Below are 111895 nucleotides of genomic sequence, written 5' to 3' on the forward strand. Positions count from 1 at the left end.
CCACCACCCATGCGGGAAGCGGTGAACATCCGGTATTAGCCCCAATTTCTTGGAGTTATCCCAGAGCCGGGGGCAGGTTGCCCACGTGTTACTCACCCGTTCGCCACTGATCCCCTCCGAAGAGGTTCACCGTTCGACTTGCATGTGTTAAGCACGCCGCCAGCGTTCGTCCTGAGCCAGGATCAAACTCTCCGTAGATGATCTGATACCGGCTGAGAACCGCGACCTGACAGATCGCGATATCAATCAACCAAAGGAATCCCAAGACCCGACCGGTGACACCGACCAGGCCACGGGGTTATTACTTGGCACTGACTTTCGGCACGCTGTTGAGTTCTCAAGGAGCGGACGCACACCAACTCGACCCTTCCGGGCTCCGTCAGCAGCGGCTTGTCCTACCGTACGCCGTGTCCAGAGGCTGTGCACCCTCGGGTGCTCCTCCGTGGCCCTCGCGGGCTCCGTCCGGCGCGAAGAGAACAGTACACCAACTCCGAGGGGGTCTGCACGGGGGGTCCGGTGGGACGCCGGACACACTCCGGACACCTCCCCTGGACGGGCCCTCAGAGCCCCAGGAAGGACTCCAGGCCCACGGTCAGACCCGGGCGCCGGCCGATCTCGCGGACGGCCAGGAGCACGCCGGGCATGAACGAGGCCCGGTCGTACGAGTCGTGCCGCAGGGTCAGCGTCTCCCCCGCCGCACCCATGAGCACCTCCTGATGCGCCACCAGACCGGTGAGCCGCACGGCGTGCACGGCCACCCCCTCGACGTCGGCCCCGCGGGCACCGGGCAGCGAGTCGGTGGTGGCGTCCGGGGACGCGGGCAGGCCGGCCGCACGGCGCGCGGCGGCCACGAGGCGCGCGGTGCGCACCGCCGTCCCCGAGGGGGCGTCGACCTTGTTCGGGTGGTGCAGCTCGACGATCTCGGTGGAGGGGAAGAAGCGCGCGGCCTCCTGGGCGAAGCGCATCAGCAGGATGGCGCCGATCCCGAAGTTGGGCGCGATCACGACGCCGACGTCGGGCTTGGGCTCGAGCCACTCGGCGACGGTCGCGAGCTTCTGCTCGTCGAAGCCGGTGGTGCCGACCACGCAGGAGATGTTCTGGTCGATGCAGAAGCGGATGTTGTCCATGACGACGTCCGGGCGGGTGAAGTCGACGACCACCTGCGCGCCGGCGTCGGCGACGTTGAACAGCCAGTCGCCCTCGTCCACCATCGCCACGAGCTCGAGGTCGTCGGCGGCGTTGACCGCCTTGACCACCTCGGTGCCCATCCGCCCCCGGGCGCCGAGGACGCCGACCGAGATCCGTGGCGGCTCTCCCACCACGGTGCCGGGAGCCTGCTGGTCGGGGGTCGGGGTGCTCGTGGTCACCCGGTCAGTCTCCCGGGGTCCCCGGACGGCGCAAGTGTCGGGCCGTCCTCAGACGGCGGGGACCCGCCGCTCCCCCACCGCCCAGGCGGCCAGGCCGAGGGCGATACCGACGGCGTCGGCCAGCCAGTCGGTCACCGTGCCCGAGCGCCCGAGCAGCGGCAGGGCCTGGACCACCTCGCTGACGGCGCCGTACCCGAGCAGCAGCACCCCGAGGGGCACCGGCCGGATCCCCGCCCAGCGGCCGGCGAGGGTCAGCGCCAGGAACAGGCCGAGGTGCACGACCTTGTCCACCCCCGGCGGCGACGACGGCACGTCCGCCGCCGGCGCGAAGAGGACGGCGAGCGAGACGAGCACCGTGACGGCGAGGACGCCGCGGGACAGGGCGCCGTGCACGCGCAGGGCGGGATGGGGTCGGGCCATGGTGCGGGCGGCCTCTCAGAGCCGGTCGAGGTCGGACTCGCGGTACGGGCCGACGACGGCCAGGCAGGTGTCGCGGCCGAACAGGTCCGCGGCGGCGGCACGCACCTGCTCCTCGTCGACGGCGGCGATCCGCTCGAGCACCTCGCGCACCGGCACGTACTCCCCGTGCGAGAGCTCGCTCTTGCCCAGCCGGCTCATCCGCGACCCGGTGTCCTCCAGGCCGAGGACCGTGCCGCCGCGCAGCTGGCCGCGGCCGCGGGCGACCTCCTCGGCGGTGATCCCCTCGGCGGCCACGCGCGCCAGTTCCTCGCGGACCAGCCGGAGCACCTCGGGCACCCGCTTCTTGGCGCACCCGGCGTAGACGGAGAACGACCCGGTGCCGGCGTAGGAGGTCAGCGCCGAGCCGACGCTGTAGACCAGCCCGCGCTTCTCGCGGATCTCCTGGAACAGGCGCGAGCTCATCCCGCCGCCGACCGCCGTCTCCAGGACCGCGGCCGCGTAGCGGCGCTCGTCGAACCGGCTCAACCCCACGCTGCCCAGCAGCAGGTGCGTCTGCTCGGTCTTCCTGCTCACCAGGCCGGCGGGCCGGGCGGGGCGGCCGAGCACCAGCTCGTCGCCGCGGCGCAGCGGCGCCGGCGGCACGGAGCCCGACAGGCGGTCGCCGAAGACCGCCGTCACCAGGTCCACCACCTGCTGGTGGTCGACCCGGCCGGCCGCGGTGACGACCATCGACGGGAGCGCGTACCGGGACCGGTACCAGCCGTCGACGTCGTCGCGGGTCAGGCCCTCGATCGACTCGACGGTGCCGAGCACCGAGCGGCCGAGCGCGGTGTCGCCGAAGAGCGTCTCGGCGAACAGGTCGTGCACGAGGTCGGAGGGCTCGTCGTCGCGCATGGCGATCTCCTCGAGCACCACCGTCCGCTCGGACTTGAGGTCCTCGGCGGTGTTGAGCGCCTCGGTGACCAGGTCGCCGAGCAGCGTGACCGCGAGCGGGAGGTCGCTGGCGAGCACGTTCGCGTAGTAGCAGGTGTGCTCCTTGGCGGTGAAGGCGTTCATCTCACCGCCGACGGCGTCCATCGCCGTCGCGATCTCCAGGGCGCTGCGGCTGCGCGTGCCCTTGAACAGCAGGTGCTCGAGGAAGTGCGAGGCGCCGGCGACCCGGTCGCTCTCGTCCCGGGAGCCCACGCCCACCCAGATGCCGAGGGTGGCCGAGAGGACGCCGGGCATCGTCTCGGTGAGCACCCGCAGCCCGCCGGGCAGCACGGTGCGCTCGACGCGGCCGCCGACCTCGTCGACGTCGAGGACACGGGTGACACCGACCGGGGCCGGGACGGACGCGAGGTCGGCAGACCCCGCGCCCGTCCCGGCCCCGGCAGGAGTCGGGTCGGCGACCGTGTCAGGCCTCCGCGGACGCGTCGGCCGGAGCCGCGGTGTCGGCGGGGGCGGCACCGTCAGCGGCGCCCTCGGCGGCGACCGGCACGAGGCTGATCTTGCCGCGGGCGTCGATGTCGGTGATCTCCACCTGGAGCTTGTCGCCGACGTTGACGACGTCCTCGACCTTGCCGATGCGCTTGCCGCCGCCGAGCTTGCTGATGTGGACGAGGCCGTCCTTGCCGGGCAGCAGCGAGACGAAGGCGCCGAACGGCGTCGTCTTGACGACGGTGCCGAGGAAGCGCTCCCCGACCTTCGGCATCTGCGGGTTGGCGATCGCGTTGATGCGGTCGACCGCCGCCTGCGCCGAGGGGCCGTCGGAGGCGCCGACGTAGATCGTGCCGTCGTCCTCGATGGTGATGTCGGCGCCGGTCTCGTCCTGGATCGAGTTGATCATCTGACCCTTGGGGCCGATGACCGCGCCGATCTTGTCGACGGGGATGCGCACCGTGGTCACGCGCGGGGCGTACGGGCTCATCTCGTCGGGGGCGTCGATGGCCTCGTTCATCACGTCGAGGATGTGCAGCCGGGCGGCGCGGGCCTGGGTCAGCGCCTGGGCGAGCACGTCGGACGGGATGCCGTCGAGCTTGGTGTCGAGCTGCAGGGCCGTGACGAAGTCCTTGGTGCCGGCGACCTTGAAGTCCATGTCACCGAAGGCGTCCTCGGCGCCGAGGATGTCGGTCAGCGCGACGTACTGGGTCTTGCCGTCGACCTCGTCGGACACCAGGCCCATGGCGATGCCGGCGACGGGGGCCTTCAGCGGGACACCGGCGTTGAGCAGCGCGAGGGTCGAGGCGCAGACCGAGCCCATCGACGTCGAGCCGTTGGAGCCCAGCGCCTCCGACACCTGCCGGATCGCGTAGGGGAACTCCTCGCGGTCGGGCAGCACCGGCACGAGCGCCCGCTCGGCGAGCGCGCCGTGGCCGATCTCGCGGCGCTTGGGCGAGCCCACGCGGCCGGTCTCCCCGGTGGAGTACGGCGGGAAGTTGTAGTTGTGCATGTACCGCTTGCGGTTCACCGGCGACAGCGTGTCCAGCTGCTGCTCCATGCGCAGCATGTTCAGCGTGGTGACGCCCAGGATCTGGGTCTCGCCGCGCTCGAACAGCGCCGAGCCGTGCACGCGGGGCAGCACCTCGACCTCGGCCGACAGCGGCCGGATGTCGGTCAGGCCGCGGCCGTCGATGCGGACCTTGTCGCGCAGGATGCGCTGCCGCACGACCTTCTTGGTGACGGCGCGGAATGCGGCCGACACCTCCTTGTCGCGGCCGGCGAACTGCTCGGCCAGCGAGGCGGTGACCTCGTCCTTGAGCGCGTCGGTGGCGTCGTTGCGCTCGGTCTTGCCGGCGATGGCCTGCGCCTCGGTCAGCCGCTCGAGGGCGGCGGACTCGACGGCGGCGTAGACGTCGTCCTGGTAGTCGAGGAAGCGCGGGAACTCCGCGACCGGCTTGGCGGCCTTCTCGGCGAGTGCGGCCTGGGCCTCGCACAGCGCCTTGATGAAGGGCTTGGCGGCCTCGAGGCCCTGGGCCACGACCTCCTCCGTGGGCGCGGTGGCGCCGCCGGAGACCAGCTGGATCGTCTTCTCGGTGGCCTCGGCCTCGACCATCATGATCGCGACGTCGCCGTCGGGGAGCAGGCGGCCGGCCACGACCATGTCGAAGACGGCGTCCTCGAGCTCCTCGTGGGTGGGGAAGCCGACCCACTGGCCGTCGACCAGCGCGACGCGGGTGCCGCCGACCGGGCCGGAGAACGGCAGGCCCGAGAGCTGGGTCGACGCGGAGGCGCCGTTGATGGCCAGCACGTCGTAGAGGTGCGCCGGGTCCAGCGACAGGACGGTGATGACGACCTGGACCTCGTTGCGCAGGCCCTTGGCGAAGGTCGGGCGCAGCGGGCGGTCGATGAGCCGGCAGGTGAGGATCGCGTCCTCGCTGGGGCGGCCCTCGCGGCGGAAGAACGAGCCGGGGATGCGCCCGGCGGCGTACATCCGCTCCTCGACGTCGACCGTCAGCGGGAAGAAGTCGAAGTGCTCCTTGGGGTGCTTGCCGGCCGTGGTGGCCGACAGCAGCATGGTGTCGCCCATGCTGACGACGACCGAGCCGGCGGCCTGCTTGGCCAGCCGCCCGGTCTCGAAGGTGATCGTGCGGCTGCCGTGGCTGCCGTTGTCGATGACCGCGGTGGCGGTGGTGACCCCGTCCTCGGGGTCGTACTCGGCAGCGGTGCTGCTGGCGGTGGTGGGTGCGGACACGTCGTCCTCTTCCTACGTCGCATGCGGCGACGTCCTCTTCGTGGCGCCCGGCGTCGGACTGCTCCCGGGTGACCGGTCTTCGATCGAAGCCCCCGGGGACGTTCCCCCCGCGACGGGAGGGCATGCCCGGAGGCCACCACCGAGGACCGGCCGGCGTCGGAGCGCGCGGCGGGTGCCGTGGTCCCGTGGGGCGGACGCCCCACGAGAGAGGGGACCGTCCCGGTGGGACGGTCCCCTCTGGGGTCAGCGGCGCAGACCGAGCCGCTCGATGAGCGAGCGGTAGCGGTTGATGTCGGTCTTCGCCAGGTAGTTCAGCAGCCGCCGGCGGCGGCCGACCAGCAGGAGCAGGCCCCGCCGGCTGTGGTGGTCGTGCTTGTGCTGCTTGAGGTGCTCGGTCAGGTCACTGATCCGGCGGGTGAGCATCGCGACCTGGACCTCGGGCGAGCCCGTGTCCTTCTCGACCGTCGCGTACTCGGTCATGATCTGCTGCTTCGTCGCGCTGTCGAGCGCCATGGGCGGGCCTCCGGGCCTGGTCAGGTGTGGCCCCCGGTCTGGTTCACGGGGGCAGCTCGCACACACGTCGGGCGGTGCCCGACGGCTCCGAGGCTACCAGCGTGCCCGCGGCCGCCCGTGCCGGTGATCACCCGGCGGGGGGCAGCCCCAGGACGGCGCGGGTGCGGGCGACGTCGCCGGCCATGGCCTCGACGAGGGCGTCCACCCCGGCGAAGGAGGTCATCGGCCGCAGCCGGGAGACGAACTCGACGCCGACGTGCTCGCCGTAGAGGTCCCCGGTGAAGTCGAGGACGTACGCCTCGACGGTGCGCCGCGACCCCTGGAACGTCGGGTTGGTGCCCACGGAGATCGCCGCCGGGGCGCTGCGGAGCGTCGCGCCGGAGGGGTCGAGGGTGACCAGGTGCCCGGCGTAGACGCCGTCGGCGGGGATCGCCGTCCACGGCGGGCTCTCGACGTTGGCCGTGGGGTAGCCGAGCTCCCGGCCCCGCCGGTCGCCCCGGACGACGACGCCGTCGACGCGGTGCGGGCGGCCCAGCGCCCGCGCCGCGCTCTCCATGTCCCCGGCCGCGACGCAGGCGCGGATGTAGGTGGAGGAGATGGTGACCTCGCCGTCGGCGGAGTCGTCGCCGGCCAGCGGGATGCCCTCGACGGCGAACCCGAACCGGCGGCCCTCCTGGGCGAGGGTGGTGACGGTGCCCGCGGCCCGGTGCCCGTAGGTGAAGTTCTCGCCGACGACGACCGCCGAGGCGTGCAGCTGCTCGACGAGCACGCCGTGCGCGAACTCCTCGGGGGTGTGCCGGCTGAACTCCAGGGTGAACGGGATGACGCACATGCCGTCGACGCCGAGCCCGGCCACCAGCTCGGCCTTGCGGTCCAGCGACGTGAGGATCGCCGGGTGCGAGCCGGGCCGCACGACCTCGCTCGGGTGCGGGTCGAAGGTGACCAGCACGCAGGGCCGGCCCAGCGACCGGGCCCGCTCGACGGCGGTGCCGATCAGCTGCTGGTGGCCGCGGTGGACGCCGTCGTACTGGCCCACCGTGACCACCGTCCGCCCGAGGTCGGCCGGGGTGGCTGCCAGCCCGCGCCAGCGCCGCACGCGCCGTCCTCCTGGGGGTCCGCCGGGGTCGCTCAGGCGACCCGGTGCAGCCAGCCGTGGGTGTCGGGCACCCGGCCGTGCTGGATGTCGAGCAGGTGCTCCCGCAGGCCCATGGTCACCGGGCCGGGGGTGCCGTCGCCGACGGTGAAGTCGCCGGTGCGCGCCTTGACCTCGCCGACGGGGGTGATGACGGCGGCCGTGCCGCAGGCGAAGGTCTCGGTGACCGTGCCGTCGGCGACGCCGGCGCGCCACTCGTCGACGCTGAACTTCCGCTCCGTGACCCGCATGCCGCGGTCGCGGGCCACGGTGACCAGCGAGTCGCGGGTGATGCCGGGCAGCAGGGTGCCGGTGAGCTCGGGGGTGACCAGCTCCGCGTCGTCGCCGGAGCCGAGGACGAAGAACAGGTTCATCCCGCCCATCTCCTCGACGTACCGCTTCTCGACGGCGTCGAGCCACACGACCTGGTCGCAGCCGGCGGCGATCGCCTGCTCCTGCGCCAGCAGGCTCGCGGCGTAGTTGCCGGCGCACTTGACGTCGCCGGTGCCGCCGGGCGCGGCGCGGATGTAGTCCTCGGAGAGGTAGACGCTCACCGGGTGCACGCCGCGCGGGAAGTAGGCGCCGGCGGGGCTGGCGATGACGAGGAACAGGTACTCGGTGGCCGGGCGCACGCCGAGGAACGGCTCGCTGGCCAGCTGGTACGGCCGCAGGTACAGCGTCTGGTCGGGGCCGGTGGGGACCCAGTCGCGGTCGGCGTCGACGAGCGCGTCGACGGCGGCGAGGAAGGCCTCCTCGGGCACCGGCGGCATGGCCAGCCGGCGGGCGCTGCGGGCGAAGCGGGCGGCGTTGGCCTCGGGCCGGAAGGTGGCGACGCTGCCGTCGGGCTGGGCGTAGGCCTTGAGCCCCTCGAAGATCGACTGCGCGTAGTGCAGCGCGGCGGTGGCCGGGTCGACCTGCAGCGGCCCGTAGGGCGTCAGCCGGGCGTCGTGCCAGCCGCGGCCGGCCTCGTAGCGGGCCACGAACATCGAGTCGGTGAAGGAGCGGCCGAAGCCCGGGTCGGCCAGCACGGCCTCCCGGTCGGCGGCGGGACGGCGGGTCACCGGCTCCACGGTCACCGGCACGCCCTCGGTGAAGATCCGGGAGGAGGTGCGGCTGTCGGCGAGCGTGTCGGTCATGTCTCCCACCTGGGTGAGCTCGTGCGGGCGCCGGGCCGGCGGAGGGCCGGCCCCGGGCTCACAGTAGCCCCGGGTCCGGCGGCGGCCGGGAGCCGACCGCCGCCGTACCCACCCGGCCGGCTCAGGGCCGGTCGGGCGCCGAGCTCTCGATCACCTGGTAGGACCACAGGTGGTGCGAGTCGCTGGCGGCCGGGGCGAGCTCGTCGCCGCCGCCGGAGTGCGCCCGGGCGAAGTCCTGCCCGCCCTCCCAGGCCTGGTAGGCCTCCTCGCTCTCCCACCGGGTGTAGACGAGGTACTGGTCGGTGCCCTCGAGGGGGCGCAGCAGCTCGAACCACTCGAAGCCGGGGGTCTTCTCGACCAGGCCGCCCCGACCGCGGAAGCGCTCCTCGAAGCGCTCCTGCGCGTGCGGCGGGACCACGATCGCGTTGATCTTGACGACGCTCATGCGCGGCTCCTTCCCGGCGTGGCGGCCGGTCACACGCACGCCCCTGCGGCGCCGCCGGTCCCGGGCGAGGATGGCCCGGTGACCCAGGACCCGCGGCCCGGCGTGCTGTTCGACGTCGACGGCACCCTGCTCGACACCAACTACCTGCAGGTCCTCGCGTGGTGGCAGGCCTTCCGCGACACCGGGCACGACGACGTGTCCATGGCCGACTGCCACCGCGCCATCGGCATCGCCAGCGAGCAGCTGGTCACCCACCTGCTCGGCGAGGACGCCGAGGACGCCGAGGAGATCTCGGAGACCAAGACCCGGCGCTACGAGCCGCTGCGCGAGCTGGTCTCCGCCTTTCCCCGCGTCGACGAGCTGCTCGCCGCCTGCCGCGAGCGGGACCTCGCCGTCGTGCTGGCCACCAGCGGCAAGGAGTCCGACCTGGAGTGGATGGTCCCGGCGATCGGCGGCGAGGACGTCGTCGACGGCTCGACCACCTCGGCCGACGTCGAGTCGGCCAAGCCCGCGCCGGACCTGCTGCGGACGGCGGCCGAGCGCAACGGCCTGGACCCGCGCCGGACGGTGGCCGTGGGCGACACGATCTGGGACGTGCGGGCGGCCCGCGACGCCGGCTTCCCGTGCATCGCGCTCACCTGCGGCGGGATCTCGCGGCAGGAGCTGCTCGAGGAGGGCGCCGACGAGGTGTACGCCACCCCGGCCGACCTGCTCGAGCACCTCGACGACTCGCTCATCGGCAAGGCCGCCCGCGGCTGACGCGCCGGGCGCCGAGGCGCCGGTCAGGAGGGCGGGAAGCCCACGGCCACTCTGGCCGTGGCCCCGGCGTCCTCGACCAGCGCGGCGAGCCGCCCGGCGGGGTCGAGCGCGGCCACCAGGCCGGGGCGGCCGGTGGCGGGGATGCGCTGCCCGTAGCCGAGGGCCCGCGCCTCGTCGTCGGTGAGCCGCCGCTCCGGGTAGATCGCCGTCGCGGCGTCGGGCAGGGACAGCACGCCCGGCCCCCCGCCGGCGGCGAGCGCGGCCGCGGCCTCCTCCACCGGCGCGGCCTGCGCGGTGGTGAACGGCCCGGAGGCGGTGCGTCGCAGCGCGGTCAGGTGGCCGCCCACGCCGAGAGCGGCGCCGGCGTCGCGGGCGATCGCGCGCACGTAGGTGCCCGCGGTGCAGGCGACGGTGATCTCGACGTCGACCAGCCCGGGCGCGGGGCGGGTGACCGCGTGCACGTCGATGCGGTGCACGGTGACCGCCCGCGGCTCGAGGACCACCTCCTCGCCGGCGCGCACCCGGTCGTAGGACCGCCGCCCGCCGACCTTGACCGCGCTCACCGAGGAGGGCACCTGCAGCAGCGGGCCGGTCTGGGCGGCGAGCGCGGCGCGGACGGCCTCGTCGTCGACCCCGTCGGCGGGGGTGGTGGTGAGCACCTCGCCCTCGCGGTCGTCGGTGACGGTGGTCTGCCCGAGCCGGACGGTGGCCTCGTAGACCTTGTCCGAGCCGCCGAGGTGGCCGAGCAGCCGGGTGGCGGCGCCGACGCCGAGGACGAGCAGGCCGGTGGCCATCGGGTCGAGGGTGCCGGCGTGCCCGACGCGGCGGACCGACAGCACGCGGCGGGCGCGGGCGACGACGTCGTGGGAGGTCATGCCGCCGGGCTTGTCGACCAGCAGGATCCCGGGGGTCACGTCGGCGTCGGCGGCGCGGCGGCGGCTCATCTCGGGGTCCCCGCGAAGACGTGGAGCGCCGGCGGAGCGTCTTCGTGGGGTGAGCTCATGTCCCCACCGTCGCAGGTGCGGTGAGCCACCTGTCCCCCGCCACCCGGGCGAGGACGGCGACCAGCCGCAGCACGACGAAGAGGGTCAGGCCGGTCCAGACGCCGGTGAGCCCCCAGCCGAGCGGGCCGGACAGCAGCGACAGCGGCAGGAACCCGAGCAGCGCCGCCCCGACCGTGACGGTGCGCAGGTAGGCCACGTCGCCGGCGCCCATGAGCACGCCGTCGAGGGCGAACACCACCCCGGCCAGCGGCTGGAAGCCGGCGAGGAACCACCAGACGAGCTCCGCCTGCTCCCGGACGGCGGGGTCGCCGGTGAACAGCGGCACGACCAGGTCGCGGCCGGCGAGCAGGAGCACGGCGACCAGCGCGCCGGTGCCCAGGCCCCACAGCGTCACCCGCCGGGCGGTGGCCCGGGCCTCCTCCGGCCGCCCGGCACCGAGGGCGTGGCCGACCAGCGTCTGCGCGGCGATGGCGTAGGCGTCGAGCACGAGGGCGAGGAAGAGGAACAGCTGCAGCGCGATCTGGTGGGCGCCGAGCTGCGCCTGCCCGGCGCGGGCGGCCACCCCGGCGGCGGTGAGGAAGGCCACCTGGAGGACGGTGGCGCGCAGCAGCAGGTCGCGGCCGAGGACCAGCTGCGCGCGGACGGCCGCGGGGCGGAAGCGCCAGTCGGCGCCCTCGCGGAGCAGCGCCCGCACGAACAGCGCCGCCGTCAGCGACTGGCCGGCCAGGTTGGCCACCGCGGAGCCGTTCAGCCCGAGACCCGCGGTGTGCACCAGCAGCGGGCACAGCACCAGGCTGAGCAGGCTCCCGGCGACGACGAAGCGCACGGGCCGGCGCAGCTCCTGCACCCCGCGCAGCCAGCCGTTGCCCGCGAGGGACACCAGCAGCAGCGGCGCGCCGCACCCGGCGATCCGCAGCCACCCCTCCCCCGCCGCGGCCACCTCGCCCGGGCCGCCGGCGAGCGCGCGGGTCAGCGGGCCGGCCAGCACCTGGAACAGGACCACGACGGCGGCGCCGAGCAGCAGCGCCAGCCAGGTGGCCTGCACGCCCTCGGCGACCGCGCCCGCCCGGTCGCCGGCCCCGGCGCGGCGGGCGGCGCGGGCGGTGGTGCCGTACGCGAGGAAGTTGAGCAGCGCGGCGGCCCAGGCCAGCAGCCCGCCGCCGACGGCGAGCCCGCCCAGCGGGACGGTGCCCAGGTTGCCGACGACGGCGGTGTCGACCAGCAGGTACAGCGGCTCGGCGGCCAGCACGACCAGCGCCGGGACGGCCAGCCCGAGGACCGACGGCGCCCGCGCCGTCACCGGGCGAGCGTCGCGGGTGTCCCCTCGGCCCCGACCGTGCCCCGGGTCGTGGCCCCGACCGTGGCGCGGAGCGTGGCGCGGATCGCCGCGACCGTCGCCTCCCGGTCGAGGTGCGAGGTGAAGCCCGCGGCGGCGCGGTGCCCGCCGCCGCCGAGCGCCGTGGCGACGCGGGCGACGTCGGTGGCCCCGCGCGACCGCAGCGACACCGACCACGAGCCGTCGTCCTGGCCCTTGAGCACGCAGGCGACGTCGGCCTCGGCGGTCGCGCGGACGACGTCGACCAGCGCCTCGAGCTGCTCGCCGGGCAGGCCGTGCTCCGCGGCCTCGGCGGTGCTCGACCAGGTCCACACCAGCCCCTGGCCGACCTCCGGCTCCAGGACGGCGCGGCCGGCGACCGCCGACAGCAGCCGCAGCCAGCCGAAGGGCGCGGTGTCGAACAGGCGCCGGCTGATCGCGGCGTGGTCGATGCCGGTGCCGAGCAGCCGGGCGGCGAGCAGGTGCGTGTCGGGCCGGGTGCTGCCGAAGCGGAAGGAGCCGGTGTCGGCGGCGAGGCCCGCGTACAGCAGCGTGGCCAGCGGCGCGTCGAGGGGGACGCCCAGCTCGTCGAGCAGCCCGGCCACCAGGACGACGGTGGCGGGCGCCGCGCCGTCGATCAGCCGCACGTCGCCGAAGCCCGGGTTGCTGGCGTGGTGGTCGACGACGACGGAGGTGCCGGCCCGCTCGAGCAGCACCGCCAGCTCGCCGAGGCGGGCCGGGGAGGCGACGTCGAGGCTGACGAAGACGTCCGGCGCCGGGTCGACGGCGGCGGCCGGGGTGAGCCCTTGGGCACCCGGCAGCCAGCCCAGGGACGCCGGGAGCTCCGGCCGGCCCGGGAAGGTGGCGGTGACGCGGGCGCCGCGCCGGCGCAGGCCCTCGGCGAGCGCGAGCGTGCTGCCGAGCGCGTCGGCGTCGGGCTGCACGTGGCCGGAGAGCACGACGGTCGCGCCGGCGTCGGCGGCCGCGGCCAGCACGGCGGCCGGGGTGCGCGGCGGCACCCCGGCGGACGGGAGGGTCACCGGCGTCAGGCGTCGGGGCCGGGGTCGGACACCGGGGCGGCGTCCTCGTCCTCGGACACGGTGCCCCCGCCGGGCGCCAGCGCGGGGCCGCCGTCGTCGGGCAGGTCGGAGGCGATGCTCGGCGCCGTGCCGATCTGGCCCTCGCGGCCGCCGTCGGTGGGGTCGCCGGCGTTCGGCTCCTGCCGGCCGCCGAGCTCGGAGAGCCCCTGGCCCTCGCCGGGCAGGTAGGGGTCGGGGTCGTTCTCGCTCATGAGGCGCTCCTGTGCTCGGGAGAGGTGTCGGCGTCCTCGTCGTCGTCCTCGTCCGGGTGCCGGTAGGGGTCGGCCTCGCCGGCGTAGCTCGCGTTCTCGCGCAGGCGGGCGAGCTCGGCGTCGGCGTGCCGGACCCGCTCCAGCGCCTCGTCGAGCTCGCGGGCGGTGTCGGGGACCATGTCGGCGACGAAGGTCAGCGTCGGCACGAACTTGATGCCGGTCTGGCGGCCGACCGTGGAGCGCAGCACGCCGGTGGCGCTGGCCAGGGCGCGGGCGGAGTCGGCCACGACGGTCTCGTCGCCGTAGACGGTGTAGTAGACCGTGGCCTCGCGCAGGTCACTGGTCACCCGGGCGTCGGTCACGGTGACCATGCCGAGGCGCGGGTCCTTGATCTGCGACTCGATCGCCGCGGAGACGATCTGGCGGATGCGCACCGCGAGCTTGCGGGCGCGGGCGGGGTCGGCCACGGCGGACCTCCGGGGGTCGGGGGCGCGCCGGGGTGGCGCGCCCGGACGGGCGTGGGACTGCGGCCGGCCGGTGTGGCTAGTCGGTGTCGGAGAACAGCTGCCGGTGCGTCGACAGCAGCGTCACCTCCGGCCGCTCGGCCAGCAACCGCTCGCAGGCGTCGAGGACGTCGGTCACCTGGCCGGCGTCGCCCGCGACGGTGGCGACCCCGACCTGCACGCGGCGGTGCAGGTCGAGGTCGCCCACCTCGGCCGCGGCGACGGCGAAGCGGCGCCGCAGCTCGGCCACGATCGGCCGGACGACGGCGCGCTTGCCCTTGAGCGAGTGGACATCGCCCAGCAGCAGGTCGGCGGTCAGCGACCCGGTGAACACCCGGTCTCCTCCCTGGGACCTGCCGTGGGCGACGTCCGGCGCGTTCTTACGCGCGCGGCTTCTCGCGCATCTCGAACGTCTCGATGACGTCCTCGATCTTGATGTCGTTGAACGACCCGAGCCCGATACCGCACTCGTAGCCGTCGCGGACCTCGGTCACGTCGTCCTTGAAGCGGCGCAGCGACTCGACGGTGAGGTTGTCGGCGACGACCACCCCGTCGCGCACCAGCCGGGCCTTCGAGTTCCGGGTGATGACGCCGCTGCGGACGATGGAGCCCGCCACGTTGCCGATGCGCGGCACGCGGAAGACCTCGCGGACCTCGGCGGTGCCGAGCGCGACCTCCTCGTACTCCGGCTTGAGCATGCCCTTGAGGGCCGCCTCGATCTCCTCGATCGCCTGGTAGATGACCGAGTAGTACCGGACGTCGACGCCCTCGCGGTTGGCGAGCTCGGTGGCCTGGCCCTCGGCCCGGACGTTGAAGCCCAGGACGATGACGTCGTCGGCCAGCGCCAGGTCGATGTCGCTCTTGGTGATGCCGCCGACGCCGCGGTGGATGACCCGCAGCGAGATGTCGTCGCTCACCTCGATCTTCATCAGGGCCTCCTCGAGCGCCTCCACAGTGCCCGAGTTGTCGCCCTTGATGATCAGGTTGAGCTGGCGGTTCTCCTTGAGCGCCGCGTCGAGGTCCTCGAGGCTGATCCGCTTGCGCATGGAGGCGTTCTGCGCGTTGCGGATGCGGGCCTGACGACGGTCGGCGATCTGCCGGGCGACGCGGTCCTCCTCGACGACGAGGAACGTGTCACCGGCACGCGGCACCGAGGTGAGACCCACGACCTGCACGGGGCGGGCCGGCAGGGCCTCCTTCAGCTTGTTGCCGTGCTCGTCGAGCAGCGACCGGACACGGCCGTACGCGTCGCCGGCGACGATCGAGTCGCCCTGGCGCAGCGTGCCGCGCTGGACGAGGACGGTCGCGACGGGGCCGCGGCCCTTGTCCAGCTTGCCCTCGATGACGACACCCTGCGGGTCCTGCTCGGTGTTCGCGCGCAGGTCCAGGGAGGCGTCGGCGGTCAGCAGGATCGCCGTGAGCAGCTCGTCGATGCCCTGGCGGGTGGTCGCGGAGACGTCGACGAACATCGTGTCGCCGCCGTACTCCTCGGCCACCAGCCCGTACTCGGTGAGCTGCTGACGGATCTTGGCGGGGTTGGCCCCCTCCTTGTCGATCTTGTTGACCGCGACCACGATCGGCACCTCGGCGGCCTGGGCGTGGTTGAGCGCCTCGACCGTCTGCGGCATGACGCCGTCGTCGGCGGCCACGACCAGCACGACGATGTCGGTCACCTTCGCGCCGCGGGCACGCATCGCGGTGAACGACTCGTGACCCGGGGTGTCGATGAAGGTGATCGGACGCTCGTTGTCCTCCAGCTCGGTGACGATCTGGTAGGCGCCGATGTGCTGCGTGATGCCGCCGGCCTCGCGCGCCACCACGTTGGTGTTGCGGATGGCGTCCAGCAGCTTCGTCTTGCCGTGGTCGACGTGACCCATGACGGTGACGACCGGCGGGCGGGCCTCCCAGTCCTCCTCGTCCCCCTCGTCGCCGAAGGTGAGGTCGAAGGTCTCGAGGAGCTCGCGGTCCTCGTCCTCCGGGCTGACGACCTGGATGTCCCACTCGATCTCGGCGCCGAGCAGCTGGAGCGTCTCGTCGTTGACCGACTGGGTCGCGGTGACCATCTCGCCCAGGTGGAACAGGGCGGTGACCAGCGCGGCCGGCTGGGCGCCGATCTTCTCGGCGAGGTCGGTCAGCGAGGCGCCGCGGGGCAGCCGGACGACCTGCCCGTGGCCACGCGGCAGGCTGACGCCGCCCATGCTGGGCGCCGCCATGGAGTCGAACTCCTGACGCCGCTGCTTCTTGCTCTTGCGCCCGCGGACCGGACCGCGGCCACCGGGACGCCCGAAGGCACCCGCGGTGCCCGCACCCGAGCCACCGCGGCCACGGCCACGGCCACCGCCGCCACCGCGGAAGCCACCGCCGGCCGGCGCGCCGCCGCCACCGGGGGCGCCACCGCCACCGGGACGGAAGCCACCGCCGCCGCCGGGACCACCCGGACGGCCACGGCCGCCGGGACCACCCGGACCGCCGCCGGGACGCCCGGCACCGGCCGGACGCGGCGGCATCATGCCGGGGTTGGGCCGGGGCGGCATCATGCCCGGGTTCGGCCGGGGACCACCCGGGCCGGCCGCGGGACGCGGGCCACCCGGACGGGGACCACCGGCACCGGGCGCGGGACGCGGACCGCCGGCACCGGGCGCCGGGCGGGGACCGCCGGCACCGGGGCCCGGACGGGGACCGCCGGCCGCGGGACCCGGACGCGGGCCACCGGCAGCCGGACCCGGACGCGGGGCGCTGCTGAAGGGGTTGTTGCCCGGCCGCGGGGCCGGACGGGGACCCGGGCGCGGACCGGCACCCGGGGCACCGGGCGCGGCACCGCCGGGACGCGGGGCGCCGGGAGCGGCCGGACGGGGGGCACCCGGACGGGCGCCACCGGGCACGGGACCACCGGCCGGACGCGACACGGGGCCGCCCGGACGGGGGGCACCCGGCGCAGCCGGACGCGGGCCCTGCGGGGCGGCCGGCTGCTGCGTCGGCGCGCTCGCGGCCGGCGCCTGCGGGGCGGCCGGCTGCTGCACCGGCTGCTGGGTCGGGCGCGGGCCGGGCACGGGGGCACCCGGGCGCGGGGCGCCCGGACGCGGGCCCGGCGCCGGGCCGGCCGACGGGGCGGGCACGGACGGCGCGGCCGGCGCCTGGGGGGCGCGTGCGGCCGGCGCGGGCGCCGACGGGCGCGGCGCGGCCGGGGGCGTGGGACGGGGCGCGGGAGCGCTCCCGCCGTTGCCGCCACCGTTGCCGCCGCCGGTGGCGGCGCCGAGGGCCTCCCGCAGCCGCCGGGCCACGGGGGCCTCGACGGTGGAGGAGGCGGACTTCACGAACTCGCCCTGTTCCTTGAGCTTGGCGAGGACGGTCTTGCTGTCGACCCCGAACTCCTTGGCGAGTTCGTGGACGCGGGCTTTGCCTGGCACGGATCTCCTCTGGTGAGGCCGGCGGCTCGCCCGCGCGACCTCGTCGTCAGTGGTGCATGGTCTGGCTTGTCATCGTGGGGACTTCACGGCGTGCTCATCCGACGACGTCCTGCTCTCGACGTGCGGACCGGCCGGGTGCCGGTCCGTCTGGGGAAGTGCGGTCTGTCGTTCGTCCGGTGTCGCCCGCCCCGGGTCGCGGTCGCCCGGCGCGGAGGCGCCGAGGACGTGCTCCCGGAGCGGACCGGCCTCCACCGCGGCGCCGCCTCCGGGGAGGCGCAGCGCCCGGGGGAAGGCCCGGCGTCGCTCCGCTGCGTGCAGGCACTCCGGCGTGGGGTGCAGGGACGCACCCCTACCGGGGAGCCTCCTCCGCGGATCGGGCACCAGGGCGCCGGAGCGGAGGACGACACGCAGCAGGTCGGTGACCGGAGCGCGCTTCCGGCAGCCCACACAGGTGCGCACCGGGATCGACGTTTCGGCCACCCGTCATGTTAGCGCGCGGCGGGGCCCCGGTGTTCCGGGCGTCGCTGACCGGTCCGGGGCGCCCCTCCACCGGGGTACGGGCGGCCGCCGGGGGCCCCGGCGCGCACCGGCGGCGGACCCGACCGCAGCGGCGGCCGGCCCACGCCCGGCGACGGCGCGGCGTCGTCGGCCTGGGCGTCGCTGCGGATGTCGATCCGGCAGCCGGTGAGGCGGGCGGCCAGGCGGGCGTTCTGGCCCTCCTTGCCGATCGCCAGCGACAGCTGGTAGTCGGGCACGACCACCCGCACGGCCTTCGCCTTGGGGTCGACCAGCGTCGCCGAGGCCACGCGGGCCGGGCTCAACGCCGAGGCCACGAAGGTGGCGGGGTCGTCGGACCAGTCGACGATGTCGATCTTCTCGCCGTGCAGCTCGCTCATGACGTTGCGCACGCGCTGGCCCATGGGGCCGATGCAGGCGCCCTTGGCGTTGAGCCCCGGCACGGAGGTGCGGACGGCGATCTTCGACCGGTGCCCCGCCTCGCGGGCGACGGCGACGATCTCGACGCTGCCGTCGGCGATCTCGGGGACCTCGAGGGCGAACAGCTTGCGCACCAGGTTCGGGTGGGTGCGCGAGATGGTCACCTGCGGGCCGCGGTGGGTGCGGGCCACGGAGACGACGTAGGCGCGGAGCCGGCTGCCGTGCGGGTAGCGCTCCCCCGGCACCTGCTCGGCCGACGGCATGACCGCCTCGACCTTGCCGATGTCGAGCAGCACGGCGCCCTGCGCGTTGCGGCGCGCGTCGGCCTGGACGACCCCGCTGACGATGTCGCCCTCGCGGCCGGCGTACTCGCCGAAGGTCTGCTCGTGCTCGGCGTCGCGCAGCCGCTGCACGATGACCTGCTTGGCGGTGCTGGCCGCGATCCGGCCGAAGTCGGAGGGGGTGTCGTCCCACTCGCGCACGACCTGGCCGTCGTCGCCGAGCTCCTGGGCGAGCACCGCCACCTCGCCGCTCTTGCGGTCGACGTGCACCCGCACGTGCCGAGCCGCGCCGTCGGCGTGCCGGTAGGCGGTCACCAGCGCCGTCTCGATGGCCTCGATCACCGTGTCGGCGGGGATGTCCTTCTCCCGCTCGATCGCCCTGAGGGCGGTCAGGTCGATGTTCACTGTCGTCCTCCGTCGTCGCCCTCGTCGTCGTCCAGCAGGTCCTCGTCGAGGTCGTCGTCGTCCGTGTCGCCGTCGAGGTCGTCCCCGAGGTCGTCCAGGACGTCGTCGACGTCGCCGTGGCCCGGGTCGCCGTCCGCGGGTCCGTTCTCGTCCCTGCCGGGCCGGCCGAACTCGACCTGCACCCGGCCGGCGCCCAGCTGCGCCCACGGCACGTGCCGCGGGGTGGGCGCCTTCTTCTTCGCGCCGGGCTTGCCCGGCTTCTCGACCGCCAGGGTCACACCCGAGTCGTCGACGGCGGTGACGCGGCCGGTCAGCTGCTCGCCGCCGACCGCGACCGCCACCAGCCGCCCGGTGTTGCGCCGCCAGTGCCGCGGCTCGGTCAGCGGCCGGTCGACGCCGGGGCTGGTCACCTCGAGCACGTAGGGCGCGCGGCCGAGCTCGCCGTCGTTGCGGTCGAGCACGGCCGAGACGGCCCGGCTGACCTCGGCGACGTCGTCGAGGGAGACGCCCTGGTCCCGGTCGACGACGACGCGCACGACGCTGCGGCGGCCGGCGGGGGTGACCACCAGCTCCTCCAGGTCGTACCCGGCGTCGGCGACGACCGGCGTGATCCAGCCGGCCAGCCGCGTCGCGGCCGGGTCCCCACCCCTCGCTGCCGGGTCCTGGCCCTTCGCTGCGGACACGGGCTCCCTCCCTCCTGACCGGTCGGAGCTCGTGCTCGGCGGACCGCACCCGGGCCGGCCGGCGGCGCGCACGGCACCGCCCGGCGGCGTACCCGGGAAGTGGTCAGGCTACCGCTCCGCCGCGGGCCCGGCCCCGGCCGCTCGGCGGGGACGGACCGACCGGGCCGACCCGCCCGTCGCTGCCGCGGCGCGCGGGGGCGCCTGGGAGGATGGCGGTGATGTCCACCTCCCTCCCCGACGGCTCCCCCGCCGGCTTCTCGCGGCGCCGGCTGCTCGCCGGCGCGGCCGGGCTGGCCCTGCTGGCGGCTGGGTGCACCGCGGGCGACGGCGGCGGGGCGGCCGCGCAGACGTCGGCGCAGGACGACCGGCTGGCCGCGCAGCTGCCGGTGCAGGAGGCGGTCGTGGCCGCCTACGACGCCGCGGTGGCCGCCGACCCGGCGCTCGGCGGTGAGGTGGCCCCGCTGGCCGAGCAGGCGCGCACCCAGCTCGAGCGGCTGCGTGCCGCCGCGCCCGGGGCCTCCGCGTCGTCGTCCGCGTCGTCGTCCGGGTCGTCGTCGTCCGGGGCGTCGTCGTCCGGGGCGTCGGCCCCCGCCCCGCCGGCGGGCGGGGACGTGCGCGGCTGGCTGCGCGAACAGGTGGCCGCCGCCGCGGCGGGGCACACCGCCGCGTGCGTGGAGGCCACCGGCGCCCGGGCGGCGCTGCTCGGCGCGGTGGCGGCCGGGCTGCGCGGCCACGAGGCGGCACTCGCATGAGGGCCCGCACGAGGGCTCGCACGGGGACTCGCGGGAGGAGGGGCCGACGTGGCCGATGACGGGACCGCCGCCGGCGGCGAGGACGCCGCGCTGCGCGAGGCGCTGGCCGCCGAGCACGCGGCGGTGTGGGGGTACGGCGTCGTCGGGGCGGCGCTGCCGCCGGACGCGCGCGGGCCGGCCGTCGACGGCGAGCTCGCCCACCGCGACCTCCGCGACGGCCTGGCGGCGCTCCTCGAGGAGCGCGACGCCGACCCGGTGCCCGCGGAGGCCGGCTACGAGCTGCCCTTCCCCGTGCTGTCCGACGTCGACGCCGCGGCGCTCGGCGCCGCGCTCGAGGAGGGCGTGAGCGCCTCCTGGGTGGCGCTGCTGGGCGCCGCGGAGCAGCCGGCGGTCCGCCAGCTGGCCGTGGACGCGCTCGGCGCCGCGGAGGCGCGCGCCGTGGGCTGGCGCCGGGCGGCCGGGCGCACGCCGGTCACCGCGGCGCTGCCCGGCCTGCCCGACTCCTGACGGGCCCCGCCCCGGCGGGGCGTCAGCCGACGGCGCCCAGGAAGGCGTCGGTGACCGCGACGGCGGCGCTGCTGGACTGCCCGCCCTCGACGAGCACCGCGAAGGCGATGTCGCCCTGCGCCCCGCCGAGCCGGTAGCCGACGAACCAGCCGTGCGAATCCGGCGGGGTGTTGGTGCCGTACTCGGCGGTGCCGGTCTTGCCGTACACCTCGCCGCGGTCGGCCAGGGCGGTCGCGGTCCCGCTCAGCACCACCTGGCGCATCATCGGCCGCAGCTGGTCGAGCACGGCCTGCCCCGGTCCCGCGGGCGCGGGTCCGGCGGGCTCGCCGCCCACCACCTCGACCGGCGCCGCCGGGGTACCGCCGGCGATGCCCGCGGCGACGAGCGCCATCTGCGCGGGGCTCATCAGCACCTGGCCCTGGCCGATCGCGTTGGCCGCCTTGGTGGTGCCGGTGGAGTCCGACGGCACGCTGCCGGAGAAGAGCCCGACCGGCAGCTGCCACTCGGTGCCCACGCCGTAGGAGGCGGCCGCGGCGGCCAGGGCGTCGTCGGGCAGCTCCAGGCCCTCCTGGATGAACGTGGTGTTGCAGGACTGCGCGAACGCCTCGGTGAAGGGCACGGTGCCCAGGTCGAACTGGTCCTGGTTCTCGAACTCGCGGCCCTCGACGACCGTCGTCCCCGGGCAGGCGACCGGGGCGTCGGGGGCCACCGCGCCGGTGGAGAGCAACGCGGTGGCCGAGATCGTCTTCATGCTCGAGCCGGGCGGGTACTGGCCGGACAGCGCGTTGGCCGGCACGGCCGCCTCGTTCGACGCGACGGCCAGGACCTCCCCGGTGCCGGGCCGGACGACGACGAGGTGGGTGGCCCGCGCCTCGGTGGCGACGGCGGCGTCGGCGGCCTCCTGCAGGGGGCGGACCAGCGGCGTCTGCAGCGGCTGCCCGGCGACCGGCGCGACGGCGGCCACCTCGCGGCCGGGATCGCCGGTGGCCTCGTCGGTGCTGACGACGGAGACGGTGAACCCGGGTGTGCCGGTGAGCTGCTCCTGGAACGCCCGCTGCAGGCCGGACAGGCCCACCTGGTCGCCGGCGGCGTAGGCGGGGCCGGCCTCCTCGGTGGTGGTCTCCTCGATCACCTCGGCGGTGGCCGCGCCGACCCGGCCGAGCAGCGCGGAGGCGAACCGCGGCGAGGGGGCGAGCAGCCGGGTGTCGGTCGGGAACACCGCGCCGGGCAGGTCGAACACCTGGGCGCGGATGGCCTCGAAGTCGGGGCGCCGCAGGGTGATGACCGGCACGAACTGCCCGGGCGGCGCGGCCTGGACGTCGGCGGTGATGTCCTCCGCCGGGATGCCGGTGGCCGCCGAGAGGCCCGCGGCCAGCGCCGGCAGGTCGGTCACCTGGCCGGTGTCGACGCCGACGTTCACGACCTCGGTGGGGGCGAACAGGGGCTGCCCCGCGGCGTCGGTGACCGCGGCGCGCTCGGGCAGCGCGCGGGTGAGCTGCAGGCGCTGGCCCTCCCCAAGCTCGGGGTGCACGAGCGCCGGCTCCGCGACGACCTGCCAGGCCTCCGCGCCGTCGCCCTCGCCCTCCCGCAGCTCGAGGGTCGCGTCGTAGGTCCAGTCGGGAGCGGCCTGCAGGTCCCAGGTGGCGCTCCACGCGGCGGTGGCGGTGCCGTCCTCGACGGTGACCGCGCCGAGCTCGGCGGACAGCGCCGCGCCGGGCAGGTCGGCGGCGGTCTGCTCGAGCAGCGCGGTGGCGGCCGCGGGGTCGGTGGTGGCGCCTGCGGCGGCCGCGGCGTCGCCGCCGGCCCAGTCGTCGAGGAAGGCCTGCGCGGCGGCGCGGACGTCGTCCTCGGAGCTGCCGGAGCAGGCCGCGAGGACCGGTGCGGACAGGAGGGTGAGGACCGAGCCGAGGACCGCCGTGCGTCGTGCTGCCACGTCCGGAGAGCCTGTCAGACGGCGGCGGCGTTCCCCGGGAGGCGCCTCAGAACAGGACGCTGGCGTAGCGGCCGACCTCGCGGAACCCGACCCGGCGGTACACGGCGCGGGCGGGGGCGTTGAAGTCGTTGACGTAGAGGCTGACCACCGGCGCGATGACCGTGCGGGCGTAGTCGACGACGGCGGCCATCCCGGCGGCGCCGATCCCGCGGCCGCGGGCCTCCGGGGCGGTCCACACGCCCTGCACCTGGCAGGCCGCGCGCGACACCGCGCCGATCTCGGCCTTGAACAGCACCCGCCCGTCCTCGATCCACGCCAGCGACTGACCGGCGCGGACCAGGTCCTCGACGCGCATGCGGTAGCCGATCCCGCCGTCGGCGCGCAGCGGGCTGACGCCGACCTCCTCGGTGAACATGGCCACCGCGGCCGGGAGCAGGACGTCGATCTCGGCCGGCCGCACCGGGCGCACCCGCGGCTCCGGCGCCACCGCGGGCGGGCCCTCGATCGCCAGCAGGGGCTGCCGCGGCCGGTGGTCGCGCGCCGGACCCCAGGAGGGCTCGAGCAGCTCCCACAGCGGGTCGACGGCGGCGGCCGGGCCGACGATCGTCGAGCAGCGGCGCCCGGCCCGGCGGGCGCGCTCGGCGAACGCGGCCGCGGCCGCCCGCTCGGCGCCCGGGACGCTGAACGGGATCAGGTTCGCGCCGGCCAGGCAGACGGCGTCGAGGCTGCGGCCGCTGCCGATGCCCCACAGCGGCGCCCCGAGCGAGGCGGGGGCGGTGCCGGCCGCCTCCACCCGCCCGGCGAGCACGCACGCGGCGACCGGGTCGGCGGACAGCAGGCGGCGGACGGCCGGTTCGTCGCTCTCGTCGAGGACGCGGGCGGCCGGCGAGCGCAGCACGGAGGGGACCGGGGAGGGCGGACGGGGCGGCGCGTCAGCCGACGGTGACGACGGGCGGGCCGGAGGGGACGCCGTCGTCGTCGAGCTGCTCCCCGGCCAGGCGCATGGCCTCCTCGATGAGGGTCTCGACGATCTGCGACTCCGGCACGGTCTTGATGACCTCGCCCTTGACGAAGATCTGGCCCTTGCCGTTGCCGGAGGCGACGCCGAGGTCGGCCTCGCGGGCCTCGCCCGGGCCGTTGACGACGCAGCCCATGACGGCGACCCGCAGCGGGACCTCCATGCCCTCGAGCCCGGCGGTGACCTCGTTGGCCAGCTTGTAGACGTCGACCTGCGCGCGGCCGCACGACGGGCAGCTGACGATCTCCAGGCCGCGCTGGCGCAGGTTCAGCGACTCGAGGATCTGGGTGCCGACCTTGACCTCCTCCGCGGGCGGCGCGGAGAGGGAGACGCGGATGGTGTCGCCGATGCCCTGGGACAGCAGCGCGCCGAAGGCGACGGCGGACTTGATCGTGCCCTGGAAGGCGGGGCCGGCCTCGGTGACGCCGAGGTGCAGCGGGTAGTCGCACTGGGCGGCCAGCAGCTCGTAGGCGCGGACCATGACCACCGGGTCGTTGTGCTTGACCGAGATCTTGATGTCGCGGAAGTCGTGCTCCTCGAACAGCGAGCACTCCCACAGCGCCGACTCGACCAGCGCCTCGGGCGTCGCCTTGCCGTACTTGGCGAGCAGCCGCTTGTCCAGCGACCCGGCGTTGACGCCGATGCGGATCGGGATGCCGGCGCCCTTGGCGGCGCGGGCGATCTCGCCGACCTTGTCGTCGAACTTCTTGATGTTGCCGGGGTTCACGCGCACCGCGGCGCAGCCGGCGTCGATCGCGGCGAAGACGTAGCGCGGCTGGAAGTGGATGTCGGCGATGACCGGGATCTGCGACTTCCGGGCGATGATCGGCAGCGCCTCGGCGTCGTCGGTGTCCGGGACGGCCACGCGCACGATCTGGCAGCCCGAGGCGGTCAGCTCGGCGATCTGCTGCAGCGTCGCGTTGACGTCGGCGGTCTTGGTCGTGGTCATCGACTGGACGCTGACCGGGTGGTCGCTGCCGACCCCGACGTTCCCGACCATCAGCTGACGGGTCGTGCGACGGGGCGCGAGGACGGGCGGGGGTGCGGCGGGCATGCCGAGACCGACGACGGTGGACATGCCCCCGAGTATCCCCGTTCTCCGCAGGTCGGCGCCGCGCGCTACTGCAGTGTGATCGGGTTGACGACGTCGGCGATGAGCAGCAGGCCCGACAGCGCGATGAACAACCCGGCGACGACGTAGGCCACGGGCATCAGCCGGGCGATGTCGAAGGGCCCGGGGTCCGGCCGGCCGCGCCACCGGGCGACCACCGAGCGCGCCTTCTCGTACAGCGCGCCGGCGACGTGCCCGCCGTCGAGCGGGTAGATCGGCAGCAGGTTGAACAGGAACAGCACGAGATTCACGCTGGCCAGCAGGCCGAGGAAGAAGCTCAGCTTCTGCGCGCCGCTGAACTCCTCGATGGCGAACACCTCGCCGGAGATCCGCCCGACGCCGACGACGCCGATCGGGCCGTCGACGTCGCGCTCCTCGCCGAGGAAGGCGGCGCGGAACAGCTGCGGCACGCGCTCGGGGATCTCGACGAGCCGCTGCACCGACTGCGACACGACCATGCCGAAGTAGCCGGGCAGGTCGGAGAAGGACTGGCGGGCGAAGCCGAACACCGGGCTGACGCCGAGGTAGCCGGCCGTCATGGTGCCCTCGCCGTCGTCGGTGGCGACGACGTTCTCGATCGGGGTGACGGTGAGCTCGCGGGTCTCGCCGTCGCGCTCCACGGTGAGCGCCAGCGGCTCGTCCGCCGAGCCGCGGATCGCCTGCTGCACCGCCGTCCAGCTGTCGTAGGCGGTGGGGTCGAGCGTCCGCCCGTCGATGGCGACGATCGTGTCGCCGGGCTGCAGGCCCGCCTCGGCGGCGGGGCTGGCGACCGGCTCCGCGCAGCCGGGGGTGCCCTCCTCGCACAGCTGCCCGGCGTCGGCGCCGCTGGTCACGATAGGGATGCCGCAGACGTCGGTGTCCTGCTCGGCGGCGACGTCGATGCTCTCCGCCCCGGCCGGCACCACGCACGCGGGCACGCTGGCCAGCTGGGTGGTGATGACGTTGGTGCCGATGGCGGTGAGCAGCACCGCGAAGAACACGGCGGCCAGCACCAGGTTGTGGAACGGCCCGGCGAACATCACGATGACGCGCTGCCACCAGGGCTTGGCGTAGAAGACCCGGCCGGCGTCGCTGGGCAGGACGTCGTCGAGGGCCTGGCCGCGGACCTCGGCGATGAAGGTCCGCATGCGGGTGGCCCGCGTGCTCTCGTTCTCCTCGGCGGGCGGGATCATGCCGACGATGCGGATGTAGCCGCCGAGCGGGATGGCCTTGACGCCGTACTCGGTCTCGCCGCGGCGGCGGGAGAACACGGTCGGGCCGAAGCCGACCATGAACTGCGGCACGCGCATGCCGAACTTCCGCGCCCAGTAGAAGTGGCCGTACTCGTGGAAGGCGATCGAGGCGAGCAGGCCGACGAAGAACGCGACGATCCCGAGGACCGTCAGGACGATGCTCAGCTCGGGCCTCCGGCGAGAGCGGCGCGGGCGTGCTGCCGGGCCCAGCGCTCAGCGGCCAGCACGTCGTCCACGCAGGTGGGGGCGCCGAGGTCCGGCGCGTCGTCGAGGGTACGCGCGACGAGGCCCACGACGTCCGGGAAACGCAGCCGTCCCCCCAGGAAGGCGGAGACCGCCTCCTCGTTGGCCGCGTTGTAGAGCGCGGGGACGACGCCGCCGGCCTCCCCCGCGGCCCGCGCCAGGCGCACCGCCGGGAACGCGTCGTCGTCCAGCGGCGCGAACTCCCAGGTGCTCGCGGCCGACCAGTCCAGCGCCGGCTGCACGTGCGGCAGCCGGTCGGGCCAGGCCAGCGCGAGCGCGATGGGCAGCCGCATGTCCGGCGGGCTGGCCTGCGCGATGGTCGCGCCGTCGGCGAAGGTCACCATCGAGTGCACGATCGACTGCGGGTGCACGACGACGTCGATGTCGGCGTAGGGGACGCCGAAGAGCAGGTGCGCCTCGATGAGCTCCAGGCCCTTGTTGACCAGGGTCGCGGAGTTGATCGTCACCACCGGGCCCATGTCCCAGGTGGGGTGCGCCAGCGCCTGCTCGGGCGTGACGTCGGCGAGGTCGGCGGCCCGGCGCCCGCGGAAGGGGCCCCCGCTGGCGGTGAGCACCAGCCGGGCGACCTCTCCCCGGTCCCCGCCGCGCAGGCACTGCGCCAGGGCCGAGTGCTCGGAGTCGACCGGCACGAGCTGGCCGGGCGCGGCAGCCGCGGTGACCAGCTCGCCGCCGGCGACCAGCGACTCCTTGTTGGCCAGGGCGACGGTGTTGCCGGACCGGAGCGCGGAGAGCGTGGGCCCCAGGCCGATCGAGCCGGTGATGCCGTTGAGGACGACGTCGGCCGGGCGGGCGGCCAGCTCCTCGGCGGCGCGCGGCCCGGCGAGGATCTCCGGCAGCGCGTACTCCCCGCGCGCCCAGCCCCGCTGCGACGCCGCCGCGTAGAAGGCCAGCTGCAGGTCCTGGGCCGCCGTCGCCCGGGCCACCGCCACCGTGCGCACGCCGAGTGCGAGGGCCTGCTCGGCCAGCCGGGCGACGTCGCCCCCGCCGGCCGCCAGCGCGGTGATCCGCAGCCGGTCGGGGTTCTGCTCGGCGACCGCGATCGCCTGCCGGCCGATCGACCCGGTCGAGCCCAGCACGGTCACCTCGCGCGGCTCGCTCATGCGGCGCATCCTCCCCGACGCGCCGCACCACCTCGAACGGTGGCCTCCGGGCGGGGCTGGCAGGATGGGGCCCGTGAGCGAGCACCACGGCCCGGGGGTCCGTCAGGACAACGCGCTGACCACGCGCGTCAACCAGCCCAACCGCGAGGAGGGCGTCGTCCGCGCCGGGGAGCACCCGGTCGAGGAGGAGCGCCCTGAGGACTGGGGCTGGCACGGCCGCTCCGGCAAGTGGGCGCAGATCGCCGGCTGGCTCACCGTGCTCTCGATGCTCGCCTACACGTGGGGCAACCACGAGGGCCGCATGGAGGACCTGTGGCTGTTCGGCATCGCCGCGGGCCTCGTCGTGATGCTGGTGTGGGACCTCCGCCGCAAGCGCACCGCCTGGCGCCCGTAGCGCCAGCAGTCCCCGGGACGTCCCGCGACGACCCGGTCCGGCACCCGCCGGGCCGGGTCGTCGCGTGTCGGGGCCGCCTCAGGCGGCGGTGACCCCGATCGCGGCGCCGATCAGGTAGGTGGCCCCGGCGGCCAGCGCGCCGAACAGCAGCTGGCGCAGCCCGGCGTACCACCACGGCCGCGGGGTGAAGCGGGACGACAGCGCACCGGCGGCCACCAGGCCGACCGCGCCGCACAGCAGCGCCACCCACAGCAGCGAGAGCCCGAAGAGGTAGGGCAGCAGCGGCAGCACCGCGCCCAGGGAGAACGTCAGGAACGACGAGACGGCCGCCGTCCGGGGTGAGGGGCGGTCCTCGGGGCTGACGCCGAGCTCGGCGACGACGTGCAGCCGCAGCGCCACCTCGGGGTCCCGGGACAGCTGGACGGCGACCTCGTGGGCGAGGTCCGCGTCGACGCCACGGTCGCGCAGCATCCCGACCAGCTCGCGCAGCTCCTCCTGCGGGTGCCGCTCGAGCTCGCGCCGCTCCTTGGCCACCTCGAGGTCGAGCTGCTCGTTCTGCGTCTTCACCGACGTGTACTCGCCGAGCGCCATGGAGATCGCGCCGGCGACCAGCCCGGCGACGCCGGTGAGCACGATCGTGCGCGGCGCCGCTCCCCCGCCGCCGACGCCGGCGACCAGCGCGGTGTTGGTGACCAGGCCGTCCATGGCGCCGAAGACGGCGGCGCGCAGCCAGCCGCCGGAGACGTCGCCGTGGTGGTGCTCGTGCAGCGCGGCGGGCTCCCCGGCCGCGGACTCCTCGGCGGTCCCGGCGCTCACGCGGGGGCTCTCACGCGTCGGCCTCGGCGCCCAGCGGCACCGGTGCCTCCAGCATGGGCGCGGGGGTGGCGACCGTCGGCACGCCGGCGTCGTCGCCGAGGTCGGCGGCGGCGAGCTGGCCGCAGGCACCGTCGATGTCCTGGCCGCGGGTGTCGCGGACCGTCGTCGGCACGCCCGCCGCCCGCAGGCGCGCGACGAACTCCCGCTGCGCCGGCAGCGGGCTCGCGTCCCACGGGCTGCCCGGCGTCGGGTTGAGCGGGATGAGGTTGACGTGCGCCAGCTTCCCGGCGAGCAGCCGGCCGAGCAGGTCGGCCCGCTCGGGCTGGTCGTTGACGTCGCGGATGAGCGCGTACTCCACCGAGTAGCGGCGGCCGGTGCGCGCGGCGTAGTCGTCGGCGGCCTCGACCACCTCGGCGACCTTCCACCGGGTGTTGATCGGCACGAGGGTGTCGCGCAGCTCGTCGTCGGGGGCGTGCAGGCTGACCGCGAGGGTCACCGCCATGCCCTCCTCGGTGAGCTTCCGGATGCCGGGCACCAGGCCGACCGTGGAGACGGTGACCGACCGCTGCGACAGGCCGAGGCCGTAGGGCGCCTGGCCGAGCAGCGCGCGCAGCGTGGCGCGCACCCGCGGGTAGTTGGCCAGCGGCTCGCCCATGCCCATGAAGACGACGTTGGACAGCCGGCCCGGCCCGCCGGGGACCTCGCCGTTCGCCATCGCCGCCGAGGCCGCCACCGCCTGGCCGATGATCTCGGCGGCCGACAGGTTGCGGGTCAGGCCGCTCTGGCCGGTGGCGCAGAAGGGGCAGGCCATGCCGCAGCCGGCCTGGCTGGAGATGCAGACGGTGGCGCGGTCGGGGTAGCGCATGAGCACGCTCTCGACCAGGGCGCCGTCGTGCAGCCGCCACAGCGTCTTGCGCGTGCGGCCGCCGTCGGCGCTGAGCGTGCGCACCGGGGTCAGCAGGCCGGGCAGCAGCGCCTCGCTGAGCGTCTCGCGGACCGCCGCGGGGACGTCGGTCATCTGCGCGGGGTCGGTGACGCCGCGGAAGAAGTGCCGGGCCAGCTGGTCGGCGCGGAACGCCGGCTGCCCGAGGTCGGCGACGACGGCGCGCGCCTCCTCCCGGGTCAGGTCGGCGAGGTGGCGCGGCGGCTTGCCCCGGCGCGGGGCGTCGAAGACGAGGGGCAGGGCAGTCATGGCGCCCTCCATCGTCCCACCCCGCCCGGCGCCGTGGGACGCGCCGCGGGTGAGGTCGCTCGCTCAGGAGGGCGGTGCGGCCGGGTCCCCGCTCGGCTCCGGGGTCGCCGACGGCTCCGGCGTCCCCGTCGGGGTCGGCTCGGGCGTCTCCGGAGGGGTCGGCTCGGGCGTCTCCGGAGGGGTCGGCTCGGGCGTCTCCGTCGGCGTCGGCTCCGGCGTCGCGGTGGGGGTCGGCGTCGCCGTCGGCGTCGGCTCCGGGGTCGCCGTCGGCGTGGGCGTGGGCGTGGGGACCGGGGCCGACGTCGGGAGGGCCACCGGGACCGGCGCCGGCTCCGGCGCGGGCGCCGGGACCACCACCGGCGGCGGGACGGGCACCACCTGCGGGACGACGGCCGCCGGGGCGGCGGGCGGCGCCACCGCGGCCGGGGCCCTCGTCGCCGCGGCGGCGAGCACGGGCGCCGGCGCGGGGACGGCCTCCGGCTGCGGCGCCGCGGTCTCGACGGCAGTCGTCGGGGCGGCGGGGACCGGCGGCGGGAGGACGGGGCGCACGGGCCGCGGCGCGCGCGTCGCCGTGGCGGTGGCGGTCGCGGTGGCCGTCGGCGAGGCCTGGACGGCGGAGGTCGGCGCCGGGCCGGACGCCGAGCCCGCCAGCAGCACCGCGCCGGTGATCCCGCCGGCGGCGAGCAGGCCCAGGGCCACCGCCGTGCCGGTGCGGCGGCGCGGCCGCACCCGCGGGGCGACGACGACCCGGGGCGCCACCACCGGCACCGCGGCCGTCCAGGCGGGGTCGTCGGGCTCGTCCACGTCGGCGTCGAGGTCGGCGTCGAGGTCGGCGGCGTACGCGCAGCCGTCGGCGGCGTCGAGGACCACGGTCTCCTCGGCCACCGCCTCCCCGGCCGCCGGCTCCTCGTCGGCGGGCTCGTCGGCGGCAGGCGCCTCGGCGGCGGCCGCCGCGACGGCAGCCTCCTCGACGACGGGCTCCTCGACGACGGCCACCGTGGCCTCGTCCGGCATGGCCTCGACCGGCACCACCTCGACCGGGACCACGTCGTCCGCCGGCCCCTCCGCCGCGGCCGGCTCGACCGTGGCCGGGTCGGCGGTGGCCTGCTCCGCGACGGGATCCCCGACCGCGGCCTCCTCGAGCGGCGTCTCAGCACCGACCTCGTCCTCAGCGGCGCCATCCCCCACAGGGGCGTCGTCCTCCGCGTCGTCCTCCGCGGCCAGCCAGGGGGGCAGCAGGTCCCGCAGGTCCTGCGTGGGCATCAGGCCGTCGTCGTCCACGAACGGGGTCGCGGCCGCGTCGGCGGCGCCCGGCACCTCGTCGTCCTGCTGTGCCGTCATCCCACCTCGCAGTCACTCATGGTCATCCCCCGCTCACAGGTCGGAGTGATGGTGCCGGACGAGGGCATGTACGAGGTGGAGGCGCGGCCGAGCAGTTCAGTCGGCGCGTTCGGCCTTCCGGGCACGGACCGCGACCACGAGCGGATGCAGAGGATCCGGCTCGTCGAGCGCCGCCGTGGGGACCTCTTGCCAACTCAGACCGCGGAGGAACGCGATGCTGGCGCGCAGGTTTCCCAGCGAGGTGACCTCCACGTTCGCCTCACCGAAGACGTCGCCGAACAGTCGACGGCAGGACGCGGCCGTGAAGCGCCAGTGATCGACTTCCGTTCCCTCGATCATGGACATGCGGCTGACCACCGGAACAGTGGCGAGCACGACCCCACCTGAGCTGAGTAGCCGGTGTGCGTTGCGGAGGGCGCTCGGGACGTCATGGACGAACTGGAGTGTCTGACAGAGCAGGTAACAGTCGTAGCTGTCCGCGGGGACCAACGTGGAGTCGGTCATGTCGCCGCACCAGGTCACATCCGGCAGCGAAGGGTCGATGTCCAGGACGTGCGAACTGGTGACGCTCACTCCCCAGCGACCGGTGTACCGCCGATCACGGACCTCGAGCACCGCGCCAGTGATGTCGGACCGATGCTCGCCGAGCCATCGATCGACGTAATAGCGATCGACGGGATCACCGCGGTCCCATCCCCAACAGTCGCTCACCTGACGGCCGCGCACAGCCCCTCTCCATGCGGGCTTACGCAGACGACGTATACGGCGTAGCGCGTCAGCACGAAGGTCGTCTGGCAGGACATTCGAGGCACCCCGAGTCCAGGCACGCAGGGCGCTGCGGGTCGTCACGAGTCACGACCGTAGGGTCCTGGTACGGCTCGCGGGAAGCTCCCTCGGGACCGCCGCCATCACGAAGTACGTTCCCTTGGTGACCGACGCGGCGCCGGGGCCGCTCGACGCCGTCGGCGTCGGGCCGTGGGAGGGCCCGTGGCCCGAGGACCCGCGCTACGACCCCGAGCTGCTCGCGCACGGCGACCGGCGCAACGTCGTCGACCGGTACCGCTACTGGACGGTCGAGGCGATCGTCGCCGACCTCGACCCGCGCCGGCACGCCTTCCACGTCGCCATCGAGAACTGGCGGCACGACCTGAACATCGGCACGGTCGTGCGCACGGCGAACGCCTTCCTCGCCGCCGAGGTGCACGTGGTCGGCCGCAAGCGCTGGAACCGCCGCGGGGCGATGGTCACCGACCGCTACCTGCACGTGCGCCACCACCCCGACGCCGCCGCCCTCGGCGCGTGGGCGCGCGAGGCCGGCCTGCCGGTGCTCGCCGTCGACAACCTGCCCGGCGCCGTGCCGCTGGAGACCGCCGAGCTGCCGCGCGCGTGCGTGCTGCTGTTCGGCCAGGAGGGCACCGGGCTCTCGCCGGAGGCGCGCGGGCTGGCCGACGCCGTCCTGTCCATCGCGCAGTTCGGCTCGACCCGCTCGATCAACGCCGGCGTGGCCGCCGGGATCGCCATGCACGCATGGGTCCGCCGGCACGCGCGGCTGCCCTGACGCGCGCGTCCGGGCCGGGTGCGCCACCCTCGGCGGGGTGGGCCGACTCGACGACGTGGACCTGACCCTGGAGCTGTCGAAGAAGGACGGCAACAAGCAGCTGGCCGAGGCGCAGCGACGGCTGGTGCACCTGCGGCTGTTCCTCGGCGGGCAGCTCGGCGGGCCGATCGGGCCGCCGGTGTGCGTGCTCTTCGAGGGCTGGGACGCCTCGGGCAAGGGCGGGGCGATCAAGCGGCTGGTCGACGAGCTCGACCCCCGGCACGTGCGGGTCGCCCAGTTCGCCGCCCCCACGCCCACGGAGAAGCGGCACCACTTCCTGTGGCGCTTCTGGCCGGTGCTGCCCGGCTGGGGCGGCATGGCCGTGCTCGACCGCACCTGGTACGGCCGGGTGCTGGTCGAGCGGGTGGAGGGCTTCGCCTCCGACGAGGCGTGGCAGCGGGCCTACGGCGAGATCGTCGACCTGGAGACCACGCTGGCCGCCGAGGGCACGATCCTGGTGAAGTTCTGGCTGCACGTCTCCCCCGAGGAGCAGCTGCGCCGCTTCGAGTCCCGCGCCGCCGACCCGTACCGCGCCTGGAAGCTCACCGACGAGGACTGGCGCAACCGGGAGAAGCGGGCGGCGTACGAGGCCGCCGTCGAGGAGATGCTCGAGCGCACCGACCACCCCGGCGGGCGCTGGACCGTGGTGCCGGCCGACGACAAGCGGCACGCCCGCGTCGCCGTCGTCCGGGCGGTGTGCGAGGCGATCGAGGCCGGGCTCGCAGCCCGCGGCATCGACCCGGACGCGCCCGCCCCGTGAGCGTCCTGCTCCACCTGTGCACCAGCGGCGAGTGGCGGGCCGCCCTCGACGCCGGTGCGCTGCGGCCGCCCGGGCCGTTCGTGCACCTGTCGCGGCCGGAGCAGGTGCACCTGCCGGCGCAGCGGCTCTTCCCGGGGCGCCGCGACCTCGTGCTGCTCGTCGTCGACCCCGCCCGCCTGACCGACCCCGTCGTGGACGAGCCCGGCGTCGCGGGCGACCCCGGCGGCATGCGCTTCCCGCACCTGTACGGGCCGCTGCCGACGTCGGCCGTGGTCGCCGTCGTGCCCCATCGGCCGCCGGTCCCGCCGGTGCTGCCCGAGCCCGGCGACGCGCTCGGCCGGGCGCTCGCCCTGTCGCTGTCCCTGCCGGTGCGCCGGGCCCCCGACGTGCGCGACGTCCCCGGCGGCGTGGCGGTCCGCGACCCGCGCTTCCCGCACTCGTACGACAACAACAGGCTGCTGCTCGGCTCCCCCGTCGACGCGGGCACCGTCGCCGCGGCCGCGGCGGACCTGTCCGTGCCCGCCGCGCTGCTGTCCTGGCCCGGCGCCGCGGCGGTCGCCGCGGAGCTGGCCACCTCCGGCTGGGAGGCCACGGAGCTGCTGGTCATGACCCGCCCGGCCCACCCGCCGCTGCCGGGCGGCGAGCGGGCGGAGGTGCTGGCCGAGCCGCAGGTGCGTGCCTTCCGCACCGAGGCCTGGCGGCGCGACCTGCCCGCCGGCCTGCCCGACCGGGACGAGGTGGTCGCCCAGCTCGTCGGCCGGGAGCCGCTCACCGGCACCGTCGTGGCGGTGCACGAGGTGGCGGTCCGGGACGGCGGCCGCGTCGTCGCCGCCGGTCAGCTGCGGGTCGACGGCGCGACGGCGGCGATCGAGGCCGTGGAGACCGAGCCCGCCGCCCGCGGGCGGGGCGCCGCCGACGCCGTCCTCGCACGCCTCGTGCGGCTGGCCGCCGACGCCGGGTGCGACCTGGTCGTGCTCGAGGCCGACGCCGCCGACTGGCCGCGGCACTGGTACGCCCGGCGCGGCTTCGCCGTCGCCGGGTCGGTGTGGGAGGTGGCCCGGCGTCAGGCGGGCGGCGCCACCCAGGCCAGCAGCAGGTAGGCGACGGCGGCCGACGGCAGCAGGCTGTCGAGCCGGTCCATGATCCCGCCGTGGCCGGGCAGCAGCGTGCCCATGTCCTTGATGCCGAGGTCGCGCTTGATCAGCGACTCGCCCAGGTCGCCCACCGTCGCGCTCACCGCGAGGCAGACGCCGAAGAGCACGCCGCCCCACCACGGCCCGCCGAGGGCGAGGGTGACGATCGGCGTGGCGACGGCGACGCAGGCCACGATCGAGCCGGCCATCCCCTCCCAGGACTTCTTCGGGCTCACCGTCGGCGCCATGGGGTGCCGCCCGAACAGGACGCCGGCCGCGTAGCCGCCGACGTCGTTGCCGACCACGGTGGCGATGAACGCCAGCACCCGGGCGGCGCCGTCGTCGGGCACCAGCAGCAGCACGGCGAACCCGGCGAGCAGCGGGACGTAGAGGGCGACGAGGACGCCGGCGGTGGCGTCGCGCAGGTAGCCCTCGGGGCCGTCGCCGAGCCGCCACAGCAGGACGGCGACGACGGTGAACAGGAACCCGGCGACCAGCCCGTCGGTGCCGCGCGTCCAGGCCAGCGCGAGCATCGCCACCGTGCCCACGAGGACCGGCGCGAGCGGCACCCGGACGTTGCCGGCCTCCAGCGCCCGGACCAGCTCGACGACGCCGACGAGGATCGCCACGGCGATGACGCCGAGGAACGCCGGCGGGTAGACCAGCAGCGAGGCGATGATGACCGCGCCGAGGCCGAGGCCCACGCCGATGGCCGCGACCAGGTCGCGCCCGGCGCGGCTGCTCTTCGGCGGGACGAGGTCCGGCTCGGGGTCGGGGCCGGGCACCGGGGCGATCACCGGGCCGCCGTGAGTGTCGTGGTCGTCCGCCTCCACCGGGGCGTCGGCCGCCGGGGCGTCGGTGGCCGGGACGGCGGGTGCCGGGACGGCGATCTCCTGGGTGCCGGGCGGCTCGGCCCGCGGCACCGCGATCGGGCTGGTCGGCGGGGCCGCCGGCCGGACGGGACCGGTCGCCGGACCGTGGCCGCCCGCGGGCAGCGGTGGCGGTGTGGGTGCACGCCGGACGGCCGGGATCGGCCCGGTGTCGGCTGCCCCCTCGGGGGCTGCGCCGGACGGACCGGCCCCGGCGGCGTCGGGACGGGAGGTCATCGGAGGGGCGGGGTGAAGCGGCTCAGACCTCGAGCAGCTCGGTCTCCTTGTTCTTGACCGCCTCGTCGATGCTCGCGACGTGCTGGGCGGTGAGGTCGTCGAGTTCCTTCTCCGCGCGGCGCACGTCGTCCTCGCCGGCCTCGCCGTCCTTGGCGATGCGGTCGAGCTCCTCCTTGGCCCGGCGGCGCACGTTGCGGATGGCGACCTTGGCGTCCTCGCCCTTGCTGCGTGCCTGCTTCACCAGGTCGCGGCGGCGCTCCTCGGTCAGCTGCGGGAAGACCACGCGGATGATCTGGCCGTCGTTGGTCGGGTTGACGCCCAGGTCGCTGTCGCGGATCGACCGCTCGATCGCCGAGAGCTGGCTGTTGTCGTAGGGCTTGATGACCGCCATCCGCGCCTCGGGCACGGTGATCGACGACATCTGCGGCACCGGGGTGGGCGCGCCGTAGTAGTCGACGAGGATCTTGTTGAACATCGACGGGGCGGCGCGTCCGGTGCGCACCGAGCCGAGGTCCTCCCGCGCGACCGACAGGGCCTTGTCCATCCGCTCCTCGGCGTCGAGCAGGGTGTCGTCGATCACGGGTCTCTCCTCCTGCGGCGGGCGGTGTCCGCCGTCGTCCTGCGGTGCGGTGCGGTGTGCTGCGGAGCCGGCGCCCGGGCGGCGCCCGCTCAGCTGATCAGCGTCCCGATCCTCTCACCCGCCACGGCGGCGGCGATGTTGCCGTCACGCAGCAGGTTGAACACCACGATCGGCATGCGGTTGTCCATGCAGAGGCTGATCGCGGTGGCGTCGGCGACCTTGAGCTGGTCGGCGAGGACCGTGGCGTAGTCGAGGTCGCGGTACATGGTCGCCGCCGGGTTGGTGCGCGGGTCGTCGTCGTACACGCCGTCGACGCCGTTCTTGGCCATGAGCAGCACCTGGCAGCCGATCTCCAGGGCGCGCTGGGCGGCGACGGTGTCGGTGGAGAAGTACGGCATGCCGGCGCCGGCGCCGAAGATGACCAGCCGGCCCTTCTCCATGTGCCGCACGGCCTTGCGCGGGATGTAGGGCTCGGCGACCTGGCCCATCTCGATCGCCGTCTGCACCCGGGTCTGCAGGCCGACCTGCTCGCAGAACGCCTGCAGCGCCAGGGCGTTCATGACCGTGCCGAGCATGCCCATGTAGTCGGCCTGCCGGCGGTCCATGCCCGCCTGCGACAGCTCGGCGCCGCGGAAGAAGTTGCCCCCGCCGACGACGACGGCGACCTGCGTGCCCGAGTCGACGACGGCGGCCAGCTGGGTGGCGATGTCGTGGACGATGCCCGAGTCGACGCCGACCTTCCCGCCCCCGAAGGCCTCACCGGAGAGCTTGAGGAGCACCCGCTGGTAGCCCGCGCCGTCGGCGGGCTGGAAGGCGCTGGGGGCCGAGAGCGGTGGGCTCTGCGGCGCGGTCTGCGGCGCGGCGGTGTCGGTCAACGGTCCATCCCTCGCTCGACGTCGTTCCGGTGATCCTGCCAAACGGGCCGCGCGGCGCCAGCCGGGCCCGGACAGGCCACCGGCCCCGTCCCGGGTGCGGGACGGGGCCGGTGGGGTGCCTCGTGCTGCCTGGAGGTCAGGCCTGGCCGACCTCGAAGCGGGCGAACCGCTGCACGGTCAGGCCCGCCTCGTCGACGATCTGCTTCACCGTGCGCTTGGGCTCGGTGATCGACGGCTGCTCGAGCAGGACGAAGTCCTTGTAGTAGGCGTTGACCCGGCCCTCGACGATCTTGACGATCGCCTGCTCGGGCTTGCCCTCCTCCTTCGCCGTCTGCTCGGCCACGCGGCGCTCGGTCTCGACGGCCTCCGCCGGGACCTCCTCGCGGGTCAGGTAGCGCGGGCGCGCGGCGGCGATGTGCATCGCCAGCGAGCGCGCGGCCTCCGCGTCGCCGCCCTGGTACTGCACGGCGACGCCGATGGCCGGCGGCAGGTCGGTGGCCCGCTTGTGCAGGTACACCGCGGTCGGGCCCTCGAAGGTGGCGAAGCGGGAGAGGACGAGCTTCTCGCCGATGCGGGCGGACTCGGACTCGATCAGCTGGGCGACGGTCTGGCCCTCGACCTGGACGGCCATGAGGTCGTCCAGGGTCGCCGGGGACTGCTCGAGGACGATCTCGATGAGCCGCTCGGCCAGCGCGACGAAGTCGGCGTTCTTGGCGACGAAGTCGGTCTCGCAGTCGAGCTCGAGCAGGGCGCCGTGCTTGCTGACGACGATGCCGTTGGTCGTGGAGCGCTCGAGGCGCTTGCCGACGTCCTTGGCACCCTTGATGCGCAGCAGCTCGATGGCCTTGTCGTACTCGCCGTCGGCCTCGGTCAGGGCCTTCTTGGCGTCCATCATGCCGGCGCCGGTGGCGTCGCGGAGGCGCTTGACGTCGGCAGCGGTGAAGGCGGGCATGTCACTTCCTCACGGGTCTGAAGGGGGTGGTGCGGACGTGCCGCGGCGCCGCCGCCCGGCCCGCGGGGGGCGGGACGGCGGCGCCGGCGGGGTCAGCCGTTCTGGGCGCCCTGGGTGCCGGTGGAGGTGTCGCCGGTGGCGGGCACGCCCTCGACCGGGGCCACCGCGTCGGCCGAGACGGCCGGCGGGGCGGCCGGGGTCTCGGGGAGCGGGGTGGCGGCGCCGTCGGTGCCGGCACCGCCGGTGAGCAGCTCGCGCTCCCAGTCCGGCAGCGGCTCGTCGCCACCGATGGCCTGCTCCCCGCCGTCCTCGCGGCCGGCGTTGGCCTGCGACGCCGAGCGGGCCATGAGGCCCTCGGCGACGGCGTCGGCGACCACGCGGGTCAGCACGTTGATCGCGCGGATCGCGTCGTCGTTGCCCGGGATCTTGTAGTCGACCTCGTCGGGGTCGCAGTTGGTGTCGAGGATCGCGACGACCGGGATGCCCAGCTTGCGGGCCTCACCGACGGCGATGTGCTCCTTCTTGGTGTCGACGATCCAGATGGCGCTGGGCACCTTCTGCATGTCGCGGATGCCGCCGAGGCTGCGCTCGAGCTTGGCCTTCTCGCGGGTCAGGCCGAGCTGCTCCTTCTTGGACAGGCCGGCCATCACGCCGGTCTGCTCCATGTCCTCGAGCTCCTTGAGGCGCTGGAGCCGCTTGTGGACGGTGGAGAAGTTGGTGAGCATGCCGCCCAGCCAGCGCTGGTTGACGTAGGGCATGCCGACGCGCTGCGCCTGCTCGGCGACGACCTCCTGCGCCTGGCGCTTGGTGCCGACGAACAGGATCGTGCCGCCGTGCGAGACCGTCTGCTTGACGAACTCGTAGGCCGAGTCGATGTACCCGAGCGTCTGCTGCAGGTCGATGATGTAGATGCCGTTGCGCTCGGTGAAGATGAAGCGCTTCATCTTCGGGTTCCAGCGACGGGTCTGGTGCCCGAAGTGGACGCCGCTGTCGAGCAGCTGCTTCATGCTGACGACTGCCATGGTCGCCTTCCTGTCTGCGCGCGGCCGCAGGACGGCCGCGCTCCTCGGTTGACGCGGGCGCCGGGTGGCTGCCCGCCCTGGCGTCCTGCTGACCCACCGACCCGGTGCGGGACCGGGACCGAGGTGGGGCTGCCCCGCCGTGCGAGGCGGGAGGAGGACGCGCGGAGTCGACCCGCACAGACGGGTCGCGCCTGACAGCATACGCGGCGCCGTCCGGGCCCCTCCCCCGCCGTCGGGTCCGTCCACAGGCCGGCCCTCCGGGCCCCGCCGCGTCCATCGGGGCGGGAGGCTCGCCGGCGTGCTCCCCCGCCTGCTGCCGGCGCTGCTCCTGGCCCTCGCGGCGCTGCTCGCGCCGGCCACCGCGGTGGCCGAGCCCACCGCCGGGCCTGCCGCCGGGCCCGTGGCCGGGGCCGTCGTCGGGGCCGGGTCGCCGTGGGTGTCCCCGCTGGGCGACCCACCGGCCGTGACCCGGCCGTTCGAGCCGCCGCCGACGCCGTACGGCCCGGGCCACCGCGGCGCCGACCTCGGCGGCGCGCCGGGCGACGTCGTCCGGGCGGCCGGGGACGGCGTCGTCGTCTTCGCCGGGATGGTCGCCGGGCGGCCGGTGGTCAGCGTCGACCACGCCGGCGGGCTGCGGACGACCTACGAGCCGGTGGCCGCCTCCGTCGCCGCGGGGCAGGGCGTGGCGCGGGGCGACCCGCTGGGGACGCTCGCGCCCGGGCACGCCGGGTGTCCGGCCGCGGCGTGCCTGCACTGGGGCCTGCGCCGCGGCGAGGTGTACCTCGACCCGCTGGCGCTGCTGCGCCCGCCGCGGGTCCGGCTGCTGCCGCTGCGCCCGTGAGGGGCGGTCAGGCGATGTCCGCCAGCTTCGTGCGCAGGTGCAGCACGGCCTTGGTGTGCAGCTGGCAGATCCGGCTCTCGGTGACGCCGAGGACGCGGCCGATGTCGGCCAGCGTCAGGCCCTCGAAGTAGTAGAGGCTGACGACGACCTTCTCCCGCTCGGGCAACTGCTCGACGGCGCGGGCCAGCAGCTGGCGGGACTCGCCGTGCTCGGCGACGGCCTGCGGGTCCAGGGCGTTGGCGTCCTGCAGCGTGTCGACCAGGCGCGGGGCGCCGCCCTCGTCGTCGGTCAGCAGCTCGTCGAGCGCGACGACGTTCACCAGGGACAGCTGGCCGAGGAACTTCCGGACCTCCTCCACGTCGAGGTCCATCTCCGCCGCGATCTCCTCGTCGGTGGGGCTGCGCCGCAGGCGGCTCTCCAGCGCGGCGACCGTGCGCTCGAACTGCCGGGCGCGGTTGCGCACCGAGCGCGGGATCCAGTCGGTGCTGCGCAGCTCGTCGATGATCGCGCCGCGGATGCGGGCCATCGCGTAGCTCTCGAACTTGACCTCGCGCGAGGGCTGGTAGCGGGTGATCGCGTCGATGAGGCCGAAGGTGCCGTAGGAGACGAGGTCGGCCTGCTCGACGTGCGCGGGCAGCCCGCTGCCGACCCGGCCGGCGACGTACTTCACCAGCGGGGCGTAGTGCAGGATCAGCCGGTCGCGCAGCGCGGGTGACCGGTCGGCGACGTACTGCGCCCAGAGGTCGGCGAGCGCCGCGTCGGCGTCCTCGTCGGACCCCCCGATCCGGTGGATGGTCGCCTCGGGCACGTCTGCGCTCCCCGTGTGGTGGTCGGTCGGGTCCCCGCGGTGCGGCGGGGCGGGCCGGATGGTCTCGGGCACGGCGGGCGCTCAGGCCCTCGGGTGGGCCTGGGCGTGCACCGCCCGCAGCCGCTCGACCGTCACGTGCGTGTAGATCTGCGTCGTCGCGAGGCTAGCGTGGCCGAGCAGCTCCTGGACCGAGCGCAGGTCGGCGCCGCCCTCGAGCACGTGGGTGGCCGCCGAGTGCCGCAGCCCGTGCGGCCCGACGTCGGGCGCCCCGGGGGCCTTCGCCACGGCGGCGTGCACGGTGCGCCGGGCCTCGCGCGCGTCCAGGCGGCGTCCGCGTGCGCCGAGCAGCAGGGCCGGGCCGGAGTCGGCCGTGGCCAGCGCCGGCCGGCCACGCACCAGCCAGGCGTCGAGCGCCCGCTCCGCCGGGGCGCCGTAGGGCACGCTGCGCTCCTTGCGCCCCTTGCCGAGCACCCGGAGCAGCCGGCGTCCGCGGTCGACGTCGTCGACGTCGAGGCCGACCAGCTCGCTCACGCGGATGCCGCTGGCGTAGAGCAGCTCCAGGACGGCGGCGTCGCGCAGGCCCACCGGGTCGTCGGCCCCGGCGGTGGACTCGACGACCGCGCGGGCCTGCTCGGGGGCGAGCACGTCGGGCAGCGTGCGGTGCGCCTTGGGGCTCACCAGCCGCAGGCCGACGTCCTCGGGGGTCAGGCCGGCGCGGCGCAGCCAGGCGGTGAACGAGCGGGCCGCCGCGGCGCGGCGGGCGGTGGTCGCCCGGCTGGCGCCCTTCGTCCGGCCCTGCGCGAGCCAGCTGCGCAGCACGGCGAGGTCGAGCTCGTCGACGCGGGTGCCGCCGCGCCGGGCGAGGTGGTCGAGCAGCCAGACCGCGTCGGTGACGTATCCCCGGACGGTGTGCGCCGAGAGGTCGCGCTCCCCGGTGAGGGCGTCCTCGTAGCCCTCGAGCGCCGCGGCGAGCGCCGGCGGCAGCGCGGCGCGGGCGTCGGCGGTCCGGGCGGTCACGTCCCGACCGTCCGACGACACCCCCGCCCGGTCAAGGCGCCGCGCCGGTCGGTCGCCCGCGACGGAACGGGCGTCCCACCGTCCTCAGCGGCGCCGCGCCCGCTCCGGCGGCGGGGCCAGCCGCCAGCCGGTGCCGGTCCACTCGACCAGCCCGGAGATCTCCAGGCCGGGCAGCACCCGCATCGCCTCCAGCGGCCCGCAGCCGGCGACCGCCGCCAGCCGCTCGGCGCTCACCCCAGCGCGCACCGGGCAGGCGTCGAGCACCCGCCGCGCGAGGTCCGACAGCCCGTCGCGCGGGGAGGCCGGCCGGTCGGGCGGGTCGGCGAGGTCGCTGCCCAGGTCGCCCACCTCCTCGATCACCTGCGCGGCGCTGGAGACCAGCCGGGCGCCGGACTCCACGTCGCGCAGCAGCTCGTGGCAGCCGACAGACAGCGCCGAGGTGACCGGGCCCGGCACGACCAGCACCCGCTTCCCCAGCGCCTGCGCGCGGCGGGCGGTGGCCTGCGCACCGGAGCGGGCCGCGGCCTCCACCACCACGGTGCCGCGGGTGAGCCCGGCGATGAGCCGGTTGCGGACCAGGAAGCGGTGCCGGTGCGGCGCCGCGCCCGGCGGCCACTCGCTGACCAGCAGCCCGCCGCCGTCGACGATGCGGGCGAAGACCGTCGAGTGCGCGGCCGGGTAGGCGCGGTCGACGCCGCACGCCAGCACCGCCACGGTCGGCGCCCCGGCGGCCAGCGCCCCGCGGTGCGCGGCGACGTCGATGCCGTAGGCACCGCCGGAGACCACCGTCCAGCCCCGCTCCCCCAGCTGCGCGCCGAACTCGGCGGCGACGTGCTCGCCGTAGGACGTCGAGGCCCGTGACCCGACCACGGCCACCGAGCGGTCGACGGCCGCGTCGAGCGGCGCCTCGCCCCGCACCCACAGCGCCATCGGCGGCACCAGCGCCTTCGTGCGGTCGAGGTCTCCCCCGCCGTCGTCCCCGCCGTCTCCCCCGCCGGCGTGCGCGGCCACGGTCAGCGGGTGCAGGGCGAACGCCGGCCACTCCTCGTCCTCGGGCACGACGAGCCGGGCGCCGCAGCGCTCGGCGCGGCGGAGGTCGGCGAGGCTGGCGTCCTGCTCCGCCCGCGCGCCGACGAGGGCGCGCAGGGCGGCCGGTGCGGTGCCGTCGCGCAGCGCGCGCACCGCCGCCGCGGGGCCGACGTCCTCGACGTACCGCCACAGGGCCACCGAGCCGGGCTCGGCGGCCCGGGTGAGCCACGCCCGGGCCCGGCGCACGCCGGCCGCGCCGTCGGAGGTGCCCGGTGCCTCGACCGCCGCGGCGAGGTCGTCCTCCAGGCCGGTCACGCGGCCACCCGCTGCAGCCGCATGCCGAGCGCCTCGGCCACGTCGTCGGCGTGCGGCACGGGGCGCCCGTCGAGGTCGGCGAGCGTCCAGGACACCCGCAGCACCCGGTCGAGGCCGCGCACCGACAGCAGGCCGCGGTCGAGCGCGCGCTCGGCCAGCGCCAGTGCCGGCCGGGGCACCGGCCACCGCTCCCGGAGCAGCCGGCCGGGCACCTGGCTGTTGAGCGCCAGGCCGGTGCCCCGCAGCCGGGCGGCGGCGGCCTCCCGCGCGACCGCGACCCGGGCCGCCACGGTCGTCGTCGACTCCGGCTCGGCACCGGCGCCCAGCCACGCGGCGCGCCCGACCGGCGGCAGCTCGACCCGCAGGTCGATCCGGTCGAGCAGCGGGCCCGACAGCCGCGCCTGGTAGCGGCGGCGCTCCAGCGGGCTGCAGGTGCAGGCCGCGTCCCCCGCGGCGCTGGCGCACGGGCACGGGTTGGCGGCCAGCACCAGCTGGGCGCGGCACGGGAAGGTGGCCGACCCCGCCGCCCGGCTGATGGTCACCGCGCCCCGCTCCAGCGGCTGGCGCAGGGTGTCGAGCGTCGCCCGCGGGAACTCCGGCGCCTCGTCGAGGAACAGCACGCCCCGGTGGGCGCGGCACAGGGCGCCGGGGCGGATGGCGCCGGAGCCGCCGCCGACCAGGGCCGCCATCGTGGCCGAGTGGTGCGGCGCCTCGAAGGGCGGCCGGCTCACGAACGGGGCGTCGGGCGGGAGCGTGCCCGCCACCGAGTGGATGGCGGTGACCTCCAGCGCGGCGCGCTCGTCGAGGACCGGCAGCAGCCCGGGCAGCCGCTCGGCGAGCATCGTCTTGCCCGCGCCGGGCGGGCCGGTGAGGAACAGGTGGTGCCCGCCGGCCGCGGCGACCTCGACCGCGCGCCGCCCGGCCGCCTGGCCGACGACGTCCCCGAGGTCGGGCACCGGCGCGGGGGGCGGCAGCGGACCACGGGCGTGCGCCGCGAGCCGGGCCCGCCCGGACAGGTGGTCGACGAGGTCGCCCAGCGTCCCGGCGGGCAGCACCTCCGCGCCGTCGACCAGGGCCGCCTCGTCGGCGTTGCCGGCCGGGACGACGACGGTGCGGTGCCCCGCGCGCCTGGCGGCGAGCACGGCCGGCAGGACGCCGCGCACCGGGCGCACCGACCCGTCGAGGCCGAGCTCGCCGAGCAGGACCAGCCCGTCGGCCGCGTCGGCGGGCACCGCGCCCGCGGCGGCCAGGACCGCGGCGGCCAGCGCGAGGTCGAACCCGCTCCCCTGCTTGGGCATGGAGGCCGGCGAGAGCCCGATGGTGATGCGGCGCATCGGCCACGACGCCCCGGTGTTCACCACGGCGGCGCGGACCCGGTCGACCGACTGGCGCACCACGGCGTCGGGCAGGCCGACCAGCGCGACGCCGGGCAGGCCCGCCGACATGTCCACCTCGACCTCGACCATCGCGCCGGTGACGCCGGCCAGGCCGACCGACCAGGTGCGGGCCAGGGTCACGAGAACGCCCCGCGCAGGTGGGTGACGAGCGCCGGGCCCGCCGGGCGGACGAGGACGCCGACGACGTCGAAGCGCAGGTCGGGCGCGTGCTCGTCGTGGGCGGCGAGCCAGCGCTGGGCCAGCGTGCGCAGGCGCCGCTGCTTGGTGGCCGGCACCGCCTCGACCGGGTGGCCGAAGCCGGTGGCGCGGCGGGTCTTCACCTCGCAGAAGACGATCGCCGCGCCGTCGCGGGCGACGATGTCGAGCTCGCCGTCGCGGCAGCGCCAGTTGCGGTCGAGGACGCGCAGGCCGGCGTCGGTGAGGTAGGTCGCGGCGATCGACTCGCCGCGGCTGCCGAGTTCGGAGGGAGTGGGCACCCGCCGACCGTCACCGCGGCCGGCCCCGGGCGGGGGCGTCCGGCGACGTCTGTGGACACCGGACGCGCCTGTGGACGGCCGCGGCGGTCCCGTCGGCCCCGCCGGTCAGCGTCCGGGGCGTGGAGGCGACGTCAGGTGATGCGGGGCCCGTCGGGCAGCTCGAGGTCGGGCTTGTCGAGCTCCTCGACGTTGACGTCCTTGAACGTCAGCACGCGCACGTTCCGCACGAAGCGGGCCGGGCGGTACATGTCCCACACCCAGGCGTCGGAGAGCTTGAGCTCGAAGAACACCTCGCCGCCGGCCTCGCGCACCTGCAGGTCGACGGAGTTGGCGAGGTAGAAGCGCCGCTCGGTCTCCACCACGTAGGTGAACTGGCGGACGATGTCCCGGTACTCGCGATAGAGCTGCAGCTCCATCTCGGTCTCGTACTTCTCCAGGTCCTCGGTGCTCATCGCGGGTCTCCGGAGATCGTGCGCATGCCCCCATCATCGACCATGCCGCCCGCGGCGGTGAGGTGGAGTTCCCGGCCGGCGTGCGCGTCGCGGGCGCGGGCGACGTTGACGAAGCGCGACCGGTGCTCCGGGCAGGGGCCGTGACGCTCCAGCGCGGCCGTGTGCGCGCCGGTCGTGTAGCCCTTGTGCACGGCGAAGTCGTACTCGGGGAACCGCTCGTGCAGGTCGAGCATGATCCGGTCCCGGGTGACCTTCGCCAGCACCGACGCCGCGGCCACGCACGCCGCCACCCGGTCGCCCTTCCAGACGGCGAGGGTGGGCACGCCGAGGCCGGGCACCGGGAAGCCGTCGGTGAGCACGTAGTCGGCCGGCGGGTCGAGCGCGCTCACCGCGCGGCGCAGCGCCTCGAGGTTGGTGACGTGCATGCCGCGCGCGTCGAGGTCCTCGACCGGGATGACCACCACCGACCAGGAGACCGCGCGGTCGACGATCTCGTCGTAGGCCCGGTCGCGGGCGGCGGCGGTGAGCAGCTTGGAGTCGGCGAGCCCCGGAACGCGGCCGCGGCGGCCGGCGGGCAGCACGCAGGCGGCGGCCACGAGCGGGCCGGCGCAGGCGCCGCGGCCGGCCTCGTCGGCGCCGGCGACGGCGGAGAACCCGCGCCGGCGCAGCGAGCGCTCCATGTCCCACAGCGCGTCGCTGCCGGGCGGCTCCGGCGGTGCCGGACGGCGGGTCCGGGCGGCCGGCACGGCGGCGGCCCGGTGGGCGGGGGGAAGACGGCCTGCCATCGCCGTCCGACAGTACGACCCGGCACCGACGGACCGGACCGGGCCCGGGAGGCCCGCACCACACGGCCGCGGGCCGGCCCCCGGGTCAGTGGGGACCGGCCCGCGGACCGGAGCGGACCGAGAGGCCCGCGGTGCCGGACCGCCGAGGAGGCGGACGGTCCGGGCAGAGCGGATGGAGGTTCAGACCTCCACGGGGGCGGGGGCGGCGGCCACGGCGTGGGCGCCGCAGCTGCAGGCGGCGGTGCCGCGCGAGGACAGGACCAGGGAGACGGCGTGCGCGCGGTCCCGGGCACCCAGCTTGCGCAGGATCGCCTTGACGTGCGACTTGACGGTGTCCTCGCTGATGAACAGGTTGCGGCCGATCTGGCGGTTGGACTGGCCCTGCAGCAGCTCGTCGAGGACGTCCTGTTCGCGGCGGGTCAGCGGCACCTCGGGGGTGAGCGGCTTGGCCACCGGCGCGGCGGCGGCGCCCTCGACCCGGCGGATCTGCGGGTCCACCACGGTGCGGCCGGCACGGGCGGCCAGGATCGCCCAGCCGAGCAGGGTCGGCGAGGTGTTGAGCATGAGGTAGCCGCGGACACCGGCGGCGACGGCCTCGTTCACGACGGCCGGGTCCTCGGAGGTGGCCAGCGCGACGACGGCGACCCGGGGGAAGCGGCGGCGCAGGTCGCGGACGACGTTGAGGGTGGCGGCGCGACCGGCACCCAGCTCGACGACCACGGCGTCGGGGCGGGCGGTCTCGACGAGGGTCAGCGCCCGGCGGAGCTCGCCCGGGGTGCCCACCGACTGCATGCCGGCGGTCTCGTTGACCATGCTGACCAGGCCGCGGCGCAGGACGGGGGCGTCGGCGAGGAGGAGCACGCGGGTGACGCCGCGGGTGGCGCTCGCCAGGGGTGCGGACACGACTTACTCCATTTCGGGGAACCGGTGTTGCTCTCGATTACTCCATCGGGCGGTATTGGCGATCCCTTGAACACTTCCTGCGGATTTTTTCTGCCTTTTCTGGTGCGGCCGTCGTCACACGGGAAACGCGCACCGGTCATCGACTCGCGATTGTCGACATGGGGACGACCATTCTGCGGAATGGTCGGACGGGAAACGGCGACGGCGCCGCCCCGGGGAGGGACGGCGCCGTCGAGGGAGCGCACGGGGAGCGGGTCAGCCCGGTGGGGCGCGGCGCAGCCGCCGTCGCCGGTTCCACACCGCGACCGGCAGCGCACCGACCAGGCCGGCGCCCAGGGGCAGCACCTGGCCGATCCGGCCGCTCGTGGCGGCGGCCTCGGCGGCCTGGATGTCCGGGGAGTCGAGCGTGCCGAAGCGGTCGACCGGCCAGACGATGAGCGCCGCTTTGCCGATGACGTCGTCGACGGCGATCGTGCCGCCGTAGCGGTCGCCGACGTGCGCGCGGGAGTCGGCCGACGCCGAGCGGTGGTCGCCCATGACCCACAGGCGCCCCTCGGGGACCGTCACCGGGCCGAACGGGCGGCTCTCCAGCGGGGTGTCCTCGAAGATGTAGGGCTCGTCGAGCGGCTCGCCGTCGACGGTCACCCGGCCCTCGGCGTCGCAGCACTGCACGGTCTGCCCGCCGGTGGCGATGACCCGCTTGACGTAGTCGTCCTCGCTCGGCGGCGCGACGCCCACGGCGCGGCCGAGCCACAGCAGGCCGCCGGTGAACCAGTTCGAGGGCTCCTGGTAGTCGACCTCGGGCACCCAGGTGTCGGGGCCCTCGAAGACGACGATGTCGCCGGGCTCGGGCTCGCCGAACCAGTACGGGACCTTGTTCACCAGCACGCGGTCGCCGGTGCAGCCCGGGCAGCCGTGCAGCGTCTGCTCCATCGACCCCGAGGGGATGAAGAACGCCTGGGCGAGGAACGTCTTGACCAGCAGGGCCAGGACGAAGGCCACAAGCAGCAGCACGGGCAGCTCACGCAGCAGGGAGCTCTTCTTCTCCGGCTGGGCGGGCCGGCGCCGCCAGAGGGACCGTCGGGCCGCCGTCCTGGGCGGCGGGTCCTCCCCCGGGACGACGTCGGCGGGCCCACCGGACCGGTCGCTGCTCATCGGGAGTCAGCGTACGGCCGCGGTGGACCCGCCGCGGTCAGGCCGGGCGGAGCCGGCCGGGGAACGGAGGTCGCGTCAGCGCGCGACGGTCTCGCGCTTCTCCTTGATCTTGGCGGCCTTGCCGCGGAGCTCGCGCAGGTAGTACAGCTTGGCGCGGCGGACGTCACCGCGGGTCAGCACCTCGATCTTCTCGACGACCGGGGTGTGCACCGGGAAGGTGCGCTCGACGCCCACGCCGAAGCTGACCTTGCGGACGGTGAAGGTCTCGCGGATCCCACCGTTCTGGCGGCGGATCACCACACCCTGGAAGACCTGGATGCGCGAGCGGTTGCCCTCGACGACGCGGACGTGCACCTTGACGGTGTCCCCGGGGCGGAACTCGGGGATGTCGTCGCGCAGCGAGTCGGCGTCGAGTACGTCCAGGGTGTTCATCGCAGCATTCCTCGGTCTCAGCGTGTGGCTCGTCGTCGGCCCGGGCAGCGGGGCGCCCCACTCCGGACCAGGTGTCGGCTGCGACTCCGGGAGGGAGTTGCCCGTCGGCGGGCGCCTCCGGTCTGCAGCGACTCTCTACTGTGCCACATCCGCGCCACCCTGCCGAGCGCGGCCCCCGGGCGACGGGTTCAGTCGACCACGCGGGGTGGCCGGCGCCACGGCCCGGCGAGCAGCTCCGGCAGCACGGCGGCGAGCTCGCGCGGCGCGAACTCCACGTCGGCCGCGGCGATCTCCGCCGCGGTCCACCAGCGGTGCGGCTCCTCGCCGAGCAGCTCGAGCTCGGTGCGGCCGGCCGGGTCGACCTCGTGGACGACGTCGCGCAGCACGAAGAAGGTCTCGCGCGAGTCGACCTGCACGCCCGCGAAGGGGCCCACGTGCCGGCGGAACCACACCGGGCCCTCGAGGGCCGCGGGGTCGACGACCAGGCCGATCTCCTCGGCGAGCTCCCGGGCGGCCGCGACGCGCACGCTCTCGCCGTCCTCCACTCCCCCGCCGGGCGTGTACCAGAACAGCACGTCGCCGGGCGGGATGGCGGGGTCGGTCAGCCGGGCGCCGAGCAGCAGCACCCGGCCGTCGGGGTCGAGGACGACGACACGCGCCGTGGGCCGGACCACCGCCCGGGCGACCTCCGCGCGGTCAGGCACCGTCGAGGACCGCCCGCTCGGCGGGGGTGAGCGCGTCCCCGGGGAGCGCGGCCAGCAGGTCCGGGCGCCGGGTGGCGGTGCGCCGCAGCGACTCCGCGCGCCGCCAGCGGGCGATCGCCGCGTGGTCGCCGGACAGCAGCACCGGCGGGACGTCGAGCCCGCGCCAGGACGCCGGGCGGGTGTAGGACGGGCCCTCGAGCAGCCCGTCGGCGTGCGAGTCGAACTCCACCGACTCGCGGTTGCCGACGACGCCGGGCAGCAGCCGGGTGACCGCCTCGACCATCACCAGCACCGCGGACTCCCCGCCGGCGAGCACGTAGTCGCCGATCGAGACCTCGGACACGGGCCCGGCGGAGGCGGCCCAGTCGGCGACCCGCTGGTCGATGCCCTCGTAGCGGCCGCAGGCGAAGACCAGCCCGGGCTCGGCGGCCCACTCGGCGGCGACGGCCTGGGTGAACGGGCGGCCGGCCGGCGTCGGCACGACCAGCCGGGTGCCGGGCGGGCGCACGGCCTCCAGCGCGCGGGCCCACGGCTCGGGGCGCATGACCATGCCGGGGCCGCCGCCGTAGGGGGCGTCGTCGACGGTGCGGTGGACGTCGTCGGTCCACTGCCGCAGGTCGTGCACGCCGACGGCGACCAGGCCGCGGTCGGCGGCCTTGCCGAGCAGCGACTGGCGCAGCGGCGCCAGGTACTCCGGGAAGATCGTGACGACGTCGACGCGGTACGGCTCGCTCACAGGTCGAGCAGCCCCTCGGGCGGGTCGACGACGACGAATCCGCCGGGCACGTCGACCGTGGGCACGATCGCGGCGACGAACGGGACGAGCAGCTCGCCGCCGTCGACGCGGCGCACGACGAGCAGCTCGGCGCCCTCGTGCCGGACGGCGGTGACCTCGCCCAGCGGCGTGCCGTCGGGCAGCCGGGCGGCGAGCCCGACGAGCTGGTGGTCGTAGAACGCGTCGGGGTCCTCGAGGTCGGGGAGCTCGTCCACGGGGACCTCGAGGAGGGTGTCGCGCAGGGCCTCGACGGCCTCGCGGCTGTCGTAGCCCTCGAACGCGAGCAGCAGCACGTCGCGGTGCCAGCGGGCCGCGGTGATCGTCAGCGGCCCGCGCCCGGCGGGGTCGGTGCGCAGGGCGACGCCGACGCGGAAGCGCGCACCGGGGTCGTCGGTGCGCACCTCGACGGTCGCTTCACCACGGACACCGTGGGGCCGGCCGATCCGGCCGACCACCACGGTGTCCTGGGGAGGGGTTCCCACGTGCGGGACGCGGGGCTCAGCGCCCGTCGGTGTCGACGACGTCGACCCGCAGGCCGCGGCCGCCGACGCCGGCCATGACGGTGCGCAGGGCCTTGGCGGTGCGACCGCCGCGGCCGATCACCTTGCCGAGGTCGTCGGGGTGCACCCGGACCTCGAGGGTCTTGCCGCGGCGACCGCCGACCAGGTCGACGGTGACGTCGCGCGGGTGGTCGACGATGCCCTTGACCAGGTGCTCGAGCGCCTCTTCGAGCACGTCTTACTCGGCGGGCGTCGAGGTGGCGCCGGCCGCCGGGCCCTCGCCACCGGCACCGGCGGCCTCGGCCACCGTGTCGGCGGCGCTGCTGTCGGCGGTGTCGGCGTCGGCCTTGGGGGCGGCCTTCTTCTTCGGGGTGGTGGCACCCGCGGCCGGCTCCTCGCCGTTGCCGCGGACGGCCTCCTCGTAGAGGGCCTTGCGGTCGGGCTTGGGGGCGGCGACCTTCATGGGCGGCGGCGCGGCCTCGCCCTTGAACTTCTGCCAGTCACCGGTGACGCGGAAGATGGCCGCGACCGGCTCGGTCGGCTGCGCGCCGACACCCAGCCAGTACTGCGCGCGGTCGCTGTCGACCTCGATGAAGGAGGGGTCCTCCTTCGGGTGGTACTTGCCGATCGTCTCGATGACGCGACCCTCGCGCTTGGTGCGCGAGTCGGCGACGACGATGCGGTAGTACGGAGCACGCATCTTGCCCAGACGCATGAGCTTGATCTTGGTGGCCACGGTGGCTCGAACTCTCCTCGAACGCTGTTCGTCGGTGCTCGCCGGACGGACGCGTGGGGTTACGCCGGGGCGGAGCCAGGGACACGGCCGGCGTCGGTGAGAGGGCCGCGCACCGCCGTGTTCGACCGACCATGATGCCAGACGCGAGGAGGTCCGCCGTGACCAGCCGGGGTCTGCTCCACCACGTGGAGCTGTGGGTGCCCGACCTCGACCGGGCGGAGCGCTCGTGGGGGTGGCTGCTGACCGCGCTGGGCGCGGCGCCGTACCAGTCGTGGGAGCACGGCCGGTCCTGGCGGCTCGGCGACGTGTACGTCGTGGTCGAGCGCTCCCCCGACCTGGCGGCCGGCGTCCACGAGCGGCGCCGGCCGGGCCTCAACCACCTGGCGTTCTGGGCCGGGAGCCCCGGCGACCTCGACGCGCTGGTGGAGCAGGCCCCGGCGCACGGGTGGCGGCTGCTGTTCGCCGACCGCCACCCGTACGCCGGCGGCCCGGACCACCGGGCCGCCTACCTCGAGGACGCCGACGGCTACGAGGTGGAGCTGGTCGCCGGGCCCTGACGGACGGCGGCCAGGACGGCGGCCGCCGCGTCGGCGACCGGCACCTCGGTCCGCTCCCCGCTCACGCGGTCGCGGACCTCGACGACGCCCTGCGCCAGGCCGCGCCCGACGGTGACGATGGTCGGCATGCCGAGCAGCTCGGCGTCCTTGAACTTCACGCCGGGCGACACCTTCGGCCGGTCGTCGTACAGGACGGTCAGCCCGGCGCCGACCAGCTCCCGCGACAGCGACTCGGCGGCCTCGAAGACGGCGGCGTCCTTGCCGGTGGCGACGACGTGCACGTCGGCCGGGGCGACCTCGCGCGGCCACACGAGGCCGAGCTCGTCGTGGGTGGACTCGGCGATCGCGGCCACGGCGCGCGAGACGCCGATGCCGTAGGAGCCCATCGTGACCGTGACGAGCTTCCCGTTCTCGTCGAGCACCTCGAGGCCGAGGGCCTCGGCGTACTTGCGGCCCAGCTGGAAGATGTGCCCGAGCTCCACGCCGCGGGCGAGCTCCAGCGGGCCGGAGCCGTCGGGCGCGGGGTCGCCGGGCAGCACCTCGGCGGCCTCGACGGTGCCGTCCCAGGAGAAGTCCCGTCCGGCGACGAGGTCGAACACGTGCCTGCCAGGGGCGTTGGCGCCGGTGACCCACCGGGTGCCGGGGACCACGCGCGGGTCGACGAGGTAGCGGATGCCCGACTCACTGCCGCTGCCCAGCACCTGTGGGCCGATGTAGCCCTTGACCAGCGCGGGGTGGGCCTCGAAGTCGGTGAACGGCTCGACCTCGGCCGGCGCCACCTGGGCCTCCAGCCGCTTGGCGTCGACCTCGCGGTCGCCGGGGATGCCGATGACCAGGGGCTCGCGGGTGCCGTCGGGGTGCACGAGCGTGACGACGACGTTCTTCAGCGTGTGCGCGGCGGTGTACCCGGCGTCGGGGAACAGCTCGTTCGCGACGGCGACCAGCGTCTCGATGGTCGGGGTGTCGGGGGTGTACTCGACGTGCGCCTCGGGCAGCCCGTCGAACGGCACGGCCTCGGGCACGACGGTGGCGACCGCCTCGACGTTGGCCGCGTAGCCGCCGGCCGAGCGGACGAAGGTGTCCTCGCCGATGTCGGTGGGGTGCAGGAACTCCTCGCTGCGCGACCCGCCCATGGCCCCCGACATCGCCGAGACGATGACGTACTCGAGGCCGAGCCGGTCGAACACGCGGATGTAGGCGTCGCGGTGCGCGGCGTAGCTCTTGTCCAGCCCCGCGTCGTCGACGTCGAAGGAGTAGCTGTCCTTCATCGTGAACTCGCGGCCGCGGAACAGGCCGGCGCGGGGCCGCGCCTCGTCCCGGTACTTGGTCTGGATCTGGTACAGCGACAGCGGCAGGTCCTTGTACGACGAGTACAGGTCCTTCACCAGGAGCGTGAACATCTCCTCGTGCGTGGGGCCGAGCAGGTAGTCCGCGCCCCGGCGGTCCTGGAGCCGGAACAGGTTGGGGCCGTACTCGGTCCAGCGGTTGGTCGCCTCGTAGGGCTCGCGGGGCAGCAGCGCCGGGAAGTGCACCTCCTGCGCGCCCATCGCGTCCATCTCCTCGCGGATGACGCGCTCGACGTTGCGGAACACCCGGTAGCCCAGCGGCAGCCAGGTGAAGCCGCCCGGCGCGGCGCGCCGGATGTAGCCGGCGCGGACCAGCAGCCGGTGGCTGGGGACCTCGGCGTCGGCGGGGTCGTCGCGCAGGGTGCGCAGGAACAGCGTGGACATCCGCAGGAGCACGGGAGCAGTGTCCCAGCACCGGCGAAGCGGTTTCCCGGCAGCGTCGGGAGCCGTCAGACGACGCGGCCGCGCAGCAGCCGCAGCACCGGCCGGGTGAGGGTGTGCAGATCGGCGCGCGGGTCGGTGTCGTAGACGACGACGTCGGCCGGCGCGCCCTCCTCGATGCCGGGCAGCCCGAGCCACGCGCGGGCCGCCCACGACGCCGCGCCCAGCGCCGCCTCGGCCGGGAGCCCCGCCTCGCACAGCGCCCGCACCTCGTCGGCGATCCGGCCGTGCTCGATGCCGCCGCCGGCGTCGGTGCCGGCGAACACCGGGACGCCGGCCTCGTGGGCGGCGCGCACCACGGCGCCCGAGCCCGCGTACAGCCGCCGCATCGTGCTCGCGTACGCCGGGAACCGCTTCTCCCCCGCCGCGGCGAAGCCGGGGAAGTTCTCCACGTTGACCAGCGTGGGGACGACGGCGGTGCCGCGGGCGGCCATCTCGGCCACGAGGTCCTCGGTCAGCCCGGTGCCGTGCTCGACGCAGTCGATGCCCGCGCGGACCAGGTCGGGCAGCGCGTCGGTGCCGAACGTGTGCGCGGTGACCCGCGCGCCCTCCTCGTGGGCCGCGGCGATCGCGGCGGCGACGACGTCGGCCGGCCACTCCGGCGCGAGGTCGCCCACCGAGCGGTCGATCCAGTCGCCGACGAGCTTCACCCAGCCGTCGCCCCGGCGGGCCTGCTCCCGCACCTGCGCGACGAGGTCCTCGGGCTCCAGCTCGACGGCCAGCCCCGGGATGTAGCGGCGGGTGCGGGCCAGGTGCCGGCCGGCCCGGATGATCGTCGGCAGGTCGGGCTCGTCGTCGAGGGCCCGGGTGTCCACGGGCGAGCCGCAGTCGCGCAGCGCCAGCACGCCGGCGTCGCGCTCGGCCACGGCCTGCTCGCGCAGCCCGGCGAGGTCCTCGACGTGCACGCCGCCGCGGCCGATGCCGACGTGGCAGTGCGCGTCGACCAGGCCGGGCAGCAGCCAGCCGCCGCGGGAGACGGTCTCGGCACCGGGCACCGGCTCGGACGTGAGCCGGCCGTCGCGCACCCACAGGTCCCGGTGCGCGCCCTCGGGGAGGACGACGCCGGACAGGTGCAGCGCGGGCGCGCTCACCGCCCGGGCCGCTCGTCCCCGAACTTGCTGAAGTCGAGCTTGGACAGGTCCGGTAGCGCCTGGCCGGGCGGCAGCGAGGGCATGCCGCCGGGCAGCTGGCCCGGGAAGCCGGCGCCGGGGGGCAGCCCGGGGGCGCCCATCGGGCGGCGGGCCGGGGCCTTGCCCTTGCCGCCCTTCTTGCCCTTGCCCTTCTTCGACGACTGGGCCTGCATCTGCCGGCCGCGGGCCTTCTTGGACATGGGGCCCATGCCGGGCAGGCCCATGCTGCCGGCCATCTGGCCCATCATCTTCTGGGCCTGGGCGAAGCGCTCCAGCAGCTGGTTGACCTCGGTGACGGTCACGCCGGAGCCGTTGGCGATGCGCACCCGCCGCGAGGCGTTGATGATCTTCGAGTCGACGCGCTCCTGCGGCGTCATCGACCGGATGATCGCCGCGGTGCGGTCGAGGTCGCGGTCGTCGACCTGCTTGAGCTGCTCCTTCATCGCCCCGGCACCGGGCAGCATGCCGAGCAGGTTGGCGATCGGGCCCATCTTGCGGATGGCCATCATCTGCTCGAGGAAGTCCTCGAGCGTGAAGCCCTCGCGGCTGACGAGCTTGCCGGCCATCTTCTCGGCCTGGTCGGCGTCGAAGGCCTGCTCGGCCTGCTCGATGAGGGTGAGCACGTCGCCCATGCCGAGGATGCGCGAGGCCATCCGCTCGGGGTGGAAGACGTCGAAGTCGGTGAGCTTCTCGCCGGTGGAGGCGAACATGATCGGCTGCCCGGTCACGTAGCGGACCGAGAGCGCGGCACCACCGCGGGCGTCGCCGTCGAGCTTGGTGAGCACGACGCCGGAGAAGCCGACGCCGTCGCGGAACGCCTCGGCGGTGGTGACGGCGTCCTGGCCGATCATCGCGTCGACGACGAACAGCGTCTCGTCCGGCTGGACCGCGTCGCGGATGCCGGCGGCCTGGGCCATGAGCTCGGCGTCGATGCCGAGGCGGCCGGCGGTGTCGACGACGACGACGTCGTGCATGGTGCGGCGGGCGTGCTCGATCGAGTCGGCGGCCACCCGGATGGGGTCGCCGACGCCGTTGCCCGGCTCGGGGGCGTAGACGTCGACCCCGGCCTGGCCGGCGACGATCGTGAGCTGGTTGACCGCGTTCGGGCGCTGCAGGTCGCAGGCCACCAGCAGCGGGGCGTGGCCCTGGGACTTCAGCCAGCGGCCGAGCTTGCCGGCGAGCGTGGTCTTACCGGAGCCCTGCAGACCGGCGAGCATGATCACCGTCGGCGACTGCTTGGCGAACCGCAGCCGGCGGGTCTCGCCGCCGAGGATCTCGACGAGCTCCTCGTTGACGATCTTGATGACCTGCTGGGCGGGGTTGAGCGCCTGCGAGACGGCGGCGCCGCGCGCCCGGTCCTTGATCGCGGTGATGAAGGCGCGCACCACCGGCAGCGCGACGTCGGCCTCCAGCAGCGCGATGCGGATCTCGCGCGCGGTGGCGTCGATGTCGGCGTCGGTCAGCCGGCCCTTGCCGCGCAGGCCGGTGAAGACCTTGTCGAGGCGGTCGGAGAGTGTCTCGAACACGAGCAGTCCTCAGCAGTCACGGGCGCTGTCGTGGCCCCGACGGGCCGCGCCTCCTGACTCCAGCGTATCGACCCGGGCGGTCCCGCCCCGGCCGTGCGGGCGCTCAGGCCGCGCGGCGCACCGCCGCCTCGACCACGACGTCGAGGCCGCCGAGCAGGAAGGCGGTGCCGCAGTCGGTGCACGCCCACTCGGGGCACTCGCCGCCGTCGGCGGTGTGCCCGTCGACGCACCCGGGCTGCTCGAACACGGTGTCCTCGCCGCAGGTGGGGCAGGGCCAGGTCTGGGACCGCACGGGGACTCCCCTCGTCGTCGGTGGCGGGACCCGTCCGTCCCGCATCTGCCGCGACGGTCGCACGGGCCACCGACAGTCCCGCGCACTCAGCGCGGCGTGTCCCCTCCTCCGCTGTGCGCCGGGTCGGGCACCGCGCCCCGCGCGGCGGCCACCAGCGCCGCCTCCACCCGCCCGCGCTGCGCGGCGTCGATCGGGCAGCCGGCGGGGTTGCTCACGTAGAAGTAGTCGGCGGCGTCGGCCCCGAGCGTCTCGATCCGCGCCGAGGTGACGTCGAGGCCCTCGGCGCCCAGCGCGGCGGTGAGCCGGTAGAGCAGGCCCGCCCGGTCGCCGGCGCGCACCTCGACGATGCTCGTGGCCTCGCCGCTGACCTCCGAGTCGTGCCAGGAGACCCGCGGCGGCGCGGAGCGGGCGGCGTCCTGCCGGTAGTCGGCCTCACGCTGCCGCAGCCGGTCGGCCAGCGGCAGCGTGCCCTCGAGGGCGGCCCGGACGGCGTCGGCGAGGATCGCCGGCTGCGGCGCCCGCCCGAACCGCGGGCGGACGGCGAACACCGCGGTGGCCCGGCCGCCCGCCACGTTGACCTTCGCGGCGCGCACGTCGAGCTGGTTGAGGGCGAGCACTCCGGCCAGCCGGCTGAACAGGCCCTGCTCGTCGGGGGCGCCGATGGTCACCTGCTGGCCGTCGGCGACGTCCTCCACGCCGACGGTCACCGCACCCTCCCCCGGGCTGGTCACGCTCGGCTCGGTGGGGTGCAGCACGGGCTCCGGCCCCTCGACCGGCGTGCCGCCGAGGTGCGCCTGCACCCGCGCGACGAGGTGGGCGACCAGGTGCGCCTTCCACGGCGACCAGGCCGAGGTGCTGGTGGCCGCGCCGTCGGCCTGCGCCACGGCGTGCAGCAGCTGCAGCACCTGCGCGTCGCGGCCGATGGTGTCGGCGACCCGCTCGATGGTGGCCGGGTCGTCGATGTCGCGGCGGGTGGCGGTGTCGGGCAGCAGCAGGTGGTGGCGCACGAGGGTGCCCACGGTGGCGACGTCGGCCGGGGTGAAGCCCATCCGCGCCGCGATGCCGGCGGCGATCGGCTCCCCGACGACGCTGTGGTCGCCGGGCCAGCCCTTGCCGACGTCGTGCAGCAGTGAGGCGACCAGCAGCAGGTCGGGCCGGTCGACGTCGCGGGTGAGCTCGGCGGCGGCCGCGGCGGCCTCGACCAGGTGCCGGTCGACGGTGAACCGGTGCCACGGGTGGCGCTGCGGCAGCGAGCGCACCCGCTCCCACTCCGGCAGCAGGCGGGTGAGCAGGCCCTCCTGGTCCAGCTGCTCGATGACCGGGACGGCGGAGCGGCCGCTGGCCAGCAGCCGCAGGAACGACCAGCGGACCTCCGCGGGCCAGGGCTCCGGCAGCGGCGGCGCGTGCACCGCGAGCACCTTGAGCGTGTAGGGCGACAGCAGCAGGTCCTCGCGGGCGGCGGCGGCCGCGCCGCGCAGCACCAGGCCCGGGTCGGTGGCGGGGCGGGCGTCGCGGGCCAGCACCACCTCGTCGCCCTGCCGGACGACGCCCTCGGCCAGCGGCTCGCGGCGCACCCGGCGGTAGCGGGCGCGCGGGCGGCGGACCAGGGCGGCGTCCACGCGCCGCCAGGTGTCGTCGGCGACGAAGGCCAGCCGCCGGCCGGCGAGGCTGACCTCGCGCAGCAGCACGTCCTCGTCGGGCAGGCCGAGGGCCGCCGCGACCGGCCGCTGCTCCTGGCGGACCAGGACGTCGGTGGGCCGGCCGGCACGGCGGCGCAGCTCGTCGCGCACGTCGAGCAGGAAGGCGTAGGCGGCCTCGGCCTCCGCGGAGGGCTCGTCGCCGAGCTGGGCGGCGGCGACCGCGCGCAGCACCTGGCCCTCGCGCAGGCCGCCGTAGGCCTCCTTGAGGTCGGGCTCGAGCAGGAACGCCAGCTCGCCGACCTGGCGGGCCCGGCCGCGGCGCAGGTCGCGCAGCTGGGGCAGCAGCCGCGACGCCGACTGGCGCCAGCTGGCCAGCGTGGCGGTGCGCAGCGCGGCGGCCAGCCCGGCGTCGCCGGCGACCAGCCGCGCGTCGAGCAGCCCGAGGCCGGCCTTGACGTCGGTGGAGGCGACCGAGACGGCCTCGGCGACCGAGCGCACGGAGTGGTCGAGCCGGACGCCGGCGTCCCAGATCGGGTACCAGACGGCGTCGGCCAGCGCGGCGACCTCGGGCCGGCCGTCGTGGACGAGCACCAGGTCGAGGTCGGCGTGCGGCGGGGGCTCGCGCCGGCCGAGGCTGCCGACGGCGACGAGCGCGACGCCGTCGGTGCCGGTGCGCGGGGCCGGTGCGCCCCGGCCCTGCCGGGGCGGCGGGGTGCCGGCCACGGCGTCGGCGAGCAGGTCGCCGAGCCACGCGTCGAGCAGCTGCACCCGCCCGGCGCGGGACAGGTCGGGCAGCGAGGCCAGGTCCGGCACGATCTCCCCCTCGGTCAGCGGTGCGGGAACGGCGTCGGCCGGGGCGGTGGTCTCCCCACCACCCCGGCCGACGCGACGTGCTCCGGGGTCAGTCCCGGGTCAGAGCGCGTCCTCGCCGCGCTCGCCGGTGCGGACCCGCACGATCTCGTCGATCGTGGTGACCCAGACCTTCCCGTCCCCGATCTGGCCGGTGGAGGCCGACTCGACGACGGCGTCCACCACCCGGGCGGCCTCGATCTCGCCGACGACGACCTCGATGCGGACCTTGGGGACGAAGTCCACCTGGTACTCCGCGCCGCGGTAGACCTCGGTGTGGCCGCGCTGGCGGCCGAAGCCCTGGACCTCGCTGACGGTGAGCCCGGTGATCCCGATCAGCTCGAGGGCGTTCTTCACGTCGTCGAGCTTGAAGGGCTTGATGATGGCGGTGACGAGCTTCATGCCCGGACCCCTTCCGTGGTCTTCGGCGTGGTGGCCTGGGAGAGGGCGGACCCGCTGCCCCCACCGAGGCTGGTGAAGTCGTACCCGGACTCGGCGTGCACGACGGTGTCGATCCCGGCCACCTCGTCCTCCTCGCTGACGCGGAAGCCCATGGCGGCCTTGACCAGGGTCCCGATGACGTAGGTCAGCACGAAGGAGAACACGAGCACCGCCCCGGCCCCGACGGCCTGCCGCCAGAGCTGGTCGACGCTGCCGCCGAAGAAGAGGCTCTCCACGCCGGCGGGGGCGTCGGGGTCGGCCAGGAAGCCGATGGCCAGGGTGCCCCACAGGCCGCCGACGAGGTGCACGCCGACGACGTCGAGCGAGTCGTCGTAGCCGAGGCGGTACTTCAGGCCGACGGCGAGGGCGCACAGCGCGCCGGCGATGACGCCCACGATGATCGCGCCGACCGGCGAGACGGCGGAGCAGGCGGGGGTGATGGCGACCAGGCCCGCGACGGCGCCGGAGGCGGCACCCAGCGAGGTGGCGTGGCCGTCGCGCAGCTTCTCGGTGACCAGCCAGCCGAGGACGGCGGCGCCGGTGGCGGCGAGGGTGTTGACCCAGACGACGGCGGCGGTGTTGTTGGCCGCGAGCGCGGAGCCGGCGTTGAAGCCGAACCAGCCGAACCACAGCAGGCCGGCGCCGAGCATGACCAGCGGCAGGTTGTGCGGGCGCATCGCCTCGCGGCCGAAGCCGCGCCGCTTGCCGAGCACCAGGGCCAGGGCCAGGCCCGCGGCGCCGGCGTTGATGTGCACCGCGGTGCCGCCGGCGAAGTCGATGGCGGCCAGGTCGTTCGCGATCCAGCCGCCGGTGTGGGTGACCACGCCGTCGTCGTCGGTGAGGGTGAAGTCGAAGACCCAGTGCGCGACCGGGAAGTAGACGACGGTGGCCCAGATGCCGGCGAAGACCATCCAGGAGCCGAACTTCGCCCGGTCGGCGATGGCGCCGGAGATCAGGGCGACGGTGATGATCGCGAAGACCGCCTGGAAGCCGACGAAGGCCATCGAGGGCAGGCCGCCGGCCTCGCTGGTGGTGTCCTCCATCAGGCCCTTGAGGCCGAAGAACTCGCCGGGGTCGCCGAGCAGGCCCAGGCCGACGTCGTCGCCGAACGCGAACGAGTAGCCGTAGAGCACCCAGAGCACCGTGATCAGGGCGAGGGCGCCGAAGCTCATCATCATCATGTTGAGGACGCTCTTCGCGCGGACCATGCCGCCGTAGAAGAGCGCCAGGCCAGGGGTCATCAGCAGCACGAGGGCCGCGCTGGTGAGGATCCAGGCGGTGTCGCCGGTGTTGACCACGGCAACCTCCTGAGGTGGGTCGTGGGCCGTCGGCCGCAACGAGGACGGGCCCCGGCGGGCCGGGGTCGGGGCGGGTCGCGGTCGCTGCCCTCCCTGGCGGCGACGCGGCGTTCACGGTGCCGGGGCGGTGTTTCCGGGGACGTCGTCGCCGCGTTTCCGGGCGGTGAACTCCCGTTCGCGTGTCCCGCACCCGTGTGACGGCCGTGTTGCGCGCCCCACGGGGAGGTGGGACCGGGCGGACCTGCGAGGGCGGTGCACCTGCAAGCGATGTGCAATAAGGTGCCCGTCGGGTCGGCACCGGGCCGGTCCTCTCAGCCTGCGGAGGTCCGCGTGCACGTCCCCGACGGGTTCCTCGACGTCCCGACGTCGGTGGCCACCGGCGCCGTGGCCGCCGGGACCGTGGCCCTCGCCCTGCGCGGCGCGCGCCGCGAGCTCGACGAGCGCACCGCTCCCCTGGCCGGCCTCACGGCCGCCTTCGTCTTCGCCGTCCAGATGGTCAACTTCCCGGTCGGCGCCGGCACCAGCGGCCACCTGATCGGCGGCGCGCTCACCGCCGTGCTGGTCGGGCCGTGGACGGCGGTGCTCTGCATGACCGTCGTCCTGCTGGTCCAGGCCGTCCTGTTCGCCGACGGCGGGCTCACCGCCCTCGGCACGAACGTGACGCTCATGGGCCTGGTGGCGGTGGCCGCCGGCTACGGCGTCTTCCGGCTGCTCGTGCGGCTGCTGCCGCGCACGCGCTCCGGGGTGCTCGGCGCCGCGGGCGCCGGCGCCTTCCTGTCGGTGCCGGCCGCGGCGCTGGCCTTCGTCGGGCTGTTCGCCGCCGGCGGGGTCGCCGACGTCCCGCTCGGCACGGTGCTCGCCGCCATGGGCGGGATCCACCTGCTCATCGGCATCGGCGAGGCCGTCATCACCGTCGCCGTGCTCACCGCGGTGCTGTCGGTGCGGCCGGACCTGGTGCACGGCGCCCGGCACCTGCGCCGCCCCGCCGACCTCGCCACCCGCCCGGGCCTGCGCGCCGAGGGGGCCCTCCGATGAGCGGCCCTGCGACGAGCGGCACCGCGACGAGCGGCACCGTGACGAGGAGCCGGCGCGCGTTCTGGATCGCCGGCCTCGTGGTCACCCTGCTGGTCGCCGGGTTCGTCAGCTACTACGCGAGCGCGCACCCCGACGGGCTGGAGTGGGCCGCCGGCGAGAGCGGCTTCGCCGACACGGCCCGCGACAGCGCCGTCGCCGGCTCCCCGCTGGCCGACTACGGCGTCGAGGGCGTCGACGACGGCCGGCTGTCGGGCGGGCTGGCCGGCGTCATCGGCGTCGCGGTCACCCTCGTGCTCGCCGGCGGTCTCACGCTGGTGCTGCGCCGCCGCACCGGCACCGCCGACCGGGACTGAGCGTGGGCGCCGGGCACGGCGGCCCGCTCGGCTCGGCCTACGTCGCGCGCGACACCGTCGTCCACCGGCTGCCGGCGCACGTGGCGCTGGTCGCCGTCGTCGCGTTCGCGCTGGTCGTGGTGGCCACGCCGGTGCGGGCGGCCTGGGCGCCGGCCTACGCCGGGTACGCCGTCCTGGTGCTCGGCGCCGCGGCGCTGGCCCGCGTCCCGGCCGGCCGGCTGCTGCGCGGCCTGGCGGTGGAGCTGCCGTTCGTCGTGTTCGCGCTGCTGCTGCCGGTCGTCGCCCGCGGCCCGCGCGTGGACGTGCTCGGGCTGTCGCTGTCGGAGAGCGGGCTGCTCGCCGCCGGCGGCCTGCTGGCCAAGGCGACGCTGTCGGTGCTCGCGGCCACGGTGCTCGCCGCCACCACCACGCCGCAGGACCTGGTCCGCGGGATGCAGCGGCTGCGGCTGCCGGCGGTGCTCGTGCAGATCCTGTCGTTCATGGTCCGCTATGCCGACGTCGTCGCCGGCGAGCTGCGCCGCATGCGGGTGGCGCGGGAGTCGCGCGGCTTCCGCGGCCGCGGCCCCGGCGCGCTGAAGGTCGTCGCCGGCACCGCGGGGGCGCTGTTCGTGCGGTCCTACGAGCGCGGCGAGCGGGTGCACCTCGCGATGCTGTCCCGCGGCGGGGACGGCCGGCTGCCCGCCGGGCCCGCCCTCGCCGTGACCGCGCGCACCTGGCTGACCGGGCTGGCGCTCCCCCTGTCGGCGGCGGCCCTGCTGGCGGCGGGGATGCTCGGGGCGTGAGCACCCCGCCGTCCCTCCTCGTGGAGGACCTGGCCTTCGCCTACCCCGACGGGCACCAGGCGCTGTTCGGTGTCGACCTGCGCCTCGAGCGCGGCGAGCGGGTGGCGCTGCTGGGGCCCAACGGAGCCGGCAAGACGACGTTGGTGCTGCACCTCAACGGCATCCTCGCCGGGGGCCGCGGGCGGGTGAGCGTGGCCGGGCTGCCGGTGGAGAAGCGGAACCTGCCGGAGGTCCGCCGCCGGGTCGGCATCGTGTTCCAGGACCCCGACGACCAGCTGTTCATGCCGACCGTCGGCGAGGACGTCGCCTTCGGCCCGCGCAACCTGGGCCTGCCCGAGCCGGAGGTGGCCGCACGGGTGGCCGCGGCGCTGGAGCAGGTGGGCATGGCCGGGTCGGCCGACCGCCCGCCGCACCACCTGTCGTTCGGCCAGCGCCGCCGGGTCGCCGTCGCCACCGTGCTGTCGATGCACCCGGAGGTGCTCGTGCTCGACGAGCCCTCCTCCAACCTCGACCCGGCCGGGCGGCGCGAGCTCGCCGAGGTCCTCACCGGCCTGCCGGTGACGATGCTGATGGTCACCCACGACCTGCCCTACGCGCTGCAGCTGTGCCCGCGCTCGGTGGTGCTCGACGGCGGCGTCGTGGTCGCCGACGGCCCGACCCGCGAGGTGCTCGCCGACGCCGACCTGCTGGCCGCGCACCGGCTCGAGCTGCCCTACGGGTTCGACCCCTCGCGGGCCTGAGCCCCCGGCGGCCTCAGTCGGCGCCGCCGACGAGGCCCTCGGCGAAGGCCTCCGGCTCGAACGGCGCGAGGTCGTCGGCGCCCTCGCCCAGCCCGATGAGCTTCACCGGGATGCCGAGCTCGCGCTGCACGGAGACGACGATGCCGCCCTTCGCGGTGCCGTCGAGCTTGGTGAGCACGACGCCGGTGACGTCGACGGCCTGCGTGAACACCCGCGCCTGCACGATGCCGTTCTGGCCGGTGGTGGCGTCGAGGACCAGCAGCGTCTCGGTGACGGGGCTGACCTTCTCCACGACCCGCTTGATCTTGCCGAGCTCGTCCATCAGGCCGGACTTGGTGTGCAACCGGCCGGCGGTGTCGACGACGACGGTGTCGACCTCGGCCTCCACGCCGGTGCGCGCCGCCTCGAACGCCACCGACGCCGGGTCGGCGCCCTCGCGGCCGCGCACGGTCATCACGCCCACGCGCTCGCCCCAGGTCTCGAGCTGGTCGGCGGCCGCGGCGCGGAAGGTGTCGGCGGCGCCCAGGACGACGCTGCGGCCGTCGCCGACGAGCACGCGGGCGATCTTGCCGACCGTCGTCGTCTTGCCGGCGCCGTTGACCCCGACCACGAGGAGCACGCCGGGGCGGCCCTCGCGGCGGTCGGTGCCGAGCGTGCGGTCGAGGTCGGGGCCGAGGACGGCGGTGAGCTCGCGGACCAGCAGCGCGCGCAGGTCGGCCGGGGTCGCGGTGGCCAGCACCATCGACTGGGTGCGCAGCCGCTCGACGATCTGGGTGGTCGCGGCGACGCCGACGTCGGCGGCCAGGAGGGTCTCCTCGACCTCCTCCCAGTCGTCCTCGGTGAGCCGCTCGCGGGCGAGCACGGTGAGCAGGCCGCGGCCGAGGGAGGACTGGGAGCGGGCCAGCCGCGAGCGCAGCCGCACCAGCCGGCCGGCCGACGGCGGCGGGGTCTCGAAGACGAGGCCCGGCTCCGGGACGGCGGGCGGCAGGTCGACCGTGGGCGGCGCCTCGGGCGCGACGGCGTCGGGCTCGGCCGGCGCGAGGCCCAGCCCGGACGCCGTGGCCCCGGCCGGGCGGTCCTCCGGGGGCGCCGGCGGCGCGGCGGGCGGCCGCGGGCGGGTGAGCGTCGTGCCCGCGACGGCGTCGTCGTCGAGCCGGGTGGTGCGGCGGCCCCGGCCGACCAGCAGGCCCACCCCGGCGACCAGGGCCACGAGGACGATCGCGATCGCGATCAGCACGAACTCCATGCCGCCCAGTCTCCCAGCCGCCGCACGGCGGGCTCTGGGCGGAACCCGGGTGCGTGGAGCACGCTGGGCGGCGTGACGTTCCCCGCGGGAGACAGCCCCGCCCTGCTGCTCGGGCCGCTGCTGCGCCACGTCGACCCGGTGTCGGCCACGGTGTGGGTGGAGACCGACCGGCCCTGCACCGTCGACGTCCTCGGCCGCACCGCGCGCACCTTCCGCGTGGGCGGCCACTGGTACGCGCTCGTCGTCGTCGAGGGCCTGGAGCCCGGCAGCACCACCCCCTACGAGGTCCGCCTGTCCGCCGACGGCACCGACGGCGTGCGGGTGTGGCCCGAGGAGAGCTCCCCGTTCCCGCCCAGCCGGATCCGCACCCCCGGCCGGCCCGGCCCGTTCCGGCTGGCCTTCGGCTCCTGCCGCTACGCCGCGCCCAGCACCGTCGACCTCGGCGAGGGCATCCCGCCCGACGCGCTCGACGCCTACGCCCAGCGGGTGGCCGACCTCCCCGAGGAGCAGTGGCCCGATGCGCTGGTGCTGCTCGGCGACCAGGTCTACGCCGACGAGCTGACCTCGGCCACGCGCGCCTGGCTCACCGTCCACCGCGGCGAGCCGGTGCCCGAGGACGCGCAGGTGCGCGACCGCGAGGAGTACACGCGGCTGTACGCCGAGTCCTGGATGGACCCGCAGGTGCGCTGGCTGCTGTCGACGATCCCGTCGTCGATGGTCTTCGACGACCACGAGATGATCGACGACTGGAACACCTCGGCGGCGTGGCGGCGGCAGGTGACGGCCACCGACTGGTGGGCCGAGCGGATCACCGGCGGGCTGGTCAGCTACTGGGTGCACCAGCACCTGGGCAACCTCAGCCCGGCCGAGCTCGCCGCCGACCGCACCTGGCAGGCGGTGCTCGCCCTGCCCGAGGGCACCGACGCCGAGCCGCTGCTGCGCGAGATGGCCGTCGCCGCCGACCGCGAGCCTCGGACGGTGCGCTGGAGCTACGTGCGCCACTGGGGCGACGCGCGGCTGGTCATGGTCGACAGCCGGGCCGGCCGGGTCCTCGACGAGCAGGGCCGCCGCATGGTCGACGACGACGAGTTCGCCTGGATCGAGGACCAGATGCGGCAGGCCGTCGCCGACGGCGTCGACCACCTGCTGGTCGGCACCTCGCTGCCGTGGCTGCTCCCCCACGCCATCGACTCGATCGAGCGGGTGGACGAGGCGGTCGCCGTCCGGCACGAGGGCCGCTGGCGGGGGAAGGCCGCCGAGGCGGTGCGCCAGGCCGCCGACCTGGAGCACTGGGCCGCCTTCGGGCACAGCTTCGACCGGCTCGCGGCCGCGCTGCTCGCCGTCGCCCGCGGGGAGCACGGCCGCGCCCCGGCGACCGCGCTGGTGCTCTCCGGCGACGTCCACCACGCCTACGCCGCCGAGGTCGTCTCCCCCGGCGGGCTGACCGGCCGGGTGCACCAGCTGACCGTCTCCCCGCTGCACAACCAGGCGCCGCACCCCATCCGCGTCGGGTTCCGGATCGGCTGGAGCCGGTGGGCGCGGCGGTTCACCGCCGCGGTCGCGCGGGCGGCGCGGGTGCGGCCGCCGTCGGTGGAGTGGGCCAAGGCGGCGGGCCCGTTCTTCGGCAACCAGGTCGGCGAGCTGGTGCTCGAGGGCCGGCAGGCGCGCTTCGTGCTGCACGTGAGCGACCACCGCCCCGACGGCGAGGAGTGCCTGCAGCAGGTGCTCGACCTGCCGCTGGCCGACCCGGTCCCGGCGACGGTGCCCGCGCAGGGGTGACAGGCTGACGGGGTGACCGACCCCTCCGGCGTGAAGCCCGCCCCCGGTCCCGACCAGCCGCCCATCCCGGTGCGGCTGGTCACCTTCAACACCCACCACGGGGTGGGCGACGACCGCCGGCACGACCTGCCGCGGCTGGCCAAGGTGCTGGCCGCCGCCGACGCCGACGTCATCTGCCTGCAGGAGGTGGACCGGCACTTCGGCGACCGCAGCGAGGACGTCGACCAGGCGCTGCTGCTGTCCCGCGCGCTGGACATGCAGCTGGCGTGGGGCCCGGCGATCGACGAGGAGCGGCCGGGCGACGCCCCGCGCCGCCAGTACGGCAACGCGCTGCTGTCGCGGCTGCCGATCCTGATCAGCGACGTGCACCCGCTGCCGGGCACCGGCGAGCCGCGCAGCGCCCTGCGCACGCTGGTCGAGCTCGACGGCGGCGCGCTGTGGGTGACCACCACGCACCTGACCACCCGGTCGGCCGAGGAGCGGGCCCGGCAGGTGCAGCTGCTGCGCGACCTGCACACCGACTCGATGGAGACCGGCGTGGTGGTCGGCGACCTCAACGCCGCCCCGGACGCGCCCGAGCTGTCGGCGCTGCGGGCCGACTTCTCCGACGCGTGGACCCTCGCCGGCGACCGCGACGACCAGGCCCGCTGGCGGTTCTGGCAGCGCGACGAGGGCCACACCCACCCGGCGCGCGCGCCGCACGTGCGCATCGACCAGGTGTGGGTGACCCCGGGCATCCAGGTGGCCGCGGCCCGCGTGCTCGACGGCGCCGGCGCCTCGGACCACCTGCCGCTCGTGGTCGACCTGCTGGTCCCGTCCGGCGTCTGAGGCCAGGCATGGGAAGCTGTCCGCACGTTCTCGCGCCCGGGACGTGCGAACAGCTTCCTATGCCTGGGCCGGGTCGGGCTCGCGCAGCCGCTGGCTGATGACGCCGGTGATGCCGTCGCCGCGCATGCTCACGCCGTAGAGCGCGTCGGCGATCTCCATCGTGCGCTTCTGGTGGGTGATCACGATGAGCTGCGACGTCGCCCGCAGCTGCTCGACCAGGGTGAGCAGCCGGCCCAGGTTGACGTCGTCGAGCGCCGCCTCCACCTCGTCGAGCACGTAGAACGGCGAGGGCCGCGCCCGGAAGATGGCCACGAGCAGCGCGACGGCGGTCAGCGAGCGCTCGCCGCCGGACAGCAGCGACAGCCGCTTGACCTTCTTGCCGGGCGGGCGCGCCTCGATCTCCACGCCGGTGGTGAGCATGTCCTCGGGGTCGGTGAGGACCAGCCGGCCCTGACCGCCGGGGAACAGCGTCGCGAAGACGCCCTCGAACTCGCGGGCGACGTCGGCGAAGGCCGAGGCGAACACGTCGTGGATGCGCCCGTCGACCTCGCGGACGACGGTGAGCAGGTCGCGGCGGGTGGCCTTGAGGTCCTCCAGCTGCGTGGCGAGGAAGGTGTGCCGCTCCTCCAGGGCCGCGAACTCCTCCAGCGCCAGCGGGTTGACCCGGCCGAGCGTGACCAGGTCGCGCTCGGCCTGCGCGGCGCGGCGCTCCTGGATGGCGCGGTCGTAGGGCACCGGCCCGGGCGCGGGCTCCCCCGCCGCCTCCGCGGCGGCGAGCCGGGCGGGCGAGGGCGGCACCGGAGCGGCCGGGCCGTACTCGGCGACCAGCGTGGGCAGGTCGACGCCGAACTCCTCGGCGGCCCGCCCCTCCAGGGCCTCGATGCGCAGCCGCTGCTCGGCGCGGGCCACCTCGTCGCGGTGCACCTCGTCGGTCAGCCGCTCGAGCTCGGCGGTGGCCGCGCGGACGCGGGTGCGCACCTCGAGCAGCTCGGCCTCGCGGGCGCTGCGCTGCCGGGCCAGCTCGTCGCGCTCGGCGGCCGCGCGGGCCAGCGACGTCGCCAGGGCGGTGAGGGCGTCCTCCGCGCCGGCGCGCACGCGGGTGGCGACCTCGGCGCCCCGCCGGCGCGCCAGGGCGGCCGCGGCGGCGCGCTCGCGGGCGGCGCGCTCCTGCCGGGCCTGCCGGCGCAGCGCCTCGGCGCGACCCGACAGCGCCCGGGCGCGCTCCTCGGCGGTGCGGACGGCCAGCCGGGCCTCGGTCTCGGCCTGCCGGGCGGCGGCGACCTCCAGCCGCAGCCGGTCGCGCTGCCCTGGGTCGGGCTCCTCGGCCGCGGGCGCCGCCTCGGCCTCGGCCAGCCGGGCCTCGAGCTCGGCGAGCCCGGTGGCCGACTCCTCGAGCGCCCGCTCGGCGCGCCGCCGGGCCGCGTCGGAGCGGTCGGCCTCGGCGGCGGCCGAGCGCGCGGCGGCGCCCAGCTCGGCCAGCTCGGCGGCCAGCTTCGACCGGGTGCGGTCGGCGGCCCGGCGGGCGGCCTGCGCGGCCTCGACGTCGGCCGAGCGGGCCTGCGCGGCCTCCCGGGCGGCGGCCAGCCGTGCGGCGAGGTCGGCGGCGCGGGCGGCCGCGGCAGTGTGCTCGCGCTCGGCCTCGTCGACCCGCGCACGCACCTCCAGGCCCGACGGCGCCTCGGCAGCGCCGCCGGAGGCGCGGTCGGCGGCGACCAGGTCGCCGTCGACGGTGACCGCGCGGACGGTCGGGTGGGCCCCGACGAGCGCGGCCGCGGCCCCCAGGGTCGGGACGACCACGACGCCGTGCAGCGCCCGGGCCAGGGCCGGCCGCAGGTCGCCGGGCGCCTCGACGAGGTCGACCGCCCAGCGCAGGCCCTCGGGCAGCGCGGGCTCCCCGGCGCGCGACGGGGCGGCCGGGCCGCCGCTGACCAGCAGCGCGGCCCGGCCGCCGCCGACGTCGCGCAGGTGCGCCAGCGCGTCGGCGGCGCCGGTGACCCCGGCGACGGCGACGGCCTCGGCCAGCCCGCCGAGCGCCGCGGCCAGGGCCACCTCGGCGCCCGGGGCGACGGTGATCCGCTCGGCGACCGGCCCGAGCACGCCGGCCAGCGCGCCGGAGGTCCCGGCGGCGAGCACGGCGGCGGCGCCGTCGGCCGGGGCGAGGCCCTGCGCGAGCGTGTCGCGGCGGGCAGCCCAGGAGGCGCGGTCGCGCTCGGCGGCCCGCTCGGCGTCGGCCAGCTCGGTGACCGCGCGGGCCGCGGCGGTCCGGGCGGCGACGGCGTCGGCGTGCGCGGTGACCAGCGCGACGTCCTCGTCGTCGGCGTCGCCGGTGCCGGCGCGGCGCTCGTCGAGCCGGGCTTGGGCGGCATCGGCGCGGGCGGCGGCCTCCGCGGCGGCCTGCCCCAGCCGCTGCGCCTCGGCCTGCCCGGCGGCGGCCCGGGAGCGGGCGGCGGCGACCTTCCCCGACAGGCGGGCCAGGCCCTCGCGGCGGTCGGCGATCGCCCGGGTGGCCACGACCCAGGCGCGCTCCTCGGCCGCGAGCGCCTCCTCCAGCTCCGTGCGGGCGGCGACGGCGGCCGACAGGCGGCCGCGCTCGGCCGCGAGGCCGGCGGCCAGCTCGGCCTCGGTCGCGTCGACGCGGTCGGCCTCGGCCTCGAGCTGCTCGGGGTCGCGACCGCCGGTGCCGCCGGGGACGGGGGCCGAGAGGTGCCGGGAGCGCTCGGCGGCCAGCGAGGCGATGCCGCGGAAGCGCTCGGTCAGCGCGGACAGCCGGTACCAGGTGTCCTGCGCGGCGCCCAGGCGCGGGGCGTCGGCGGCCTGGGCGGCGTCGAGGTCCGCCTCCCGGCGCGCGACGCCGGCGAGCTCGGCCTCGACGACGGCGCGGCGGGCACGGGCCGCGGCCTCGTCGGCGACGTCCTTGTCGAGCGCGTCGCGCAGGCCCACCAGGTCGTCGGCGAGCAGCCGCAGGCGCGCGTCGCGCAGGTCGGCCTGCACGCCGGCGGCACGGCGGGCCACCTCGGCCTGGCGCCCGAGCGGCTTGAGCTGGCGGCGCAGCTCGGCGGTGAGGTCGGCCAGCCGGTCGAGGTTGGCCTGCATCCCGTCGAGCTTGCGGAGCGCCTTCTCCTTGCGCTTGCGGTGCTTGAGGACGCCGGCGGCCTCCTCGATGAAGGCCCGGCGGTCCTCGGGGCGGCCGGAGAGGACGGCGTCGAGCTGGCCCTGGCCGACGATGACGTGCATCTCGCGGCCGATGCCGGCGTCGCTGAGCAGCTCCTGCACGTCGAGCAGGCGCACCTTGTCGCCGTTGATCTCGTACTCGCTCTCGCCGGAGCGGTACATGCGGCGGGTGACCGACACCTCGGTGTAGTCGATCGGCAGGGCGCCGTCGGCGTTGTCGATGGTGAGCGTCACCTCCGCGCGGCCGAGCGCGGAGCGCCCGGCGGTGCCGGCGAAGATGACGTCCTCCATCTTGCCGCCGCGCAGGGACTTCGCGCCCTGCTCGCCGAGCACCCAGGCGATGGCGTCCACGACGTTGGACTTGCCCGAGCCGTTCGGCCCGACGACGGCGGTGATGCCCGGCTCCAGGCGCAGCGTCGTCGCGGACGCGAAGGACTTGAAGCCCTTGAGCGTCAGGCTCGACAGGTGCACGGGAGGGAGGCTCTCACCCGGCGGCGGATCCGCGCGCCGGGTGGTGGTGCAGGTGTTACGCGAGCGCCGGCGCGGTGGTGTCGCCGGCCATGCTCAGCAGCTCGGAGGCGATGACGGCGTCGCGGGCGGCGTCGCGCTGGGCGCGCAGCTCGCCGAGCTCCTGCTCCAGGCGGCGCACCTTCGCGCGCAGCGCCGCGTTCTCCTCGAGTACGCGGAGCTCCGCGGGCGACACGACGGAACCGAACAGGGCCTTGGCCATGGCGACAGCGGCCTTTCGACAGCGGGAGGGGTGCCCGCCGCCCCGGGAAGTCGGTCGGCGCGGGCTCGGTGCCTCCAGGGTGACAGCACCCGACACGCAGGTCAACGGCCACACTGGACACCTCCCGTGTCGGGTGGATGTCGTCTTCGTCACGCCGTGGTGAAGCCCTGTCCCCCCTGCACCGCGCGGTCCTCGGACACCACGCCGGTGACCGAACCGGGCGCGCGCGGCCCGTCGAGCGCGGCGACGACGGCCCGGACGTCGTCGGCCGGCCCCTCCAGCTCGACCTCGACGCGCCCGTCGGGGAGGTTGCGCGCGGACCCCGCCAGCCCCGCCGCGTCGGCCAGGCCGCGGACGAACCAGCGGTAGCCGACGCCCTGCACGGTGCCGCTGACCAGCACGCGCACCCGCACGTCCGGGCTCACGACCGCCTCGCGCGCGGGCGCGGCTGGCACTGCGGGCAGCTGTAGCTCGAGCGGTTCATGAACGACTCCCGGATGATCGCCGTCCCGCAGCGCGGGCAGGGCCGGTCGAGCTGGCCGTAGACGGCGAGGAAACGGGAGAAGTAGCCGCTCTGCCCGTTGACGTCGACGTAGAGCGAGTCGAAGGACGTGCCGCCCTGGGCCAGCGCCTCGCCGAGCACGCTGCGCACGCCGTCGAGCAGGTCGCCGACCTGGGCGCGGGTCAGCCGGTCGGTGGGCCGCGCGCCGTGCAGCCGGGCCCGCCACAGCGACTCGTCGGCGTAGATGTTGCCGACGCCGCCGATCAGCGTCTGGTCCAGCAGCGCCCGCTTGACCTCGGTCCGCCGCCGGCGCAGCGCCGCGCTGAAGCCGGCCTCGTCGAAGGAGGGGTCCAGCGGGTCGATGGCGATGTGCGCGAGGCGCGACGGGATCCGCTCGGCTGCGTCCTCACCCGCCCCACCGCCCCCGGCGCACTCCTCCACCGCCAGCCCCCCGAACGTGCGCTGGTCGACGAAGCGCAGCTCGCGCCCGCCGTCGGTGAAGGTGAACCGGGCGCGCAGGTGCGTCTCGTCGGGCTGGCTGCGCTTCTCGACGAGCAGCTGCCCGCTCATGCCGAGGTGGGCGACCACCGCCCGGCCGGAGGGGGCGCCGTCGGGCTCGGTGAGCGGCAACCACAGGTACTTGCCGCGGCGGTGCGCGGCGGCGACGGTGCGGCCGGTCACGGCCCCGACGAAGTGCTCGGCGCCCTCGAGGTGCCGGCGGACGGCGCGCGGGTGGTGCACCTCGACCGTGGCCACGGTGCGGCCGGCGACCCAGCGCTCGAGACCGCGCCGGACCACCTCGACCTCGGGCAGCTCGGGCACGGGGGCTACTCCGCGGGTGGCGCGACCGGGCCGGCCGCCGGGTCCGCCGCGGGGCCCTCGCTGGAGACGGCCTGCCAGGCGGCCTCGGCGGCCTCCTGCTCGGCGGCCTTCTTGGTGCGGCCGCTGCCGGTGCCCCGGAGGACGCCGGCCAGCGACACCGACGCGGTGAACGTCTTGGCGTGCGGCGGGCCCTCGTCGGTGACGTCGTAGACCGGGGCGCCGAGGCCCCGGGCGGCACCGAGCTCCTGCAGGCTGGTCTTCCAGTCCAGGCCCGCGCCGCGCTTGGCCGACTCGACCAGCAGCGGGTCGAACAGCCGGTGCACGATCGCCGCCGCGGCGTCGAGGCCGAGACCCAGGTGGATGGCGCCGATCAGCGCCTCGAGCGCGTCGGCGAGGATCGAGTCCTTCTCCCGGCCCCCGGTGGTCTCCTCGCCGCGGCCCAGCAGCAGGTGCGGGCCGAGGCCGCCGGCGCCGAGCCGCCGGGCGACGCCGGCCAGCGAGGTCATGTTGACCACCGACGCCCGCAGCTTCGCCAGCCGGCCCTCGGGCAGGTCGGGCTGGCTGCGGTAGAGCTCGTCGGTGACGACCAGGCCGAGCACGGCGTCGCCGAGGAACTCCAGGCGCTCGTTGGTCGGCAGGCCGCCGTTCTCGTAGGCCCAGGAGCGGTGGGTCAGCGCCAACGCCAGCAGGCCGCCGGGCAGCTCGACGCGGAGTGCGTCGAGCAGCCAGGCGGCTGCTCGGTCGGCGTGCGCCTGACCCGCCGGCGACCCGCCCTCGGGGACCACCGGCGTGCGGGCGGCGCTGCCCACGGACGCCGTCGTCAGACGGAGAGGACCTGGCGGCCGGCGTGCTGGCCGCAGTTCGGGCAGGCCTGGTGCGGCGGCTTGAGCTGACCGCAGGCGCGGTTCGGGCAGGGGCTGAGCGTGGGGGCGCTCGCCTTCCACTGCGACCGGCGGGCGCGGGTGTTGGCGCGGGACATCTTCCGCTTCGGGACGGCCACGGTCAGTTCTCCTCAGGGTCGTCCGGACGGTCGGTGACCGCTCCGGTGGTGAGTCGGCCGGCGAGGCCGGCCCAGCGGGGGTCGACCAGCTCGTGCGAGTGGTCGGCCGGGAGGTCGTCGATGCGCTGGCCGCAGCCGGAGCACAGGCCCGCGCAGTCGTCGGTGCAGGTGGGCGAGAGCGGGAGGGCCAGGACGACGGTGTCGCGGACCATCGGCTCGAGGTCGATGCGCTCGCCCTCGACGAGGCGGACCTCGTCCTCCTCGCTCGTGGCCTCGGTGGTGCTGCCCGGGTAGGCGTAGAGCTCCTGGACGTCGAGCTGGAGCGAGTCGTGGACCGGCTCGAGGCAGCGGGCGCACTGGCCCTCGACCGGGACCTCGACGTCGCCGGAGACCAGCACGCCCTCCATCACCGACTCCAGGCGCAGGCGCAGGTGAACCGGGGCGCCCTCGGGGACGCCGACGAGCTCGAGCCGCCAGCCGTCGGGCGCGGGGACCGTCCGGTCGAGCTCCTGCATGGAGCCCGCCCGGCGGCCGAGCTCGCGCAGCTCCACGGCCCAGGGGTTGGCGGCGGGACGCCGGGCGTCGGGGCTCGCGGCGCCGGGGCGGCGGGATGGGGCGGCAGGCATGTCGGTACTCGCGGTCGTCAGGAGGAGGGGATCCGGTCCGGGGAGGTCACCGGTGGACCAGCAACCGAGACTACCCGATCCTGCCGGGGTGCCGTCCGGCCCCGCTCAGTCGCGCAGGGTCTCCCGGGCCTTCTCCACCGAGCGCAGCATCCGCTCGAGGGTCGAGCCGAAGTCGGCGAGGCGGGTGTCGACGTACTCGTCGACCTCCGTGCGCATGCGGGTGACCTCCGCGACGGTCTGCGCGCCGAGCTCGTCGGAGCGGGCGACGGCGCCGCGGTAGACCTCGGTCTCGGTGACCAGGCGCTCGTGCTCGGCCTGCGCGACGGCGAGCAGCTCCGCCTGCTGGGCCTCGGCGTCGGCCAGCACCGCCGCGTGGTGGTCGCGGGCCTCGGCCAGCAGCCGGTCGGCCTCGGCCTCGGCCTGCTCGAGCAGCTCGTCGGCCTCGGCCTGCGCGCGGGCGAGCAGCTCGTCGCGCTGGCGGCGGGCCGTGCCGAGGATCTCCTCGCGCTGGCGGCGGGCGCCGGCGACGAGCCGGTCGGCCTCCTCGCGGGTGCGGCCGGTCAGCTGCTCGGCCTCGGCCTGCGCCTGCTCGAGGATCTCGGTGCGCTGCTCGACGATCGCGCCGGCGGCGTGCACCTCGTCGGGCAGGTTCTCCCGCAGGTCGTCGAGCAGGTCGAGCAGCTGGTCGCGCGGCAGGATGCACGAGCCCGACATGGGCACGCTGCGCGCGTTCTCGATCAGCCGGCTGAGCTCGTCGACGGTCTCGTAGAGCCGGTAGACGACCTCGGTCACGCCGAACCGTCCCGCTTGGCGAGCAGCCGGTCGAGGACGGCCTTGGGGACCAGCCGGGACACGTCGCCGCCGAAGGTGGCGATCTGCTTCACCAGGCTGGAGGACAGGTGCCCGACCTGCGGGGCGGTGGGCACGAACAGCGTCTCGATGCCCGCGAGCTCGCGGTTCATCTGCGCCATCTGCAGCTCGTACTCGAAGTCGCCGACCGCCCGCAGCCCCTTGACCACCACGGGGATGTCGTGGCTGCGGCAGTAGTCGACGAGCAGCCCGCTGAAGCTGTCGACGACGACGTTGGGCAGGTCGGCGACCGCCTCGCGCAGCAGCTCCATGCGCTCGTCGACGCTGAACAGGCCGGCCTTGCCGGGGTTCACCAGCACGGCGACCACCAGCTCGTCGTACAGCCCGGCGGCCCGCGCGATCACGTCGACGTGGCCGTTGGTGACCGGGTCGAAGGACCCGGGACACACCGCTCGCCTCACGGGAGGCGACCGTACCGGAGCAACGCCTCTCCGTAGCGGCGGTCGCGGATCCCGGTGAGCGGTGTCGGCCACTCCCACGGCTCCTCGCGGGAGGACCGCTCGACGACGACCACCGCCCCGGGCGCCAGCCACTCCCCCGTGACCAGCGCACCGAGGACGCCGAGCACCTCCGGGACCGGGACGGCGTAGGGCGGGTCGGCGAGCACGAGGTCGAAGCGGGCCGGCGGCGCGCCGCCGACGACGGTGGGCACCGAGCCCGCCACCACCCGCGCGCCGGGCAGCCCGACGGCGGCGACGTTGGCGCGCAGCACCGGCAGCACCCGCGGCCCGTTCTCGACCAGCACCACCGACGCGGCCCCGCGGGAGAGCGCCTCGAGGCCCAGCGCGCCCGACCCGGCGTAGAGGTCGAGGACGGTGGCGCCGTCGAGGTCGAGCAGCGTGCCGAGGCTGTTGAACAGGCCCTCGCGGGCGCGGTCGCCGGTGGGCCGGACGCCGCTCGGCGGCACCGTCAGCCGCCGCCCGCCGGCCGCCCCGGAGATCAGGCGCGTCATGCCTTCTCGAGGTACTCGGCGCGCTCGTCGGTGGCCAGCGCCGCCACCTCCATCGCCAGGCCCGGGTGGTCGGCCAGGCCGCGGTCGGTGGCCAGCAGCGCGGTGGCCTCGGTGCGCGCGGCGGCGATGAGCTCCTCGTCCTCCAGCAGCGAGAGCATCCGGATGCCGGAGCGGCGGCCGGACTGCGCGGCGCCCAGCACGTCGCCCTCGCGGCGGGTCTCGAGGTCCAGGCGGGCGAGCTCGAACCCGTCGGAGGTGCCGGCGACGGCGGCCAGCCGCTGCCCGGTCGACGTCGTCTCACGGGCCTCGGTGACCAGCAGGCACAGCCCGCGGTGCCTGCCGCGGGCGACGCGGCCGCGCAGCTGGTGCAGCTGGCTGACGCCGAACCGGTCGGCGTCCATGACGACCATCACCGTGGCGTTGGGCACGTCGACGCCGACCTCGACGACGGTGGTGGCGACGAGCACGTCGACCTCGCGGGCGGCGAAGGCGCGCATCGTCGCCTCCTTGGCCTCCGGCGTCATCCGGCCGTGCAGCACCGCGAGGCGCAGGCCGGCCAGCGCCCCCTCGTCGAGCGCGCGGGCGACGTCGAGGACCGCCAGCGGCGGGCGCCGGTCGGCGTCGCCGCCCTTCGCGTCCCCGGGTGCGCCGTCGGCGTCGTCGGGGGCGTCGGTCTCGTCGTCCCCGGTCTCGTCGTCACCGATCCGCGGGCAGACGACGTACGCCTGCCGGCCGGCGGCGACCTCCTCGCGCAGCCGCTCCCAGGCGCGGTCGAGCCAGGTCGGCTTGTCGGCGACCGGCACCACGGAGCTGGCCACGCCCCCGCGACCGCTGGGCAGCTGGCGCAGGACGGAGGTCTCGAGGTCGCCGTAGACGGTCATGGCCACGGTGCGCGGGATCGGCGTGGCGGTCATGACCAGCACGTGCGGCGGCCGCTCACCCTTGGCGCGCAGCGCGTCGCGCTGCTCGACGCCGAAGCGGTGCTGCTCGTCGACGACGACGAGTCCGAGGTCGGCGAACTCGACGCCCTGCTGCAGCAGCGCGTGGGTGCCGACGACGATGCCGGCGCTGCCGTCGGCGACCGCGGCCCGGGCGGCGCGGCGGGGCGCGGCCTTGAGCGAGCCGGTGAGCAGCACGACCTTGGTGCCCGCGGGGTCGCCGTCGAGCTCGCCGGCGCGGGCGAGCGGGCCCAGCATCGCGGAGATGCTGCGCGCGTGCTGCGCGGCCAGGACCTCGGTGGGCGCCAGCAGCGCCGCCTGCCCGCCGGCGTCGACGACCTGGGCCATCGCCCGCAGCGCCACGACGGTCTTGCCCGACCCGACCTCGCCCTGCAGCAGGCGGTGCATCGGCTGGTCGCGGGACAGCTCGGCGGCCAGCTCCTCCCCCACCTCGCGCTGCCCCTCGGTGAGGGAGAACGGCAGGGCGGCGTCGACGGCGTCGAGCAGCCCGCCGGACCGGCGCGGGCGGGCGGTGCCCGGCTCCAGGGCGGCGGCCCGGCGGCGGGCGGCGAGCACGAGCTGCAGGGTGAGCGCCTCGTCCCACTTGAGCCGGTCCTGGGCGCGCTCGACGTCCTCGGCGGAGGTGGGCCGGTGGACGTCGAGCAGGGCGGCGGCGAGGCTGAGCAGCCCGTGCCGGGAGCGCAGGTCCTCGGGCAGCGGGTCCTCGACGAAGCCGAAGCCGCCGGTGGCGTCGAGCAGCAGCTTCACCGACTTCTGGATCACCCAGCTCGAGACGTCCTTGCTCGCGGGGTAGATCGGGATGAGCGCGCGGGCCCAGTCCTCGTCGTCGTCGCCGGTGATGAGGTGGAAGTCGGGGTGCGCGAACTGCTTGGAGTTGCGGTACTCGCCGACGGTGCCGGCGAACAGCCCCCAGGAGCCCTCCTCGAGCTTCCCGAACTTCCGGTTGAAGAAGACGAGCTGCATCTGCCCGGCGCCGTCGCCGACGGTGACCTCGGTGAGCGTGCCGGGGCGGTTGCGCATCCGCCGGCTGGTGACCTTGCGGACCTGCGCGAGCACGGTGACGCGGTCGCCGACCTGCAGGTCGTCGAGGCGGGCGATCTCGCCGCGGCGGGCGTAGCGGCGCGGGTAGTGGCGGAGCAGGTCGCGCACGGTGCGCAGGTCCAGCGACTCGGCCATGGCCTTGGCCGTCTTCGCGCCGAGCACGCGGGAGAGGTCGGTCTCCAGGGTGACCGCCACGTCACTCCACCCCGATCTGCAACGGGACCGCGGCCCCGCTCTCGTAGCGCACCACCTCGACGGTCGGGTGCGCGGCGGCCAGGTGCGCGCAGGCGGCGTCGCCGAGCGCGGGGTCGGGGCCGACCAGCACGGTGGCCATCTCCCCGCCGGCCGACAGCAGCCGGTCGAGCAGGTCGCAGGCGACGGCGGCGAGGTCGGCGCCGATGACCACGACGTCGCCCTCGGCCGACCCGAGGACGTCGCCCGGGCGGCAGGGGCCCGCGCTGGTCAGCGCCTCCTGCTCGGCGACGGCGACCTCGGCCCAGCGGGTGGCCGCCGCGGCCTCGGCCATGCCGATGACGTCGTCGCCGAACCGGCGGCCGGGGTCGGCGACCGCGACGGCGGCCAGCCCCTGCACCGGGGAGCGGGTGGGCACGACGGCGACGTCGCGGCCGAGCTCGCGGGCGCGCTCGGCGGCGCGGGAGGCGGCCGGCGTGAGCGCCGGGTCGTTCGGGAGCAGCACGACCTCGGCGGCGGCGGAGGCGACCACCTCGGCGAGCACCTGGTCCTCGGTGACGCCGTCGGGACCGCAGGTGACCGCCCGCACGCCCTCCCCGGCGAACAGCAGCGCCAGCCCGTCGCCCGGGACGACGGCGACCACCGCGCGCCGCCCGGGCACCGGCTCGGCCGGCCGCACCGGCGCCAGCGGCGTGACGCTGATCCCGTGCGGGCGCCCCGCCTCGATGCCGGCCTCGATGGCCGCGCCGACGTCGGAGGTGTGCACGTGCACGTTCCACTGCCGGCCGGTGGGGGTGTCGACGCCGACGACGACAAGGCTGTCGCCGAGCGCGGCCAGCCGCCGGTGCAGGACGGCGACGGCGGCCTCGTCGGCGTTGGCGAGCAGGTACTGCACCTCGCTGCCCGGGCCCGGCGGCGGCTGGTGCGGGACGTGGCCGTGCCCGTGCCCGCCCCGCTGCGGGCGGCGGTGCAGCGGCGGGCGGGCGGGCTCGACGCCGGTCACCGTGGTGACCAGCGCGTCGAGGACCAGGCTCAGGCCCGCGCCGCCGGCGTCGACCACGCCCGCGGTGCGCAGCACGTCGAGCTGGCCGGGGGTGGCCTCCAGCGCCGCGCGGGCGCCGTCGGCGGCGGCGGTGACGACGTCGGCCAGGGCGGTGCCGCCCGCGGTGACGGCGGCGCACGCGGCCTCGGCGCCGGCCCGGGCGACGGTGAGGAAGGTGCCCTCCTCGGGGTCGGCCACCGCCGAGTAGGCGCCGTCGGCGGCCTGCTGGAGGGCTGCGGCCAGCGCCGGGCCGTCGGCGGGACCGGCACCGGCGAGGGAGTCGGACAGGCCGCGCAGCAGCTGGGCGAGGATCGTGCCGCTGTTGCCGCGGGCGCCGAGCACAGCGCCCCGCGACAGCGCCGTCCAGGCGGACTCGGCGGGCCCCGCGGCCTCCAGCGCCGCGACCGCGGCCTGCGCGGTCAGCAGCAGGTTGGTGCCGGTGTCGCCGTCGGGCACCGGGAAGACGTTGAGCTCGTCGATGCGGTCGCGGGCCCCGGACAGCGCGGCGACCGCGGTGCGGCACCACTGACCGACCGCGGCGTCGTCGAGCGCCTGCAGCACGGGCGGAGGGTACCCACGGACGACGACGGTCCCGTTCCCCGCGACGGCGGTCCCGGGCCTCGGCGACACCGTCGCGCCGGACCGGTTAGGATGGTCGACGGTCTAGCGGTCGCCGTCGGTGCGCCGCCGTCTTTCGAACGATTCTCTGGGAGTGATCCACCGTGGCTGCCGTGTGCGATGTCTGTGGCAAGGGGCCCGGTTTCGGTATGTCGGTGTCGCACTCGCACCGCCGCACGCCGCGCCGTTGGAACCCGAACATCCAGTCGGTGCGGGCGCTCGTCGCCCCCGGCAACCGCAAGCGGATCAACGCCTGCACCTCGTGCATCCGCGCGGGCAAGGTCGTCCGCGCCTGATCGCGCCGCCCCCGTGAGGGGGTGAGGGTCCGACCGAGGACCCCGGAGGTCCCCGACCTCCGGGGTCCTTCGTCGTCCCTGCGGTCAGCCGATCCCGCGCGCCCGCGCCGCGGCGACCACCAGGTCGACGACGGTGCCCGGCGGCAGCGCCGTCCCGTCGACGACGAGGTGGTAGTGCCGGACGGCGGCCGGGTCGCAGCGGTAGAAGTGCCGCACGTAGGCCTCGCGGGTGGTGTCGTTGGCCTGCATCTCCCGCCGGGTCTCCTCCTCCGGCCGGCCGTAGCGCTCCACCGCCGCCCGCAGCCGCGCCTCCGGCGGCCCGTCGAGGCGCACGTGCAGCGCGTCGGGCCGGTCCCGCAGCACCATCGCGCCGGCGCGGCCGAGCACCACTCCCCCGGGGCCGTCGGCGATCTCGCGCAGCACCCGCTCGGTCTGCTCGCGGTAGGCGCGCTCGTCGGGCTCGCCGGTCAGCGGGACGACGCCGCCGATGGGGTCGGGCATCGCCCCGAGCGAGGCCACGAGGCGCCACAGCCCGCGCACGACGCGCTCGTCGTTGGCCTCGGCGTCGTCCTGGGAGACGCCCAGGCGGCCGGCCACCCGGGCCGGGATCGCCCGGTCGTGGAAGGCGAGGCCCAGCCGGTCGGCCACCGCCGGCCCCACCTCCGGGCCGCCCGCGCCGTAGGACGCGGAGATCGTCACGACGCCCACGGCCGCTCCTCCCCGGGATCGGTCAGCTGCCGGCCGAGGAAGACCGCCCCGGCCTCCCCGGCGTAGATGCCGTACCCCGGCACGGGGCGGTATCCCATCGCGGCGTACAGCCCGAGCGCCTCGGGCTGCCGGTCGCCGGAGTTGAGCACCACCGAGCGGTACCCGGCGGCGCGGGCGGAGTCCTCCAGCGCGGTGACGACCAGCTGCGCCAGGCCCAGCCGGCGGAAGGCGGGCACCACGTAGACCCGCTTGACCTCCGCCTCGGTGCCGGCGTGCCCCTCCCCGTGCCGTCGCCAGGCGCCGCAGCCGGCGGGCTCGCCGTCGACCTCCGCGAGGAGGAAGAGCCCGGCCGGCGGCACGAACTCCGCCGGGTCGACGGCGGCCTCGTCGGGCCCGCCGTAGCGGTCGACGTACTCCTGCTGCACCCGGCCGACCAGGTCGCGCGCCAGCGGGTCGTCGTACGGCACCGCCCGCAGCTCCGCGGTCCGCCCGTCCCGCAGCCGCACGCTGCGCCCGGCGACCTCAGCCGAAGTGGACATGCCCGGTCCTCCCTGCGCCCACGGCCTGCGCGACGTCGGCCGCCGGCTCGCCGCTGACGAACACGCCGGCCGCGCCGTCGCGGACCCCTCCGATGACCGTCCAGCCCGCGGGCATCGCCGCTCCGGGCGGGAAGGTGGCCAGGAGGGCATGGTCCTCCCCGCCGGTGAGCACCCAGGACAGCGGGTCCGCGCCGAGGGCCGCGGCCACCTGCTGCATCGGGCCGGGCGGCTCGAGCATCGTCCGCACCAGGGCCGCGCGGTCGACGTCGATCGCCACGCCGCTCGCGTCGGCCAGGTGCCCGGCGTCGGCGAGCAGGCCGTCGCTCACGTCGCACATCGCGCTCGCCCCGGCGTCGGCGGCGGCCGGGCCCGCGGCGTAGGGCGGCGCGGGCCGGCGGTGCGCCGCGACGGCGGCGATCGGGCTGCTGAAGCCGCGGCGCAGCACGGCCAGCCCGCACGCCGACCAGCCCAGCCGCCCGGCGACGGCGAGCACGTCGCCGGGCCGGGCCCCCGAGCGCAGCACCGGCGCGCGGCCACCCAGGTCGCCCAGCGCGGTCACCGACAGCACGATCGCGCCGCTGTCGGGCGCCGAGGCCACCGTGTCCCCGCCGACGACGGCCGCGCCGAGCGGCGCGCACTCGGCGGCCATGCCGGCGGCCACGCCCTCCAGCCACGACGTCGGGGTGTCCGCGGGGCAGGCCAGCCCCACCAGCAGCGCGGTGGCCACCCCGCCCATCGCGGCGACGTCGGCGAGGTTGGCCGCGGCGGCCTTGTGCCCCACGTCCTCGGCCGAGGACCAGTCGCGCCGGAAGTGGCGACCCTCGACGAGCACGTCGGTGGTGGCGACCACCCGGCCGTCGGGCACCCGCAGCACGGCGGCGTCGTCGCCGGGACCGACCTCGGCGGCCGCCGCGGAGCCCGCGCGGGCGACCACCCGGGCGATGACGCCGAACTCCCCCACCACCCGGACGGTGTCGGCCAGGTCGCCGCGGCCGGTGAGCGGACGGGGCCGTGTCACCGGCCCCACCCGGCCGCTGGGGTACGTTGCGAGCCGGTCAGCCTGCCGGTGGCAGGCAGCCACCCGCAGACTCGTCCGAGGAAGGTCGTCCCGTGGTCCACGCCTACATCCTGATCCAGACCGAGGTCGGCAAGGCCGCCCAGGTGGCGTCCACGATCAGCGAGATCGCCGGGGTGACCAAGGCCGAGGACGTCACCGGCCCCTACGACGTCATCGTGCGCGCCGAGGCCGAGAGCGTCGACGACCTCGGCCGGCTGGTCGTCGCGCGGGTGCAGTCGGTGGACGGGATCACCCGCACGCTGACCTGCCCCGTCGTCAACATCTGAGCCGCTGAGCGAGCACAACCCCGCCGAGGACGAGCCCGCCCCGGCCGACCGGACCGCGCCCGACCCGCTGCGCCGGCTGGCCCTGCTGGCCGCCGCCGTCGTCGTGCCGGTCCTGCTGGTGCTGCTGGTCGTCCGCCTGGTGAGCGGGGGCGACGACGACCCCGTGGCGGACGACGCCCCGGTGGCCGACCTCGGCCCCACGACGGGGCAGCAGCGCGAGGACCTGCCGGTGCTGCCGGTCGAGGTCCCGCCGGCCACCCCCGAGGCGGACGCGAACTGCCCGGCGCTCATGGGGGCGCTGCCGCTGGACCTGCTCGAGGAGCCGGGCCGGATGGTGCAGTCCGACACCCCCTACGCCGCCGCGTGGGGCGAGCCGCCGGTCGTGCTGGTCTGCGGCGTCGACGCGCCCGAGGGGCTGGTGCCCGGCGAGGGCCTGTTCACCATCAACGGCGTCACGTGGTTCGTCGACCAGTCCGATCCCGACGCCACGGTGTGGACCGCCGTCGACCGCGCCGTGTACGTCGAGGTGACCCTGCCGCCCGACCTCGACAGCGCCCCGGTGACCGCGCTCAGCGGGGTCATCGCGGGCGCGCTGCCGGCGCGCTGACCCACCGGGCTCAGGCCGGCGGCAGCTCCTCGAGCTGCGCGGCCACCACGTCGCGGACCTCGGCGACGGCCTCCTCCTCGGTGCCCGCCACCGCGGTGACCGCGACGCTGAACGACCCGTGGCCGCACCAGGCGAAGGCGGCCGGGCCGGCGAGGCCCGTGGCGGGGTCGGCCTCCGGCACGGTGAGCAGGCTGCACCCGGTGGGCAGGCCGGGCGGGTCGTGGCGCAGCACGCCCTCGTACACCTCGGCGTCGTTGCCGGCGAGGTCCTCGGCGTAGGTGGCGGCGCCCGCGGGCTCGTCGAACTGGTCGAGGAAGACGCTGGTGAGCGGTCCGGTGGTGGAGCCCCAGAAGCGCTCCCAGCCGTGCCGGTAGCCGTAGTCGCGCAGCACGTCCCGCTCGCGCTCGGGGTCCTCGGCGTAGGTCGCGACGTCGTCGACGGTCTTGGCGCCGGCGGGCGGCTGCAGGTCGGCGTCGGGGATGCGCGGCAGGCCCGAGGGCACCTCGGCGAGCACCAGGTCGCCGAGCTCCTCGACGCTGCCCGGCGTCGGGACGGCCTCGGACCGCACGCCCTCCGCCTCGGAGGCCGTGCAGGCGGCCACCAGGGGGCCGGCCAGCAGCAGGCCGGCGGAGAGGACGGCCCGGCGGCCGCGGGTCACCGAGGGGCCGGCCGGCCCGCCCGCGCCAGCGCGGAGGCGACCAGCCGGTCGACCAGCTCGGGGTAGGACACCCCGCTGGCCGCCCACATCCGCGGGAACATCGAGATCGGTGTGAAGCCGGGCATGGTGTTGACCTCGTTGACCACCAGCCGGTCCTCGCCGTCCGGGCCGGTGCCGAGGAAGAAGTCGACGCGCGCGAGCCCCTCGCAGTCCATGGCGAGGTAGGCGCGGCAGGAGGCCTCCTGGACCGCGCGGGTCTGCTCGGGCGTGAGGTCCGCCGGCACGTCGAACTCGACGGCGTCCTCGAGGTACTTGGCGTCGAAGTCGTACCAGTCGGTGCCGGGCTTGAGCCGGATCTCGGCCGGCAGGCTCGCCTCGGGGGCGCCGCCGTCGCGGCGGGCGAGCACGCCGCACTCGACCTCCCGGCCCGGGACGGACGCCTCGACGACGACCTTCCCGTCGACGGCGGCCGCGGTGGCCACCGCCTCGGGGAACTGCGCCCAGTCGGTGACGCGGGTGATGCCGATGCTGGAGCCGGCCCGCGACGGCTTGACGAAGACCGGCAGGCCGAGGCGCTCGCGGTCGTCGGCGGAGAGCGCGTCGGGGTGCGCCCACAGCGCGCCGCCGGCGTCGCGGAGGACGACGTGGTCGCCCTGCGGCAGCCCCGCTGAGGCGAGGAGCTTCTTGGTGAACTCCTTGTCCATCGAGGCGGCGCTGGCGAACACGCCCGACCCGACGTAGGGCAGGCCGCTCATCTCCAGCAGGCCCTGGATGGTGCCGTCCTCGCCGTAGGCGCCGTGCAGGACCGGGAAGACGACGTCGACCTCGGTGAGCGCCGCGCCGATCCCCTGCGCCGGCTCCAGGACCGCGAGCCCGCGCCCGGCGGGGTCGCCGACCAGGGAGACCGCCGTCCCCCCGGTGACCTCCGGCAGCTGCCCGTCGGTGATCGCGAGCCGCTGCGCGGGGTCGGGCAGCACCCAGCGGCCGTCGCGGGCGATGCCGACCGGCACCACCTCGTAGCGCTCCGGGTCGAGGGCGGCGATCACGCTCCCCGCCGAGACGCAGGAGATCGCGTGCTCCGCGCTGCGCCCTCCGAACACGACCGCGACCCGCACCCTGCCTGTCCCGCTCATCGCGGCCGACCCTAGTCGACGCCCGAGCGCGTCCCGCGTCTCCCGCGGGGCCGGGGCCCGCGCCGTGTGGGAACCTCGTCGGGATGCGGGAGAACGTGGCCCCTCCGGTGGACCCCCGACCTCCGGCGACGACGGCGCACCAGGGGCACGGGGACCGTCCGGCGCGTCCGCACTCCCTCGGTCTGCGGCTGGCCGGCGCGGCCGTGCACGCCTACACCGCGCTCGGCTCGGTGCTGGCGCTGCTGTTCGTGCTCGCCGCGCTCGAGGGCGAGGTGGAGGCCGCGCTCTGGGTGGGCCTGGCGGCGCTGTTCATCGACGGCACCGACGGGATGCTCGCCCGCCGCGCGCGGGTCAAGGAGACGATCCCCTGGTTCGACGGCGCCCTGCTCGACAACATCGTCGACTACCTGACCTACGTCTTCGCGCCGATCGTCCTGCTCTGGACGACCGGCGCGCTGCCGCACGGGCCGTGGGGCTGGGTGCTCGCCGCGCTGCCGCTGCTGGCGTCGAGCTACCAGTTCTGCCGGGTCGACGCGAAGACCGACGACCACACGTTCCTCGGCTTCCCGAGCTACTGGAACGTCGTGGCGTTCTACGCGGTGGTGCTCGACCTGTCGCAGCCGGCCGTCGCGATCACGCTCGTCGTCTGCTCGGTGCTCGTGTTCGTGCCGGTGCGCTACCTGTACCCGTCGCGCACCGAGGCCCTGTGGCAGCTGAGCATGCTGCTGACGGCGGTCTGGTTCGTCTGCTACGCCGTGCTCGTCGTCCAGCTGCCCGACCCGAACCCGTTCGTCGTGGTGCTGTCGTTCGCCTACGTCGTCTACTACCTGGCCTTCAGCGGGTGGCTCACCGCCCGCGCCGCCCACCGCCGCCGCCGGGCCGCCCGCGCCGCCTGACGTCCCGGGCGGTGATGCGCACCTGGGGTGCGGCCGGGCGCCAGGACGCGCCGCGACCGCACGTCACCGGCGCGAGCGTGTGCGCTGACGCCGCATCCGTCGCCCGTGGATGCGGCGTGGGCGCACACCGTCGGGCCGGCGCGAGGCGATGTGCACCTGAGGCGCATCCGGACGCCGGAACGCACCGCGCCCGCACATCACCGGCCCGGCTCAGGGAGCGGAGGCGGCGTCGAGCCCCGCGGTGAGGTCGGCGACGACGTCGCCGGTGTCCTCGATCCCGCAGGAGAACCGCAGGAAGCCCCCCGGGACGGCGTCGCCGCCCCACTGCGCGCGGCGGTCGACGGTGCTGTGCACCCCGCCGAAGCTCGTCGCCGCGACCCACAACCGGGTGGCGGCGAGGAACCGGGAGACCGCCGCCTCGTCGGCGAGCTCGGCGGACACGACGCCGTTGGGCCGCAGCATCTGCCGCGCCGCCAGCGCGTACGAGGGGTCCTCGGCCCGCCACGGCCAGCGCACGCCGGTGGCGGCGGGGTGCGCGGCGAGCGTCTCGGCCACCGCCGCCGCGGTCTCCCCCTGCCGGGCCAGCCGCAGGTCCAGGGTGCTCATCGAGCGGTGCCCGAGCCAGGCGTCGAACGCGCCCGGGGTGGCGCCGGTGTGGTCCCGCCAGCCCTTGAGCCGGTCGTGCACCTCGTCTGAGGAGGTGCTCACGTGGCCGAGCAGCAGGTCGCTGTGGCCGGTGAGCGCCTTCGTGTCGGCCGCCATCGTCACGTCGGCGCCGAGCGCCAGCGGCCGCTGGCCGAGCGGGGTCGCGGTGGTGTTGTCGACGGCGAGCAGCGCGCCGGTGGCCCGGGTGGCCCGGGCGACGGCGGCGACGTCGCACACGTCGAGCATCGGGTTGCTCGGCGTCTCCAGGACCACCATCCGGGCACCGTCGAGGTCACCGCGCGCGGCGACGCCGGCGATCTCGAGGGTGGGCACGTACTCGACGCGGACGCCCAGCCGCTCCAGCTCGTCGCGGGCCAGCAGCCGGGTCGTGTAGTAGCCGTCGCTGGGCAGCACGAGCCGGTCGCCGGCCGACACCAGCCCCAGGACGACGGCGGAGATCGCGGCCATGCCGGTGGCGAAGGACAGGCAGCGGCCGCCGTCCAGCTCGCCCACGGCGTCCTCGAAGGCCCGGAAGGTCGGGTGCTCGGTGCGGGCGTACGCGTCGCGGCCGCCGGCGCGGGGCGGCAGGTCGCCCAGGTGGTACGGCGCGGCGAACACCGGCGAGGGACGCAGCGGGGCGCCGGGCTCGGGAGCCGGGTCACCGGCGTGCACCGACCGGGTGCCGTCCCCCCATCCACCAGGCAGTCCACTCACTCGGGCTCCGCCCGTGGTGCCGTCGCTCACTCGGGCTTGGCCTCTCGGGACATGATCTCCTTCACCATCTGCGCCGCCGGGACGCCCTCGTGGCAGACCCGCACGACCGCCTCCGTCAACGGCATCTCCACCCCGTGCGCGCGGGCGAGGTCGAGCACCGGCCGGCAGCTCTTCACGCCCTCGGCGGTCTGCCGGGTGGTGGCCTGCACCTCCTCCAGCGACAGGCCGCGGCCGAGCTTCTCGCCGAACGTGCGGTTGCGCGACAGCGGCGAGCTGCAGGTGGCCACCAGGTCGCCGAGGCCGGCCAGGCCCGCGAACGTCGTCAGCTCCGCGCCGAGCGCGAGGCCCAGCCGGGCGGTCTCGGCCAGCCCGCGGGTGATCAGCGAGGCCCGGGTGTTGTCGCCGAAGCCCATCCCCTCGGTGATGCCGCAGGCCAGCGCGATGACGTTCTTCACCGCGCCGCCGAGCTCGCAGCCGACGAGGTCGCGGTTGGTGTAGGGCCGGAAGTACGGCGTGTGGCAGGCGGCCTGCAGCGCCGTCGCGCGGTCGTCGTCGGGGCAGGCGATGACCGTGGCCGCAGGCTGCTCCTCGGCGATCTCGCGCGCCAGGTTCGGCCCCGACAGCGCCGCCACCCGCTCCGGGCCGGCGCCGGTGACCTCGCCGATCACCTCGCTCATCCGCTTGGTGCTGCCGAGCTCGATGCCCTTCATCAGCGACAGCAGCGTGGCGTCGGGCGGCAGCAGCGGCGCCCACTCGCCGAGGTTGGCCCGCAGCGACTGCGACGGGACGGCCAGCACGACGACGTCGGCGCCGTCGAGGGCGACCCCCGCGTCGGTCGTGGCGCTGAGCGCGCCGGGCAGCCGCACGCCGGGCAGGTAGTCGGGGTTCTCCCCGGTCTCGGTGATCGCCGCGGCCAGCTCGGGCCGGCGGGCGTGCAGGGTCACCGCGCACCCGGCGTCGGCGAGCACCTTGGCGAACGTCGTCCCCCAGGACCCGGCCCCGAGGACGGCGGCGCGCGTGCCGCTCACGCGGCGCTCCCCGGCAGGTCGCCGGGCAGCGCACGCCGCGGCCGGGCGGCGAAACCGGGCGGCGCCGTCTCGCCGCGGACGTCGGCCAGGAGGTCACGCACCCGGCCCATGATGGTGTCGGTGACCTCGCGCAGCAGGTCGGGCGTCAGCGGGCGCCCGGCGCGGACCTCCTCGCGCAGCGCGGTGAGGTCGACCGGCTCGCCGACCGCGTAGTCCGTGGGCGTCCGCAATCGCAGGTGCAGCTTCTTGCTGTGGTAGTCGTGCACCCGCTGCGGGCCCCACTGCGCCACCGGCAGCACGACGGCGTCGGTGGTCAGCGCCAGCCGGGCGACGCCGGTGCGGGCCTGCATCGGCCACCAGTCCTCGTCGCGGGTGACCGACCCCTCGGGGTAGATGACGACGACGTTGCCGGCCTCGAGGTCGGCGGCCGCGGCGGCCAGCGCGCCCCGGGCCTCCGACGACCCGCGGGCCACCGGGATCTGCCCGGCGTCGCGCAGGATCGCGCCGGCCAGGCCCTTGAACACCGCCTCCTTGGCCAGGAAGTGCGGCACCCGCCCGTTGTCGTAGACCAGCCGCGCGCAGGCCAGCGGGTCGAGCACGGACACGTGGTTGGCCACGAGCAGCACCGGACCGGTGCGCGGCAGCCGGTCCCCGTGCCGGTAGCGCAGCCGGAACAGCAGCGAGGCCACCGGGTAGATGACGACGACGGCCAGGCGCAGCGACCACGGCAGCCGCCCGCGCTCGTGCAGGGCGCGGGGCCGTGTCTGCCCCGGGACCGCGGGGGCCCCCGGGGTCGGGTCCTCGGTCACCGGCATCCCTCCGCTGGTCGTGACGACCGGCACATGATCGACCCTCCCGGGGGCCGGTGGTCGCACCGGGGTCCCCTCGCGGGTCCCCTCGCGGCGGCGGCCCGGCGCCCGCGTGTGCTCACATGGGCGGTGTGCGGTGGTCCCTGGTCGTCCCGGCGAAGCGGCTGGGCGCGGCCAAGACCCGCCTGGCGCCGCTGACCGGCGGCGGCCGCGGCGACCGGCCCGACCTGCACGCGAGCCTGGTGCTGGCGCTGCTGGCCGACACCGTCGCCGCCGCGCGCGCCTGCCCCGCGGTGGCTGCCGTCGTGGTGGTCACCGACGACGAGCGGGCCGCGGCCACCGTGCGCGCCCTCGGCGCCCGCACCGTGGCCGACGAGCCCGACCGCGGGCTCAACCCGGCGCTGGCGCACGGCGCCCGGGCGACCGGGGCGGCGGCGGTGGCCGCGCTGTCGTCGGACCTGCCGGCGCTGCGGCCGGCCGAGCTCGCCGCCGCGCTCGACGCCGCCGCGGCGGTCCCCCGCGGGTTCGTCGCCGACGCCGCGGGCACCGGCACCACGCTGCTCACCGCCTCGGGCGTGCCGCTGGACCCGCACTTCGGCAGCGGCTCGGCCGCCGCCCACACCGCCGCGGGTGCGCTGGCGCTGACCGGCGACTGGCCGGGGCTGCGCCGCGACGTCGACACCCCCGCCGACCTGCGCGAGGCCACCGGCCTCGGGCTCGGGCCGGCCACCGCGGCGCTGCTGCCCCGGCTGCCGCGGCCGGCGGCCTGAGGCCCCCGGGCGCGGTCCCTCGCCGTTCACCTGCGTGGGGCACGATGACCGGGTGGCTGCCGAGACGACACCCGTGGTGACCGGGCCGGAGACCCCCGCCCCCGCCGACGGGTCGACCGCCCTGCCCGCCGACCGCTTCCTCAACCGGGAGCTGTCCTGGCTGGACTTCAACGCGCGGGTGCTCGAGCTGGCCGAGGACGAGTCGATGCCGCTGCTCGAGCGGGTCAAGTTCCTGGCGATCTTCGCCGGCAACCTCGACGAGTTCTACATGGTGCGCATCGCCGGGCTGAAGCGCCGGCTGAGCACCGGCCTGACCGTCCGCTCCCCCGACGGGCTGACCATCCGCGAGCAGCTGGCCCGGGTCACGGCGCGGACGCAGGAGCTGGTGCACCGGCACGCCGTCGTCTTCGAGCAGGACGTGACGCCGCGGCTGGAGGCCGAGGGCATCCGGATCGTGCACTGGGAGGACCTGGCCGAGTCCGAGAGCCGGCGGCTGCGCGAGTACTTCCGCGACCAGGTGTTCCCCGTGCTCACCCCGCTGGCGGTCGACCCGGCGCACCCGTTCCCCTACATCAGCGGCCTGTCGCTCAACCTCGCCGTCTCGGTGCGCGACCCCGAGACCGGTGCGCCACGGTTCGCCCGGCTCAAGGTGCCGAACAACGTGCCGCGCTTCGTGCCGGTGGGACCGGACGACGAGGCGACGTTCCTGCCGCTCGAGGACCTCATCGCCGCCCACCTGGCGCTGCTGTTCCCCGGCCTCGAGGTGATCGACCACCACCTGTTCCGGGTCACCCGCAACGCCGACCTCGAGGTGGAGGAGGACCGCGACGAGGACCTGCTGCAGGCCCTCGAGCGCGAGCTCGCCCGCCGCCGGTTCGGCCCCGCGGTCCGGCTCGAGGTCCACAGCACGATGGACCCGCAGATCCTGGCGGTCCTCGTCTCCGAGCTCGAGGTCGACCCCCAGGACGTGGTCACCGTGCCCGGGCTGCTCGACCTCGCCTCCCTGTGGGCGCTGTACGACATCGACCGCCCGGAGCTCAAGGACGAGCCGTTCGTGCCGGCCACCCACCCGCGGCTGTCCGAGGGCGAGACGCCCATGAGTGTGTTCGCCACGCTGCGCGAGGGCGACGTGCTGGTCCACCACCCGTACCACTCGTTCGCCACGAGCGTGCAGCGCTTCATCGAGCAGGCCGCGGCCGACCCGCACGTGCTGGCGATCAAGCAGACGCTGTACCGCACGTCGGGTGACTCCCCGATCGTCACCGCGCTCATCGAGGCGGCCGAGGCGGGCAAGCAGGTCGTCGTCCTCGTCGAGGTCAAGGCGCGCTTCGACGAGGAGGCCAACATCACCTGGGCCCGGTCCCTGGAGCGCGCCGGCTGCCACGTCGTCTACGGCCTCGTGGGGCTCAAGACGCACTGCAAGACGGCGCTGGTGGTGCGCCGGGAGAACGGCGTCATCCGCCGCTACGCGCACATCGGGACGGGCAACTACAACCCGAAGACGGCGCGGCTGTACGAGGACCTCGGCATCCTCACGGCCGATCCGCGGGTGGGCGCCGACCTCACCGACCTGTTCAACGTGCTGACCGGCTACTCGCGGCAGACGTCCTACCGGCAGCTCATGGTGGCGCCGCAGGGCATCCGCGCCGGGTTGCTGGAGAAGATCCGCCGCGAGGCCCGGCACGCCGCGGAGGGGCGACCCTCGGGCATCCGGATCAAGGTGAACTCCCTGGTCGACGAGCGGCTCATCGACGCGCTGTACGAGGCGTCGCGGGCCGGGGTGCCGGTCGAGCTGTTCATCCGCGGCATCTGCGCGCTGCGCCCCGGCGTGCCCGGGCTGTCGGAGAACGTCCGCGCCCGCTCGATCGTGGGCCGCTTCCTCGAGCACTCGCGCGTCATGGCGTTCGTCAACGGCGGCGACGAGGAGTGGTGGATCGGCAGCTCCGACCTCATGCACCGCAACCTCGACCGGCGCGTGGAGGTGCTGCTGCGCGTCTGCGACGACACCGCGCAGCGGCAGCTGCAGGGCATGTTCGACGCCGCGATGGCGCCGGGCGTGCGCTGCTGGGAGCTCGGCCCCGACGGCGCGTGGGTCCGCGGCGGCGAGCGCGACTACCAGGCCGGCCTCATGCGGGCGGTGACCGAGCATGCCGGCTGAGCGCACCCGCGCGGTCGTCGCGGCGGCCGGCGGCGTGGTCTGGCGCCCGGCCGACGGCGGCGGCATCGAGACCGTCGTCGTCCACCGGCCGCGCTACGACGACTGGTCGCTGCCCAAGGGCAAGCTCGACGCCGGTGAGAGCGCGCTGACCGCCGCCGTCCGGGAGGTCTGCGAGGAGACCGGGCTGCAGGTGGTTGCCGGGCGGCGCAGCGTGCGCACGCACTACGAGGTCGCCGCCGGCCCCAAGCACGTCGACTACTGGCTCATGCGGGCCGTGGGCGGGGAGGACTTCACGCCCAACGACGAGGTCGACGAGCTGCGCTGGCTGCCGGTCGAGGACGCCTCCCGGCTGGTCACCCACGCGCACGACCGCGCCGTGCTGGCGGACCTCGCGCGCGAGGACGTCCCGCGGGCGCCGTCGCTCCTGCTGGTGCGCCACGCCAAGGCCGGCAGCCGCCGCGACTGGGACGGCCCCGACGAGGAGCGGCCGCTGGAGAGCCAGGGCCGCCGGCAGGCCGCGCAGCTCGCCGCGGTGCTGCCGCTGTTCGGGCCGCGGGAGCTGCACACCGCCGACCGGGTGCGCTGCCGGCAGACGCTGGAGCCACTGGCCGCCGCGACCGGGCTGGAGCTGCACACGCTGCACGCCCTCGGCGAGGAGGAGTACGCCGCCGACCCGCGGGCCGGGCTCGACGCCGTCGAGGCGATGCTCGCGCCGTCGCCCGAGCCCGGGGTGCGGGTGGTGTGCAGCCAGGGCGGGGCGATCCCGTCGGTGCTCATGAGCCTCGGGGTGCGCTTCGAGAGCACCCGCCTGCACCCGCCCGCGGCCAAGGGCAGCGTGTGGGCGCTCGGCGGGCGCCCGGGCGCGCTGCTCGCCGACTACTACCGCGAGTTCGACCCGGACGCCGACGCCCCCCGCTGAGGAGGCGCCGGCGCCGGGGACGTCACCCGGCCGGGAGCGCCGGGAGCGCCTTCGGCAGCCACGCGGGGCGGCGGTCCTCGAAGGCCTCGATGTCGCCGAGGTGCCGCTCGGTGAGCCCGACGTCGTCGAGGCCCTCCAGCAGCCGCCAGCGGGTGTACTCGTCGACCTCGAACGGCACGGTGGTGTCGCCGTAGGAGACCGTCCGCGCCCCCAGGTCGACCGTCACCGGGGTGGCCGGGTCGGCCTCGACGGCCTGCCACAGCGCCTCGACGTCGGCCTGCGGCAGGACGACGGTGAGCAGCCCCGACTTGGTCGAGTTGTTCTTGAAGATGTCGGCGAACCGCGAGCTGATGACCACGCGGAAGCCGCCGTCGAGCAGCGCCCAGCAGGCGTGCTCGCGGGAGGAGCCGGTGCCGAAGTCCGGGCCGGCGACCAGGACCGTCGCGTCGGCGTACTGCGGCTGGTTGAGCACGAAGTCGGGCTCGTTGGTGCGCCAGGCGACGAACAGGCCGTCCTCGAAGCCGGTGCGGGTGATCCGCTTGAGGTACTCGGCCGGGATGATCTGGTCGGTGTCGACGGCGCTGCGCCGCAGCGGGGCCGCCGTGCCGGTGTGCGTGGTGAAGGGCTGCATCGGACTCAGACTCCAGCCATCTCGAGGTCGGCGGGGGCGGTCAGCCGCCCGGTGAGCGCGGTCGCGGCGGCGACGGACGGCGACACCAGGTGGGTGCGCCCGCCCTTGCCCTGCCGGCCCTGGAAGTTGCGGTTGCTGGTCGACGCCGACCGCTCCCCCGGCTTGAGCTGGTCGGGGTTCATGCCCAGGCACATGGAGCACCCGGCGCCCCGCCACTCGGCGCCGGCCTCGGTGAACACCCGGTCCAGGCCCTCGGCCTCGGCCTGCTGCTTGACGCCGATCGACCCGGGGACGACGAGCATCCGGGTGTTCGCGTCGATCCGCTTGCCCCGCAGCAGCTCGGCGGCGGTGCGCAGGTCCTCGATGCGGCCGTTGGTGCACGAGCCGAGGAAGACGGTGTCCACCTCGATCTCGCGCAGCGGCGTGCCCGGGGTCAGGCCCATGTAGGCCAGCGCCTGCTCGGCGGCGCGCCGCTCGTTGTCGTCGGCGAGGTCGGCCGGGTCGGGCACCCGCCCGGTGATCGGCAGGCCCTGGCCGGGGTTGGTGCCCCAGGTGACGAACGGCGCGAGCTCGGCGGCGTCGAGGACGACCTCGGTGTCGAAGGCGGCGCCCTCGTCGGTGTGCAGCGTCCGCCAGTACTCGACGGCGGCGTCCCAGTCGGCGCCCTGCGGGGCGTGCGGCCGGCCCTGCAGGTAGGCGAAGGTCGTCTCGTCGGGGGCGATCATCCCGGCGCGGGCGCCGGCCTCGATCGACATGTTGCAGATCGTCATGCGGGCCTCCATCGACAGCGCCCGGATGGCGCTGCCGCGGTACTCGATGACGTGCCCGGCGGCGCCGTTGGTGCCGATCCGCGCGATGACGGCGAGGATCACGTCCTTCGCCGAGACGCCCTCGGGCAGCTCGCCCTCGACGGTGACCGCCATCTGCTTCGGCCGGTACTGCGGCAGCGTCTGGGTGGCCAGCACGTGCTCGACCTCGCTGGTGCCGATGCCGAAGGCCAGCGCGCCGAAGGCGCCGTGGGTGGAGGTGTGGCTGTCGCCGCAGACGATCGTCAGGCCGGGCTGGGTGAGACCCAGCTGCGGGCCGATGACGTGCACGATGCCCTGGTCGCGGTCGCCCATCGGGGCCAGCCGGATGCCGAACTCGGCGGCGTTGCGGCGCAGCGCCTCGACCTGCGCCCGGCTCACCGGGTCGGCGATCGGGGCGAGGACGTCGAGCGTCGGGACGTTGTGGTCCTCGGTGGCCATGGTGAGGTCGGGCCGGCGCACCGGGCGGCCGGCCGCGCGCAGGCCGTCGAACGCCTGGGGGCTGGTGACCTCGTGCACGAGGTGCAGGTCGATGTAGAGCAGGTCCGGCTCGCCCGCGGTGCTGCGCACCACGTGGGCGTCGTAGACCTTCTCCGCCAGGGTCTTCGGCACGTTCCCTCCAGGTCCCACCGAGCGCACATCCCATTGCGTGGGATGAGAGTATCGCTGTGTGGGACAGCCTAACCCCGTCGCCGTGTTGGACAAAGCAGTGGCCATCCTCCGCGCCGTGGCGCACGAGCCGGCCACCCTCGCCGACCTCGTGGAGCGCGCCGCGCTCCCCCGCGCCACCGCGCACCGGCTGGCCGTCGCCCTGGAGGGCCACCGCCTGCTGCGCCGCACGCCGGCGGGCGCCTGGGCGCCCGGCCCGGCGCTGGCCGAGCTCAGCCACGGCAGCGTCGACCTCGCCCAGGTGGCCGGCCGGCACCTCGTCGCCCTCCGCGACGCGAGCGGCGAGAGCGCGCAGTTCTACGTCCGCGAGGGCGGCTCGCGCGTCTGCGTCGCCGCCGCCGAGCGGACCTCGGGCCTGCGCGACACCGTCCCGGTGGGCGCCCGGCTGCCCATGACGGCGGGCTCGGCGGCGCACGCGCTGCTGGCGTTCGCGCCCGCCGAGGAGGTCACCCCGCTGCTGCCGAGCGCCAGCTTCACCGCCCGCACGCTGCTCGACGTCCGCCGGCGCGGGTGGGCGCACAGCGTGGCCGAGCGCGAGGCCGGCGTCGCCTCCCTGTCCGCGCCGGTGCGCGACCCCGCGGGCGCCGTCCTGGGCGCGGTCTCGATCTCCGGGCCGGTCGAGCGGCTCGGCCGCCGGCCGAGCCCCGAGGTGGTCGGCGCGGTCCTGGAGACGGCCGCCGCCATCGCCCGCGCCGCGAGCTGACCGGCGGGCCGGACCCGGCTAGTGCGCCGCGGTCCGGCCGCTGCCGTCGTCCTCGGGGTCCTGCCGGCCGGCCGGCTCCTCGACGACGACCGGCCGCAGCCGCGACCACAGCAGGAAGACCAGGGCGAACACCAGCATCGCGATGCCGGCCCAGAGGTTGGCGTTGGTGTCGCCGGTCTTCTCCTGCTCGGCCGGGGTGTTGCCGAACAGCCCCATGAGGACGAGCACGACGCCGTAGAACCCGATCAGCGCCGCGATGACGTTGCGGACGTCGAACGCGCCCGCCGAGTGCTTCGACCCGCCGGCGCGGGTGGTGCTGCTGCTCATGACCGCACTCCTGTCAGCGGAAGATCACGTTGAGGACGATGACCATGACCAGCGCGATGCCGGCCAGCTTGGTCGGCGACTGGTACCAGGGCAGCCGGTGGGCGTCCGGGTCGGTGCGCTGCTCCTTGGGCGTCTCGGAGTAGACGAGCCCGGCGAGCTGGGCGACCGGCTTGGGCGCGGTGACCATGCTGACGGCGATGCTCACGACGATGTCGACGACGAACGCCGCGCTCGCCGCGACGAAGCTCGCGCCCTGGCCGCCCAGCGGCAGCACGCCCAGCGACGCCGCCCCGAAGGCGTCCTCGCTGAGGAACGCCACCGCGACCGCGGCCAGCGTGCCCGACACCAGGCCCATCCAGCCCGCGGTCGGCGTCATCCGCTTCCAGAACATGCCGAGGATGAACGTGGCGAACAGCGGGGCGTTGAAGAAGCCGAACAGCGTCTGCAGGTAGTCCATCAGGTTGCTGTAGCCCGAGGCGATGATCGCCGTCCCGATCGCCACCACGGTGGCGCCGACGGTCGCCCAGCGGCCCACCGCCAGGTAGTAGGAGTCGGGCCGGTCCTTCTTCACGTACTGCTGCCACAGGTCGTAGCTGAAGACGGTGTTGAAGGCGGAGATGTTGGCCGCCATGCCGGCCATGAACGCCGCGAGCAGGCCGGCGAGCGCGACGCCGAGCAGGCCGTTGGGCAGGGTGTCGCGGATCAGCAGGAGCAGCGCGTTGTTGTAGTCGAAGTCGGGGTCGGCGTTGGCCCGCGCGGCGGCGACGTCGTCGACCAGGACCGTCGCGATGATGCCCGGGATGACCACGATGAACGGGATGAACATCTTCGGGAAGGCGCCGATGATCGGCGTGCTGCGCGCGGCGGACATCGACTTGGTCGCCATGGCCCGCTGGACCTCGACGAAGTTCGTCGTCCAGTAGCCGAAGGACAGCACGAAGCCCAGGCCGAAGACGATGCCGATGACCGACAGCACCGGGCTGCCGATGCCCGACAGCTCGGTGGCCGGCCACGAGGTGAGCTCCTCGCCGCGGCCGGCGCCGCGGACCTCGTCGATGAGCCCGCCGACGCCGCCGACACGGTGCAGGCCGATGAGGGTCAGCGGCAGCAGCGCCGCGACGATCACGAAGAACTGCAGGACCTCGTTGTAGATCGCGGCCGACAGCCCGCCGAGGGTGATGTAGCTGAGGACCACGGCCGCGGCCACGATCAGCGACACCCACAGCGGCCAGCCGAGCAGCGCGTTGACGATGGTGGCCAGCAGGAACAGGTTGATGCCGGCGATGAGGATCTGGGCGACGGCGAAGCTCAGCGCGTTGACCAGGTGGGCGCCGGTGCCGAACCGGCGGCGCATGAACTCGGGGACGCTGCGGACCTTCGACCCGTAGTAGAAGGGCATCATCACCACGCCGAGGAACAGCATGGCCGGGACCGCGCCGATCCAGAAGTAGTGCATGGTGCTCATGCCGTACTGGGCGCCGTTGGCCGACATGCCGACGATCTCGACGGCGCCCAGGTTGGCGGAGATGAACGCCAGGCCGGTCACCCACGCGGGCAGCGACCGGCCGGACAGGAAGAAGTCCAGGCTGTCGGACACCCGCCGCCGCGCGGCGAGTCCGATCAGCAGCACGACGGCGAAGTAGGCGGCCACCAGCAGGTAGTCGACGAACCCGGCGTCCAGTCTCAGATCGCCCACTCAGGCCTCCACTCGGTTGTGCGTCACCTCAGCCGCCGGGCCCCCGCTGCGGGGACCACGACGTAGGAACGGGGGGCGCCGGCGCGCTCGGCGACGGCGGCGGACACGGCCTCGACGGCGCCGGCGTCGACCAGGGCGACGGCGCTGCCGCCGAAGCCGCCGCCGACCATCCGGGCGCCGTACGCGCCGGCGGCCAGCACGGCCTCGACGACGGCGTCGAGCTCGGGCACCGACACCTCGAAGTCGTCCCGCAGCGAGGCGTGCCCGGCGGTGAGCACCGGGCCGGTCTCCCGCGGGTCGGCGCCGGCGCGCAGCAGGTCGACCACCTCGGCCACGCGGGCGTCCTCGGTGACCACGTGCCGCGCCCGGCGCAGCAGCACCGCGCCCTCGTCGGTGCCGTCGTCGAGGGCGGCCAGCGCGTCGGTGCCGGGCAGGTCGCACAGGTACTCGACGCCGAGGCGGCGCGCGGCCTCCTCGCACTGCCGCCGGCGCTCGCCGTAACCGCTCTCGGCGTGGCTGTGCGTGGTGCCCGAGTCGACGACGAGCAGCGCCAGCCCGGCGGCCTCGAGGTCGAGCGGCACCTGGTCCCAGGAGCGGTCGCGGGTGTCGAGGTGCAGCGCGTGACCGGCGGTGCACAGCACCGAGGCGGACTGGTCGAGGATGCCGGTGGGGGCGCCGACGAAGTCGTTCTCGGCCCGGCGGGCGACGTCGACCAGGTCGTCGGGGCCCCAGTCGAGGCCGAGCAGGTCGCGCACGGCGAGCGCCGCGGCGCACTCCAGCGCCGCCGACGACGACAGCCCCGCGCCGGCCGGCACGTCGCCGTCGACGAGCAGCGACAGCCCGCCGGCGGCCGCCTCGCGCACCTGCTCCACGATCCCGGCCGGGTAGCCGGCCCAGCCGCCGGGGGTGCCGGGCGTGAGGTCGGCGACCGCGACGTCGGCGTCCTCGCCGGGGTGCTGCGCGGAGACGAGGACCAGCCGGCCGTCGTCGCGGCGGGCGGCCGCGGCGCGGACGGTGTGCGGCAGGGCGACCGGGAGCACCGAGCCGCCGTTGTAGTCGGTGTGCTCGCCGATGACGTTCACCCGGCCGGGCGCGGCCCACACGCCCTCGGGCGCGGCGCCGAAGCGCTCGGCGAAGGCCGCCGCGGCGGCGCCGGCCGCGGCCGCGTCGTCGGCCGGTGCGTCGCTCACGGGACGACCACCGCCCGCAGCTGCTCGGCGACGTCCTCGGGGTTGGTGTCGGTGATGAACGCGCCCATGCCCGACTCGGAGCCCGCCAGGTACTTGAGCTTCCCGGGCGCGCGGCGCAGCGAGAACAGCTGCAGGTGCAGCCACCAGTCCTCGCGGCCCTCCCGCACCGGCGCCTGGTTCCAGGAGGCGATGTAGGGCATCGGGGTGTCGAAGCGGTGCGCGAACCGGCCGAGCACGTCGAGGTAGATCGCGGCCAGGTCGTCGCGCTGGGCGTCGTGGAGGGCCGGCAGGTCGGGCACCCGGCGGGTCGGGAACAGCTGTACCTCGTAGGGCCACCGCGCCGCGGCGGGCACGAACGCGACCCAGGAGTCGTTGGCGGCCACCACGCGCGGGCCGGTGCGCTCGGCCTCGACGACCTCGGCGAACAGGTCGCCGCCGGTGGTCTCGCGGTGCCGGCGCACCGAGGCGAGCACCCGCTCCACGCGCGGGGTCACGAACGGGTAGGCGTAGATCTGCCCGTGGGGGTGCGAGAGCGTCACCCCGATCTCCTCGCCCGAGTTCTCGAAGCAGAACACCTGCTCGACGCCGTCGATCGCCGACAGCTCCGCCGTCCGCTCGGCCCAGACGTCGACCACCAGCCGGGCGCGGTCGCGGCCGAGGCCGGCGAAGTGCTGGTCGTGGTCGCTGGTGAACAGCACCACCTCGCAGCGCCCGAAGCCGGGGCGCAGCTCGGCGAACGGGGCGCCGGGGGCGGTGGGCGGCACGTCGGTGTCGACCCCGGTGGCCAGCGACGGGAAGCGGTTCTCGAAGACGACGACCTGGTAGTCGCTGTCGGGCACCTCGCTGGGCCGGCCGGGCCGGGAGGGACACAGCGGGCACTGGTCCGCCGGCGGCAGGAAGGTGCGTGTCTGCCGGTGCGCCGCGACGACGACCCACTCGCCGAGCAGCGCGTCGTGGCGCAGCTGCGACCGGGTGCTGACCGGCGGGAGGTCCCGCGTGTCCTCGGCGTCGTGGGCGGCGGTGCTGCCGTCGGCGTCGAAGTAGAGGATCTCCCGGCCGTCCGCCAGCCGGCGAGTCGTCCGGTTCACCGTTGCCGCGCCTCCGTTCCCGGCCCGAGGAGGGGCCCCGGGAACGCTACGTCCGCTGGCGATCATGGGCCACTCGGGGGGTCCGGGAACGCAGCAGGGCCCCCGGCCGGGGAGCCGGGGGCCCTGCTGTGGTGTAGCCCCGAAGGGATTCGAACCCTCGCTACCGCCGTGAGAGGGCGGCGTCCTGGGCCGCTAGACGACGGGGCCGGACGAGCACGATTCTGCCACACCACGGCGCCCGCCCCGTGGCAGGGGCCCGGGAACGGCGAGAGCCCCCGGTCCGGGGACCGGGGGCTCTCGGTGCGTAGCCCCGAAGGGATTCGAACCCTCGCTACCGCCGTGAGAGGGCGGCGTCCTGGGCCGCTAGACGACGGGGCCGTGCGGTGGTGCTGGTCGTGCTGTGGTGCTGAGGAGGTGGTGCTTCCTCGCTGGGGTACCAGGACTCGAACCTAGACTAACGGAGCCAGAATCCGTCGGGCTGCCAATTACCCCATACCCCAAGGTCTTGGCCGGCACCTCGCGGCGCCGGGGTAAACGATACCCGACGTCCCCGCGGGACGTGTCACCACCCCCCGGCCCGCGGGTCGCGGGCGGGGGCGCGCAGGTCGAGGGCGGGGGTGAGCACCTCCGGGCGGAGCCGCCGGCGGGAGGTCGCCACCAGCGCCACGTAGGCGCCCATGGCCACCAGCGAGACCGCCAGCGACAGCAGCCCGATGCCGGCGGGGAGCTCCTGGGTGGCCACGCCGTCGCCGAGCGAGCCGGCCAGCAGGAAGACCAGCACGTTGTTGACCGCGTGCAGCACGATCGCCGCCTCCAGCCCGCCGGTCAGCCACACGACCGCCGAGGCGGCCAGGCCGAAGGCGAACCGGTCGAGGAAGGTGGCGACGTCGCCGGGCGCGTGCGCCAGCGAGAACAGCGCCGCGGTCAGCACCGCCGCCGTCAGCGCCCCCGCCCGCGGGTCGCGGACCCAGCCGGCCACCGCCTGGCTCAGGTAGCCGCGGAACACGTACTCCTCGGCCGCCGACTGCAGCGGCGTGGTGAGCACCACGACGAGCAGCAGCCAGAGCAGGTCGTCGACCGGCCCGGTGGCCTCGGCGTCGCCGAACGCGAAGCCGAGCACGACCGACAGGGCGATCCCGACGCCGAGGGTGGCCAGCGCCTGCAGCGTGTACGGGGCGAACAGCCGCCAGCGCAGCCGCGCCAGCACCGACGACGACCAGCCCGGGCGCATCCCGTGCGCGACGGCCCACAGCAGCCAGACGATCGGGATCGCGACGATCAGCGAGAGGTTGGTCACGAGCAGCACGCCGGGGTCGACCAGGTCGAGCAGCGCGAGGTCGGGCTCGATGCCGGTGAGCAGCACCAGCAGCACGACGACGAACGCGGCCACCGAGTAGGCGACGACGAACAGCAGCAGGCCCAGCAGCGGCCGCCACCACGCCCAGTCCCGCGAGCGCATGGCCCGCAGGAAGGGCACCGGCTCGTCGTGCGGCGGGGTGCCCGGCGGCGGCGCCAGCCGGAGCCCCGGCGGCAGCGGCCCCGGCCCGAACGCGCCGGGCGGGTACGCGCCGTGCGGCACCGGCACCGGCACCGGCAGCGGCCCCGGGCCGGCCGGCCCGTGCGGGCCCGGGGGCAGGGGCACCGGGCCGAGCGGCCACGGCACCGGGCCGGCGGGCGCGCCGGCCCAGTGCGGGGCATCCGCGCCGAGGAGCCCGGGCACCCGCGGCGGCGCCGCGTAGGGCCCGGTGGGCGGCGGGCCGGTGTACGGCTCGTCTGCGGCCCAGGGCGCCGGGCCCTCGGGGGCGGTCATCAGCGCGAGGTCAGCTCGCGGGCGGCCTCGAGGCGACGCACCGTCCGCTCCCGGCCGAGCAGCTCGATCGACTCGTAGAGCGGCGGGGACACCGTGCGGCCGCTGAGCGCCACCCGCACCGGCCCGAACGCCTGGCGCGGCTTGCGGCCCAGCCCCTCGACGAGGGCGTCCTTGAGCGCCTGCTCGATCGCCGGCGTGCTCCACCCGGGCAGGTCGCGCAGCGCGGCGGCCGCGGCGGCGAGCACCTCGCCGTCCTCGGGCCGCAGGTTCTTCGCCGCGGCGGCGGGGTCGACCTCGACGTCCTCGGTGAACAGGAAGCCGAGCAGCCCGACGACGTCGGACAGCACGACCGTGCGCTCCTGGGCCATCGGCGCGATGGCCCGCAGCACCCGCTCCTGCTCGGCCGTGGGCGGGTCGGCGACCAGCCCGGCGCCGGCGAGGACCGGCAGCACCGCGGCGACGTAGTCGTCGGCGGGCAGCGCCCGCACGTGCTGGGCGTTGATCGCCTCGGCCTTCTTGACGTCGAAGCGTGCGGGGTTGGCGCTCACCCGCGTGACGTCGAAGGCCGCGGTCATCTCGGCCATCGAGAACACGTCGCGGTCCTCGGCGATCGACCAGCCCAGCAGCGCCAGGTAGTTGGCGAAGCCCTCGGGCAGGAAGCCGCGCTCGCGGTAGACGTCGACGTTGGACGTGGGGTCGCGCTTCGACAGCTTCTTGTTGCCCTCGCCGGTGACGTAGGGCAGGTGGCCGAAGCGCGGCGTGCCGGCGGCGACCCCGACGTCCTGCAGCGCGGCGTAGAGCGCGAGCTGGCGGGGCGTGGAGGGCAGCAGGTCCTCGCCGCGGAGCACGTCGGTGATGCCCATCAGGGCGTCGTCGACGGGGTTGACGAAGGGGTACAGCGGCGCGCCGTTGGCCCGGACGACGACGAAGTCGGGCACCGAGCCGGCGGCGAAGCGCACCTCGCCGCGCACGAGGTCGGTCCAGGCGAGGTCCTCGTCGGGCATCCGCAGCCGCAGCACCGGCTCGCGGCCCTCGGCGCGGAAGGCGGCCTTCTGCGCGTCGGTGAGGAACCGGTCGGCGTTGTCGTAGCCGAGCTTGGGGTCCTGCCCGGCGGCCAGGCGCCGCGCCTCGACCTCCTCGTTGGTGGAGAAGGACTCGTAGAGGTGCCCGGCCTCGAGCAGCTTCCCGGCGACCTCGCGGTAGACCTCCGAGCGCTCGGACTGCCGGTAGGGGCCGTGCGGCCCGCCGACCTCGGGGCCCTCGTCCCAGTCCAGGCCGAGCCAGCGCAGGCTGTCGAGCAGGTGCCGGTAGGACTCCTCGGAGTCGCGGGCGGCGTCGGTGTCCTCGATGCGGAAGACGAACGCGCCGCCGGTGTGCCGCGCGTGCGCCCAGTTGAACAGTGCGGTGCGCAGCAGGCCGACGTGCACCATGCCCGTCGGCGAGGGGCAGAAGCGGGTGCGGACGCCCGTCATCGCGCGCCGCCCGCCGTGGAGGCGGTGTCGGCGCCGCTGACGCCGTTGGTCAGCGAGCCCAGGCCCTCGATCGCGCACTCGACGCGCTGGCCGGGCCGGATCGGGCCGACGCCCGCCGGGGTGCCGGTGAGCACGACGTCGCCGGGCAGCAGCGTCATGACCTGCGAGATGTAGGAGACCAGCGTGGGGACGTCGAACAGCAGCTGGCTGGTGCGCCCGGCCTGGCGCCGCTCGCCGTCGACGGTGCAGGTGATCTCGAGGTCGGCCGGGTCCTTGCCCAGGCCGCGCAGGTCGGTCTCGATCCACGGGCCGAGCGGGCAGAACGAGTCGAAGCCCTTGGCGCGGGTCCACTGCCCGTCGGCCTTCTGCATGTCCCGCTCGGTGACGTCGTTGCCGATGGTGTAGCCGAAGACGCTGCCCGGGACCTGCTCCGGGGTGAGGTTGCGGGCGCCGCGGGCGCCGATGACGACGGCGAGCTCGACCTCGTGGTGCACGTTGGTGCTGCCGGCCGGGATGCGGATGGCGTCGCCGGGGCCGATGACCGACGTCGAGGGCTTGAGGAACAGCAGCGGGCGCTCGGGGGCGTCGCCGGTGTTCATCTCCTTGACGTGGTCGGCGTAGTTCTTGCCGACGCAGACGACCTTGCTCGGCAGGATCGGCGAGAGCAGCCGGACGTCGGCCTGGGCGAAGCGCTGGCCGGTGAAGGAGATGGTGCCGAACGGGTGGCCCTCGATCTGGGCGACCTGGCCGTCGCCGTCGAGGACTCCGAAGGACATGCCCGAGGGCGAGGCGAAGCGGACGATGCGCACGAGGTCGAGGCTACTGACCCCGCGCGGGCCCGCCGCCCGCCCTACGGTGACCGGTGTGGCCTGCCGCCTGAGCGAGATCGTCGTCGACAGCCGGGACCCCGAGGCGCTCGCCGCCTGGTGGGCGCAGGTGCTCGGCTACCGGGTGCTCGGGCGCGACGAGGACGGCGCCGTGGAGATCGGCCCGGAGGCCGGCTTCGGTGGCCCGGCGCCCACGCTGGTCTTCACCCCGGTGGAGCACTGGGAGCCCGCGAAGCCGCGCCTGCACCTCGACGTCAACGCCACCGACCGCGACCAGGACGCCGAGCTGCAGCGGCTGCTCGGCCTCGGGGCCACGCGCGCCGACGTCGGCCAGACCGGCGAGGAGTCCTGGCACGTGCTCGCCGACCCGGAGGGCAACCCGTTCTGCCTGCTGAGCCGCCGTCTCGACCCGCTGTGACCCCCGACCCGAGGAGAGTCCCGTGATCCTGATCGTCATCAAGTTCCCCGTCCGGCCGGACAGGATCGACGAGTTCCGGGCCAAGGCCGACGAGTACGCCGCGGCGGTGAACGCCGAGGAGGGCAGCCTGTTCTTCGAGTGGTCGCGCAGCGTGCTCGACCCGAACACCTTCGTCTGCATCGAGGGCTTCCGGGACTCCGACGCCGGCGCCTCGCACGTGGCCACCCCGCACGCGAAGGCCGCCTTCGACTGGATGTCGGACCTCGTGGCCGAGCAGCCGCAGATCATCTACGTCGACGAACCGTCGGTGCCCGGCTTCGGCCCGATGGGCGAGGTCCAGCCCCGCACCTGATCCGCCGGCGGGCGACAGCGTGCGCGGAGGTGCACTGCGAGACCCGGTCGCTGCACCTCAGCGCACGCTGTCGCCACCCAGCAGCCGCCGCCGGGCCCGGTACACCGCGAGGACGTCGCGCCGGCACTCGTCGGGCGCTGTCGTGAGCCGGCGGTAGCCGTACCGCAGGGTCTGCCAGCCGGCGGTCGCGACGAGCGAGTCGCGGCGGATGTCGGACTCGCGCTGGTCCCTCGAGCCGTGCCAGGCGGCACCGTCCATCTCGACCGCGAGCTGCGCGTCGTCGTAGGCGGCGTCCAGGAAGAAGGTCTCGCCGCGCACCGCGAGCCGGCGCTGCTGCGTGAACGGCGGCATGCCCGGCGCGCGCAGCACCCGCAGGCAGCCCCAGATCTCCAGCTCGCTGCGGCAGCCGTCTGCCAGCAGGCCGACCAGCGCCGCGAGCTCGGCCCGCCCTCGCAGCCGGGTGCTCCGCTCCAGCTCGTACGCCAGGTCGGCGGGCCGACAGAGCCGCTGCCGGACGGCGGTGATCGCGGCGGCGCGGACGTCGGTGCGCGTCGGCGGGCCGGCGCCCCAGGCGTCGACGACGGCCCGCTCGACCGACGTCACCGGCAAGCCGCCCGCCCGGCGCCGGTCGGCGACCGCCGCCGCGTTCCGGTGCACCACCACGCCGGCCGGCCCGCGCGCGCTGCGGCCGTCCGCGACCGTCACGTGCACCGGGCCGGGCGGCGGCGGGAGGAGCTGCCACAGCGCCAGCGCCGTCCCGTGGCTGGCGACGGCGCCGCGACCGGCCAGCGCCGCGGCCACCCGCACCCGCCACCGCTGCGCCGCCACCGGGGTGGCCAGCACGCCGGGCGCGAGCCGGACCAGCCGGCCGCGGGTGACCCAGGTGGAGAGGGTCCGTGCGCTGACGTGCCGGAGCAGCTCCGCGCGGGTGGCCCAGCCCGCGGGGCCGACGACGAGGTCCACGTCCATGCCCGCGACCCTGCGGGCCGGACGCGCGGGCGGACGATCCACCGCCCGATCTGTGGACGGACGGCGACACCGTGCGCCGAGGTGCGGGCAGGGCCTCCGGGACCGCACCTCAGCGCACGCTGTCGGGCCGGGGAGGCCTAGCGGCAGTGGACGGCGTAGGTGAGCGCGTCGACCAGCGCGTGCCAGGAGGCCTCGACGATGTTGTCGTGGACGCCGACGGTGGTCCACTCCCCCACGCCGTCGGTGCTGTCGACCAGCACCCGCGTGGTGGCGCTCGTGCCGCCCTTCCAGCCGAGGATGCGCACCTTGTAGTCGGCCAGCGAGACGTCGGCGAGGCCGGGGTGGCGGCCGACCAGCGCCTGGCGCAGCGCGTTGTCCAGCGCGTTGACCGGGCCGTTGCCCTCGGCGGTGCTGATGACCCGCTCGGAGCTGCCGTCGTCGTTGGGCAGGTGCACCTTCACCGTCGCCTCGCTGACGACCACGCCGTTGCCCCAGTGCTCGACCGTCGTCCGGTAGCTCTCCAGCCGGAACAGCGGCGCCGGCGCCCCGGGCAGCTGCGAGCGCAGCAGCAGCTCGAAGGAGGCGTCGGCCGCCTCGAACGACCAGCCGTCGGCCTCCAGCACCTTCACCCGGTCGACGACGCGGCCCACGACCTCGGCGTGCCCGTCGAGGTCGACGCCGAGCTCGCGGCCCTTGAGCTCGACCGACGCCCGGCCGGCCATCTCGGTGACCAGGATGCGCATGTCGTTGCCGACGACGGCCGGGTCGAGGTGGTTGTAGAGCTCGGGGCTGACCTTGATGGCGCTGGCGTGCAGGCCGGCCTTGTGCGCGAACGCCGACGCCCCGACGAAGGGCTGGTGGTCGTCGGGCGCGATGTTGGCGAGCTCGGCGATCGCGTGGCTGACCCGCTGCAGCTCGGCCAGGCACTCCGCGGGCACCACGGGCAGCCCCATCTTGGTCACCAGGTTGGCGACCAGCGCGAACGTGTCGGCGTTGCCCGCCCGCTCGCCGTAGCCGTTGGCGGTGCCCTGGACGTGCGTCACGCCGGCCTCGACGGCGGCCAGCGAGTTGGCGACCGCGCAGCCGGTGTCGTCCTGGCAGTGGATGCCCAGCCGCCCCTCGACCCGCGAGCGCACGTCGGCCACGACCCGGCCCACGCCCATCGGCAGCATGCCGCCGTTGGTGTCGCACAGGACGCCGACCTCCGCGCCCGCGCCGAACGCCGCCCGCAGCACCGCGACGCCGTAGTCCGGGTCGGCGGCGTACCCGTCGAAGAAGTGCTCGCAGTCGACGAACACGCGCCGGCCGTGCGCGACGAGGTGGGCCACGGTGTCGGCGACCATCGCGAGGTTCTCCTCGAGCGTGGTGCGCAGCGCGTCGCGGACGTGCCGGACGTCGGACTTCGCGACCAGGCAGACCACCGGCGTCTCGGCGTCGAGCAGGGCCCTCACCTGCGGGTCGTCCTCCACCCGGACGCCGGCCTTGCGGGTGGCGCCGAACGCCACGAGCACCGCGTGCCGCAGCTTGAGCTCGGTGCGCGCGCGGGCGAAGAACTCGGTGTCCTTGGGCAGCGCCCCCGGCCAGCCGCCCTCGATGTAGCCGACGCCGATCTCGTCGAGCAGCCGCGCGACGGCGAGCTTGTCCGCGACGGAGAAGCTGATCCCCTCGCGCTGGGCGCCGTCGCGGAGCGTCGTGTCGAAGACGTGCAGGTCGGTGCCGAGGTCGGTGGCCACGGGCTCTCCCGGGGGTTCGACGCCGATCAGGCCCCTCACACGAAGAAGACCCCCCGGGAACGGGAGGTCGGCGCGCGGTCGGGGGTGCTGACCGCGCGCTAGACGATGATGAGGGTGGTGCCGGGGACGTGCATCGCCGCGGAGTCTAACCCCGCGGCGACGCGCCGCTCAGCCCCGTCAGCCTCCCGCGAGGGCGGCGAGCCGGTCGCCGACCTCCGCGGTGCGCACCTGGGCGCGCGGGTCGCGGGTGGACAGGTCGAAGGCGACGGCGGCGTTCACCTTGCGGGCGAGGTCGGCGTGGCCGAGGTGGTCGAGCAGCAGGCCCACCGACAGCACGGTCGCCGTCGGGTCGGCGATGCCCTGCCCGGCGATGTCGGGCGCGGAGCCGTGCACCGGCTCGAACATCGACGGGTTGGTGCCGGAGGCGTCGAGGTTGCCGCTGGCGGCGAGGCCGATGCCGCCGGTGACCGCGGCGGCGACGTCGGTGACGATGTCGCCGAAGAGGTTGTCGGTGACGATGACGTCGTAGCGGCCCGGGTCGGTGATGAAGAACATCGACGCGGCGTCGACGTGCTGGTAGGCGACGGTGACCTCGGGGAACTCGGCGGCCACCTCCTCGACGGTCCGCGACCACAGCGACCCGGCGTGGGTGAGCACGTTGGTCTTGTGGATGAGCGTGAGGTGCCGGCGCGGCCGGGCCGTGGCCCGCTCGAAGGCGTAGCGGACCACCCGCTCGACGCCGAACGCGGTGTTGAGGCTGACCTCGGTGGCCACCTCGTGCGGGGTGTCGCGGCGCAGGACGCCGCCGTTGCCGACGTAGGGGCCCTCGGTGCCCTCGCGCACGCACAGCATGTCGATCTCGCCGGGCTCGGCGAGCGGGCTGCGGACGCCGTCGTAGAGCTTGGCCGGCCGCAGGTTGACGTGGTGGTCGAGCTCGAAGCGCAGCCGGAGCAGCAGCCCGCGCTCGAGGATGCCCGGCGGCACGCTGGGGTCGCCGATGGCGCCGAGCAGGATCGCGTCGTGCCCGCGCAGCTCGTCGAGCACGCTGTCGGGCAGCAGCTCGCCGGTGCGCTGCCAGCGGGCGGCGCCCAGGTCGTAGGGCGTCGTCTCGAGGCCGGGGGCGACCGCCCCGAGGACCTTGAGGCCCTCGGAGACGACCTCCGGGCCGATGCCGTCTCCCGCGATCACAGCCAGGCGCATGGCGAGGACCCTAGGTCAGCGGGGGTCGAGGTCGGCGGAGCGGGCCTCGCGCGCTCCGATGCGGCCGGCGATCCCGGCGAGCAGCTCGGGGGCGACCGGGCTGTCGACGACGACGGCCATGAGCGCCTCGCCGCCGCGCGTGGTGCGGCTGACCTGGGCACCGGCGATGTTGACCCCGGCCTCCCCCAGCGCCGCGCCGACGGCGCCGACGACGCCGGGCCGGTCGGTGTAGAGGAAGAACAGCAGGTGCCCGGACAGGTCGAGGTCCATGTCGAAGCCGTCGACCTCGACCAGCTTGGGCACCTGGTTCTTGCCGAACAGGGTGCCGGAGACGCACACCTCGCGGCCGTCGGCCATCGCGCCGCGCACCCGGACGAGGTTGCGGTAGTCGGGGCTCTCGACGTCGCTGGTCAGGCCCACCTCCAGGCCGCGCTGCCCGGCCAGCAGCGGCGCGTTGACGTAGGTGACCTGCTCCTCGACGACGTCGGCGAAGACGCCCTTGAGCACGGCCAGCTGCAGCACCGAGTCGTCGAACTCGGCGAGCTTGCCGCGCACGTCGACGGTGAGGGACTGCGCGAGCCCGCCGGCGACGGCGGTGAACACGGTGCCCAGCCGCTCGGCCAGCGGCAGGCCGGGACGCACGTCCTCGGCGACGACGCCGCCGGCCTGCACGTTGACCGCGTCGGGCACGAACTCGCCCTGCAGCGCCAGGCGGACCGAGTGGGCGACGGCGGTGCCGGCCTTGTCCTGCGCCTCCGTGGTGGAGGCCCCCAGGTGCGGGGTGACGACGGTGTTGGGCAGGCCGAACAGCGGGCTGTCGGTGGTGGGCTCGGTGGCGAAGACGTCGAGCCCGGCGGCGGCGACCTGGCCCGAGCGCAGGGCGTCGGCGAGCGCCGCCTCGTCGACCAGCCCGCCGCGGGCGGCGTTGACCACGATCACGCCGCGCTTGGTGGTGGCCAGCTCCGCGGCACCGATGAGCCCGAGGGTCTCCGGCGTCCTCGGCAGGTGGACGGTGATGAAGTCGGCCTCGCGGAGCAGCTCCTCCAGCGACACCATGCGGACGCCGAGCTGCGCGGCACGGCCGGGCTGGATGTAGGGGTCGTAGGCGATCAGCGTGGTGCCGAAGGCGGCCAGCCGCTGCGCGACGAGCTGGCCGATGCGGCCCAGCCCCACGACGCCGACGACCTTCCCGGTGACCTCGACGCCCATGAACCGCGACCGCGCCCACCGGCCCTCGCGCAGCGACGCGTCGGCGGCCGGGATCTGCCGGGCGGCGGCCAGCAGCAGGGCGACGGCGTGCTCGGCGGCGCTGACGATGTTCGACGTCGGGGCGTTGACCACCAGGACGCCGCGCTCGGTGGCCGCGGCGACGTCGACGTTGTCCAGGCCGATGCCGGCGCGGGCCACGACCTTCAGCCCGGGGGCGGCGGCGAGGGCCTCGGCGTCGATGCGCGTGGCGCTGCGGACCAGCACCGCGGCCGCGTCGGCGAGGGCCGGGAGCAGGGCCGCGCGGTCGGCGCCGTCGACGTGGCGGATCTCCACGTCGGTGCCGAGCACCTCCAGGACGCTCGGCGCCAGCTGCTCGGCGATGAGGACGACGGGCGCGCTCCGGTTCACGGGGGTAGAGCCTAGGGACGCGCAGGTCACGGGCACCGGCACGGGCGGGGTCACGGGGCGGGCACGGGGAGGGGTCACGGGGCGGGCACGCGGCGCCCCACGGGCCCCAGCACCGGCCCCCGCCGGGTGGCTCGCTTGATGTGGGTAGGGGTGCCCCGCATCCTGGCCGCGACCAGCCGGCACCGGCCGGCGACCCGGAGGAGACCATGACCGACTTCAGCAAGGACAGCGGCGGGGCCTCGGCCTCCGGCCAGGGCGGTTCCCAGGACCCCCAGCAGGCGGGCCCGTACGGCGGGCAGCCCCAGGGCCAGCAGTACGGCCAGCAGCAGGGCCAGCAGGGCTACGGCCAGGAGTACGGGCAGCAGCAGGGCTACGGCCAGACCCAGCCCTACGGCCAGCAGTACGGCCAGCAGGGGTACGGCCAGCAGCCCCAGCAGTACGGCCAGCAGGGCTACGGGCAGCAGGGATACGGGCAGGGGTACGGCCAGCAGCCCCAGCAGTACGGCCAGTACGGCCAGGACCAGCAGTACGGCCAGTACGGCTACGCCCAGCAGTACGGCGCCGGCGCGGTGCCGGCCAAGCCCGGCGGCGTGGTGACGGCGGCGGTCCTCGGCTTCGTCTTCGGCGCCATCGGCGTGCTGCTGAGCTTCCTGCTGGTCTTCGCCGGGGCCGTGGCCAGCGGCGCGGGCAACGGGATCGACGACGAGATCCCCGGCTTCGGCGCCGTCGCCGGCGCCGTCGGCGGGGTGATCCTGGCCTTCGGCCTGGTGGTGCTGATCTGGACCGTCGTCATGATCTGGGGCTCGGTCTGGGCGCTGTCCGGCCGCAGCCGGGTGATGCTCCTCGTCGGCGGCTCGATCGCGCTGGCGTTCACCCTGCTGGGCTTCATCGGCAACCTGTCCGACGCCGACACCGCGGGGGCCGGCGGGATCATCACCAGCCTGCTGTTCTTCCTCGCCGCGCTGGCGATCGTCGTCCTGCTGTCGCTGAAGCCGGCCGCCGCGTTCTTCGCCGCGCACCGCGCCCGGCGCGGCCGCTGACGATGTCCGCGGGGACGCCGGGCCGGGACGGGCCG

115 protein-coding genes, 3 tRNA genes, 1 rRNA gene and 1 pseudogene (1 of these 120 cut by a window edge) are annotated in these 111895 nt (G+C 75.7%); 27 read left to right on the forward strand and 93 right to left on the reverse strand.

Annotation, left to right across the window (positions count from 1 at the left end; all coding sequences use genetic code 11):
• The 9 genes from ACI78R_RS03840 to ACI78R_RS03880 form a co-directional block, all read right to left on the reverse strand.
• A 16S ribosomal RNA gene (locus ACI78R_RS03840) occupies positions 1–198 on the reverse strand; the annotation flags it as partial.
• Between the two features lie 362 nt (positions 199–560).
• Positions 561–1367, reverse strand: a complete 807-nt coding sequence (dapB, locus tag ACI78R_RS03845) for a 4-hydroxy-tetrahydrodipicolinate reductase (RefSeq protein ID WP_083628866.1) — start codon at positions 1365–1367, stop codon at positions 561–563.
• A 48-nt stretch (positions 1368–1415) separates the two neighbouring features.
• Positions 1416–1787, reverse strand: coding sequence for a VanZ family protein (locus ACI78R_RS03850; protein WP_457039736.1), 372 nt, complete (start codon positions 1785–1787; stop codon positions 1416–1418).
• Between the two features lie 15 nt (positions 1788–1802).
• Positions 1803–3050 carry a M16 family metallopeptidase gene (locus tag ACI78R_RS03855; protein WP_457039737.1) on the reverse strand — a complete coding sequence of 416 codons (1248 nt, stop codon included), beginning with the start codon at positions 3048–3050 and terminating at the stop codon, positions 1803–1805.
• 133 nt (positions 3051–3183) lie between these two features.
• On the reverse strand, positions 3184–5460 hold the full coding sequence (locus tag ACI78R_RS03860; protein ID WP_073421852.1) for a polyribonucleotide nucleotidyltransferase: 2277 nt from the start codon (positions 5458–5460) through the stop codon (positions 3184–3186).
• Positions 5461–5703: 243 nt separating this feature from the next.
• Positions 5704–5973 carry a 30S ribosomal protein S15 gene (gene rpsO, locus ACI78R_RS03865; RefSeq protein WP_072920360.1) on the reverse strand — a complete coding sequence of 90 codons (270 nt, stop codon included), beginning with the start codon at positions 5971–5973 and terminating at the stop codon, positions 5704–5706.
• Positions 5974–6100: 127 nt separating this feature from the next.
• On the reverse strand, positions 6101–7069 hold the full coding sequence (locus ACI78R_RS03870; protein ID WP_336032309.1) for a bifunctional riboflavin kinase/FAD synthetase: 969 nt from the start codon (positions 7067–7069) through the stop codon (positions 6101–6103).
• 32 nt (positions 7070–7101) lie between these two features.
• Complete coding sequence (locus tag ACI78R_RS03875) at positions 7102–8241, reverse strand: branched-chain amino acid aminotransferase (RefSeq protein ID WP_073421850.1); 1140 nt, start codon at positions 8239–8241, stop codon at positions 7102–7104.
• A gap of 121 nt (positions 8242–8362) precedes the next feature.
• On the reverse strand, positions 8363–8686 hold the full coding sequence (locus tag ACI78R_RS03880; protein WP_073422035.1) for an antibiotic biosynthesis monooxygenase family protein: 324 nt from the start codon (positions 8684–8686) through the stop codon (positions 8363–8365).
• Between the two features lie 78 nt (positions 8687–8764).
• Between ACI78R_RS03880 and ACI78R_RS03885 the strand changes: the two genes are divergently transcribed.
• A complete protein-coding gene (locus ACI78R_RS03885) occupies positions 8765–9445 on the forward strand; it encodes an HAD family hydrolase (protein WP_336032305.1) in 681 nt (226 codons plus the stop codon).
• A gap of 23 nt (positions 9446–9468) precedes the next feature.
• Here the strand turns inward: ACI78R_RS03885 and truB are convergent, their stop codons facing one another.
• The 11 genes and pseudogenes from truB to rimP all read right to left on the reverse strand — a co-directional run bounded on the left by truB (position 9469) and on the right by rimP (position 19270).
• Positions 9469–10389 (reverse strand): tRNA pseudouridine(55) synthase TruB, encoded by a 921-nt coding sequence (gene truB / locus ACI78R_RS03890; RefSeq protein ID WP_457039738.1) that lies wholly within the window; start codon positions 10387–10389, stop codon positions 9469–9471.
• A gap of 55 nt (positions 10390–10444) precedes the next feature.
• Positions 10445–11749, reverse strand: coding sequence for an MATE family efflux transporter (locus tag ACI78R_RS03895; protein WP_457039739.1), 1305 nt, complete (start codon positions 11747–11749; stop codon positions 10445–10447).
• Positions 11746–12804: a DHH family phosphoesterase gene (locus ACI78R_RS03900; RefSeq protein ID WP_457039740.1), complete on the reverse strand. Its 1059-nt coding sequence runs from the start codon at positions 12802–12804 to the stop codon at positions 11746–11748. The genes ACI78R_RS03895 and ACI78R_RS03900 overlap by 4 nt, the downstream gene beginning before the upstream one ends.
• A 5-nt stretch (positions 12805–12809) precedes the next feature.
• Complete coding sequence (locus tag ACI78R_RS03905) at positions 12810–13055, reverse strand: hypothetical protein (RefSeq protein ID WP_073421846.1); 246 nt, start codon at positions 13053–13055, stop codon at positions 12810–12812.
• Positions 13052–13522, reverse strand: coding sequence for a 30S ribosome-binding factor RbfA (rbfA, locus tag ACI78R_RS03910; RefSeq protein WP_073421845.1), 471 nt, complete (start codon positions 13520–13522; stop codon positions 13052–13054). Before rbfA ends, ACI78R_RS03905 begins: the two co-directional genes overlap by 4 nt.
• Before the next feature lie 76 nt (positions 13523–13598).
• Complete coding sequence (locus ACI78R_RS03915) at positions 13599–13892, reverse strand: DUF503 domain-containing protein (RefSeq protein WP_073421844.1); 294 nt, start codon at positions 13890–13892, stop codon at positions 13599–13601.
• Positions 13893–13938: 46 nt separating this feature from the next.
• Positions 13939–15771: a translation initiation factor IF-2 gene (gene infB, locus ACI78R_RS03920; RefSeq protein ID WP_245794753.1), complete on the reverse strand. Its 1833-nt coding sequence runs from the start codon at positions 15769–15771 to the stop codon at positions 13939–13941.
• A gap of 1050 nt (positions 15772–16821) precedes the next feature.
• A pseudogene (locus ACI78R_RS03925) lies at positions 16822–16965 on the reverse strand (translation initiation factor IF-2 N-terminal domain-containing protein); the annotation flags it as partial.
• A 69-nt stretch (positions 16966–17034) separates the two neighbouring features.
• On the reverse strand, positions 17035–17445 hold the full coding sequence (locus ACI78R_RS03930) for a YlxR family protein (RefSeq protein WP_139253043.1): 411 nt from the start codon (positions 17443–17445) through the stop codon (positions 17035–17037).
• A gap of 8 nt (positions 17446–17453) precedes the next feature.
• Positions 17454–18587, reverse strand: coding sequence for a transcription termination factor NusA (nusA, locus tag ACI78R_RS03935; RefSeq protein ID WP_454556197.1), 1134 nt, complete (start codon positions 18585–18587; stop codon positions 17454–17456).
• Entirely contained in the window at positions 18584–19270 is a 687-nt protein-coding gene (gene rimP / locus ACI78R_RS03940) for a ribosome maturation factor RimP (RefSeq protein ID WP_457039741.1), read from the reverse strand. Before rimP ends, nusA begins: the two co-directional genes overlap by 4 nt.
• A gap of 218 nt (positions 19271–19488) precedes the next feature.
• Here rimP and ACI78R_RS03945 point away from each other — a divergent pair, with 218 nt between their 5' ends.
• Together ACI78R_RS03945 and ACI78R_RS03950 are read left to right on the forward strand one after the other, a co-directional pair.
• Positions 19489–20022 carry a hypothetical protein gene (locus tag ACI78R_RS03945; RefSeq protein ID WP_457039742.1) on the forward strand — a complete coding sequence of 178 codons (534 nt, stop codon included), beginning with the start codon at positions 19489–19491 and terminating at the stop codon, positions 20020–20022.
• A gap of 48 nt (positions 20023–20070) precedes the next feature.
• Positions 20071–20529: a ferritin-like domain-containing protein gene (locus ACI78R_RS03950; protein WP_073421840.1), complete on the forward strand. Its 459-nt coding sequence runs from the start codon at positions 20071–20073 to the stop codon at positions 20527–20529.
• Positions 20530–20551: 22 nt separating this feature from the next.
• Here the strand turns inward: ACI78R_RS03950 and ACI78R_RS03955 are convergent, their stop codons facing one another.
• Genes ACI78R_RS03955 through dxr form a run of 5 tightly spaced genes read right to left on the reverse strand, consistent with a single transcriptional unit; the run spans position 20552 to position 27187 of the window.
• Entirely contained in the window at positions 20552–22462 is a 1911-nt protein-coding gene (locus ACI78R_RS03955; protein ID WP_457039743.1) for a penicillin-binding transpeptidase domain-containing protein, read from the reverse strand.
• 46 nt (positions 22463–22508) lie between these two features.
• Positions 22509–23360 carry a GNAT family N-acetyltransferase gene (locus ACI78R_RS03960; protein ID WP_073421839.1) on the reverse strand — a complete coding sequence of 284 codons (852 nt, stop codon included), beginning with the start codon at positions 23358–23360 and terminating at the stop codon, positions 22509–22511.
• A 34-nt stretch (positions 23361–23394) separates the two neighbouring features.
• Positions 23395–24558 (reverse strand): flavodoxin-dependent (E)-4-hydroxy-3-methylbut-2-enyl-diphosphate synthase, encoded by a 1164-nt coding sequence (ispG, locus tag ACI78R_RS03965; RefSeq protein ID WP_457039744.1) that lies wholly within the window; start codon positions 24556–24558, stop codon positions 23395–23397.
• 41 nt (positions 24559–24599) lie between these two features.
• Positions 24600–26033: a M50 family metallopeptidase gene (locus tag ACI78R_RS03970; RefSeq protein ID WP_457039896.1), complete on the reverse strand. Its 1434-nt coding sequence runs from the start codon at positions 26031–26033 to the stop codon at positions 24600–24602.
• Positions 25985–27187 carry a 1-deoxy-D-xylulose-5-phosphate reductoisomerase gene (gene dxr / locus ACI78R_RS03975; RefSeq protein WP_457039745.1) on the reverse strand — a complete coding sequence of 401 codons (1203 nt, stop codon included), beginning with the start codon at positions 27185–27187 and terminating at the stop codon, positions 25985–25987. The genes ACI78R_RS03970 and dxr overlap by 49 nt, the downstream gene beginning before the upstream one ends.
• A gap of 73 nt (positions 27188–27260) precedes the next feature.
• On the opposite strand from dxr, the gene ACI78R_RS03980 reads away from it, so the two are divergent.
• Positions 27261–27581, forward strand: coding sequence for a DUF2631 domain-containing protein (locus tag ACI78R_RS03980; RefSeq protein WP_457039746.1), 321 nt, complete (start codon positions 27261–27263; stop codon positions 27579–27581).
• 78 nt (positions 27582–27659) lie between these two features.
• Here ACI78R_RS03980 and ACI78R_RS03985 read toward each other — a convergent pair whose 3' ends face one another.
• The 4 genes from ACI78R_RS03985 to ACI78R_RS04000 form a co-directional block, all read right to left on the reverse strand.
• On the reverse strand, positions 27660–28397 hold the full coding sequence (locus tag ACI78R_RS03985) for a VIT1/CCC1 transporter family protein (protein ID WP_073421835.1): 738 nt from the start codon (positions 28395–28397) through the stop codon (positions 27660–27662).
• 10 nt (positions 28398–28407) lie between these two features.
• Entirely contained in the window at positions 28408–29589 is a 1182-nt protein-coding gene (gene rlmN / locus ACI78R_RS03990) for a 23S rRNA (adenine(2503)-C(2))-methyltransferase RlmN (protein WP_073422031.1), read from the reverse strand.
• A 63-nt stretch (positions 29590–29652) separates the two neighbouring features.
• Positions 29653–30930, reverse strand: a complete 1278-nt coding sequence (locus ACI78R_RS03995) for a hypothetical protein (protein ID WP_457039747.1) — start codon at positions 30928–30930, stop codon at positions 29653–29655.
• 96 nt (positions 30931–31026) lie between these two features.
• A complete protein-coding gene (locus ACI78R_RS04000; RefSeq protein WP_457039748.1) occupies positions 31027–31656 on the reverse strand; it encodes a methyltransferase domain-containing protein in 630 nt (209 codons plus the stop codon).
• 202 nt (positions 31657–31858) lie between these two features.
• Between ACI78R_RS04000 and ACI78R_RS04005 the strand changes: the two genes are divergently transcribed.
• Genes ACI78R_RS04005 through ACI78R_RS04015 form a run of 3 tightly spaced genes read left to right on the forward strand, consistent with a single transcriptional unit; the run spans position 31859 to position 34387 of the window.
• Positions 31859–32488, forward strand: coding sequence for a TrmH family RNA methyltransferase (locus tag ACI78R_RS04005; RefSeq protein WP_457039749.1), 630 nt, complete (start codon positions 31859–31861; stop codon positions 32486–32488).
• 37 nt (positions 32489–32525) lie between these two features.
• On the forward strand, positions 32526–33287 hold the full coding sequence (locus tag ACI78R_RS04010; protein ID WP_073421832.1) for a polyphosphate kinase 2 family protein: 762 nt from the start codon (positions 32526–32528) through the stop codon (positions 33285–33287).
• Positions 33284–34387: a DUF952 domain-containing protein gene (locus tag ACI78R_RS04015; RefSeq protein WP_457039750.1), complete on the forward strand. Its 1104-nt coding sequence runs from the start codon at positions 33284–33286 to the stop codon at positions 34385–34387. The genes ACI78R_RS04010 and ACI78R_RS04015 overlap by 4 nt, the downstream gene beginning before the upstream one ends.
• On the opposite strand, the gene ACI78R_RS04020 is transcribed toward ACI78R_RS04015, so the two are convergent.
• From ACI78R_RS04020 to rpsB, 5 genes are all read right to left on the reverse strand, one after another.
• Positions 34351–35343 carry a phosphatidate cytidylyltransferase gene (locus ACI78R_RS04020; protein WP_457039751.1) on the reverse strand — a complete coding sequence of 331 codons (993 nt, stop codon included), beginning with the start codon at positions 35341–35343 and terminating at the stop codon, positions 34351–34353. The genes ACI78R_RS04015 and ACI78R_RS04020 overlap by 37 nt on opposite strands.
• A gap of 205 nt (positions 35344–35548) precedes the next feature.
• Complete coding sequence (gene frr / locus ACI78R_RS04025; protein ID WP_073421830.1) at positions 35549–36106, reverse strand: ribosome recycling factor; 558 nt, start codon at positions 36104–36106, stop codon at positions 35549–35551.
• 89 nt (positions 36107–36195) lie between these two features.
• Positions 36196–36981, reverse strand: a complete 786-nt coding sequence (pyrH, locus tag ACI78R_RS04030; protein ID WP_073421829.1) for a UMP kinase — start codon at positions 36979–36981, stop codon at positions 36196–36198.
• Between the two features lie 136 nt (positions 36982–37117).
• On the reverse strand, positions 37118–37933 hold the full coding sequence (tsf, locus tag ACI78R_RS04035; protein WP_457039752.1) for a translation elongation factor Ts: 816 nt from the start codon (positions 37931–37933) through the stop codon (positions 37118–37120).
• A 92-nt stretch (positions 37934–38025) separates the two neighbouring features.
• Positions 38026–38955: a 30S ribosomal protein S2 gene (gene rpsB / locus ACI78R_RS04040; RefSeq protein ID WP_073421827.1), complete on the reverse strand. Its 930-nt coding sequence runs from the start codon at positions 38953–38955 to the stop codon at positions 38026–38028.
• Positions 38956–39253: 298 nt separating this feature from the next.
• Here rpsB and ACI78R_RS04045 point away from each other — a divergent pair, with 298 nt between their 5' ends.
• Positions 39254–39796 carry a murein hydrolase activator EnvC family protein gene (locus ACI78R_RS04045; protein WP_457039753.1) on the forward strand — a complete coding sequence of 181 codons (543 nt, stop codon included), beginning with the start codon at positions 39254–39256 and terminating at the stop codon, positions 39794–39796.
• Positions 39797–39803: 7 nt separating this feature from the next.
• Here ACI78R_RS04045 and whiG read toward each other — a convergent pair whose 3' ends face one another.
• The 15 genes from whiG to rpsP all read right to left on the reverse strand — a co-directional run bounded on the left by whiG (position 39804) and on the right by rpsP (position 51280).
• The gene (whiG, locus tag ACI78R_RS04050) at positions 39804–40604 is read right to left on the reverse strand and encodes an RNA polymerase sigma factor WhiG (protein ID WP_073421826.1); all 801 of its coding nucleotides are present in this window, start codon (positions 40602–40604) and stop codon (positions 39804–39806) included.
• An 81-nt stretch (positions 40605–40685) separates the two neighbouring features.
• Positions 40686–41621: a tyrosine recombinase XerC gene (locus ACI78R_RS04055; RefSeq protein WP_457039754.1), complete on the reverse strand. Its 936-nt coding sequence runs from the start codon at positions 41619–41621 to the stop codon at positions 40686–40688.
• Between the two features lie 84 nt (positions 41622–41705).
• The gene (gene dprA, locus ACI78R_RS04060; RefSeq protein ID WP_457039755.1) at positions 41706–42965 is read right to left on the reverse strand and encodes a DNA-processing protein DprA; all 1260 of its coding nucleotides are present in this window, start codon (positions 42963–42965) and stop codon (positions 41706–41708) included.
• Positions 42962–44482 (reverse strand): YifB family Mg chelatase-like AAA ATPase, encoded by a 1521-nt coding sequence (locus ACI78R_RS04065; protein ID WP_336032258.1) that lies wholly within the window; start codon positions 44480–44482, stop codon positions 42962–42964. The genes dprA and ACI78R_RS04065 overlap by 4 nt, the downstream gene beginning before the upstream one ends.
• Entirely contained in the window at positions 44479–44838 is a 360-nt protein-coding gene (locus tag ACI78R_RS04070) for a YraN family protein (RefSeq protein ID WP_457039756.1), read from the reverse strand. Before ACI78R_RS04070 ends, ACI78R_RS04065 begins: the two co-directional genes overlap by 4 nt.
• A 131-nt stretch (positions 44839–44969) precedes the next feature.
• Complete coding sequence (locus tag ACI78R_RS04075; protein WP_073421822.1) at positions 44970–45290, reverse strand: DUF2469 domain-containing protein; 321 nt, start codon at positions 45288–45290, stop codon at positions 44970–44972.
• Positions 45287–46075: a ribonuclease HII gene (locus ACI78R_RS04080; protein ID WP_139253039.1), complete on the reverse strand. Its 789-nt coding sequence runs from the start codon at positions 46073–46075 to the stop codon at positions 45287–45289. The genes ACI78R_RS04075 and ACI78R_RS04080 overlap by 4 nt, the downstream gene beginning before the upstream one ends.
• Before the next feature lie 180 nt (positions 46076–46255).
• Positions 46256–46978: a response regulator transcription factor gene (locus ACI78R_RS04085; RefSeq protein WP_336032256.1), complete on the reverse strand. Its 723-nt coding sequence runs from the start codon at positions 46976–46978 to the stop codon at positions 46256–46258.
• Positions 46979–47233: 255 nt separating this feature from the next.
• Complete coding sequence (gene lepB, locus ACI78R_RS04090) at positions 47234–48133, reverse strand: signal peptidase I (protein WP_073421820.1); 900 nt, start codon at positions 48131–48133, stop codon at positions 47234–47236.
• A gap of 75 nt (positions 48134–48208) precedes the next feature.
• Positions 48209–48565 carry a 50S ribosomal protein L19 gene (rplS, locus tag ACI78R_RS04095; RefSeq protein WP_073421819.1) on the reverse strand — a complete coding sequence of 119 codons (357 nt, stop codon included), beginning with the start codon at positions 48563–48565 and terminating at the stop codon, positions 48209–48211.
• A gap of 188 nt (positions 48566–48753) precedes the next feature.
• Complete coding sequence (locus ACI78R_RS04100) at positions 48754–49269, reverse strand: NUDIX hydrolase (RefSeq protein WP_457039757.1); 516 nt, start codon at positions 49267–49269, stop codon at positions 48754–48756.
• Entirely contained in the window at positions 49262–50005 is a 744-nt protein-coding gene (trmD, locus tag ACI78R_RS04105) for a tRNA (guanosine(37)-N1)-methyltransferase TrmD (RefSeq protein WP_073421817.1), read from the reverse strand. The genes ACI78R_RS04100 and trmD overlap by 8 nt, the downstream gene beginning before the upstream one ends.
• Positions 50002–50526: a ribosome maturation factor RimM gene (gene rimM / locus ACI78R_RS04110; protein WP_336032249.1), complete on the reverse strand. Its 525-nt coding sequence runs from the start codon at positions 50524–50526 to the stop codon at positions 50002–50004. Before rimM ends, trmD begins: the two co-directional genes overlap by 4 nt.
• Positions 50527–50542: 16 nt before the next feature.
• Entirely contained in the window at positions 50543–50779 is a 237-nt protein-coding gene (locus tag ACI78R_RS04115; RefSeq protein WP_073421815.1) for an RNA-binding protein, read from the reverse strand.
• A 3-nt stretch (positions 50780–50782) separates the two neighbouring features.
• Positions 50783–51280, reverse strand: coding sequence for a 30S ribosomal protein S16 (gene rpsP / locus ACI78R_RS04120; protein ID WP_073421814.1), 498 nt, complete (start codon positions 51278–51280; stop codon positions 50783–50785).
• A gap of 158 nt (positions 51281–51438) precedes the next feature.
• Between rpsP and ACI78R_RS04125 the strand changes: the two genes are divergently transcribed.
• The gene (locus ACI78R_RS04125) at positions 51439–51837 is read left to right on the forward strand and encodes a VOC family protein (protein WP_457039758.1); all 399 of its coding nucleotides are present in this window, start codon (positions 51439–51441) and stop codon (positions 51835–51837) included.
• Here ACI78R_RS04125 and ACI78R_RS04130 read toward each other — a convergent pair.
• The 7 genes from ACI78R_RS04130 to ACI78R_RS04160 all read right to left on the reverse strand — a co-directional run bounded on the left by ACI78R_RS04130 (position 51807) and on the right by ACI78R_RS04160 (position 60800).
• Positions 51807–53579, reverse strand: a complete 1773-nt coding sequence (locus ACI78R_RS04130; RefSeq protein WP_457039759.1) for a proline--tRNA ligase — start codon at positions 53577–53579, stop codon at positions 51807–51809. The two genes, ACI78R_RS04125 and ACI78R_RS04130, sit on opposite strands and share 31 nt — an antisense overlap.
• Positions 53580–53632: 53 nt before the next feature.
• Positions 53633–54715 (reverse strand): amidohydrolase family protein, encoded by a 1083-nt coding sequence (locus tag ACI78R_RS04135; protein ID WP_457039760.1) that lies wholly within the window; start codon positions 54713–54715, stop codon positions 53633–53635.
• On the reverse strand, positions 54712–56280 hold the full coding sequence (gene ffh / locus ACI78R_RS04140) for a signal recognition particle protein (RefSeq protein ID WP_457039761.1): 1569 nt from the start codon (positions 56278–56280) through the stop codon (positions 54712–54714). Before ffh ends, ACI78R_RS04135 begins: the two co-directional genes overlap by 4 nt.
• A gap of 103 nt (positions 56281–56383) precedes the next feature.
• A complete protein-coding gene (locus ACI78R_RS04145) occupies positions 56384–56572 on the reverse strand; it encodes a hypothetical protein (RefSeq protein WP_457039762.1) in 189 nt (62 codons plus the stop codon).
• Positions 56573–56658: 86 nt separating this feature from the next.
• Positions 56659–59025, reverse strand: a complete 2367-nt coding sequence (locus ACI78R_RS04150) for a [protein-PII] uridylyltransferase (RefSeq protein WP_457039763.1) — start codon at positions 59023–59025, stop codon at positions 56659–56661.
• 99 nt (positions 59026–59124) lie between these two features.
• Positions 59125–59463 (reverse strand): P-II family nitrogen regulator, encoded by a 339-nt coding sequence (locus tag ACI78R_RS04155; RefSeq protein ID WP_073421809.1) that lies wholly within the window; start codon positions 59461–59463, stop codon positions 59125–59127.
• Positions 59460–60800 (reverse strand): ammonium transporter, encoded by a 1341-nt coding sequence (locus ACI78R_RS04160; RefSeq protein WP_073421808.1) that lies wholly within the window; start codon positions 60798–60800, stop codon positions 59460–59462. The genes ACI78R_RS04155 and ACI78R_RS04160 overlap by 4 nt, the downstream gene beginning before the upstream one ends.
• Positions 60801–61130: 330 nt before the next feature.
• On the opposite strand from ACI78R_RS04160, the gene ACI78R_RS04165 reads away from it, so the two are divergent.
• From ACI78R_RS04165 to ACI78R_RS04180, 4 genes are read left to right on the forward strand one after another with little or no spacing between them, the layout of a single operon-like run.
• Complete coding sequence (locus ACI78R_RS04165; protein ID WP_457039764.1) at positions 61131–61835, forward strand: energy-coupling factor ABC transporter permease; 705 nt, start codon at positions 61131–61133, stop codon at positions 61833–61835.
• A 38-nt stretch (positions 61836–61873) separates the two neighbouring features.
• The gene (locus ACI78R_RS04170; RefSeq protein ID WP_457039765.1) at positions 61874–62188 is read left to right on the forward strand and encodes a PDGLE domain-containing protein; all 315 of its coding nucleotides are present in this window, start codon (positions 61874–61876) and stop codon (positions 62186–62188) included.
• A 2-nt stretch (positions 62189–62190) separates the two neighbouring features.
• Positions 62191–62970 carry a cobalt ECF transporter T component CbiQ gene (gene cbiQ / locus ACI78R_RS04175; RefSeq protein ID WP_457039766.1) on the forward strand — a complete coding sequence of 260 codons (780 nt, stop codon included), beginning with the start codon at positions 62191–62193 and terminating at the stop codon, positions 62968–62970.
• Positions 62967–63710, forward strand: coding sequence for an energy-coupling factor ABC transporter ATP-binding protein (locus tag ACI78R_RS04180; protein ID WP_073421805.1), 744 nt, complete (start codon positions 62967–62969; stop codon positions 63708–63710). Before cbiQ ends, ACI78R_RS04180 begins: the two co-directional genes overlap by 4 nt.
• 13 nt (positions 63711–63723) lie before the next feature.
• Here the strand turns inward: ACI78R_RS04180 and ftsY are convergent, their stop codons facing one another.
• Positions 63724–64956, reverse strand: a complete 1233-nt coding sequence (gene ftsY / locus ACI78R_RS04185) for a signal recognition particle-docking protein FtsY (protein ID WP_073421804.1) — start codon at positions 64954–64956, stop codon at positions 63724–63726.
• A 72-nt stretch (positions 64957–65028) separates the two neighbouring features.
• Here ftsY and ACI78R_RS04190 point away from each other — a divergent pair, with 72 nt between their 5' ends.
• Entirely contained in the window at positions 65029–66735 is a 1707-nt protein-coding gene (locus tag ACI78R_RS04190) for an alkaline phosphatase D family protein (protein WP_457039767.1), read from the forward strand.
• A gap of 12 nt (positions 66736–66747) precedes the next feature.
• A complete protein-coding gene (locus tag ACI78R_RS04195; RefSeq protein ID WP_457039768.1) occupies positions 66748–67563 on the forward strand; it encodes an endonuclease/exonuclease/phosphatase family protein in 816 nt (271 codons plus the stop codon).
• A gap of 57 nt (positions 67564–67620) precedes the next feature.
• Here the strand turns inward: ACI78R_RS04195 and smc are convergent, their stop codons facing one another.
• From smc to ACI78R_RS04255, 12 genes are all read right to left on the reverse strand, one after another.
• Positions 67621–71205: a chromosome segregation protein SMC gene (gene smc / locus ACI78R_RS04200; RefSeq protein WP_457039769.1), complete on the reverse strand. Its 3585-nt coding sequence runs from the start codon at positions 71203–71205 to the stop codon at positions 67621–67623.
• 55 nt (positions 71206–71260) lie between these two features.
• Positions 71261–71464, reverse strand: a complete 204-nt coding sequence (locus tag ACI78R_RS04205) for a hypothetical protein (RefSeq protein ID WP_073421800.1) — start codon at positions 71462–71464, stop codon at positions 71261–71263.
• Positions 71465–71613: 149 nt separating this feature from the next.
• Positions 71614–71889 (reverse strand): acylphosphatase, encoded by a 276-nt coding sequence (locus ACI78R_RS04210; RefSeq protein ID WP_073422023.1) that lies wholly within the window; start codon positions 71887–71889, stop codon positions 71614–71616.
• Complete coding sequence (mutM, locus tag ACI78R_RS04215; protein WP_457039770.1) at positions 71886–72788, reverse strand: bifunctional DNA-formamidopyrimidine glycosylase/DNA-(apurinic or apyrimidinic site) lyase; 903 nt, start codon at positions 72786–72788, stop codon at positions 71886–71888. The genes ACI78R_RS04210 and mutM overlap by 4 nt, the downstream gene beginning before the upstream one ends.
• 5 nt (positions 72789–72793) lie before the next feature.
• The gene (gene rnc / locus ACI78R_RS04220) at positions 72794–73597 is read right to left on the reverse strand and encodes a ribonuclease III (protein ID WP_457039771.1); all 804 of its coding nucleotides are present in this window, start codon (positions 73595–73597) and stop codon (positions 72794–72796) included.
• Positions 73598–73608: 11 nt separating this feature from the next.
• Positions 73609–73788 carry a 50S ribosomal protein L32 gene (gene rpmF, locus ACI78R_RS04225; protein WP_073421798.1) on the reverse strand — a complete coding sequence of 60 codons (180 nt, stop codon included), beginning with the start codon at positions 73786–73788 and terminating at the stop codon, positions 73609–73611.
• 2 nt (positions 73789–73790) lie between these two features.
• Positions 73791–74414, reverse strand: a complete 624-nt coding sequence (locus tag ACI78R_RS04230; RefSeq protein ID WP_083628854.1) for a YceD family protein — start codon at positions 74412–74414, stop codon at positions 73791–73793.
• A 105-nt stretch (positions 74415–74519) separates the two neighbouring features.
• Positions 74520–75206, reverse strand: coding sequence for an ATP synthase subunit B family protein (locus ACI78R_RS04235; RefSeq protein ID WP_073421796.1), 687 nt, complete (start codon positions 75204–75206; stop codon positions 74520–74522).
• Positions 75203–75685 carry a pantetheine-phosphate adenylyltransferase gene (gene coaD / locus ACI78R_RS04240; protein WP_336032204.1) on the reverse strand — a complete coding sequence of 161 codons (483 nt, stop codon included), beginning with the start codon at positions 75683–75685 and terminating at the stop codon, positions 75203–75205. Before coaD ends, ACI78R_RS04235 begins: the two co-directional genes overlap by 4 nt.
• Positions 75682–76236, reverse strand: coding sequence for a 16S rRNA (guanine(966)-N(2))-methyltransferase RsmD (rsmD, locus tag ACI78R_RS04245; protein ID WP_457039772.1), 555 nt, complete (start codon positions 76234–76236; stop codon positions 75682–75684). Before rsmD ends, coaD begins: the two co-directional genes overlap by 4 nt.
• Positions 76233–78431: an ATP-dependent DNA helicase RecG gene (gene recG, locus ACI78R_RS04250; protein WP_457039773.1), complete on the reverse strand. Its 2199-nt coding sequence runs from the start codon at positions 78429–78431 to the stop codon at positions 76233–76235. The genes rsmD and recG overlap by 4 nt, the downstream gene beginning before the upstream one ends.
• Before the next feature lies 1 nt (position 78432).
• Positions 78433–80031: a DAK2 domain-containing protein gene (locus tag ACI78R_RS04255; RefSeq protein WP_457039774.1), complete on the reverse strand. Its 1599-nt coding sequence runs from the start codon at positions 80029–80031 to the stop codon at positions 78433–78435.
• A gap of 170 nt (positions 80032–80201) precedes the next feature.
• On the opposite strand from ACI78R_RS04255, the gene rpmB reads away from it, so the two are divergent.
• Positions 80202–80384 carry a 50S ribosomal protein L28 gene (rpmB, locus tag ACI78R_RS04260; protein ID WP_436277817.1) on the forward strand — a complete coding sequence of 61 codons (183 nt, stop codon included), beginning with the start codon at positions 80202–80204 and terminating at the stop codon, positions 80382–80384.
• A gap of 84 nt (positions 80385–80468) precedes the next feature.
• Here rpmB and ACI78R_RS04265 read toward each other — a convergent pair whose 3' ends face one another.
• Genes ACI78R_RS04265 through ACI78R_RS04275 form a run of 3 tightly spaced genes read right to left on the reverse strand, consistent with a single transcriptional unit; the run spans position 80469 to position 82649 of the window.
• Positions 80469–81092 carry a cytidylate kinase-like family protein gene (locus ACI78R_RS04265; protein ID WP_457039775.1) on the reverse strand — a complete coding sequence of 208 codons (624 nt, stop codon included), beginning with the start codon at positions 81090–81092 and terminating at the stop codon, positions 80469–80471.
• A complete protein-coding gene (locus ACI78R_RS04270) occupies positions 81080–81631 on the reverse strand; it encodes a GNAT family N-acetyltransferase (protein WP_457039776.1) in 552 nt (183 codons plus the stop codon). Before ACI78R_RS04270 ends, ACI78R_RS04265 begins: the two co-directional genes overlap by 13 nt.
• Complete coding sequence (locus ACI78R_RS04275; RefSeq protein ID WP_457039777.1) at positions 81615–82649, reverse strand: thiamine-phosphate kinase; 1035 nt, start codon at positions 82647–82649, stop codon at positions 81615–81617. The genes ACI78R_RS04270 and ACI78R_RS04275 overlap by 17 nt, the downstream gene beginning before the upstream one ends.
• A gap of 92 nt (positions 82650–82741) precedes the next feature.
• On the opposite strand from ACI78R_RS04275, the gene ACI78R_RS04280 reads away from it, so the two are divergent.
• Both ACI78R_RS04280 and ACI78R_RS04285 read left to right on the forward strand, forming a co-directional pair.
• Positions 82742–82975 (forward strand): Lrp/AsnC ligand binding domain-containing protein, encoded by a 234-nt coding sequence (locus ACI78R_RS04280; RefSeq protein ID WP_073421789.1) that lies wholly within the window; start codon positions 82742–82744, stop codon positions 82973–82975.
• Between the two features lie 103 nt (positions 82976–83078).
• The gene (locus ACI78R_RS04285; protein WP_457039778.1) at positions 83079–83582 is read left to right on the forward strand and encodes a DUF3515 domain-containing protein; all 504 of its coding nucleotides are present in this window, start codon (positions 83079–83081) and stop codon (positions 83580–83582) included.
• Positions 83583–83592: 10 nt separating this feature from the next.
• Here the strand turns inward: ACI78R_RS04285 and ACI78R_RS04290 are convergent, their stop codons facing one another.
• Positions 83593–84240 (reverse strand): hypothetical protein, encoded by a 648-nt coding sequence (locus ACI78R_RS04290; protein ID WP_457039779.1) that lies wholly within the window; start codon positions 84238–84240, stop codon positions 83593–83595.
• Complete coding sequence (locus tag ACI78R_RS04295; RefSeq protein WP_457039780.1) at positions 84237–85373, reverse strand: D-alanine--D-alanine ligase family protein; 1137 nt, start codon at positions 85371–85373, stop codon at positions 84237–84239. Before ACI78R_RS04295 ends, ACI78R_RS04290 begins: the two co-directional genes overlap by 4 nt.
• A 107-nt stretch (positions 85374–85480) precedes the next feature.
• Here ACI78R_RS04295 and ACI78R_RS04300 point away from each other — a divergent pair, with 107 nt between their 5' ends.
• Positions 85481–86269, forward strand: a complete 789-nt coding sequence (locus ACI78R_RS04300) for a CDP-alcohol phosphatidyltransferase family protein (RefSeq protein WP_245794728.1) — start codon at positions 85481–85483, stop codon at positions 86267–86269.
• A gap of 210 nt (positions 86270–86479) precedes the next feature.
• Here the strand turns inward: ACI78R_RS04300 and ACI78R_RS04305 are convergent, their stop codons facing one another.
• Genes ACI78R_RS04305 through ACI78R_RS04315 form a run of 3 tightly spaced genes read right to left on the reverse strand, consistent with a single transcriptional unit; the run spans position 86480 to position 89465 of the window.
• Positions 86480–87628, reverse strand: coding sequence for a cystathionine gamma-lyase (locus ACI78R_RS04305; protein ID WP_457039781.1), 1149 nt, complete (start codon positions 87626–87628; stop codon positions 86480–86482).
• A gap of 26 nt (positions 87629–87654) precedes the next feature.
• A complete protein-coding gene (locus ACI78R_RS04310) occupies positions 87655–88656 on the reverse strand; it encodes an NAD(P)H-dependent glycerol-3-phosphate dehydrogenase (protein ID WP_073421785.1) in 1002 nt (333 codons plus the stop codon).
• On the reverse strand, positions 88653–89465 hold the full coding sequence (locus tag ACI78R_RS04315) for a lysophospholipid acyltransferase family protein (protein WP_457039782.1): 813 nt from the start codon (positions 89463–89465) through the stop codon (positions 88653–88655). The genes ACI78R_RS04310 and ACI78R_RS04315 overlap by 4 nt, the downstream gene beginning before the upstream one ends.
• Positions 89466–89596: 131 nt before the next feature.
• Here ACI78R_RS04315 and cofC point away from each other — a divergent pair, with 131 nt between their 5' ends.
• The 3 genes from cofC to ACI78R_RS04330 are packed head-to-tail and all read left to right on the forward strand — an operon-like array spanning position 89597 to position 93312.
• A complete protein-coding gene (gene cofC / locus ACI78R_RS04320) occupies positions 89597–90235 on the forward strand; it encodes a 2-phospho-L-lactate guanylyltransferase (RefSeq protein WP_425432425.1) in 639 nt (212 codons plus the stop codon).
• Between the two features lie 52 nt (positions 90236–90287).
• Complete coding sequence (locus tag ACI78R_RS04325; protein WP_457039783.1) at positions 90288–92393, forward strand: RNA degradosome polyphosphate kinase; 2106 nt, start codon at positions 90288–90290, stop codon at positions 92391–92393.
• Positions 92383–93312 carry an NUDIX hydrolase gene (locus ACI78R_RS04330; RefSeq protein ID WP_457039784.1) on the forward strand — a complete coding sequence of 310 codons (930 nt, stop codon included), beginning with the start codon at positions 92383–92385 and terminating at the stop codon, positions 93310–93312. Before ACI78R_RS04325 ends, ACI78R_RS04330 begins: the two co-directional genes overlap by 11 nt.
• Positions 93313–93334: 22 nt before the next feature.
• Here ACI78R_RS04330 and leuD read toward each other — a convergent pair whose 3' ends face one another.
• Together leuD and leuC are read right to left on the reverse strand one after the other, a co-directional pair.
• On the reverse strand, positions 93335–93943 hold the full coding sequence (gene leuD, locus ACI78R_RS04335) for a 3-isopropylmalate dehydratase small subunit (protein WP_073421782.1): 609 nt from the start codon (positions 93941–93943) through the stop codon (positions 93335–93337).
• 5 nt (positions 93944–93948) lie between these two features.
• A complete protein-coding gene (leuC, locus tag ACI78R_RS04340; RefSeq protein WP_457039785.1) occupies positions 93949–95361 on the reverse strand; it encodes a 3-isopropylmalate dehydratase large subunit in 1413 nt (470 codons plus the stop codon).
• A gap of 97 nt (positions 95362–95458) precedes the next feature.
• On the opposite strand from leuC, the gene ACI78R_RS04345 reads away from it, so the two are divergent.
• Positions 95459–96121, forward strand: coding sequence for an IclR family transcriptional regulator (locus ACI78R_RS04345; protein ID WP_457039897.1), 663 nt, complete (start codon positions 95459–95461; stop codon positions 96119–96121).
• 18 nt (positions 96122–96139) lie between these two features.
• On the opposite strand, the gene ACI78R_RS04350 is transcribed toward ACI78R_RS04345, so the two are convergent.
• The 10 genes from ACI78R_RS04350 to ACI78R_RS04395 all read right to left on the reverse strand — a co-directional run bounded on the left by ACI78R_RS04350 (position 96140) and on the right by ACI78R_RS04395 (position 104513).
• Complete coding sequence (locus tag ACI78R_RS04350) at positions 96140–96448, reverse strand: hypothetical protein (protein ID WP_073421779.1); 309 nt, start codon at positions 96446–96448, stop codon at positions 96140–96142.
• A gap of 13 nt (positions 96449–96461) precedes the next feature.
• The gene (locus tag ACI78R_RS04355; protein WP_457039786.1) at positions 96462–98144 is read right to left on the reverse strand and encodes a sodium:solute symporter family protein; all 1683 of its coding nucleotides are present in this window, start codon (positions 98142–98144) and stop codon (positions 96462–96464) included.
• 23 nt (positions 98145–98167) lie between these two features.
• The gene (gene galK / locus ACI78R_RS04360; RefSeq protein WP_457039787.1) at positions 98168–99334 is read right to left on the reverse strand and encodes a galactokinase; all 1167 of its coding nucleotides are present in this window, start codon (positions 99332–99334) and stop codon (positions 98168–98170) included.
• Complete coding sequence (galT, locus tag ACI78R_RS04365) at positions 99331–100422, reverse strand: galactose-1-phosphate uridylyltransferase (protein WP_457039788.1); 1092 nt, start codon at positions 100420–100422, stop codon at positions 99331–99333. The genes galK and galT overlap by 4 nt, the downstream gene beginning before the upstream one ends.
• Before the next feature lie 134 nt (positions 100423–100556).
• Positions 100557–100629 (reverse strand) — tRNA-Glu (locus ACI78R_RS04370).
• Positions 100630–100727: 98 nt separating this feature from the next.
• Positions 100728–100800 (reverse strand) — tRNA-Glu (locus tag ACI78R_RS04375).
• A 50-nt stretch (positions 100801–100850) separates the two neighbouring features.
• A tRNA-Gln gene (locus tag ACI78R_RS04380) sits at positions 100851–100922 on the reverse strand.
• A 62-nt stretch (positions 100923–100984) separates the two neighbouring features.
• Complete coding sequence (locus tag ACI78R_RS04385) at positions 100985–102232, reverse strand: CPBP family intramembrane glutamic endopeptidase (RefSeq protein WP_457039789.1); 1248 nt, start codon at positions 102230–102232, stop codon at positions 100985–100987.
• Positions 102232–103704, reverse strand: a complete 1473-nt coding sequence (gene gltX, locus ACI78R_RS04390) for a glutamate--tRNA ligase (RefSeq protein WP_457039790.1) — start codon at positions 103702–103704, stop codon at positions 102232–102234. The genes ACI78R_RS04385 and gltX overlap by 1 nt, the downstream gene beginning before the upstream one ends.
• Entirely contained in the window at positions 103701–104513 is an 813-nt protein-coding gene (locus ACI78R_RS04395) for a fumarylacetoacetate hydrolase family protein (RefSeq protein WP_073421774.1), read from the reverse strand. The genes gltX and ACI78R_RS04395 overlap by 4 nt, the downstream gene beginning before the upstream one ends.
• A gap of 55 nt (positions 104514–104568) precedes the next feature.
• Here ACI78R_RS04395 and ACI78R_RS04400 point away from each other — a divergent pair, with 55 nt between their 5' ends.
• Together ACI78R_RS04400 and ACI78R_RS04405 are read left to right on the forward strand one after the other, a co-directional pair.
• Positions 104569–104949, forward strand: coding sequence for a VOC family protein (locus ACI78R_RS04400; protein WP_073421773.1), 381 nt, complete (start codon positions 104569–104571; stop codon positions 104947–104949).
• Between the two features lie 22 nt (positions 104950–104971).
• On the forward strand, positions 104972–105301 hold the full coding sequence (locus ACI78R_RS04405; RefSeq protein ID WP_073421772.1) for a putative quinol monooxygenase: 330 nt from the start codon (positions 104972–104974) through the stop codon (positions 105299–105301).
• A gap of 57 nt (positions 105302–105358) precedes the next feature.
• Here the strand turns inward: ACI78R_RS04405 and ACI78R_RS04410 are convergent, their stop codons facing one another.
• The 4 genes from ACI78R_RS04410 to serA form a co-directional block, all read right to left on the reverse strand.
• Positions 105359–106270, reverse strand: a complete 912-nt coding sequence (locus ACI78R_RS04410; protein ID WP_457039791.1) for a DUF559 domain-containing protein — start codon at positions 106268–106270, stop codon at positions 105359–105361.
• Positions 106271–106407: 137 nt separating this feature from the next.
• Positions 106408–108003 (reverse strand): citramalate synthase, encoded by a 1596-nt coding sequence (cimA, locus tag ACI78R_RS04415; protein ID WP_454552418.1) that lies wholly within the window; start codon positions 108001–108003, stop codon positions 106408–106410.
• 177 nt (positions 108004–108180) lie between these two features.
• Entirely contained in the window at positions 108181–109203 is a 1023-nt protein-coding gene (locus ACI78R_RS04420) for a 3-isopropylmalate dehydrogenase (RefSeq protein ID WP_073421770.1), read from the reverse strand.
• A 15-nt stretch (positions 109204–109218) separates the two neighbouring features.
• Positions 109219–110820, reverse strand: a complete 1602-nt coding sequence (gene serA, locus ACI78R_RS04425; protein ID WP_457039792.1) for a phosphoglycerate dehydrogenase — start codon at positions 110818–110820, stop codon at positions 109219–109221.
• 206 nt (positions 110821–111026) lie between these two features.
• On the opposite strand from serA, the gene ACI78R_RS04430 reads away from it, so the two are divergent.
• Entirely contained in the window at positions 111027–111860 is an 834-nt protein-coding gene (locus ACI78R_RS04430; RefSeq protein ID WP_457039793.1) for a hypothetical protein, read from the forward strand.
• Between the two features lie 2 nt (positions 111861–111862).
• Positions 111863–111895 carry the beginning of a hypothetical protein gene (locus ACI78R_RS04435; RefSeq protein WP_457039794.1) on the forward strand. 393 nt of this gene lie beyond the right edge of the window, so only the first 33 of its 426 coding nucleotides appear in the window; the start codon lies at positions 111863–111865; its stop codon lies off the right edge, out of view.

The sequence above is a fragment of the Geodermatophilus sp. SYSU D01106 genome (genome assembly GCF_054049995.1).

What these genes read in the sequence shown, in the direction of transcription:
- ACI78R_RS03850 (WP_457039736.1), bottom strand. Translation starts at nt 1,787, where the DNA reads ATGGCCCGACCCCATCCCGCCCTGCGCGTGCACGGCGCCCTGTCCCGC.
- rpsO (WP_072920360.1), bottom strand. Translation starts at nt 5,973, where the DNA reads ATGGCGCTCGACAGCGCGACGAAGCAGCAGATCATGACCGAGTACGCG.
- ACI78R_RS03875 (WP_073421850.1), bottom strand. Translation starts at nt 8,241, where the DNA reads ATGACCGACACGCTCGCCGACAGCCGCACCTCCTCCCGGATCTTCACC.
- ACI78R_RS03880 (WP_073422035.1), bottom strand. Translation starts at nt 8,686, where the DNA reads ATGAGCGTCGTCAAGATCAACGCGATCGTGGTCCCGCCGCACGCGCAG.
- truB (WP_457039738.1), bottom strand. Translation starts at nt 10,389, where the DNA reads ATGAGCCGCCGCCGCGCCGCCGACGCCGACGTGACCCCCGGGATCCTG.
- ACI78R_RS03905 (WP_073421846.1), bottom strand. Translation starts at nt 13,055, where the DNA reads ATGAGCGAGAACGACCCCGACCCCTACCTGCCCGGCGAGGGCCAGGGG.
- infB (WP_245794753.1), bottom strand. Translation starts at nt 15,771, where the DNA reads ATGGCGGCGCCCAGCATGGGCGGCGTCAGCCTGCCGCGTGGCCACGGG.
- ACI78R_RS03945 (WP_457039742.1), top strand. Translation starts at nt 19,489, where the DNA reads ATGTCCACCTCCCTCCCCGACGGCTCCCCCGCCGGCTTCTCGCGGCGC.
- ispG (WP_457039744.1), bottom strand. Translation starts at nt 24,558, where the DNA reads ATGTCCACCGTCGTCGGTCTCGGCATGCCCGCCGCACCCCCGCCCGTC.
- dxr (WP_457039745.1), bottom strand. Translation starts at nt 27,187, where the DNA reads ATGAGCGAGCCGCGCGAGGTGACCGTGCTGGGCTCGACCGGGTCGATC.
- rlmN (WP_073422031.1), bottom strand. Translation starts at nt 29,589, where the DNA reads ATGACTGCCCTGCCCCTCGTCTTCGACGCCCCGCGCCGGGGCAAGCCG.
- ACI78R_RS03995 (WP_457039747.1), bottom strand. Translation starts at nt 30,930, where the DNA reads ATGACGGCACAGCAGGACGACGAGGTGCCGGGCGCCGCCGACGCGGCC.
- tsf (WP_457039752.1), bottom strand. Translation starts at nt 37,933, where the DNA reads ATGCCCGCCTTCACCGCTGCCGACGTCAAGCGCCTCCGCGACGCCACC.
- rpsB (WP_073421827.1), bottom strand. Translation starts at nt 38,955, where the DNA reads ATGGCAGTCGTCAGCATGAAGCAGCTGCTCGACAGCGGCGTCCACTTC.
- ACI78R_RS04075 (WP_073421822.1), bottom strand. Translation starts at nt 45,290, where the DNA reads ATGAGCACCGAGGACCTGGAGAAGTACGAGACCGAGATGGAGCTGCAG.
- ACI78R_RS04080 (WP_139253039.1), bottom strand. Translation starts at nt 46,075, where the DNA reads ATGGCAGGCCGTCTTCCCCCCGCCCACCGGGCCGCCGCCGTGCCGGCC.
- lepB (WP_073421820.1), bottom strand. Translation starts at nt 48,133, where the DNA reads ATGAGCAGCGACCGGTCCGGTGGGCCCGCCGACGTCGTCCCGGGGGAG.
- rplS (WP_073421819.1), bottom strand. Translation starts at nt 48,565, where the DNA reads ATGAACACCCTGGACGTACTCGACGCCGACTCGCTGCGCGACGACATC.
- ACI78R_RS04155 (WP_073421809.1), bottom strand. Translation starts at nt 59,463, where the DNA reads ATGAAGCTCGTCACCGCCATCATCAAGCCCTTCAAGCTCGACGACGTG.
- ftsY (WP_073421804.1), bottom strand. Translation starts at nt 64,956, where the DNA reads ATGGAGTTCGTGCTGATCGCGATCGCGATCGTCCTCGTGGCCCTGGTC.
- ACI78R_RS04205 (WP_073421800.1), bottom strand. Translation starts at nt 71,464, where the DNA reads ATGGCCAAGGCCCTGTTCGGTTCCGTCGTGTCGCCCGCGGAGCTCCGC.
- ACI78R_RS04230 (WP_083628854.1), bottom strand. Translation starts at nt 74,414, where the DNA reads ATGCCTGCCGCCCCATCCCGCCGCCCCGGCGCCGCGAGCCCCGACGCC.
- rsmD (WP_457039772.1), bottom strand. Translation starts at nt 76,236, where the DNA reads ATGACGCGCCTGATCTCCGGGGCGGCCGGCGGGCGGCGGCTGACGGTG.
- ACI78R_RS04270 (WP_457039776.1), bottom strand. Translation starts at nt 81,631, where the DNA reads ATGTCCACTTCGGCTGAGGTCGCCGGGCGCAGCGTGCGGCTGCGGGAC.
- ACI78R_RS04295 (WP_457039780.1), bottom strand. Translation starts at nt 85,373, where the DNA reads ATGAGCGGGACAGGCAGGGTGCGGGTCGCGGTCGTGTTCGGAGGGCGC.
- ACI78R_RS04330 (WP_457039784.1), top strand. Translation starts at nt 92,383, where the DNA reads ATGCCGGCTGAGCGCACCCGCGCGGTCGTCGCGGCGGCCGGCGGCGTG.
- leuD (WP_073421782.1), bottom strand. Translation starts at nt 93,943, where the DNA reads ATGCAGCCCTTCACCACGCACACCGGCACGGCGGCCCCGCTGCGGCGC.
- ACI78R_RS04350 (WP_073421779.1), bottom strand. Translation starts at nt 96,448, where the DNA reads ATGAGCAGCAGCACCACCCGCGCCGGCGGGTCGAAGCACTCGGCGGGC.
- ACI78R_RS04385 (WP_457039789.1), bottom strand. Translation starts at nt 102,232, where the DNA reads ATGACCGCCCCCGAGGGCCCGGCGCCCTGGGCCGCAGACGAGCCGTAC.
- gltX (WP_457039790.1), bottom strand. Translation starts at nt 103,704, where the DNA reads ATGACGGGCGTCCGCACCCGCTTCTGCCCCTCGCCGACGGGCATGGTG.
- ACI78R_RS04410 (WP_457039791.1), bottom strand. Translation starts at nt 106,270, where the DNA reads ATGGACGTGGACCTCGTCGTCGGCCCCGCGGGCTGGGCCACCCGCGCG.
- ACI78R_RS04420 (WP_073421770.1), bottom strand. Translation starts at nt 109,203, where the DNA reads ATGCGCCTGGCTGTGATCGCGGGAGACGGCATCGGCCCGGAGGTCGTC.
- ACI78R_RS04430 (WP_457039793.1), top strand. Translation starts at nt 111,027, where the DNA reads ATGACCGACTTCAGCAAGGACAGCGGCGGGGCCTCGGCCTCCGGCCAG.